The organism is Pseudomonas sp., assembly GCF_048265905.1.
Classification (GTDB): domain Bacteria; phylum Pseudomonadota; class Gammaproteobacteria; order Pseudomonadales; family Pseudomonadaceae; genus Aquipseudomonas.
In genome coordinates, this window is sequence record NZ_JBLXAP010000004.1 from 1 (window position 1) to 115343 (window position 115343).

Below are 115343 nucleotides of genomic sequence, written 5' to 3' on the forward strand. Positions count from 1 at the left end.
CTTCGTCGTACACCTTCAGTCATGGGACTCTCCTGAAAAAGAACCTAGAAGGTGTAAACCTTATTCAGGACGGGTCAATAGCAATAAAAAAGCCCGGCTCTGGATGCAGATGCCGGGCTTTTTTTGCAGCTCTAACTGCCGGGGTTATCGCGTCTGTGGAGCAGGTTGTTGCTGGGTGATGCAGTGGATATTGCCGCCGCCGAGCAGGATTTCACGGCCGGGCACCATGACTACGCGGTGCTCTGGGAACACCCGGCCAAGAATGACTTTGGCCTCTTCATCTAGCGGATCATCAAAGCTGGGTGCAATGATGCCGCCGTTGACGATCAGGAAGTTCACGTATGAGCCTGCAAGGCGTGACTCGGGGTGACGATCTTGTGAGCCATCAGCCCAATCCACGCCAGCGCATTCTTCATCGGTTGCGTACATTGGCCCCGGAATTGGCATCTTGTGCACAACCAGTTTGCGGCCTTTGGCGTCCAGGGTGTTTTCCAACACCTGCATGGCTTTCTGGCAGCGAGGGTAATTGGGGTTTTTCTGATCATCGGTCCAGGCCAGCATGACTTCGCCGGGGCGCACATAGCAGCAAAAGTTGTCGACGTGGCCGTCGGTTTCATCGTTGTACAAGCCGTCCGGCAACCAGATGACCTTATCAATTGCCAGGTGTTGGCCGAGCAAGGCTTCAGTCTGTTCACGAGTCATGTGTGGGTTACGGTTAGGGTTGAGCAGGCACTCCTCTGTGGTGATCAGCGTGCCTTCGCCATCAACGTGAATCGAGCCGCCTTCAAGGACAAAACCTTCGGTGCGATAACGCGCGTAGCTTTCTATCTGCAGGATCTTGCTGGCGACCTGGTCGTCACGGTTCCATGGCGAGTACAAACCGCCGTCAAAGCCGCCCCACGCGTTGAACTGCCAGTCAACGCCGCGTACTTCGCCACTGTCGTTGATGACAAATGTCGGGCCGGTGTCGCGTACCCAGGCATCATCGGTGCTCATCTCAACAACGCGTATATTGCTGTGATCAAGTCGCGCGCAGGCATTCTCATATTGCTGTGCAGATACACAAACAGTCACCGGCTCAAACTCGGCAATCGCTTTGGCCACCGCAGTGAACGCGTGCTGTGCAGGTTTGCCGCCCAGGCGCCAGTTGTCCGGACGCTGCGGCCAGACCATCCAGGTTTTGCTGTGGGCTTCCCACTCGGCTGGCATGCGAAAACCATCTGCGCGAGGGGTACTGTTTAAGGTCGTCATCACAAACACCTGCATATAAACGTTAGAAACAGCCTCTGCTGACTCCTCGGAAGGCGCACAGCAGAGGGCACTGTGAATAATTTAAGACTCGAGTACACCATCGAGGGTTTTTAGTGGCCCGTACAAATTAGGGCGACGGTCACGGAATGAGCCCCAGGCGCTGCGCGTGTGTTCAAGTTTGTCGAGATCGAAGCTGTGTACCAGCACGCCTTCTTCGGTTTCGTTCAGTTCTTCAACTTTAGCGCCAAATTGATCGGCAATAAACGATGAACCGTAGAATGTAATCTCGGAGCCGTCTTGTTCTTCACGACCTATGCGGTTGCTGGCGACCAGCGGCATCAGGTTGGCACCAGCATGGCCTTGTTGCACGCGTTGCCAATGATCGCGGGAGCTGATGCTGGGGTCATGTGGCTCGCTGCCAATTGCTGTCGGGTAAAACAGAATTTCGGCACCAAGCAGAGCCATGCTGCGTGCGCATTCGGGGAACCATTGATCCCAGCAGATGCCCACACCGATCTTGGCGTAGCGAGTGTTCCACACTTTGAAGCCGGTATCGCCGGGGTTGAAGTAGTATTTCTCGTGATAGCCAGGGCCGTCTGGAATGTGGCTCTTGCGGTAGACACCCAGGTTGCTGCCGTCGGCATCGATAATCGCGATGCTGTTAAAGCGCGCTCGCCCAGCCAGTTCATAAAAACTGATAGGCAACACCACTTGCAGCTCTTTGGCTACCCGCTGGAAGTGTGCAATGGCGGCGTTGGCTTCAACGCTGGTCGCCAGTTGCAGGTAATCGGGATTTGGCTTCTGGCAGAAGTACGGGGTTTCAAACAGTTCCTGAATCAGGATGATCTGTGCGCCTTTGGCGGCGGCTTCACGCACCAGTTTCTCGGCAGTGGCGAGATTGGCTGCGCGATCCCACGAGCAAGCCATTTGCGTAGCGGCGACAGTAACGGTACGTGACATTGGACACCTCGTAAAAACGTTCGGCGCCCAGCTTCAGCCTTCGCATCGAGGTGGCTTGAAGCAGGGCGAGTTGGCCTTGAGTGAGTGCATTTATAGTCGATAAAAATCTGCTTTAAAAGAAAAATATTAATCTTGAGCGTGTTTTTATGTATTTTTAATCGATAAATATCGATATTTATATTGTAGGAATAGCAATGCAATGGACAGCCGTTTGGCTGTCACAAGGTTCTTTGGGCTGATTACAGGGCGGTGGGGCGTTTGGGCAGGCAGCTGGGCAGATACAGGCCCAGATATGCATCGAATACGCGCATGCCTTCTTCGGCAAGTCGTGGGCTGATGTGGCCATGCAATTGCACTGAGCGTGCATAGACACGGTCACCAAGCTCCATGGCCAGCGCGAACACATCAATATCATCGGGCAGGGCTGGCAGGGCAAAATGCTGTTCGAACAAGGCTTGCATCTGTTGGCCCAGCTCGATGTCATGTTGGCGGTCGGCGCGGGTAATCTCGCTTAAGCCATGCTGCGCGAGAATGAGTTGGCGAGCTGCAGCATCATTCGCGTAAATCGCCAGCATGCGTTGTTCGACTATGGCTGAAAGGTCACGCCAGCTGCGTAGCTGCTGATGATCAACAGGTTCCTGCAAACAGGCGCGAAAAGCGGCATGAATATCCGCCGTGAGTGCTTCAAGTAAAGCCGGAACGCTGGTGAAGAAGTGATAAACCGAGGACGGTGGGATTTGCGCACGCTCGGCAACGCTGTAGATCGATAGGCTGGCAGCGCCTTGTTCGGCAAGCAGTTCACGGGCAACCGCAAGAATCGCGGCGATGCGGGCTTGGCTGCTGGCGCGAGGTTTACGGACAGTTGTAGGGCGCGGCATGGTTTGCTCGGGTCAAAAACTTATTGGATGTTAACCCGCCGAGTCAGTAAGTGCAGTGCGACTCCCCAACTCGACGCTATTTATGCTTGCGCAGATTACAGAATAATCGGTTGGTCGGGCAGCTCATTCGGGTTGCTCACTTGCAGGTTCGCAAGGTATGGCCTCAGCAAGTCATGCACTTGATTGATCGCTTCGAGACTGCCTTGGCGCCACAAACCTTGGGCGTAGTGTTTGCACATCCGCGAGCAGATTGCATCCCACTGAGCTTGTTCCACATGGTGCGAGATACCGCGATCTGCGACGATTTCAACCCGATGCTCGGCCAGCAGCAGGTAAATCAAAATGCCGCTGTTGTGCTCGGTATCCCACACGCCTTGCTCGGCGAAAACCTGCTCGGCACGTGAGCGCGACGTTACCCCGGCCAATACATCAACAATGGACAGGCGTGCTTCAATAGCAAAGCGCACCTCGCCAATATGCTGTGCTTCACCTGTGCCAATGGCTTGGCTGATCTCGTCCAGCAAGGGTGCAGGAAAGCTGCGGCGTAGTTGAAACCAGCCTGAAAACAGATTGGTGAATATTCGTTTTATCACTGTCATCACCAACTACCCGACGAACCGCCGCCTCCGAAACTACCACCGCCGCCGCTAAAGCCGCCGCCCCCGCCGCCAAAACCACCACCGCCAAAGCCGCCGCTGCTGCTACCGCTGCGTCCAGAGCCGCTGCCAATGTTTATTACGCCAAGTGGTATGGCGAGAAAGACAGCGCCCATCACAGCGCCAACCAGCATTGCCAGCAATGAGCCTTGAGTGAAGAGAGCAAACAATGACATCAGTACAGCGCCCACGCACATGCGGGGGATCAAGCCGCGCCGGCCAATGATGGCCCCCACGATCATGCGCAGAAAGATTGCTGGAACTAAAAGAGTAAACAGGGAAATGGCAATTATGGCGCCAAGCCCACTGCCTTCGCTGCGTTGGGTTGGTGGTGGCAGGTCCTCGCCATCAATCAGCTTGGTCAGTGCATCAATACCTGCACTAATACCGCCGAAGAAGTCACCTTGCTTGAAGCGTGACTCAATGTACTCACGCTGGATGCGCGCCGCAGCCGCATCGGGCACCGCACCTTCAAGGCCGTATCCGACTTCGATGCGATCGCGTCGGTCATCCTTGGCAACCAGTAGCAACAAGCCGTCATCGGTGCCCTTGCGGCCAATTTTGTTGGCTTCGGCCACGGCCAAGGAGTAGCTCTCGATATCTTGTGGCGCGGTGGTCGATACGATCAGCACGACCAGTTGCGCGCCCTTGCGTTTCTCTAGCGCCACCAATTGCTGGTCGAGTTGATCGATCTGCTCAACGGTTAAGGTACCGGTCTGGTCGGTGACATGGCGTTTGAGCATTGGCACTTCGGCGGCATGGACCAAAACCGGGGCAATAAGTATCAGCGCCAGGAAGAGGCGCTGAATCCAGTGGCTAAATAACTGCATGTTATTGCGTGGCAGGTGCTGTGCTGTTGCCGAAGTCTACCGTTGGCGTCGTAGAGATTTCTTTCTCGTTTTCGACACTGAAATTCGGCTTAACCTCATAACTCAAAACCATCGCCGTTAAGTTGTTCGGGAAGGTGCGAATCAAGGTGTTGTATTGCTGAACCGCCTGGACGTAGCGGTTGCGCGCAACGGTGACGCGATTCTCTGTGCCTTCGAGCTGGGCCTGAAGATTCTGGAACAGGCCGTCGGCCTTTAACTCGGGGTAACGCTCACTGACCACCATCAAGCGTGACAGTGCGCTGGATAATTCGCCTTGAGCGGCTTGGAACTGCTGCAGCTTTTGTGGGTCGTTGAGCGAGTCAGTATTGATCTGCATGCTGCCAACCTTGGCGCGCGCATTGGTTACTTCGACGAATACTTTTTCCTCGTGCTGTGCGTAACCCTTCACGGTATTGACGAGATTAGGGACCAGGTCTGCACGGCGCTGGTATTGGTTGATAACTTCAGACCATGCAGCTTTGACGGCTTCGTCCTGACGTTGCATGTCGTTGTAGCCGCAACCCGTGAGCAGGGTCGTCAACAGCACGGTTAATAGTATGTGTGCAGCTTTCATCGGCGCTCCAGTTCATTCCATTGCGGAGAATTTATAGCCGTCAACAATAAGTGAGTCGGTGCGGTTGCGTCAATTTATTGCCATTACGCAGGCTCATTTCATGCTGATCTGCCGGGTAGCGTCTTAACATTAGTCGTTACCCGACAGGCTTCAAGTGAATGGAGTCGATTACTGCGCAGTAAACTCTTGCCAAACTTCGTCGCGCACTGCTTTTTGCTCCTCAGAAAGGGTTTTGAGTGTGTACAGGCGGCGCTTGATGTCGATATTAGGATACAGATCAGGCATCGCCTGCAATGAAGCATCCAGGAACTGTTTGGAGTCGCTGTTGGCGTTCGGATAAAGCGTTTCAGTGGTGATTTCGGCGGCTACTTCAGGCTGCATCAGGTAGTTGATGAAACGGTGCGCCAAGTCGGCGCGGCGGGCTGTACTTGGAATAACCAGGTTGTCGATAAACAGCACCGAGCCTTCTGACGGCACGATAAAGTCGATCGGCTGGCCTGCCTGCTTGGCTGCCAGTGCATCACCGACCCAAGCCATGGCCATGCATAGCTTGCCGTTATTGAGGTCGTCGATGTAGCGCTCGCTGTCGACATAGCGCAGGTTGGGGCGAATGCTTTTCAGTATCTCGCCTGCACGGCGAATGCGGCTGGGGGCGCTGCGCGAGAATTCGCGGCCTTGATAATTCAGTACCAAGGAGAGTGCTTCATCCGATGCATCCAGAACGCTGACGCCGCAACTGCTCAGACGGGCACTGTTCTGTGGGTCAAACAGGGCGCTCCAGCTGTCTGGGAGCGGGCCGCCGTAGGCTGCCTCTGCTTGGGGGGTATTTATTGCCAAGCCAACCGAACCCCACAGATAGGGAACCGCGTAGCGATTTTCAGGGTCGACCGCTGCCAGCTTGCTCAGCAGCTGTTTGTCGAGGTGCGTGCGATTGGGCAGCAGGCTCATGTCCAAGGGCAAGATGGCCTTGGTTTTGATCAATTCGGGAATGGTGTCGTTGGACGGCACGGCAACATCAATCGACTCGCCGCTGGCCATGATCTTGCTCAGCTCTTCCGCTGTGCTGAATGTGTGATATTCGACCTTGATACCAGTCTCTGCCTCGAAATCCTTGAGTACTTGCGGGGCAATATAGTCGTTCCAGTTGTAGACGCGAATCATCTCTTCAGCGTTGGCCGCGAGCGGGGCCAGTGCGAGTAAAAGTAGAGCGTACAAACGAGGCATAAGTCTGTTCCTGTAAACATAATCAACCGTACCAATAGCAACGGCTGGAAAGTGGGTACTTGGCAGGTCAAACGAAACTACTACGCAATTTATCGCTATGTTGAGACGCTACTCACAGCCTTCAACGGAACATGTTTTATCAGGCATGGGCATTGTGTGTTGAATATGCGGTTAATGCCGAGCGCACCTTCTTGTTATTTACGCCCTTGGCCCGAAACGCTTCTGTGTGCCGCACAAAAAGACGCCGGCTCAATGGCCGGCGTCGGGTGTTACCTGAGCTTATACAGTGTGTAAATACCAGTTGTATTCCAGATCTGAAATCGAATGTTCGAATTCAGCCAGCTCACTTTCCTTACAAGCGACGAAGATGTCGATGTATTCAGGGCTGATGTATTTGGCCATGATTTCACTGTCGTCCAACTCACGCAGGGCATCACGCAGGTTGTTCGGCAGGCTCTGCTCTAACTGCTCGTAGGAGTTGCCTTCAATCGGCTCGCCCGGATCAATCTTGTTAGTCAGACCATGGTGAATACCGGCCAGAATCGAGGCCATCATCAGGTACGGGTTGGCGTCAGCACCGGCAACACGTTGCTCGATACGTACAGAGTCTGGGCTGCCGGTTGGTACGCGGACCGCGACCGTGCGGTTATCCAGCCCCCAGCTCGGCGCGTTTGGCACATAAAACTGTGCACCAAAACGGCGGTACGAGTTGACGTTAGGGCAAAGGAAAGCCATTGACGCTGGCATGGTTTCCAAGATGCCGCCAATCGAGTGGCGCAACGCATCGTTTTCCAACGGATCTTCCGAGGTAAAGATGTTTTCGCCAGTCTTCTTGTCGAGCAAGGAAATATGCACGTGTAGACCATTGCCTGCCTGACCCGGATACGGCTTGGCCATGAAGGTCGAGTCCATTTCGTGGTCGTAGGCAATGTTCTTGATCAGGCGCTTAAGCAGCAACGCATAGTCGCAGGCCTTGATCGCGTCTTTGGTGTGGTGAAGGTTGACTTCGAACTGCGCCGGAGCACTTTCCTTGACGATAGCGTCTGCGGGCAAGTCTTGCTCTTTTGCAGCTTCGAGCATGTCTTGCAGGCAATCAACGTATTCGTCGAGGTCGTCGATCAGGTAAACCTGAGTCGAGTGCGGGCGTTTACCTGAAATAGGCGAGCGTGGCGGCTGCGGACGGCCGTTCACGTTCTCCTGGTCAATCAGGTAAAACTCCAATTCGAAAGCGGCGCAAATGGTCAGGCCTAGTTCGTCGAACTTCTGTACTACCTGTCGCAACACTTCTCGTGGATCGGCAAAGAATGGCTTGCCATCGAGTTCGTGCATGGTCATCAACAGTTGCGCGGTTGGGCGCTTCTGCCATGGCTCATTGCACAGCGTGTCGGGGATCGGGAAACAGATACGGTCCGCATCGCCAATATCCAGACCCAGACCGGTACTTTCTACCGTTGAGCCATTGATATCGAGTGCGAATAAAGAGGCGGGAAGGTTAATACCTTTCTCGTACACTTTATGAAGACTGGCGCGTTCGATGCGTTTGCCACGCACCACGCCATTCATATCTGCAATAAGAAGGTCGACGAACTGGACCTCAGGATGTTCCTTAAGGAACGCGTTCGCTTCATTAAGCTGAACGGCACGCGGGGGTACCGACATGATGCAACACCTTTCTTGTTAAAAATATCAATCATGCGAATGCACAGGTGTGAGTCAATCTTAAACACCAAGCGCTGTCAAGAGAGGCGTATTTTGCCCCAAAAAGGGGCTTGGTGGCCAATTTCAGGGCGTTTCGGGGCATTTCAGTGTTTGTGAAAGCCTCTGCCTGTGCGGTGCTCAGTGGCGTGTGTTTAATTTTTTACATGGCTATTGTGAAAAAAAATGAACAAGGCTAAGCTCGGCTCAAACCCACTAACAGCAATAAAACGGGTGTCCCATGTCACGCCTGCCGATAATCGGCGTTACCTCTGATACAAAACAGATTGGCCCTCATCCTTACCACGTTACCGGCGACAAATATGTTCGCGCAGTGGTTTTGGGTGCCGGTGGTCTGCCAGTGATTATTCCATCAATTGGCGAACTGCTGGATCAGCCTGCTCTGCTCGATAATCTGCACGGTTTACTGTTTACCGGCTCACCGTCAAATGTTGAACCTCATCATTATGGTGGCCCGGCCAGCGAGCCAGGCACTCTGCACGACCCTGCGCGTGACAGCACTACCTTGCCTCTATTGAAGGCCGCTATCGCGGCGGGTCTTCCGGTACTTGGTGTGTGTCGCGGTTTTCAGGAAATGAACGTAGTCTTCGGCGGTACGCTGCACCAGAAAGTGCACGAAGTTGAAGGCTTTATGGATCATCGCGAGCCTCAAGATGAACCGCTCGAGGTGCAATATGCACCTAGCCACGCGCTGCATGTGCAGCCCGGTGGCATTCTCGCTGGCATCGGCTTGCCAGCAGAATTTGAAGTCAATTCTATTCATGGCCAGGGCGTCCAGCGTCTGGCGCCGGGCCTTCGAGTTGAAGCGCTGGCGCCTGACGGGTTAGTCGAAGCTTTTTCTGTCGAAGGTGCTAAAAGCTTTGCTTTGGGGGTGCAATGGCACCCCGAATGGCAGGTACGATCTAATCCGAATTATCTCGCCATCTTCCAGGCCTTTGGTGAGGCTTGCAGGAAGAGGGCGGGGCAACGCTGAGGTCGACTTAATTAATAGTCGGCTCAACCAACCCTGAGGTCTCTATGAGTACCAAAATAGACCAGCTATCCAGCTGGCTGAAAGAACGCAAAATCACCGAAGTTGAGTGTCTGGTCAGCGATCTTACCGGCATTGCCCGGGGCAAGATTTCGCCAACCAGCAAGTTCATCGCGGAAAAAGGCATGCGTCTCCCAGAGAGTGTATTGCTGCAAACCGTGACGGGCGACTATGTCGAAGACGACATCTATTACGACTTGCTCGATCCGGCAGACATCGACATGGTCTGTCGTCCTGACGAAACCGCCGTATTCCTTGTGCCTTGGGCGATCGAGCCGACCGCGCAGGTGATTCACGACACCTACGACAAGCAAGGCAACCCGATTGAGTTGTCGCCGCGCAACATTCTCAAGAAAGTACTCAAGCTCTATTCCGATAAAGGCTGGCAGCCGATCATGGCGCCGGAAATGGAGTTTTACCTGACCAAGCGCAACGCTGACCCGGACTTCCCGCTGGAAGCCCCGCTCGGTCGTTCGGGCCGTCCGGAAACCGGGCGTCAGTCGTTCTCGATTGATGCGGCGAACGAATTCGACCCGCTGTTTGAAGATATGTATGACTGGTGTGAAATCCAAGGGCTGGATCTGGATACCTTGATTCACGAAGAAGGTCCGGCGCAGATGGAAATTAACTTCCGTCATGGCGAGCCACTGCACTTGGCGGATCAGGTGTTGGTGTTTAAACGCACCATGCGTGAAGCGGCGCTCAAGCACGATGTAACGGCTACCTTTATGGCTAAGCCGATTACTGATCAGCCAGGCAGCGCGATGCATGTGCACCAAAGCATCATCGACAAGGCGACTGGCAAGAACCTCTTCTCTAATGAAGACGGCACGATGAGTGAGTTGTTTCTGCACCACATTGGCGGTTTGCAGAAGTTGATTCCTGAACTGTTGCCGCTGTTTGCGCCGAACGTTAACTCGTTCCGCCGCTTCCTGCCGGATACCTCGGCGCCAGTAAACGTGGAGTGGGGCGAAGAGAACCGCACCGTTGGCCTGCGTGTGCCTGATGCTGATCCACAAAACCGTCGTGTGGAAAACCGTTTGGCTGGTGCTGACGCCAACCCGTATCTTGCGCTGGCAGCTAGTTTGTTATGCGGTTATATCGGTATGGTTGAAGGCATCGAGCCAAGTGCGCCAGTTGAGGGCCGTGGCTACGAGCGCCGTAACTTGCGCTTGCCACTGACTTTGGAAGCGGCATTGGAGCGTATGGAAAGCTGCAAGGTGGCCGAGGAGTATCTGGGCCGCAAGTTCATCAGCGGCTACGTCGCGGTAAAACGTGCCGAGCATGAGAACTACAAGCGGGTGATCAGCTCATGGGAGCGTGAATTCCTGCTGCTGTCTGTGTAATTGGACGCGTGCCGGGCATCAGTTGTCCGGCACGCGCTACATGCATTTTTTGAGGTGGATATGACTAACCAAGCGACTAACCCGAAAACCCGTGAATGGCAGGCAATGAGCCGCGAGCATCATCTCGCGCCGTTCAGCGACTTCAAGCAGCTGGCGGAAGTAGGGCCGCGCATTATCACCAATGCAGACGGCGTTTATCTGTGGGACAGCGAGGGAAATAAAATCCTCGATGCCATGGCGGGTCTGTGGTGTGTGGCAGTGGGCTATGGTCGTAAGGAGTTGGCCGAAGCTGCCTATAAACAGATGCAGGAATTGCCTTACTACAACATGTTCTTCATGACGGCGACGCCGCCAGCACTTGAGCTGGCCAAGGCGATTGCAGAGTTGGCCCCGGAAGGCATGAACCATGTGTTCTTTACCGGTTCAGGCTCCGAAGGCAATGACACCATGCTGCGTATGGTCCGCCATTACTGGGCGATCAAGGGCAAGCCAAACAAGAAAGTCATCATCAGCCGCCTCAACGGTTACCACGGTTCAACCGTGGCCGGGGCGAGTTTGGGTGGTATGACTTATATGCACGAACAAGGTGATTTGCCAATTCCAGGCATCGTCCATATTGCCCAGCCATACTGGTTCGCCGACGGCGGTGACATGACGCCCGATGAGTTCGGTATCTGGGCCGCTGAAGAGCTGGAAAAGAAAATTCTCGAAGTCGGTGCTGACAATGTCGGTGCCTTTATTGCTGAGCCAATTCAGGGCGCTGGCGGTGTGATCATTCCGCCGGATACATACTGGCCGAAAGTTCGTGAGATTCTCGCCAAGTACGAGATTCTGTTTGTTGCTGACGAAGTAATCTGTGGCTTCGGTCGCACCGGCGAGTGGTTCGGCAGCGACTATTTCGGCAACGCTCCGGACATGATGACTATCGCCAAGGGCCTGACCTCCGGGTACATCCCAATGGGTGGTCTGATTGTGCGCGATGAGATTGTTGAAGTGCTCAATCAAGGTGGTGATTTCAACCATGGCTTCACCTACTCTGGGCACCCGGTTGCGGCAGCCGTTGGTTTGGAGAACCTGCGTATTCTGCGCGAAGAGAAAATTGTTGAGCGGGTTAAAGAAGAAACGGCACCGTATTTGCAGAAACGTTTACGAGAGCTGGCTGACCATCCACTGGTAGGTGAAGTTCGCGGTGTTGGCATGCTCGGCGCTATTGAACTGGTGAAGAACAAAGCGACTCGTGAGCGTTATCCGAGTGATAAAGGTGTAGGCATGATTTGTCGTACACACTGTTTCAGCAATGGTTTGATCATGCGTGCCGTGGGCGACACCATGATTATTTCGCCACCGCTGGTTATCAGTAAGGCAGAGATCGATGAACTGGTTACCAAAGCGCGTCAATGTCTCGACCTGACGGCTGCGGAGGTACTGGGTTAAAGCATCCGAGTAATTAAACGCGCAACGGTAACAGTTGAGTGTTTAAAAAAGTCGATGAAATTGCCAGACTGCGCTAGTGCGTTGGCCAGGCTCGCCGGAAGGTGGTGCAAACAGGCTGCGCCATCTTCTGGAATAACTTATAAAACAACAGGAGCTTTACGCATGAAATTTTTCGGCAAAACCCTTCTCGCGTTGTCCTTGGCTGGTGCTGTAGTGGGAGCAGCACAGGCTGAGAATAAGGTTTTACACGTTTACAACTGGTCCGATTATATCGCTGAAGACACACTGGAAAATTTCCAGAAAGAAACCGGCATCAAAGTGGTTTATGACGTTTTTGACAGCAACGAAACGCTGGAAGCCAAGCTGCTTGCCGGTACTTCGGGTTATGACGTTGTTGTGCCGTCTAACCAGTTCCTGGCCAAGCAGATCAAGGCGGGTGTTTTCCAGAAGCTGGACAAGTCAAAACTGCCAAATTGGAAAAACCTCAACCCTGACTTGATGAAGTCACTTGAAGCAGCTGATCCAGGTAATCAGTACGCATTCCCGTACTTGTGGGGTACCACGGGCATTGGCTACAACCCAGAAAAAGTCAAAGCTGCACTGGGTGTCGATAAGATCGATTCGTGGGACATCATGTTCAAACCAGAGAACATGAATAAGCTGAAGTCTTGTGGCGTGGCCATGCTTGACGCGCCTGAGGAAGTTTATGCGGCTGCGCTGCATTACCTCGGTCTGAACCCAATCGCACAAAGTGTCGAAGACGTTAAAAAAGCGGAAGAACTGCTGCTCAAAGTTCGTCCAGACATCACGTATTTCCACTCGTCCAAGTACATCTCGGATCTGGCTAACGGCAACATCTGCGTGGCGCTGGGTTGGTCCGGTGACGTATTCCAGGCCGAGGCGCGTGCTGAAGAGGCCAAGAATGGCGTTCCAGTTAGTTATGTCATTCCTAAAGAAGGTGCAGCCGCATTCTTCGACATGATGGCTATTCCAGCTGACGCGAAGAATGCTGAAGAGGCTTATACCTTCCTCAACTATATCCTCGAGCCTGAAGTTATTGCGCCGATTTCTGATTATGTGGCCTATCCGAACGGCAACGCTGCTGCGACGCATCTGGTTTCGGAAGAAATCCGCAACAACCCAGGCATCTACCCAACCGAGGAAGCTTCGAAGAAGTTGTATACCTTCTCTGAGCTGTCTCCGAAGGTGCAGCGTGCCATGACCCGTAGCTGGACCAAGGTCAAGTCGGGCCGTTAAGCGTCGTTGATTTAAGACTGTAGCTCTGCATCAGGCGGAAAGCCTCCGTCTGATGCAGAAGTTGTAACCCGCTGGTGGTATCAAAAAATGGATACAGTTTTCCTAGCCTTAAGGAGCTTCTGAAAAAGGTAGCGAGCGACGGGAGTACAAGGCGAAAAGGTGCGAAAAAGCGACCGGGGTCGCGCTCGACTTTAGATGTCCTAAATGAGTATTTTGAGCAGCTTTTCAACACAGTAACCCCTAGCGCAGTAGTTTTTCAGAGGTTCCTTAGCTGTGCCCGGTCAACTGGAAAAGGAAGCTTGCATGTATTGTTCAATTCTTCTGTTCGCCACCAAGCGCGTTCAGTTTGAGGTCTCGCGATTCATGATTGGATCGCCAGAGAGCGCGGTGAAAACCGTGTTGTTCAGCCTGACAAGCAAAAGACCACTGAACAGAAGCGATCTTATCCGATACAGTGCCGGCCATTTTTTGGCCGCTCAATAAAATAAGAGGACATACGTGTGCGATTCTCAATAAGCAAAACTCTAACAGCCAGCTTACTAGCACTCGGCGTAGCGGCAGCAGCCCAAGCCGCTGAGTCGACCGTACACATCTATAACTGGAGTGATTATATCGGCGAGAACACCTTGGCTGATTTCCAGAAAGCCACTGGTATCAAGCCGGTGTACGACGTATTCGATTCCAACGAAACCCTTGAAGGCAAGCTGTTGTCTGGCAATACCGGCTATGACATCGTGGTGCCGTCCAACAATTTCCTGGGTAAACAAATTCGTGCTGGCGCCTTCCAGAAACTGGACCGTAGCCAACTCTCTAACTGGAAAAATCTAGACCCGCGCTTGATGAAGCAGCTAGAGGTCAATGATCCGGGCAATATGTATGCCGTGCCTTATCTGTGGGGCACCAACGGCATCGGCTATAACGTCGATAAAGTCAAAGAAGTACTTGGTGTCGACCATATTGATTCATGGGCGGTGCTGTTCGAGCCTGAGAACATGAAGAAGCTGACTGCTTGTGGCGTGTCCTTCCTTGACTCGGCGGATGAAATGATCCCGGCAGTTCTCAACTACATGGGCCTTGATCCAAACAGCAAGAACCCAGACGACTACAAGAAGGCTGAAGAGAAGCTTCTGGCAGTTCGTCCATACGTGACTTATTTCCACTCATCAAAATTTATCAGTGACCTGGCTAACGGCAATATCTGTGTGGCCGCGGGTTTCTCTGGCGACGTGCTGCAAGCTGCAGACCGTGCAGAAGAAGCAGGCAAAGGCATTGATATCGCTTACGCGATTCCCAAAGAAGGTGGCAACCTGTGGTTCGACATGATGGCAGTGCCAGCAGACTCGAAAAATGCCAAACAAGCGCACGCGTTCATGAATTACTTGCTGCAACCCGAAGTGATTGCCGGTGTAAGTGATTACGTGGGCTACGCCAACCCTAACCTTAAGTCCGCCAAGTTCATGGACGAGGAAGTCAGCACCAACCCATCGGTATACCCACCACAAGAGGTGCTGGATCGGTTGTATATCCAGCAGGAAATGCCTCGCAAGATCCAGCGTCTGATGACACGCAGCTGGACCAAGATTAAGTCTGGACAATAATTTAAAGCGGCCCGCTGCTAAGACAGCGGGCGCTATTTCGCGGGAGTTTTGGTAATGGCAGTTGCTTCTAGCACCTATAAAAAGGTCCTTGAGGGCAATCAGCAACCGAAAGAGGTGCTGGTTAAAATCGAACGTGTGACCAAGAAATTTGATGAAACGGTTGCCGTTGAAGATGTCTCTCTGACTATCAATAAAGGCGAGATTTTTGCCTTGCTAGGCGGTTCTGGCTCGGGCAAATCAACGCTACTACGCATGTTGGCAGGTTTTGAACGACCGACCGAGGGACGCATCTTCCTCGACGGTGAAGACATCACCGATATGCCGCCATACGAACGACCAATCAACATGATGTTTCAGTCTTACGCATTGTTCCCGCATATGACTGTGGCTGAAAACATCGCGTTCGGTCTTAAGCAAGACAAAATGCCAAAATCTGACATCGAGACACGTGTTGCCGAGATGCTCAAGCTGGTACACATGACCGAATATGCCAAGCGCAAGCCGCATCAGTTGTCGGGTGGCCAACGTCAGCGTGTGGCACTGGCACGTTCTCTGGCGAAAAGCCCGAAGCTGCTGTTGCTCGATGAGCCAATGGGCGCACTGGATAAAAAACTGCGTTCTGAGATGCAGCTGGAACTGGTTGAGATCATTGAGCGCGTAGGTGTGACCTGCGTAATGGTGACCCACGACCAGGAAGAGGCCATGACCATGGCCCAGCGCATTGCCATTATGCATCTGGGTTGGATTGCGCAGATCGGGAGCCCGATTGATATCTATGAAACACCGACCAGTCGCCTGGTTTGCGAGTTCATTGGTAACGTCAACCTGTTTGAAGGTCAGGTGGTTGAAGATGCTGAGGCGCACGCGCTGATCGACAGCCCAGACCTTGAACGCAATATTTTTGTCGGCCACGGTGTCAGTACCTCGGTACAAGACAAGAGCATCACCTACGCTATTCGCCCTGAAAAACTGCTGGTCACCACCGAACAGCCAGCATTCGAATACAACTGGTCGCGCGGTACTGTGCATGACATCGCCTACCTTGGCGGTCACTCGGTATTCCACGTGCAGTTGCCAAGTGGCAAGATCGTACAGTCCTTCGTTGCTAACGCTGAGCGACGTGGTGCACGACCTACTTGGGATGACCAAGTCTTCGTCTGGTGGGAGGACGATAGCGGGGTGGCATTGCGCTCATGAACATATCCCGAAGCATCAGTCGCCGGATGCCCAAAGGCCGGCATGTCGTAATTGGCATTCCGTTCATTTGGCTATTTCTGTTCTTCCTGCTGCCTTTCATCATCGTGATGAAAATCAGCTTTGCCGAAGCAGACGTCGCGATTCCGCCATACACCGAGATATACACCTGGGCTGAAGGTCAGCTGTCGATCATTCTCAATCTGGGTAACTACATCTTCCTCACCGAAGATGAACTCTATGTGGCAGCCTATCTGGGCTCGCTGAAGATGGCCTTTATCAGCACGTTGATCTGCCTGTTCATTGGCTATCCAATGGCTTACGCGATTGCCCGTGCCAACAAGGAAATGCAGACGGTTTACCTGCTGTTGGTGATGATGCCGACCTGGACTGCGATCCTGATCCGGGTTTACGCCTGGATGGGCATCCTCAGCAACAATGGTTTGCTCAATGGTTTCCTGATGTCGATTGGGGTTATCAGTGAGCCGTTACAGATTCTCAATACCAATTTTGCGGTGTACATCGGTATTGTTTATTCGTACTTGCCATTTATGATTCTGCCGTTGTTTGCCAACTTGGTTAAACATGACCATAGCCTGCTGGAAGCTGCCTCTGACCTCGGTTCAAGCACCTTTAACAGTTTCTGGAGAATCACTGTTCCGCTGTCTAAAAACGGCATCATTGCGGGCTGCATGTTGGTATTCATCCCAGCGGTAGGCGAGTTCGTTATTCCTGAGCTGTTGGGTGGCCCGGAAACCCTGATGATCGGTAAAGTGCTCTGGCAAGAGTTCTTCAACAACCGTGATTGGCCGGTTGCTTCGGCACTGGCGGTGGTGATGCTGGCGCTGTTGATCGTGCCAATTATCCTGTTCAACCGTAACCAAGCCAAAGAAATGGAGGGCAGGGCATGAATAAGCGCTTTAGTTTCTCCAGCATCATGCTCTGGGTCGGTTTCCTGTTTATCTACCTGCCGATGCTTATCTTGGTCATCTACTCGTTCAACGGTTCCCGTCTGGTGACCGTTTGGGGCGGCTGGTCGGTTAAGTGGTATGTCGGTTTGCTCGATAACACGCAGTTGATCAGTGCGGTCATGCGCTCGCTGGAAATCGCCTTCTACACTGCAATTGCTGCGGTAGTGCTGGGCACGATGGCTGCGTTTGTTCTGACCCGAGTGACACGCTTTAAAGGCCGCACCATGTTCGGTGGCTTGGTCACCGCGCCACTGGTAATGCCTGAGGTCATCACCGGTCTGTCGTTGTTGCTGTTGTTTGTGGCGATGGCGCAGATTTTAGGCTGGCCATCGGAGCGCGGCATCGTAACCATCTGGATCGCGCACACCACCTTCTGTACCGCCTATGTGGCAGTGGTGGTGTCGTCTCGTTTGCGTGAGCTGGACTTGTCGATCGAGGAAGCGGCGATGGACCTTGGCGCGCGCCCATTGAAGGTGTTCTTCTTGATCACCATTCCAATGATTGCGCCATCGTTAGCAGCCGGTGCAATGATGTCCTTTGCACTCTCGCTGGATGACCTGGTATTGGCGAGCTTCGTTTCTGGGCCGGGTTCAACGACCTTGCCGATGGAAGTGTTCTCGGCAGTACGTCTTGGGGTTAAGCCTGAGATCAACGCAATCGCCAGTTTGATCTTGCTCTCGGTATCGCTGGTGACCTTCCTGGTCTGGGCGCTGACTCGTCGTGCTGAAAACGCACGGAAGAAAGCTGTTCAACAAGCGATTGACGAAGGAACAAAATCGACTTGGAAGCAAGCTCCAACGAGTGCCAAAAGTTGATTGATAAACGGTGAATAAAAACGGGCCAATTAGGCCCGTTTTTTTATGCTTTAAATTTAAAGCTTTAACCGTTGTTGTCGATTAATAGTTATGCGCTGTGTAAGTGACATGGCTGATTAATACTATTGTACTGCTGACGAATCTTAAGCAAAGCTGCATAGTTAAATGGTCAGTAGTGGCCAAATAATGGCTGGCAGCTAAACTCCACTGGTCGCGCGGGTTTTATAGGTTTTAGCGGAAAGCTTGTACAGATTTGCGCGTATTAACGCTTGTGTCGATATAGCGATTTATGGATTAACCACTAAGTATTAATACATAAGCAGTGCATATGTATTTATGCCGTAAAGGGTGTGCAGTTCCTAATTGGATACAGGGCCGGTGAGGGTCATTTCATGTTTAATTCATTGCGTAAAACAGATCGCTTAGAACAAGAGCGCGCAACGATTGCATTGGCGGCGGTAAATGAGAAGTTAGTGGCCATCAGTCGTTCCATGGTGATGATAGAGTTTCGCCCTGACGGCATCATTCTCGATGCTAATCAGAACTTCTGTGTAGCCATGGGTTATAGCGTTGAGGAAATCCGCGGTAAGCATCACCGAATCTTTTGCGAGGAGTCTTATTACCGCAGCGAGGCATACGCCAAACTCTGGGCCGATCTGGCGCGGGGTGAAGCGATAAGCGATACCTTTATGCGGTTGGATAAGTCGGGGCGCGAGCTTTGGCTAGAAGCCAGCTACATGCCTGTTAAAGACGCAAATAATAACGTTGTGAGTGTGATCAAGATTGCTTCTGATGTGACCTCGCAGATATACCGCGAGCGCGAAGGCAAGAGCCTGATGGACGCGCTGAGTCGTTCAATGGCAGTTATTGAGTTCTCGCCGGATGGGCACATCCTAAATGCCAATGAAAACTTTCTGAGAACGACCCATTACTCACTTGATCAAGTGAAAGGCCAACACCATCGTATTTTTTGTGACCGCAGTGAAAGCGAGTCGATTGAATACAAGAATTTTTGGGCCTCGCTGAACCGTGGTGAATTCCATTCCGGGCGTTTTCAGCGCGTTGACAGCCGTGGCCAGCGGATCTTCCTTGAAGCCTCTTACAATCCGATCTTTGACGCCAAAGGCCGCTTGTACAAAGTGGTGAAATTTGCCAGCGACATCACTGAGCAAATGGTTGGCCAGCAAAGCGCGGCAGAGGCTGCCCATGCCACCTCGGTGCAAACTGATACCTGTGCGCAGAAAGGCTCCTCGGTCATTCAGCAAACGGTCAAGGTGATTGAAGATATCTCCAAGGACTTGAATGACGCGGCCAAAAGTATCGATGCAGTGAACAAGCAGTCTGAGTTGATCGGCAATATTGTGCAGACCATTCGCGGTATTGCTGACCAGACCAACCTGCTCGCGCTCAATGCCGCTATCGAGGCCGCTCGGGCTGGCGAGCATGGCCGTGGTTTTGCAGTTGTCGCCGATGAAGTCAGAAGCCTCGCTGCGCGAACTAGTAAGGCAACTCTTGAGATTGTCGAGGTGGTGCGCCAGAACCATGAACTATCGCTGAGTGCGGTGGAAAGCATGCGTTCGAGCCTAGGCCGGACCGGCCAAGGTGTTGAGCTGGCCAATGAGGCTGGCGAGGCAATTCTCGAAATCCAGCAAGGTTCACGGCATGTTGTGGATGCCATCAGTCAATTCAGCACCACGTTGCGGCTGCAGTAAGAAAGCAATCAAAGGCCGTGGCATCTATCGCCAGTATCGCAGCGAGAGATGCCGAGGTCTTGGTCTGATTAGTGCGCTTCTTCCAGTTCGTCGTGCAGCAAACCGAGGATCTGGCGTTTCATGCCGATGAATTGCTGATCCATAACCATATCGAGGTCTCGCGGGCGCTCTATTGGCACATCCAGCGTTTGCTTGATGCGACCTGGTCGTGCGCCCATCACATAAACGCGGTCACCCAGCAGAACGGCTTCGTCGATGTCATGGGTGACAAACACCACGGTCTTCTTGCTGTGTTCCCAAATGCGTAACAACAGTTTTTGCATTTGCATGCGGGTCTGGCTGTCGAGCGCGCCGAATGGCTCATCCATCAACAGAATTTGCGGGTCATTGGCCAGTGCGCGAGCAATGGCTACGCGCTGCATCATGCCGCCAGATAGCTGCTTGGGGTAGTTATCCGCAAAAGGTGTCAGACCAACCTCGTTGAGATAGAAATCCACCACCTCTTTACGCTCAGCACCAGGCATGCGTTTGCGCTTAAGCCCAAACTCAATATTCTGGCGCACGGTCAACCACGGGAATAGCGTATAGCTTTGGAACACCATGCCGCGGTCTGCACCGGGACCGTCAACACGTTGACCGCCTACGTATATTTCGCCATCGCTGGGCTCAGCAAGACCGGCAGTTAAATAAAGCAGACTGGATTTACCGCACCCGGAAGGGCCAACGATCACTGCGAACTGTTGGTCTGGAACTTCCAGTGAGACGTTATCCAGCGCAGTGAAAACGCCGCCCGATGGTGTGTCGTAACGCAGACTGACGTTGTTCACACGCAGTCGCGCTGGCAGTTCGTCAGGCTCTGTTGCAGATACCTGAATGTTGCGTCGCACCGCAGCTACTGCGCCCATGAGGCCACCTTTAAGCGTAAGAGTCGGAACAGTTGATCGGTCATCAAACCAAGCAGGCCGATGATCGCGATCGCCAGAAAAATCACGTCTACTTGAAAGCCGCGCATGGCTTTCAGGCTCATGTAGCCCAAGCCGCTAGAGGCCGCCACCAGCTCTGCAACCACCAGATACGTCCACGCCCAGCCCATGGTTACGCGCAAGGTGTCGAGTATTCCCGGTAGCGAGGCTGGCCCAAGCACATGCATTACTACGTCGCGACGACTGGAGCCAAGGGTGTAGCTGGCATTGATCAAGTCTTTGGATATGCCTTTTGACACGTCGGCAATCATCACCAACTGTTGAAAGAACACCCCAAAGATGATCACCGTGACACGCTGTTCGAGACCAATCCCAATCCACAAAATAAACAGCGGTACAAACGAGGTTACGGGCAAATAGCGGATGAAATTAACCAGCGGTTCAAGCAGTGCCTGAACGATACGAAAGCTGCCCATTAATAACCCCAATGGTACGGCGACCAATGAGGAAACAACGAAACCTATCACTACAACTTCAACACTGGCCAGCACGTGCTTGCTCAATGTGCCATCGGCGCTGAGGCGCATCGCGGCGTCGAGAACAGCGCCGGGTGTTGGTAAGAACATGGTTGGAACAACGCCGCCATAAGACAGAAGCGTCCATAAACCAAAGACCAGTACCCAGCAGACGATGCTGGCGGTCAGGGTGAGGGTTGCGGGAAGCTCAACTTTGGGAGTCAGGCACCGCTGCAGAGTAGATTTCTGAGTAGCCATACAGGCGTCTCCGGGGCATACGCAAGTGTCAGAAGGCCCGCCGCTGTCGCAACAACCGGCGGGCGGCGAGGCTATGGCTTGACGAAACGGGCATCGACCAGGTCGCTGTAGCTGACGTTGTACGGCTTGCCCTGAAGCTCGCTCCAGGTCTCATTGGCCATGTTGATGATGTCGGCAATGTCGCCCTTGGTCTCAGCTGTGCCGAGTAGCTTTTCACTCATGGCCTGGTCATAGAAACGCACGCCTTTAGCGGCTTCAGCGAGTTCTTTAGGGTCGGAGAGATAGCCTCCAACGCCCTTCGCCATAATTTTGTAGGCTTCAGCCGGGTGCTCTTTGGTGTACTCAACTGCCTTGTACAAACCGCTGACCAGCGCTTTGACGTCTTCAGGTTGCTTGTCGATGACATCGCAACTCAGTGCAACCACATCGACAATCACGCCTGGCGTCTGGCTGCTGTCGATCAAAACCTTGCCTTCACCTTTGGCGCGAACCAACGATAGATGCGGCTCCCAAGTCACGGCTGCGGGAATACGCCCGGCTATAAACGCGGTTGCGGCGTCGTCCGCGGTCATGTTCTGGATGTCCAGATCAGCCATTTTCATACCTTTTTGCTTGAGCAAATACGACAGCCAGAACTGTGAAACCGAGCCTTCGTTTACCGCGACTGACTTGCCCTTCAAGTCACTCAAGCTGGACACGTCGTTGCCGACGAGTACGCCATCACCGCCTGAGCTTTCGTCGAGAGCCGCAACCGCCTTGAAACAGAAATCCTTGGATCGATACTTGAGCACCTCATCGAGAGTCGAGGCTGAGCCAGATAACTGGCCAGATGCCTGCGCCGCCATATACATGGCGGCTTCCTCAATGGTGGTCAGCTCAACATCCAGGCCTTGATCCTTGAAGTAGCCAAGGTCGCGGGCCAAGTACAGGGTGCCGTAGCCGACCCAGGTGGTGTGCCCAATCGACAAGGTGCCGGCTTGAGCGGTTGTAGCTCCGGCTGCCAATGCAGCGCAGAGCAAAGTTGGGGTCAAACAATTGCGCAAGGACTTGTTCATGGAGCACTCCCACAGCCTGTCGGCTTGTTGTTGGTTTAGTGGCAGGGCTGGTCAGTGACCAATAAGCGTCCGTTGCGCCGACCGTTGTGGTCGGCACTGGAGTATTTCTTGACCCTCTTCGGGGTTTTTTACCTGTTAAAGCAAACCCAATTGCTGCGCGGTTCGATCCACTGCGCGGCGGGTTTTTTCGACCAGTTCATCCAGGGTTGCGTGATCGGCAACCAGTGCTGGCGCCATGATCATGCGACCAAGGGTCGAGCGAATAATGACGCCCTCTTCAAAGCCGAATGTGCGGCATTGCCAGGTGATATCGCTTTCGTTGGCGAAGCGTTTGCGTGTGGCTTTGTCTTCGCAAAACTGCAGCGCCGCGACCAAGCCAGTTCCTTGAATTTCACCAATCAATGGGTGGTCGGCAAACACCTCACGTAGGGCCTTTTGCAGATAAGGGCCTGTGTCGTTTTTGACTTGGCTGACAATCTGCTCATCGCGAAGCGCCTTGAGGTTGGCGATGGCTACGGCTGCGGCAACCGGGTGGCCTGAATAGGTCAGGCCGTGGGCGAAGACGCCGCCTTGCTCGACCAATACTTCAGCCATGCGCTTGCTCAGCACCAAGCCGCCCATTGGGATATAACCTGAGGTCAGGCCTTTGGCGATGCTCAGTGTGTCAGGCTCAAAACCGAAGTATTGGTGGGCGAACCACTCGCCCGTGCGGCCAAAGCCACCAATGACTTCATCGGCGCACAGGAGCACGTCGTACTTACGGCAAATTCGTTGGATTTCTGGCCAGTAAGATTCAGGCGGGAAGATCATGCCGCCAGCGCCTTGGAAGGGTTCTGCAACAAATGCAGCGACGTTTTCAGCGCCGAGCTCGAGAATCTTGGTTTCCAGTTCTCGGGCAGCTTTTAAGCCAAACTCGGCTGGACTCAGGTCGCCACCTTCGGCGTACCAATAAGGCTCACCAATGTGGGCGAAGTCAGGAAGCATTCCACCCATTTCATGCATAAAGCCCATGCCGCCCAATGCAGTGCTGGCCAGGGTCGAGCCGTGATAGCCGTTCCATCGGCCGATCATGATTTTCTTCTGCGGTTTGCCGAGGATCTGCCAGTAACGACGCACGGTGCGGATCAATACCTCGTTGGCCTCGGAGCCGGAGTTGGTGTAAATCGCATGGCTGTAATGAGCGGGCAACAGGCTGAACAACAGCTCGGAAAGCTCGATCACCGCCGGGTGCGTGGTGTGGAAAAACATATTGTAGTAAGGCAGTTGTTCAAGCTGCTGGGTCGCCGCTGCAGTCAAGTCTTTGCGGCCATAGCCCAGGTTGGTGCACCACAATCCAGACATGCCGTCGAGGTAGCGTTTGTCATCGTTGTCCCACAGGTTGAGGCCCTGGCCTCTGACCATGACGCGCGCACCTTCTGCGTTCAGCGCCTTCTGGTCGAGGAATGCATGAATGTGGTGAGCCGCATCCAGAGCCTGATAATCCTCGGTCGTGCGTTTGGGGGTGAACGGGGCAGTCATTGCAAAACTCCTCTTAGGAAACCTCTGAAAAACTACTGCGCTATCTTTTTCAGCGGCTTTTTAGCGCAGCTGAAACCAAGTTGTTTTTAGTTGGGTAAATTTATCGAATGCATGCAGCGACAGGTCGCGGCCGAAACCGGATTGCTTGCCGCCACCGAAGGGTACGGTGACATCCAGTGCGTCCACGGTATTGACTGAAACGGTGCCAGCCTTGAGCTTTTTCGCAACGCGGTGCGCGCGGTTGAGATCATCACTCCACACCGATGCAGCGAGGCCATAAACACTGTCGTTGGCAAGTTTGATGGCTTGTTCCTCAGTGTCGAATGCGATCACCGCCAACACCGGGCCAAACACCTCTTCGCGGGCGATCTGCATCGTGCTGCTGACGTTGCACAAAATGGTTGGTTCAATGAAGTTTGTTGAACCGTTTAACTCAAGTTGCTTGGCGCCACAGACGACCTGCGCGCCTTGATCACGCGCTTGCGCGATGTAATCGAGAATTCGTTGGGTCTGGCGTGAGTCAACAATGGCGCCGGCAGTGCTGGCCGGGTTGAGCGGATCACCCGGCAGCCAGGCGCGGGCTTTATCGATAAGTAGTTCAACAAACTGATCATGAATCGAGCGCTCAACCAATAATCGTGAATTGGCTGAACAGACTTCGCCCTGATTGAAGAAGATGCCAAAGGCAGCTTTCTCAGCGGCCAGTTCAAGGTTCTGACAATCAGCAAATATCAGGTTGGCGCTCTTGCCGCCGCACTCCAGCCATACCTGCTTGAGGTTGGATTGCGCGGCGTACTGCATAAAGTATTTGCCCACTTCGGTGGAGCCGGTGAAGACCAAACTGTCGACATCTGCGTGTAACCCCAGCGCTTTGCCTGCGGTTTCACCCAAGCCCGGCACCACGTTGAGTACACCGGCGGGAAGGCCCGCCTCAAGCGCCAGTTCTGCTAAGCGCAGGGCCGAGAAGGGCGATTGCTCGGCGGGCTTGAGCACCACGCTGTTACCGGATGCCAATGCAGGTGCAAGTTTCCATGCGGCCATATCCAGTGGGAAGTTCCAGGGCACAACAGCGCCGATGACACCGAGCGGTTCGCGGGTGATGGTTGCCAGCGTGTTGGCCGCAGTCGGAGCGACTTGGTCATAGAGTTTGTCGATGCTCTCGGCATACCAAGCGAACACGTTAGCCGCGCCCGGCACATCGATATTCCAAGCATCCATCACCGGCTTGCCCATATTCAGGGAATCAAGCAACGCCAGCTCTTCACGATTTTTCAGGATCAACGCCGCAAGCTTTTGCAGCACGGCTTTACGTTCCACTGGGGCCATGCGCGCCCAAGGACCATTGTCGAATGCTTCACGTGCAGCGCTAACGGCCAGATTAATCTCTGCTTCACCGCAGGCACTCACTTCGGCGAGTACTTGTTGGGTGGCCGGGTTGATGGCCGCGAAGGTTTCGCCGCAAGCTGGGGTAACCGGTTGGCCTGCAATCAGCGCGGTGGTGATAAAGCGTTGCTGCTGCGCACGTTGTTGCCAGTCACTGAGTTCAAACACCGAATTAACCCTCGATCACTGCCCAAACTGAATAGGCGTTGTTGATTGCAGTGAGTCGATGGTGGCTGATGCGCGCGCTAAGGAAAATTATTAAATATGTCTTCGGGGTATATGAAAAAGCTGGTTAAGCCAGCACCAATTATGAGCGCCATGCATAGCGATTGTGCAGTAAGGTTAAACGAAGGCGGTTTTATCCTTGCGGTTGCGCATCCGCGCAGTGTGCAGATGGTTTGGAACGGCCAACATAACCAATAACAGCAGTGAGTTATTTGAGTTTCAGCGAGGCAGGGCGTGTAATTTGCTTACAACTGCCGATGCATTAAACCGAGTAATCAAACACTGCAATGCCCCATCCTGGTTCGTCGGGATGGCCAGACGAGGTTTATCGTGGCGGCTTATACCCTGCGTCAATTGAAGTATTTTGTAACCACCGTCGAATGCGGCAGCGTGGCCGAAGCATCGCGCAAGCTGTACATCGCCCAACCGTCGATTTCGACTGCGGTCAAAGGCTTGGAAGAAAGCTTTGGTGTTCAGCTATTCATTCGCCATCACGCTCAAGGCGTATCGCTGACGCCCAGCGGCGCGCGCTTTTACCGTAAGGCACAAGAGCTGCTGCGCATGTCCCACGAGTTTGAGCAGAATGCGCTGGCGGATAACGACGTGGTCTGCGGACAGATTGACATCGGCTGCTTTGAAACAGTTGCGCCCTTGTATTTGCCAGGATTGATTGCGGGCTTTCGCACCCTGTATCCGGGTGTGGATATCCGCATCTTTGATGGTGAACAGCAAGAGTTGGTGCAGGGTTTAACCGGCGGCCGATTTGACTTGGCGATTCTGTATGAGCACGACCTCGATGGCACCATTGAGGTCGAACCGCTGATGCCGCCACAGCCGCCTTATGCACTGCTCCCGGAAAATCATCGCTTTGCGCAGCAGGCCCAGGTTTCCCTGCGTGACTTGGTGTTGGAGCCGATGATCTTGCTCGATGTACAGCCGAGCCGTACCTATTTTGTCAGCCTGTTTGAAGAGCTTGGCCTGACGCCGAACATTGGTTTCAGCTCACCCTCGATCGAGATGGTGCGTGGCATGGTTGGCCAGGGTTTTGGGTTTTCGGTGCTGGTCACCCGGCCACGCTCGGAATGCACCTACGACGGTCAGAAAGTGGTGATGGTCGATATCAGTGAAACGGTCACCGGTTCAGGCTTAGTCGCCGCCTGGCTCAAGCGTGCGCAGCTAACCAAACCGGCGCAGTTGTTTGTTGACTATTGCAAACAGCATCTAGCTCCGCCGAGCGAGACAAATGGCGGATAAAAAAGCGCTATCCGCCCTACGGGAATTGCCGTTGTAGGGTGGTCAACGCGCAGCTTGCCCACCGTGGTTCAAGCGTCAAAACCTTAGGATATGAGCCAGCTGGTGAGATGCTCGCAGCCGTTATTGGCGGATAAAAAAGCGCTATCCGCCCGGTTTTGTTAGCCATTGCGCTAAACGACTGAACATGGCGTCGCACTGGTCGAGCTGTGCAATGCTGATGAATTCATCGGGCTTGTGCGCTTGCTCGATACTGCCGGGACCGCAGACCACGGTGGCAATTCCGGCTTTATCAAATAAGCCGCCTTCGGTGCCAAATGCAACGGTGCTGAAGTCATCGCATTGGCTGAGCAGGGCAATCAATCGTGCGGCAGGACTTTTCGCGTCGGTTGCCAAACCCGGATACGCGGAGAGTTGACTGAATTCAATTGCTGTCTGTTTATCGACTGCGTGCATCTTGGGCAGCAACTCATCCTTGGCGAACTGCTGCATTTGGTCGGCGACTATTTGCGGATTATCCGATGGCAGCGCACGAACTTCGAAATCAAACTGGCATTCAGCGGGGACAATGTTCAACGCCCGCCCGCCGCTGATTACACCGGTTTGCACGGTTGAAAAGGGTGGATCGAAACGTGGGTCGTGTAATTGCGGTGCGCGTAGGTGCTGGCCGATTTCACCGAGTTTGCCAATCAGCTGTGCTGCGTATTCGATGGCATTAACGCCTTGCGGTGCGTACGCCGAGTGGCAAGCCGCACCCTGAATATTGCAGCGCATGGCCAACTTGCCTTTATGCCCAAGCACCGGCTTCATCAAGGTGGGTTCGCCGATGATACACACGCTCGGTTTATGCGGGCGTTGCTGCAAGTCTGCGAGCAATGAACGCACGCCCAAGCAGCCAACCTCTTCGTCGTAGGAAAACGCAAAATGCACGGGCTGCTTGAGTGGTGCGGCCAGAAACTGCGGCACTGCGGCCAGTACGCAGGCGATAAACCCCTTCATGTCGGCACTGCCGCGGCCAAATAAACAACCGTCACGCTCGGTCATGGAGAAGGGGGGCAGGGTCCATGCCTGGCCATCGACCGGCACCACGTCGGTATGCCCTGAAAGCACCACGCCGCCAGCGATATCCGGGCCAATAGTGGCGAACAGATTAGCCTTGCTGCCTTCGGTGTTGAAGAGCAACTGACACGGGATATCAAAGCTTTTGAGGTAGGTGCTGATAAATTCAATCAGCGCCAGATTTGACTCGCGGCTTACGGTATTGAACTCAATCAGTTTGCTCAGTAATTGACGGCTGTTTTGCATGACTAATCTCTTCGGTAAATAGCGCTATTCGTCGCCAGGCACGCCATAGTTCGGGGCTTTGGTCGGGTCGAGTGCGCGGATTACATAGTCCTGCATCTGTGGGCGATAGGCTTGCCACAGTTTATCCAGATTGGTGACTGGGTCCTGCTCTGACCAGTCTACTCGCAGATCAACAATTGGCCAGAGCAGGTCGCTCACCACCGACAGCGCAGCCGAATGCACCGGTCCGGCTTCGCCACCGGTTTTTATCGCAGCATGCATGGCGCTTAACAACCGGTCTGCCAAGGCTTCGCCAGCGCTGTCTTCGAAGGCGCGAACCATGGCCTCGATCACCGCCTGGTTACTCAAAAGATTGCCTGCCGCCACGCAACCTTCACCCGCCAGAGCATGGTTAATTCCCAGCGCCTGGCTGCCAGTGAAGTGTGCGGTTTCACCGTCCATGTCGATCACGGTGACTTGCCGGTATTGGCTGTAGCCGTGGCGAGAAAGCGCCTTGTCGAGTGCGCTGGCGGCAGACTCGCCACCTTCCAGTAAGTCGAGAATCTCCGGGCCAAGTGCAGGCAAGGTGATATTTTGAGTTGAAACCGCGCCAACTGAGCTTCTCAACCACGGACAACGTGCACCCACCGCGATACTTGATGAACTGATGGCGATTCCCAGTTGGCCGGTTTCTGGACAACGGCCGACAATTGAAAAGGTCATGCTTGCTCCTCGGGGATTACGGCAATTACGTCAATTTCCATCAGCCACTGCGGCTGGCCAAGCGCCGAAACCACCAGACCGGTTGAAATCGGAAATACACCTTTGAGCCATTTGCCGACTTCCTGATACACCGCCTCACGAAAGCGCGGGTCGGTCAGGTAAGTGGTGGTCTTGACGATGTGGCTCATGTCGCTGCCAGCCTCTTCAAGCAATTGCTTGACGTTCTTCATGGCTTGCTCAGCCTGTGCACGCGGATCACCCAAACCCACCAGATTGCCGTCAAAGTCGGTGCCAACCTGGCCACGTACATACACGGTGTTGCCCGCCCGCACAGCTTGGCAAAGGTCGTTATCCAAAGACTGGTTGGGGTAGGTGTCTTTGGTGTTGAACATACGGATGCGAGTGTGTGTCGGCATCAGCTGACTCCCATGATTCGAAGGGGTTTTGAGACGTCGCTAACTTCAGCCTGACGCTGCGCGGCATCGCGGTAGTCGCGGTATTTATGCTGCGTGACGATGTGATCGGCAATGTGTTTGGCGTCGTGCCACACGCCCCAGATAAAGGTCGAGCCACGACGTGACAACCAAGGTAAACCGAGAAAGTAGATGCCCGGTTCGCTGGAGACTCCGCGTTGATGCTGCGGCTTGCCTTGGGCATCGAAGGCGTCAACCTTGAGCCAGCTGAAGTCAACTGCATAACCGGTCGCCCAGATGATTGAAGTGATGCCCGCCGCCGCTAAGTCCAGTTCAAGAATCGGCTGGGTGACGCATGCGGGGTCCGGGTATTTTTTACGCGCCTCGGGTTCTTCTGGCAGGTCGAGCTGATTGCGTTCGATATAGGCGTCGGCGGCGTCGAGCAGCGCCAGATAGTTCTCATCGCCACGTGCCAGGTTCTCGGCAAGGTCCGGCTGAAAGGTTACAACGCCATCGTTGAAGGCTTTGGTCAGGCCAACAAGGGTCATGCCTTGGTGGGCAAGATTGCGAAAATCAATTGTCTGTCCGCCTCGCGCACCACTCACCGCAATGGTGACGTGCTCTTTGCCAGGCTGCGCCGCTTCTGCATCCCACTGGCCAAGTACACCCAGCCACCAACAAAAATCGCGATTGCGATAGCTGCGTGGCGGGCGGTCATGGGCGCCAACCGATAGGTAAACCTGTTTGCCTGCACGCATCAGCTCGTCGGCGATTTGCACCCCGGATGAGCCCGCACCAACCACCAGAACAGCACCTTCCGGCAGCTGTTGAGGGTTGCGATATTCTGCCGAGTGCAATTGATGGATGTTGCTATCTTTAGGCGCAATCGGGGGGATTACCGGACGCTGGAAAGGGCCCGTCGCGGCAACCACACGATTGGCTTCGATGATGCCTTCAGAGGTTTCGATGGTGAAGCCGGGACGGTCGCTATTGCGCACAACTTGCTTGACTTCCACGCCCGTGCGAATCGGCGCGTTGAAGGTCTTGGCGTACTCGACGAAGTAATCCGCTACCTGTTCTTTTGGTGCAAAAGCATCGGGATCGAGATCGAATTCCAGCCCCGGAAATCGGTCATGCCAAGCTGGACCATTGGCAACCAGTGAGTCCCAGCGCCCGGTTCGCCAAGCCTCGGCGATGCGGTTGCGTTCCAGAACAAGGTGTTCTACCCCAAGTTTGCTCAGGTGTTCGCTCATGGCCACACCTGCTTGGCCAGCGCCAACGACAAGTGTATCGATTTGAATGTGTTCAACTGTCATATCTGAGCCCATGTGGAAGGCGGGACTGATTCAGGTCGAGACGCGGCCATTACTGACGGCGCCGAACTGTCTACACCTGCATTCTGTCGACCGGGGCTGATTAGCGAAATTATGTTTTTTGTCGTTGTTGCCTATCTAAAAGCTGCTTTGCCTTGCAGCTATAAGCCTCTAGGCCAATGCTTGCCGGGATCGGAGGTTTGATTGAGCGCAGGGCTTTGGCGCAGGAAGCAGTTAATAACCGTGCGCAAGACAGCACAGTCACCGCGAAGGTAGAGGTCAAAACATCGCCAATGGCTTCAGGTTTGTGGCATTGGTAGCGTGGAGATACTCAGTCTGGGAGACTGGCACTGCTCGGGAGTGAGTGCATTTGAAATCTGTGCATGGGTTTCCAGGCGAACACAAGACTGATCAAGCAGGTGCTAGAGCGTGAGGCTTGCGGTTGGACGTGGCGTTACATCACTCCTGACTGGCCCTGAACGGGAAAACGAGGAGGTCTTTGAACACACTTTCTCTGCGATCGCTGCATAACGCTGAACCAAAACTACCAAAAGGAAACTGGTATGGGTTTTAAACGCAATTCGCTGTTGTTGGCACTAATAGGAGGTTTACTGGTGAACCAGAATGTCTCCGCCGCGACGGGCGCTACACCGCTGGATGCAAAAGCCAGTGAGCCACAAGTGCTGGGCTTGATGCAGGGCACACCACCGGCGGCAGATAAAGTCGTGAATTTTTCCAACTTTCTGCAATTTCCTTTTACTCGCTGGTCGTTCTCCCACATCCGTGAAGTGGTGCCTACGGTGCAGGTATCCCGCGGCGGTGGTGCGGTAAGCGTACTGCCGCGCGCCGAACGAGACGATATCGATGGCCTGAGTTTCAAACCCATTGGTAGCGACAAACCCATGACCTGGAAGCAGTCGCTGGCCGCCAACTACACCGATGGCATTGTGGTGCTGCACCGCGGAAAGCTTGTGTACGAACGTTACTTTGGTGCGCTTAAACCTGAGGGGCAGCATATTGCCTTTTCCGTGACCAAATCCTTTATTGGCACTCTGGCTGCGATACTGGTTGCTGATGGGACGCTGGACGAAAACGCGCTGGTGTCACGCTATGTACCGGAGCTCAAAGACAGCGCATTTGGCAATGCTACCGTGCGGCAAGTAATGGACATGACCACCAGCATCGATTACTCCGAAGACTATGCCGACCCCAAAGCTGGTGTTTGGGAGTACGGCCGCGCCGGCCATCTGATACCGCGTCCTGCCGGCTATACCGGCGCCACCTCCCTCTACGGCTTCTTGCAGAAACTTAAAGCCAAAGGCGAGCACGGCCAGGAGTTCGCCTACAAAACCGTTAACTCCGATGCACTGGCTTGGGTGGTGCAGCGGGTAACGGGTAAGCCCTTTGCCGAGCTCTTGCAAGAGCGAATTTGGAGCAAGCTGGGCGCAGAGCAGAACGCCTACATCATGGTTGATGAGGTCGGCACTGGCTTTGCCGGTGGTGGTTTCAATGCCAGCCTACGGGATATGGCCCGGTTCGGCGAGGCCATGCGCCTCAATGGCCGCTTCAACGGTCAACAGATCATCCCCGAAACGGTGGTTGCCGATATCCGCAAGGGTGGGGATCAGAAGCAGTTTGCCAAGGCAGGCTACAAAACCTTGCCAGGCTGGAGTTACCGCAATATGTGGTGGGTAGCCAACAACGATCATCAGGCATTTACAGCGCGGGGTATCTACGGCCAAACCATCTATGTCGATCCCAAGGCCGAGATGGTGATTGCCCGCTTTGCTTCCTACCCGGTGGCGATGAACGCACAGATTGATCCGACTTCACTGCCTGCTTACTCTGCTTTGGCCGACTTCCTGATGAGCAAAGACAAATAGGGCATTCAACTCTTGATTGACCAGTGCTCTTGCAGTCACTGGTCAATCATCTCCCGCCGCCGGTTAGCTGAAAGGCTCTGGAAGTGCCCGGCGCGAAGACGAATCAAGCATTCCTTTCGGGAATGTATATTATGAAATTAATGAATTTTTATTATTTCATGATATGGCGTAGCTTGATTCAAGGACATGGAGAATTGCCTTGAAATCATCCCCTCTAAATTCGGCTGAAAAATTCGATACTTCACGCGCCAATGAGTACGCACGGCAGAGCCGTATTGCACTTGCAGGGTATGACGCCTGCCAAGATTTGGCTGCGTGCATGCTGGCGGCAAGTTTGGGCAATGCGCGTTCTGCGAAAATACTGGTCGTTGGTGCTGGCGGTACGGCGCAGGAGATTATTGCGATGGCAACGTTGGAGCCGGGTTGGCGCTTCACGGCCGTTGATCCATCCGAGCCGATGCTGGAGGCTGCGGCGCAGCAGTTGAAAGCCAATAATTTGCTCGAAAGAACAAGCCTGCATCTTGGGCATGCTGAAGACCTCACAGCGGACGAATCATACGATGCAGCCACCCTGATCGGTGTGCTCCATCATCTTGATGGGGATGCTGCGAAGCAACAAATCCTGCAATCCATTCGGGCTCACCTGAAACCGGGCGCGCCGCTGATCGTCGCAGGCAATCAATATGCTTATGCCAGCCAACCATTACTGCTTGCCGCTTGGGGGCAGCGGTGGCGACAGCATGGCGCCAGCGCGGATGAAGTGAAGGCCAAACTTGGGAAGATACTGCAAGGTGCCGATCCTCCACACTCCGAGGCAGCGGTTCAAAAACTCCTGCATGACGCCGGGTTTGGTGATGCAACGCGTTTTTTCAGTAGCCTTTTCTGGGGTGCATGGTTGACCTGCAAAGTGGTTTGAACAGGGGTGCGAACGACTGCTTTTGTACAGTTTCAGTTGCTCGTAACCGGCAGCTATCGGCCAGAACTGACCTTCAAGGTGTCTAGAAAATCAGTGGTAATTCAGCATTTACAAAATGCTAAGCTTCCTTTGCTTTCGTATTGTTGTTGAATAACCGTATCTGGCTGACTTCAGCCCTTAACATCAGGCTGAAATCTGCTAGAGCTGAGCGCTCTACGCACCACTTACAAGGCTACGCGTTCCTAGGTTGGGCGGTCCATGCATGTGATGCCGGTGGGCGTTACAATGGCGCCAGCGCCGATTTCCCTGATCGGGCACGCCCGGAGCTAGCTTTTCGATGTTCACCCTTGTCCACCTGGAAACATCGCCGCCAGAGTCCCTGAATTCGCAGGTGCTACAAATGGTGGTGGACTACTTCAGCGATATCAGCCCAGTGTCGTTGACGCCAAGCAATCCGCTCTATCAGTTGTACCAGTATGTGATTGGCTACGAGGTGCATATGTATCTGCAAGCCATGAGCAGCGCTGCGCATAGCGCCCCGAGATTGATCCTGGCTCTGGATAATGAAGACCCCTCGCTGGTGTTGGGTTTTGCCCTGTATTTGCGGAGCCAGGATGATGCCGAGGCCTGCACGCTGGCCTACATGGCAGTTCAGGCCAGCCACCGTCGACGTGGTATTGCCAAGGCCATGTTGCAGCAATTGCTTGAGCATCGTCCCCATGCAGAGTTGGCCTGCGTGGCAAGCAAGGTGCCAACCTTCGAGGCCATGGGGTTTCAGGTCTTGGCAGCGCAGGGGCCACACGTGGTGCTTAGCACTCGAAATTATCGTTCGGGTGGAATGGTGGCGGTGCAGGATCTGGCCCCAATTTTTCAGTCCAAGGAAGTGCGCCAGATTCACACCTATTTGCTGCAACAGCACGGCAAGAAAGCCATGAGCGATGCCGAAAGCAAGCGCGACCGCCTGCTCGACCAACTTGCCTATCAGGCTCAAGCATTGGTCAAAGAGCGTTTTCCTACGATTCACTGATGATTGTTCTGGCATCGAGCTGTCGGAAGCCATTTAAAGTACACAGGGTTGCCACCTGTTTCTGGCTTTTTGTATAGGATCATGAGCTGGATTGTGTAGGAGTCTTCTTGTTTTCTTGTGACCATGCAGTCAAGTTAGTTTAATGTTTCTGTTGTATGTATTCTTTTCAAGCGCAAACTCAAAGAGTGGTTAGGTATAAACCTAGTAGTAGATATTGAGTTGTATTTCATGATGAATAATTTTAATTAAAGGTCATGGCGTTTAATTTACTCAACTGACTCTCTGCCGAAGGAATAATATGAAGAACTCTACCAAGTTATTTATGGCTTCTTGCTGTGCTCTGATTGCTAGTAACGCTCTTGCTGCGGACGGCACTATCGATATTCATGGTAATGTTGTCAGTTCATCCTGTTCTATCTCCATTACTACTGGAGTATCTAATGGATCGAATGCTACTCTCACTCTGCCTGATGTGTCTGTCTCTGCGCTGAATTCTGCGGGGGCTACTGCCGGTTCTAGTCGTATGGCCTTCGCTCTGACTAGTTGTCCGCCGAATGCTGCTATACGAGTTAATTTTGAGTCAAATAACGTTGATCCGAGCAATGGCTATCTGACCAACAACGCAACTGATCCCGCTGGCAACGTTGAGGTGCAGGTTCTTGATAGAGAAAGCAATATTATTGATCTGCGTAATAATTCGGGAAACAATGATTATGCTGAAAATATCTCTGATGACGCCGGTAATTTAAATTTACTCTACTTCGCGCGATATGTTGCTGCTGGCGATGCTGCGACTCCTGGTACAGTGGACACTCAATTGGTTTATACCTTGGAATATAGATAAGCAATATTATTAGAGAAATACTTCAGTGCAATACAATATAAGATAAGCTACAGTGTTGATGTTTTTAATTGGCGGCTTTCTTACTTATTCTGTTGAAAAAGTCGGACGCGGTTTTCTCCGCAGAAAAGTAAGCGCATGAGATTGAAATCTTGAATTGCCGCAAAGGCATTCGGACACAGATTTCACGCAGTAACGCGCAAAACAGGCCCCTATACCGATCAGGTTCCTGGCAGTTTTTAAAAACCGACTTTTTCAACAGAATCTTACTGAAAGCCGCCATTCGTATAACATCCTGGTCGGCCTCCATTACTTCCCTCTCGACTCACCGATCCTGACGCGACCTCTCAACCCTAGCGAATTGTGAGGTGTCTTAACTCCCAAAAAGCCGCCTCAATTTTTATTCGCCTTCTTGAGCCAAGGACATCCAACATGAAGATTATAACCATTGGCGGTGGTGAGATTTCTGAGTTGGAAACGCTGGATTTGGACTCGTTTATTTGCAGCCAAACAGGGAAACGTAACCCAAAGGCGCTGTTTATTCCTACGGCAAGTGGCGATGCCGATGGCTACTGCAAAACCTTTCAGCATGTCTATGGCGATCGTCTTGGATGCGATGTTGATTTCCTTCTGGCAACAGGCTCGGGCTTTTCACATCAACAAGCCGTACAGAAGATTCTCGATTGCGATTTGATTTATGTCGGCGGCGGTAACACTCAAAAGATGCTCTCAATATGGCGAGACTTTCGGATTGCTGACGCCTTACGCCAAGCAGGGGAGAATGGCACCGTTCTTTCAGGTTTAAGTGCTGGAGCCATTTGCTGGTACGAGGCCGGACTGAGCGATTCGGATCGATTCACTGCTGAGCCGGGCTCGCGCTGGAGTCTGAAACGGGTCGACGCGCTGGGTTTTCTACCCGCTGTATTTTGTCCGCATCTGGATAAAGAGCAGCGCCATGCCCCATTGCTAGAGTTAGTGCGCACCTCAGGTGAAAGGGCGATTGCTTGCGACAATGGTGCGGCAATCTATTGGCAAGACGGCGTCGCTCAAGTCCTTACCAGTCTTCCGAACGCCTTTGCCTATATCTACACTGAGCAATCCGGTGAGGTCAGCGTCGAGCGGTTTGGCTCTGGGCAGCAACTACCCCTGTAAATCATTCAAGGCTTCAATTAAACGCCAGTGCATTTGCCAATCACGTCCTCTGTCTCTCATATTGAGCGCTTCCGACACTCGCAGTCAGATGCTAGGAAAAAGCGATGCGCAAAATACCTCCATTGAACTCCGTGCGTGCATTTGAAGCGGTAGCGCGTCATCAGAGTTTTTCTGCTGCTGCCAACGAGCTTTCTGTGACGGTTGCGGCGGTCAGTCATCAAGTCCGCCAGCTTGAAGACGGCTTGGGCCAAAAGCTCTTGGAACGAGGCCGGCAGGCAAGACGATTTATCCGTTGTTACGCGACGGCTTTGATCAGATTGCCCAAGCCTTTGCCTTACTGGTAGCGCCAAAAGCCGGTGACGCCATTCAGGTGTCCACCACACGTGCATTTGCGGAACGCTGGCTTATGCCGCGTCTGGCGAAGTTCAACGCGCTTTATCCCAACCTTGTGGTGTCTATTCATGCCTCGGAAAAGATCGTGGATGTGCGTGCCGGGACAGCAGACTTGGCTATTCGCTATGGGCCGGTCGATGCTGATGTGCGGGGCCCGGTGTTGTTTGCGGATAAGTACATCGCTGTAGCGCACAAAAGCATCTGTCCTGCCGACCGCAAGGCCCGGATTGACGACTTTCACAACCGTTCGCTGTTGGCGTTCAAATGGAAGAATCAAGCGCTGGATGTGCCGTTGTGGTCGTCTTGGCTTGCCCACGTTGAACACGACGCTTCGCGAGAGTTGCGCACTTCTTGGTACAGCGAGGAAACGCTGGCACTACATGCTGTCGAGCAGGGATTGGGTCCGTTGCTATGCAGCAACGTATTGGTTGACGATGAGTTGCGCTCTGGGCAGATGCGTAGAGTGCAAGGGCCGAGCTTGCCGGGCTTCACTTACCACCTGATCGAAGGCACAGGCTCTGCCCCACACAGCAGTCTTTCATTGTTCAGAGATTGGCTGCTGAGTGAGGCAGCGTCATTCAGGGAAAGCGCCCTGAATGAGGCGCAAGAGCCGAGTGGCGACACGGGCACTTAAGCTGGCGAAAGCTGTGGCTTTTTCTCACCAGCCAGTTGCTTGACCAGACTCGGGACAGTGGCGAAAGCATCTGCGATTGAGGCCTCATGTCGAGCGTCGCCAAACTCTTGATAGTCGATGGAAATGCTATGGGTTTGATTCACGCCCAAGTAGTGCGCGCAGGTCTGGATATGAGTGTCCAGGTGGTTCATGGATTCGCGAATGCCGCCGGGGCCAAATCCGAATTCACCACGGGAAGACAGAATGACCAGCTTCTTGCCATCCATAATGGGCTCCAAAGGATAATCGCCCCGGCCCAAGTCAAAGCTGAATGTCTTGCCGATACGAATCACATTATCGAACCATGATTTGAGTTGGGCGGGCATGCCGTAGTTGTACATCGGAGTGCCGATAACGATGACATCGGCGCGGTTCAGTTCCTCAATCAATTCATCCGAGAGGCGCAGCGCCTCGCGCTTTTCGGCAGTCATATGTTCTTCGGGCGTAAACACCGCTGCAATCCACGCTTCTGTTATGAACGGCGGTGGGTTGCGTCCGATGTCACGAACAATAACCGTTGTGTTGCCATCCTGTTCAACCCACGCATCGACAAAAGCCTGCGAGAGTTTACGGCTTAGGGAACGTTCAGATCGTACGCTGGCATCAATGTGCAAAAGAGTCGTCATGGGTTAGGTCCTGTTTAGTCTGAGATTGAATTACCTCAAGGCGTAAACAAGTTGGCCATAACTTACGGCGTTCTGCCTATTGAGTTTTATTAGGGCTGAGTTAAATAAAACTCAACAGTTAAGTTTTATGTGTTCCGCTGGATTGAAACCATTGTTGTTTCAAGTTTGTAGTGGTTTGACTGAAGTTTATAGTTTGTCAGGTTGAGTAAAACTTAACGGCCTGGACTTTATAAAGTGTTGTTTGGTTTTTATAAGTTATAGAGCGCTGGCTCTTGAGTGCCTTAGTGACGTTGAACTCTCTAAAAATAGAGGCAAGCGAGGTGTTTCTGGGAAATTGACCCGGCATGGCGCAGGTTGGTAGGTGGGTGACGTTTGCAGCCAACCGGGGTTTTGCAGGGGTTATAGGATTTTTCATAGCGAGGACGCCAAATTTGACAGCTCTGTCTTAGCCGCTTTGCAGAGGACACAAGCCATGACCCTGAACGCTTTGTCATTCAATGCTGTTGCGCCTGAGGCAGCAGCTGCCGACTTTATTGCTGCGATGGGCAAGTGCGTCAGCGGCGTCACGGTCGTGACCACGGACGGACCCGGCGGGCGCTTTGGTTTGACGGTGAGCGCCATGAGCTCGGTTTCAGCAGAGCCTCCACTACTCTTGGTGTGCATCAATCGCAATAACCTGGCTTACTCAGCAATTGATCGTAACGGCTGCTTTGCGGTTAACGTACTGACTGGCGCGCAGCAACAAATCGCCCAGGTGTTTGCCGGTCAATTGCCTGTTACTAACGGTGATCGTTTTGCCTGTGCAAGCTGGATTGAGCAACACACCGGTGCCCCGGTTTTGGATCACGCCTTAGCCAGTTTTGATTGCTACCTTGAGCAGCAGATCAACCTCGGCAGTCATGCTGTATTTGTCGGGCGCGTGGCGCAGGCACAATCTGCCGAAGGCAGTGCTTTGGCTTACTCGCAGCGTATTTTTGGCATCTTGCATGCAAATGCCAAGTGAGAGCTGATTAATCCTGAACAATAAATAGCCCCGCTGTGGCGGGGCTTGGTAGTGAACTTGGCCGTTGCTCATCGATGCAACGGCGTTCAATCGCGGGTTACGGCTTTAGTTCTGGGTAACGTACTTAAGCAGTTCAACCACTTGTTCCGGGGTTTGCGCCCAAGCCATTGCGGCGGCGTCGACTTCTTTCAGTGGGTGAATGATGTCGTCAGCGTGCAGGGTTATATAGGGTTTGCCCAATGCAGCGCAGAAGCCTGCATCAAACGCAGCATTCCATTGTTTGTATTTGTCGCCGAAGCGGATGATCGCCACGTCGCACTGCTCAAGCAATGTCTTGGTGCGGATCGCATTGACCTTGGATGATTTGTGGTCGCGCCAGAAGCTTTCAGCTTCAGCGCCAAGTACGTCACCCGCGGCGTCGCTGCTTTCATGGTCGGTATTGGCCGAGGTGAATTTGATGTCGAGCTGTGCTTGGGCGGCGCCATTGATGATGCGCTCACGCCAGTCGGTATGAATCTCGCCGGATAAGTAAATTGTCCAAGTCATCAGAACCTCAATGCTTTGTTAAAGACAACCACTATACCAAGCATGGCGCGCCGATGACGGCACGCCAGTTGGATCAGCGTGCAGGTTTTAAGGTCAGGGTGCTGCGGGTATGCGCTGCGACATCGCTGCCGCTAAGGTGCATGGGCAGGTAAACGCCTTGCATATAGCGCTCTGCTTGGTCGCTGTAGTGCTTGTCGAACGGGATACCGCTCTGGCCGACCGGATTGATACCCAGTGCTGTGCTGGCATCGGCCAAGTCGACCAGGCGCCGGGTTGACGGGCCGTAAACCACCGACCATGGCGCAGGACCGACGCGGTGCGACAGGTTGTTCGGCGTTTCATGGCCGCCTGGCGCTGCAAATGGGCCGACATTGAAGATGCGATCCAGCGGCTTTTGCTGGCCAAGCGGATGGTTGTGGGTCAGGGTGTGTGCAGTGCCCCATTTCCAGTTTGCCGGATCGTCGCCCAGAGTTTGCTTGAGGTGGGCAATGCTCGCTTGCCAAGCCACTTTGACCGTTTGCGCACGGTCTTCGACGGCCTCGGTGCTGCGATTATCCCACCACGGTGAGTTAGCGTCAGCAGTCAGGCGGGGCAGCGCCACATCCAGTACGCGGGTGGTGAGCAAGTTGTCGAAAAATGCACCTTGCAACTCATCGCTCATCGCTTGCTTGGTTAATTCATATACAAGCTGGTTAAACAGGGTCGGCGCGGTTGCATCGACTGTGTGGTCGCCGTTCCAGGTTACCAATTGTTCAAGCAGCGCTTGCTCTTGATCATCGGTTGCGGCTTTGCGCAGATCGTCAATGATTGGTGCCAGCAAGCGTGGTGCGTAGCCGGTACCGGGGTCAAGTTGCAGTGCCTGGCTATTTTCCAAATCCCACTTCACTGAGTTGTCAGCCAAGCGTTGATCCAAGCGCTGGCCGCGATCCGGCAAGTTGTAGTAACCGGGGATTTCTATACCGGTAGGTGAAACGGTCTGAAAGTTAGCTGAGATGATATAGCCACGCTGTGGGTTTTCTTCCTGCGGGTTATCACTGAATGGGTAATAGCCGAGCTTGTCTGCTTCTTCCGTGGAACCGTCGAGAATAAAACTCGGGTTTACGCCAGCAGGGCGACGCGGCAGCTTGGCCGCCGCCCACCAGCCGATATCCCCTTTGGCGTTGGCCCAGATCACGTTAAGGCCTGGCGATTCGATTTTCTCTGATGCTGTGCGTGCTTTCTCAAGCGTGTCGGCGCGATTGAGTTGGTAAAAACCTTCGAGAATTGGGTTGTCGGTTTCCAGAAACGCCCACCACATGGCGATAGGTGTTTTGCCTGCTGACTCGCCCAATGCGTCGTTGATAATGGGGCCATGCGGGGAGCGACGCAAAGTTAGAGTGACCGGCTCGGCATCCTTGACGGCAATGGTTTCGGTGCGGCTTTGTAGGTCTGTCCATTGGCCGTTGTACCAAACCTGATTAGGGTTTTGGGGGTTAACTTTTTCGGCGATCAGGTCGAGGTCGTCGTTCTGGAACATGGTGATGCTCCAGGCGAAATCCTTGTTATGGCCCAAGGATGCAACTGGGTTAAGCGCCTGATGGTGGCCGTATAAGTCAAAACCGGGGGCGCTCAACTGCGCTTCGTACCATACCGCGGGTACTGAGAAGCGAATATGCGGGTCGCCCGCCAGCAAGGGTTTACCGCTGGCCGTGCGGCTGCCCGATACCGCCCATGCGTTGCTGCCTTCAAATTGCGGCAAACCCGCTTCGGCGAGCGCTTCATTGCTTAGGCGGGCGATGCTGTTGAGGTCTTTCCAATCATTACTGGCCAGCGGTTGTTGCATAACGCCTTGCGGGTGCCAATCGAGATCAAACACCTTGAGGTAGTCGGCACCCAGTTGGTCGCGCACATAGCTCAACACAGGCTCTGTGCGAAACGCGGCAGCGAAGCTGTAAGCCATGTAACCGGCAACGCTGATGGTGTCGGCCACGGTGAATGGGCGCTTGTTAATGCCCAGCACATCAAACGCCACCGGCGCGGGGTTGTTGTCCTGATACTGGTTGACGCCGTCGAGATACGCTTGCAGCGCTTTGTACGAGGCGCTGCTCTGATCCATCTTTTGCACGTATTCATCGGCGTGTTTGCGGATTTCCAGGGTGCGGAACAGGCGGTCGGTTTCAACCAGTTTGCTGCCTAACACCTCTGCCAGCTCTCCGCGCGCCAGGCGGCGCATCAACTCCATCTGGAACAACCGGTCTTGGGCATGAACAAAGCCCAATGCGCGGTACATGTCGGTTTCGTTTTCAGCCTTGATATGCGGCACGCCACGCTCGTCGTAACGCACGCTGACGGGGGCTTTGAGGTGTTGCAGGGCAACGTCCCCCTCGCGCTGGGGTTGTTTGCTGGTGTAATACCAACCGCCGCCGGCAGCGGCTAGAGCAACAATCACGGCCAGTACAGAGAGCGAGCGCTTCATTCAATCATCCTTATTATTGTCTTGCGGTTTAAACCGCCCTTTATGTCCCTATTGTGCGGACTAGGCAGGTCCACGGCATTGACCAAATACATAATTGCTGAAATTATTTGGTCAATTAATCGTTGTTTATCCACAAGGCGCATATGACTGTTGAACAGCCGCTGCCAGCCGCGATCAGCCTGACTCACTCGGCGACTATGCGCCGTCTGTTATATGAGGGTTTGAGCAGCCTGGGCTTTGACCCGACCGATACTTATCGACGCGCCTATGCCGGTGCGCGTCTATCGCCGCCATTGCTCGATAGCCGCCATGAACATGACCACGCACCGCGCTTTTGGCAGGCGCTGGAGCAGTTAACTGGCGATGTGGATATCGGCCTGCATTTGGGCGAGGTGATGAAACCGCGACCGATGGACGTGGTGGGTTACTTGCTCTTGGCCAGTCGAGATTTGCGTCAGGCGTTGGAGAGCTTTGTGCGTTTTCAGCACATTCTCTCCGGTGGATTTGCTGCGCGGCTTGAAGAGCAGCGCGACAGTGTTCGGCTGATCATCGATCTCAATTATCGAGGTGTCGGCTCGCTGCGTCAGCAAATTGAGTGTTTGGCGCTTCTTTGGCAGAAGCAGTTGAGCAGCGTGACCGATGATGAATTCAGCTTAAACGGGGTTGAGTTTCGTCATCCGCAGCCGCGCCGTATCACTGAACATCGGCGTCTGTTTGGCATTACTCCGCGCTTTGGCCAGCGCCACGACGCGTTGATATTCCCTCAGGCAATGCTTGCGCGGCCTTCGCGTAGCGCTAATGCGCGACTGTTCGAGTTGCTGAGCAAGCAGGCGACGATAGAACTGGCAGAGTTGAGCGAGAACCTGTTACTCGAGCGAGTGCGCAACTGGTTGGAGGCTAATCTGGGGCAGCAGTTGTGTGGTCTGCAGGCATGCGCTTCGGCGTTGAATCTGAAACCGACGGCGTTGCAGCGGGATTTGGCGGCGCAGGGCAGTAGTTTTCGTCAGCTCCATGATGAAGTGCGCAGGTTGCGTGCGCTGACGCTGCTTGCGCAGGGCATGGCCACGCGTGATGTTGCGCGTGCGTGCGGCTTTGCGGAGTTATCACCTTTCTACCGGGCGTTCAGGCGCTGGCAGGGTGGGACGCCAAAACAGAAAGAGCGGCGTTGAACGATTGGCTATTTATCGCTCGCGGTCCAGTCGCAGAAACAGCCAACCGCCATGTTGTTGCTGGCGCTGACTGAGCGACCATCAACCAGAGCATTAAGAATTGGCTCAATAAAGCTATTGCTGGAATTGCAGGTGAGTCCCGAGCTGTAAGGGCCAAAGTAGGCGAGTTTGCCTGTTCGGTCCCAAATCGCTACCGCCGGGCTTGCGGGGAGCTTTTCGTTGCCCGGCAGTTGCGGCAAGGGTTTTAATGCGCTGAGTGTTTCCGGCAAATTACCGTTGGTTCCGGGTTTTTGCACCGCGTAAAATTCAACCCCTTGCGGCGCGAAGTGTTCGACCAACTCGGCCAAATGCTGTTGATTGCCGACATTGCACGGGCATGCAGGGTCCCAGAAATGCACCAGTCGAATCGGCCCGGGCCCGGCGATCTCTGCGGGCAAGCGAATATCTGTGCCAGTGAAGACCGCAGTACGTTCGCTGAATGCCCGCAGGTAACGTGCCTCAAACCACAAGAACGCCGACAATAGCGCGATGATCACTGCAACGGCGGCGATACTGGCAATGATAATTTTACGGCGAGGTGCTGGCATGAGGGCTGTGCTTTCTAATGGCTGTATAGCTTGCCACGATGCGCCCGGCAGCAAAATATCCGCAGCGTAACCAGTGACGTGAAATAATCGCGCCATACGCCTACTTATCATGGAAAGCCCAATGCCAGAGCGTTTCAACCCTGACAGCGTGGTCGCCGGTCTGCGACCCATAGCCGCAGCCGCCATGAGCCTGCCGCAGGAGCAAACGTATCGATCGTTCTATGGGCTCGACAAGCTAGCGGCGCAGCAGGTGCGGCTCGGTTTCTTTGATGCTGCCGGTTATCGCATTGCGGTTCAGGTCTGGTGGCCACAAGCACCGAAGGCAACGTTGGTGTTGCTGCATGGTTATTACGATCACACGGCGCTGTATCGCCACGTAATTGAGTGGGCGCTGAATGAAGGTTTCGCGGTACTGGCGTTTGATCTGCCGGGGCATGGCTTGTCGAGCGGGGCGCGTGCCAGCATTGGCGCCTTTGCTGAGTACCAAGTCGTGCTCAAGGCTGCTTTGGCGCAGGCTGCGCAACTGGATTTGCCGCAGCCCTGGCATCTGTTCGGCCAGAGTACCGGCGGCGCAATCGTTATCGACTACTTGCTGACGGGCAATCCTGGTGCCGAAATCGGCCAGACAATTCTGTTTTCACCCTTGGTGCGGCCTCGGGCTTGGGGTTGGTCGAAGTTGAGTTATCGCGCGCTCAAGCCGTTTGTGCGCAAAATTTCACGACGTTTCACCGAAAATTCGCACGATGCAGATTTTATCGACTTTCTGCATCACCACGACCCGCTGCAACCGCAGTGTTTACCCACCGCCTGGGTTGGCGCGCTAACCCGTTGGGTGCCGTATATCGAGGCGACAGGGCGCAGCCCGCGAAGCCCGTTGATTGTCCAAGGTGAGGGCGATATGACGGTGGATTGGCAACACAACCTTGCGATGTTGGATGCTAAGTTCAGTGCGCCGAAAGTTTTGCTATTGCCCGAAGCGCGTCACCACATGGCCAATGAGGCTCAGTCCTACCGAGACCAGTACTTTGCGTTTCTGACCAAGCAATTGCACAAATAGCAGAACCGCAAGACGCCAGTGACACGGCTTGCGGTTAGTCGAGAGAAGGCGGCGTCTTAAATACCTTGCGGGGCAGGAGCGAGATCAGCTGTATTTTGACCGACAGCTAAACCTGCCCGCATCGCTGCCAGTGCCGCTTGATAATAGGTTTTACCCGCATCTGACTGAGCGAAGCTGACGAACTCTTCCAGCTCAGCATCGCTCAGATCGTGATAGACAAACAGCAAAGTGTTATCCAGCTCTGCGCCGATCTGACTCATCAAGTTCTGCCGTTGCGAGCTGAGCAGGGCCTGCGCTGCACCGCCGCCGAGCAAACCCGGAATCATCTGACTGAGGCTGTCTGCTGCCACGCCAGCCAGTGCCAGGCTAACTTCAGCGCCAGCTTCCTTGGCTGGCAAGGCTTGCGCCAGATGGCCAATCAGCAAACGACGGGTGTCCGAAGCTTCTACTTGTGGCAGACCGTTGGCGTAACGGGCGAGTTGATCCTTACGGGTAGCGAGAGTTTCTGCTGCCACTATTTTCTTGCCCAGCGCCGAATTAAAGAAAGTGACGGCTGGTGCTGGATCGGTCAAGTTGTCTTGCAGAGCTTGTTGCGCACGCTGATCCATAGCTTGTGGCGCAAAGCGCTTATTGCTGTTGTCGACTAATGCCTGATAAACAGCAGGCGGCAGCGTGCTGCGATAGCGCGCTTGAGCAGCGCTCAGGGCATCGTTGAAATGGGCGCGTTGTTCAGGCCAACCGGCAACCTGATAAAGCTCGATTGAAGAAACTGCCAGGCTTGGCAGGCTGATAAGCGTTAAAAGTGCAACACATAGGGCGCGCATAAAGACTCCTGTCTGGCGTGCGGCTATTTTCATTGGCCTGTCGATGCTTGTCGAGATGCAGAAGCGGCGCTGATAGAATAACTGCATGTCTGAATATCCCTCCCCAGAGCAGCTTTCGAGTATTGTCGACGACCTGGCTGAGCAAGGCTGGTCACTCCAGCCTGCATTTCTTACACAGGCTCTGACCCTCGAATTGGCCCAAGAGTGCCGCAAACGTGCCGCACAAGGTGCATTGCTGCCTGCGAGTATAGGCCGTGGCCAAGAACAAATGGTGCAGGAAGGCATTCGCGGCGACCGTATTCAGTGGTTAGAGCCGGGGCAGTCGCAAGCGTGTGACCAGTACTTGGCCAAACTCGAGTCGCTGCGCCAAGCGATCAATCAAGGCCTGTATCTGGGCCTTGAGGATTATGAGAGCCATTTTGCCCTGTACCCGCCGGGCGCATTCTACAAAAAACATGTGGACCGCTTTCGTGACGACGACCGGCGTGCTGTTTCAGTGGTGCTGTATCTTAATCAGCAGTGGCAAGCCGGGCAGGGCGGTGAGTTGCGCTTGCATCTGCCTGATGGACAGGTCTGTGATGTGCAGCCGCAAGCTGGGGTGCTGGTGATATTTCTCTCCGCCGATATGCCCCATGAAGTCTTACCCGCTCAGCGTGAACGTTTGTCGTTGACCGGTTGGTTTCGGCGCCGTGGCGACTCGCCGCTTTAGGGGCAGCACCTTGCGACACATCAATGCTGGAGTTCAGCCATGCACAAAATTTTAGTCAGCCGCTGCTTATTAGGCCATCGCGTGCGCTATGACGGCGGGGCACATGGGCCTTATGACGTGCTAACGCGCTGGCAGGCTGAAGGCCGTGTTGTTGCCCTGTGCCCGGAAGTTGCCGGTGGTTTGCCGACGCCGCGCCCGGCTGCAGAAATTCCGGGTGGCCAAGGTGCACAGGTGTTGGATGGCCTGTTGCCGGTGATCAGCATCGAAAATGAGGATTTCACTGCTCAATTTGTATCAGGAGCCGAGCAGGCACTGGCTTTGGTCAGGCAGCACGACATTGCCATTGCGTTGCTCAAGGCGCGCAGTCCGTCATGTGGAAATATTGAGAATTATGATGGCAGCTTCAGCGGTACCAAGGTCGCTGGCGAAGGGGTAACTGCCGCCCTGCTGCGCCGTGCGGGCGTTGCAGTGTTTAACGAGGAGCAATTAGGCGCGGCAATCCAGATGCTTGCTGAGCTTGAACTAAACTAGAGCTGCTGTTGGTAGGGAACAAACCTGTCTAAAGCAGCGTCAATCCCATGAATCAATCCACAAGGTGTTCATGATGAATAAGTTACTGCCTGCCTTCGCCCTGAGTTTATCTATGCTCGGCGCCAGTTTTGCCGCCATCGCTGAAGTGCCCCGTACAGCCGCTCCGGAAAATGCCTCGGTGTATATCATCGAGCCAAAGGATGGTGCCACAGTCGATAAAACCTTTACCGTACGCTTTGGCTTGAAAGGCATGGGCGTTGCCCCGGCAGGTGTGGATGCGCCAGATACGGGTCATCACCATTTGCTGATAGACCTCGACCAATTGCCTGCGATGAATGGCCCACTGCCGGCGACCGAAAATGTGGTCCATTTCGGCAAAGGCCAGACCGAAACCGAGCTGACTCTCGCACCGGGCAAACATACATTGCAATTGCTCTTGGGCGATAAGAACCACGTGCCATTTGACCCGCCGGTCTTGTCGAAAAAGATCACCGTCACAGTGAAGTAAGTCGCCTGGCTTGCAATTCGCGCAGTAAGCAATAAAAAAGGGAGGCTTTAAGCCTCCCTTTTTAGTGCCGCGCAGTTGAGTTCTGGTTTAGAACAGAACGCGGCTGCGGATCGTACCGTTTACGTGCTGCAGTTTTTCCAATGCGAGATCGGAATAATCTGCGTCGACGTCGATGACCACGTAACCAACCTTCTCATTGGTCTGCAGGAACTGACCGGAGATGTTGATGCCGTTTTCGGCGAATACGCGGTTGATCTCGCTCATCACACCCGGAATGTTTTCGTGGATGTGCAGCAAACGGTGCTTGCCAGGATGTGACGGCAGCGCCACTTCCGGGAAGTTGACCGACGAGACCGAGGTGCCGTTGTCGCTGTACTTGACCAGCTTCTCAGCCACTTCCAGGCCAATGTTGGCTTGCGCTTCGGCGGTTGAACCACCGATGTGCGGCGTCAGGATCACGCGATCAAGACCACGTAGCGGGCTCTCGAACTCTTCAGTGTTCGAGCGTGGCTCAACCGGGAATACGTCGATGGCGGCGCCAATCAGGCGTTCTTCCTTGATCGCAGTTGCCAGGTGATCAAGCTCAACTACAGTGCCGCGTGCCGCGTTGATCAGAATGCCGCCTTGCTTGATTGCGCGGATTTCCGCTTCGCCGATCATCCACTGAGTAGATGGCAGTTCAGGAACGTGCAGGGAAATGATGTCGCACATGCCCAGCAGGTCATGCAGCTTGCCAATTTGGGTTGCATTACCCAGCGGCAGCTTGGTCACTACGTCGTAGAAGAACACTTGCATGCCCAGTGCTTCTGCAAGCACCGAAAGCTGTGTGCCAATCGAACCGTAGCCGACGATGCCCAGTTTCTTGCCACGGATCTCAAATGAGTTGGCTGCGCTTTTGATCCAGCCGCCACGGTGGCAAGAGGCGTTCTTCTCTGGAATGCCGCGCAGCAGCAAAATCGCTTGCGCCAACACCAGTTCGGCAACCGAGCGGGTGTTCGAGAACGGTGCGTTGAACACGGCGATACCGCGCTCGCGGGCGGCATCGAGATCAACCTGGTTGGTACCAATGCAGAAACAGCCGACTGCAACCAGCTTGTTGGCGCAATCAAATACATCTGCGGTCAATTGGGTGCGTGAGCGGATGCCGATAAAATGGGCCTCGGCGATCTTTTCCTTCAGTTCGGCTTCAGGCAGCGAGCCGGTGAGGTACTCGATATTGCTGTAGCCGGCAGCCTTCAGAGTGTCCACGGCATTTTGGTGGACGCCTTCGAGAAGAAGGAACTTGATCTTGCTCTTGTCGAGAGAGGTCTTGCTCATCGGAGTACCTGTTGTCCCACAATAGAGTGTCAGGAGAATTCTCAGCAGTGACTGCTGATACGCCCGTGGGTTAGTGCTGGGCACTGATTAACGGGGTGCGTATGCTAGCATACGTGCCCCGCGAAACACCTATCCTGGCAGATGAAGCGTGCTCAGGGTGACCATGAATCGTTTGAGAGTTCTGTAGATGACCAATCCTGCCCTGATTGACGAGTTGAAGTCCTTAGTCGAAGTCGGAAAAGTGCTGACCGATGCCGATTCCCTTGATGCCTACGGCAAGGACTGGACCAAGCATTTTGCCCCGGCACCGCTGGCTATTGTCTTCCCCAAGAGCGTTGAGCAGGTGCAAGCCATCGTCCGTTGGGCGAACCAGAACAAGGTTGCGTTGGTGCCATCTGGCGGCCGCACGGGTTTATCTGCTGCTGCCGTCGCAGCCAATGGCGAAGTTGTGGTTTCGTTTGACTACATGAATCAAATTCTCGGGTTCAACGAATTCGACCGCACCGTGGTCTGCCAGCCTGGTGTCGTTACCGAGCAACTGCAGAACTTTGCTGAAGAGCAAGGCTTGTATTATCCCGTAGACTTCGCCTCTGCCGGATCGAGCCAAATTGGCGGCAATATCGGCACCAATGCCGGCGGTATCAAGGTTATTCGCTACGGTATGACCCGCAACTGGGTCGCAGGGCTCAAGGTTGTGACTGGCACCGGCGAATTGCTCGAGCTGAACAAAGACCTGATCAAAAACGCCACGGGTTACGACCTGCGCCAGCTGTTTATCGGTGCCGAAGGTACGCTGGGCTTTGTTGTCGAAGCGACCATGCGCCTTGATCGCGCTCCGCAGAATCTCACTGCAATGGTGCTGGGCGCCGCTGATTTCGATTCGATCATGCCGGTGCTGCACGCCTTCCAGAACAAACTCGATCTGACCGCATTTGAGTTCTTTTCGGATAAAGCCTTGGCCAAAGTCATGGCCCGCGGCGATGTGCCGCCAGCGTTTGAAACCGATTGTCCGTTCTATGCATTGCTCGAATTTGAAGCCAGCACCGAAGAAGTTGCCAATGCCGCACTTGAGACTTTCGAGCATTGCGTTGAGCAAGGCTGGGTGCTCGATGGGGTGATGAGCCAGAGTGAACAGCAACTGCAAAACCTGTGGAAGCTGCGCGAATACATCTCCGAGACTATTTCCCACTGGACGCCATACAAAAACGATATTTCGGTGACTGTCTCGAAAGTCCCAGCGTTTTTGCATGATATCGATGAGATCGTCGGTGAGCATTACCCTGACTTTGAGATTGTCTGGTTTGGCCACATCGGTGACGGCAACCTGCACTTGAACATCCTCAAGCCGGAGGGTTTGACTAAAGACGAATTTTTCGCCAAGTGCGCAACTGTTAATAAGTGGGTGTTCGAGATCGTGCAGAAGTACAACGGCTCGATTTCTGCTGAGCATGGCGTCGGCATGACCAAGCGCGACTACTTGGGATACAGCCGTTCCGAGGCTGAAATTGCTTACATGAAAGCCATCAAGGCGGTGTTTGACCCGAATGGCATCATGAATCCCGGTAAGATTTTCGCCTAAGTGATTGTTTAGCCAACATTGAACAGCGTTCACTATTGCCAGGTGCTGTTGTTTGGTCAGCATTGCTTGCACGCAACAGACTCGCTGGACTGTATTACCTTTTGAGGAGTGTTCATGAGCTATCAGCATCAGTATATCGACGGCACCACTATTCATTTTCCAATGGGTAAAGTGGTGTGTATTGGCCGTAACTACGCCGAGCACGCCAAAGAGTTGAATAACCCCGTTCCTACCGAGCCGTTGCTGTTTATCAAGCCGGGCAGTTGCGTGGTGCCGCTCAACAGTGGCTTCAATATTCCGGATGACCGTGGTTCGGTGCACTACGAAGCAGAGATCGCAGTGTTAATTGGCAAGCCGCTGTCACGCTCGCCGAGCAGCGAAGAAGTACGTGATGCTATTTCAGGCTTCGCTCCGGCTTTGGACCTGACCCTGCGTGATGTGCAGGCCAAACTCAAGGAAAAGGGCTACCCGTGGGAAATCGCCAAGTCATTTGACGGCGCCTGCGTGTTAGCACCTTTTGTCAGCGGCGATGCGATTGCTGATTTGACCGACATTGGGATTCGCATGAGCATCAATGGAGAAGTCCGCCAGGACGGCAACAGCAGCGACATGCTCAATCCGATCGTGCCAATGATTCAGAACATGGCCGGGCACTTTAATCTGCAACCTGGCGATGTCATCCTCACTGGAACTCCTGTCGGCGTAGGCCCTCTGAACAAGGGCGATGACCTGCAGCTTGAACTGGTTGGCCTCAGCAGTTTTAACAGCCAAGTCCTCTAATGCTTGGTCTTAATCACCTTTCTTAATATGTGCAGGGATGCGCGTTGAGCGGTATTTGAACTTTAGGATACGCCTAGCTTGAGCGGTATCGTTTTTATTGAGTAATTGCGGTGCCCCAAAGCTCAACGATGTTCAGCACTGTCTGTCGCAGCCTGCTGTTTTTAATGCTTGTGGTGTTTGTCGGTGTGGGGCTCTATCAACGCTGGGATGAACGAGCGTTGTTCTTTATGAAGGAGCTGCAATCCAGCACCGAGGTGCAAGCGTCGAGCATTTGGTTACCCAGCTATCGCGTAACCCTATCCGACAAAGTGATTGATGGGCTTGAAGAGGGCGAGGTTTCCGGCCTGACTTACCGGCCCAGTAGCAACACCTTATTTACCATATTGGGTAAGCATACCGAGTTGGTTGAGTTGTCGCTGACAGGCGATGTACTGCGGCGTATCCCGGTGACAGGGCTTGAAAATCCGGAAGGTGTCGAAGTGCTTTCTGGCGACTTGATGGCAATTGTCGATGAGCGTCAGCGAACGCTAACGATTTTCTCTTTAACTGCAAGCACCACCCAAATTGATGCCAGGCAGCAAATCCAAGTTGACCTGGGGTTCTCTGATGCCGGTAACAAAGGCTTCGAAGGGTTAGGCTGGGACAGTCGCCAGCAACGCTTGTTGCTCGCTAAAGAGCGAGATCCCCGTGGACTTTTCACTTTGCCACTGTCGAGTAAAAGTGGTCCTGCGCAGGGCATGCAAGAACTGAACATTGATGATGTGTTTGTCCGCGATATTTCTTCAGTGAGTTTTGATCCGCGTACCGGGCACTTGTTGATGCTGTCTGACGAGTCGCGCGTGTTGGTTGAGCTGGACGCCAACTTCAAGCCGCGTAGTTTTATTAGTTTTGCTACCGGGCTCAACGGCCTGGGTTGGGGCATGAAGCAACCCGAGGGTGTGGCTATTGGTGCTGATGGCGACATTTATGTAATCAGCGAGCCCAATCTCTTTTATGTGTTGAGCAAGTCTGATGCTGGCGATGATTGATTTAAGTTTGGCTTAAGCCAAAATTCAGCAAGGCTTCAGCTACGCTGGTTAATCTGACCCTGTCATTCACTGATTAGAGATTCAGATTATGAAACGCACTACTCTCGCACTGCTGCTTGCACCCCTGTTTTCCACTGCCGTTATGGCTCAAAGCTACAACGGTCCTAGCGCCAACGTTCAGGTGACCACAGTCGCTGAAGCGCTCAAGGCTGCTGACGATACTCAGGTTGTGCTGCAAGGCCAGATTGTTGAACGTCTGCGCGGCGAACACTACACATTCAAGGACTCGACCGGCACCGTCGAAGTTGAAATCGATGATGAAGACTGGCCGAGCCAGAGCGTCGACGATAAAGCCACCGTCAAGCTGACCGGTGAAGTTGATCAGGGCCGTAGCGGCGTTGAAGTTGAAGTTGACCGCGTCGAACTGGTCAAGTAAAGCTTGCTAGCTTGTTGTGATTGGCATTCCGGGTGCATTTGATTGAGTGCACCCGGAGTCAGCCTTAAAGGTAGATGCGCTGCTGCAAGTTGAGCTTGGGCGGCGTTTTTTATGCGCAATTTCTGAGAAGTACAAAAATGCGTTCCTTGTTCACGGTTAAATCTGTGTTACTGGCCTTGTTGGCACTGTTGGTGATATCGCTGGGGCTCGCTGCACAGCAGTTTCGCTTGTTTGAACGGGTTTGGTTTAACGCGACATCTGCCAGCAGCAGTCAAACGGATGCGATCTGGCTGTCAGATTACCGAGTCAGTCTTGAAGCCAAGAAAATTGAAGGCCTTGATGATGATATTTCCGCGCTGACTTTCGATCCCGATAGGCGCACCTTGTTTACTGTCACCAATACGCAACCACAGTTGATAGAGCTATCGCTTGATGGCCAGGTTTTGCGGCGTATTGATTTAGTCGGTTTTGGAGATCCCGAAGCGGTCGAATATATTCGCCCCAATGTGTTCGTGGTTACCGATGAGCGGCTCCAACGGCTGCTGCGGGTAGAAATTGATGACAATACTGAGCAGGTCAACGCGAATCAGACCAAGCAGCTCTCGCTAAGTGTAGGTGGGGGCGGTAATAAAGGGTTTGAAGGCTTGGCTTATGACTCGGTGGGCAAGCGTTTGTTTGTCGCCAAAGAGCGTGACCCCGTGCGGATTCTTGAAATTACCGGTTTTGCCGAAGCCAATGCCGAAGAGCAGTATTCAGTGCATGTGGTGGATAACGTCAAGCGCGACAAGGGTTTGTTTGTTCGCGATCTGTCCAGCTTGCAGTTTGACGAGAAAACGGGCCATTTGCTGGCGCTCTCTGATGAGTCGAGTCTTGTCATCGAGCTTGATGTCGAGGGCAAGCCGATTAGCACTTTGTCCTTGCTGCGCCGCCAGCATGGCTTGAAGGCGTCGGTGCCACAGGCCGAAGGTGTCGCCATGGATGACAAAGGCGTGCTGTATTTGATCAGTGAACCGAATTTGTTCTATGTCTTCGAGAAAAAAGCAGACTAGGACTGTTCCACCAGTTTCAGAAGTCGTAAAAAAGCCGGTGCTCAAACAGAGCTACCGGCTTTTTATTGTTGGACATTGCTTACAGCGTTTTAGCTCTCGTCGTTGAGCACAGCCACGGGCGCGTTCTTCTGCACCGATTCAATGCCGGCTTTGCAGCTCGCGGCAGTGCTGTACATCTGGCTTTGGCCGACGACTTGGCCGTTGGTCGATTTGAGCACGAAGTAATGCTTGTCGTTGCTGGACGTTTTGGTCTCGAAAGCACCTTCGCGCGCCGAGTTCTTTCTGACTGACTCAATGCCATTGAGTGCTGAATCCTTGGCTTTGTACATCTCACTGGTGAGGATGATCTCACCGTTACCTGCTGACAGATTGAAGTGAAACTGACCGTCTTTGGCTTTTTTCAGATTAAATTTGCTGGCCATTGCGACCTCCTTGGTCGGGATAGGGACAATCCGAGTCTAGCTGGTCTTTGCCAACCGACCAGCTAAGGAACCTCTGAAAAACTACTGCGCTAGGTATTACTGCGTTAAAAAACTGCTCAAAATGCTCATTTACAACACGTAAAGTCGAGCGCGACCCCGGTCGCTTTTTCGCATTTTTTGACTCGCTGGCGCTCGCCCTTCGGGCCAGACTTTGGCTGTTACTCCCGTTGGTCGTTGCACCTTGTACCCGTCGCTCGCTACCTTTTTCAGAGGTTCCGGAAGACCTCTTATCGAGTCAGACTCTTAACCCCTTCGCTGGTTCCCAGCAGCAATAAGTCGGCACCGCGCGCGGCGAACAAGCCATTGGTGACAACGCCGACGATTGCGTTAATTTGCGCTTCCAGTTCGCTTGGGTTGACGATCTGCATGTTAAATACATCAAGAATCACGTTGCCGTTATCCGTAACCACGCCTTCGCGATACACCGGGTCACCGCCGAGCTTGACCAGCTCACGAGCGACATGGCTGCGCGCCATCGGGATCACTTCAACGGGCAGTGGAAATGCGCCAAGCACCGGAACCAGCTTGCTGGCGTCAGCGATACAGATGAAGGTTTTGGCCACGGCCGCGACGATCTTTTCACGAGTCAGTGCTGCGCCGCCACCTTTGATCAAGTTCAAGCGCTCATCGCTTTCATCGGCGCCATCGACGTAGAACTCCAGGTCGCTGACAGTATTTAGCTCGTACACCGGGATGCCGTGACCTTTAAGGCGTGCAGCGGTGGCTTCGGAGCTGGCAACTGCACCGTCGAATTCCATTTTGTGCTTGGCCAGTGCATCAATAAAGCAATTGGCGGTAGAGCCCGTGCCCACGCCAACAACGCTCTTGGCGTCCAGCTTGGGGAGGATATAGTCGACAGCAGCCTGCGCTACAGCTTGCTTGAGTTGGTCCTGAGTCATCACGGTTCTAAGCCTGAGTTGAAGATTGAATAGGCGCTGATTATAGCGGTATGTGCGGCAAAACCTCGCGCTGATTGCACACACGTTGCGTCGCAGCCCCCGTCCATGGCCTCAGATTCCGTGTGGTCTAGCACCGCCGCCGTGGGGTAGACTCGGGAGCTCAATTGGAACCCGCCTGCGATAGAGACCATGCTCGAACAATACGTTAAGAAAATCCTGACCTCGCGCGTCTATGACGTAGCGGTGGAAACGCCGTTGCAAGCCGCTCCTCAACTTTCAGAGCGCCTGGGCAACAAGATTTTGCTTAAGCGTGAAGATCTGCAGCCGGTTTACTCGTTCAAGATTCGCGGCGCTTACAACAAACTGGTTCAACTCAGTGATGTTGAGCGTGAGCGCGGCGTAGTCACCGCATCGGCGGGCAATCACGCCCAAGGTCTGGCCATGGCGGCCAAGCACCTTGGGGTGAAAGCCACCATTGTGATGCCCCGAACCACGCCGGAAATCAAGGTTCATGGCGTGCGTTCGCGTGGCGGAATCGTTGTGTTGCATGGCGATAGCTTTCCTGAAGCCTTGGCCCATTCGCTAAAGCTGGTCGAGGAAAAGGGTTTCACTTACGTTCATCCCTACGATGATCCGGACACCATCGCAGGCCAAGGCACCGTGGCAATGGAAATCCTGCGTCAGTACCAAGGCAAGATTGATGCGGTGTTTGTCCCGGTGGGTGGCGGCGGCTTGATCGCGGGTATCGCGGCCTACGTTAAATACCTGTGTCCGGAAACCAAGGTTATTGGCGTGGAGCCGGATGACTCCAACTGCTTGCAAGCCGCCATGGCGGCAGGCGAGCGAGTGGTGTTGGGGCAGGTTGGCCTGTTCGCCGATGGTGTCGCCGTTGCCCAGATCGGCAAGCACACCTTTGATATCTGCAAGGATTATGTCGACGAAGTGATTACCGTCAGCACCGATGAAATCTGCGCGGCGATCAAGGACATCTACGATGACACGCGCTCCATCACCGAGCCTGCGGGAGCGCTAAGTGTTGCCGGCATCAAAAAATACGTTGACCGTGAAGGCAGTCGAGGTCAGGTTCTGGTCGGTATCGACTCGGGCGCTAACATCAATTTTGACCGGTTGCGTCACGTTGCTGAGCGCTCCGAGCTTGGCGAGAAGCGTGAGGCGATCATTGCCGTGACCATTCCGGAGCAGCCGGGCAGCTTCAAGGCGTTCTGTGAGGCGCTCGGTAAGCGTCAGATCACTGAATTCAACTACCGTTATCATGCTGCCAAAGAAGCCCACATCTTCGTTGGCGTGCAGACTCATCCCGAAACCGACCCGCGCGCCGCCTTGGTTGAAGGCTTGCAAAGCAAAGGCTTCCCGGTTATTGATTTGACCGACAACGAACTTGCCAAGCTGCATATACGCCACATGGTGGGCGGGCGAGCGGAGCAGGTCAGTGATGAGCTGATACTGCGCTTTGAGTTTCCTGAGCGTCCGGGCGCCTTGTTCAACTTCTTGAATAGGCTCGGCGGTCGCTGGAATATCTCGATGTTCCATTATCGCAACCACGGCGCGGCAGATGGTCGTGTTGTGGCGGGTTTGCAAGTTCCCCAGCACGAGCGCCACTTGGTTCCGGAAGCACTCGATGTGATCGGTTATCCCTACTGGGATGAGAGCGAGAATCCGGCGTACAGACTTTTCCTTGGATAGGCCATAAACACGATGGAACATTATCAATTGGTAAAAATTGCCCACAGCGCCGTAGCTGTGCTTCTGCTGCTAGGTCTGCTGGCTCATGTGTTTATGCTCTGGAAGGCGCAGCGCAGCGCTGATGCAGCGGTACTGCAACGCAAACTCAAACGTACGCGTTTTATCAGCATGCCGGTGTTGGCCCTGCTGGCGCTGACGCTGCCGTTTAGTGGTTACTGGATGGTCGACATGACGGGGCTGCCGCTCAGCCAGATGTGGTTGTTGGCAAGCAGTGTGCTGTTTGCGGTGTTGGTGATTCTGGGGTTGTTGCTTTCCGGTCGCCTGCGTGTCTGGCTGGCTTTGGGTGAAGCGCCAGCATCGGCGGGGTTGAAGCGTTTCTGTATGGCTTACGCGGTGCTGATCTTTATCGTGCTGATCGCGATCATGGGGCTGATGGGCGCTAAGCCGGTTTAAGCGCTGCACCATAAAAAAGGGTTACGGCGCGCGCCTGTAACCCTTTTTTGTGTCTGTTAATTGCCGCTGAAACTGACTTAACGCAGTGAAATCACCGGCCAGCCACGTTTTTCAGCTTCAGCTTGTAGGCGTGGGTCTGGGTCAACGGCGAAGGCGTGGCTAACCTGCTCCAGCAGCGGCAAGTCGTTCATCGAGTCGCTGTAGAAGTAGCTGTCTTCCAAGTTGTAGCCGGTTTCTTCGAGCCAGCGATTAAGCCGGGTGACTTTGCCTTCCTTGAAACAGGGCACGTCTGTGGTGCGTCCGGTGTAGCGTCCATCGGCCATTTCGCACTCGGTCGCCAGCAGCGTCTCAACACCCAGGCGCTTGGCAATTGGCGCGGTCACAAAACGATTGGTGGCCGTGATGATTACCAGTTTGTCGCCCGCCTTGCGGTGCTGCTCCAGCAGGGCTTCAGCCTTGGCCAGAATGATGGGTTCTATGCAGTCGCGCATAAAATCGTCGTGCCATTGCTGCAACTGGCTCATTTCAGTGCGACCGAGAATATCCAGGGTGAAATTCAGGTAGTCGGTGATATTCAGGGTGCCCGCCAGATAGTCCTGATAGAACTCGTCATTGCGGTTCTTGTAGGCGATGCCATCGAGAATGCCACGCTCACACAAATAGTCGCCCCATGCGTGGTCGCTGTCGCCGCCAAGCAGGGTGTTGTCGAGATCAAATAAAGCCAAGCGCACACGTCACCTTCACCGGTTTTGCTTAAGGATCAGCAGAATAGCTGCTTTTGTCAGTCATTCCTATTACACCATTTAGGGCCTGCTCCCGCTTCATCGCGAACCGCGTTGCAGCATAAAATCTCGCCAGGCTAGGCGAAGAACGCCGGTAATGGTTGTTTCCTTGCCAAGTTCTTCAACACCGCATGGCGATATTTTACGCGCAACCCATAGGGCCGGGCCTGTTTTAGTGCGATACGGCGTTTCTCGACACTCATTTGGAACAACCAAACTTCACGTCTCGTGCCTTGTCTCGCGCTAAAGCAGGCTCCGGCGCGGCCGTGAATGAAACGAGAGCAGGTCCTAGCGCGTTGCCGCTGTTGCAGGCTTTGTGGAACAATGCCAATTCATGCGTTAACGAGGTTGTGCGCTGTGATCGATTCCGATGGTTTCCGCCCGAACGTCGGCATTATTTTGACTAATGATGCCGGGCAAGTGCTATGGGCGCGCCGGATTAACCAGGACGCTTGGCAATTCCCACAAGGTGGGATCAACGATAATGAGTCGCCAGAAGACGCGCTTTATCGCGAGTTGAATGAAGAAGTCGGGCTCGAACAGCGCGATGTTAAAATTCTCGCCTGTACTCGGGGCTGGTTGAGGTATCGTTTGCCACAGCGGTTGGTGCGCACGCACAGTCAACCGCTGTGTATTGGTCAGAAACAGAAGTGGTTTTTGCTGCGCTTAACCGCTGATGAACAGCGCGTACGCATGGACCTCACCAATAAACCTGAGTTTGATGGCTGGAAGTGGGTCAGTTATTGGTATCCTCTCGGTCAGGTCGTCACATTTAAACGCGAGGTGTATCGTCGCGCCCTTAAAGAACTCGCTCCGCGTTTGTTGACGCGGGACTGACATAGACTAGAGTCGAGCCATGCTCAATACGCTGCGCAAGATCGTCCAGGAAGTGAATGCCGCCAAAGATCTCAAGGCGGCGTTGGGCATTATTGTGCAGCGTGTAAAGGAAGCCATGGGCAGCCACGTCTGCTCGGTTTACCTGCTCGACCCCGAAACCAACCGTTTCGTATTGATGGCCACTGACGGCCTTCTCAAGCGTTCGATCGGCAAGGTCAGCATGGCGCCCAATGAGGGACTGGTTGGCTTGGTTGGCACGCGTGAAGAGCCGCTCAACCTCGAAAACGCTGCCGCACACCCGCGCTATCGTTACTTTGCTGAAACCGGCGAAGAACGCTACGCCTCATTTCTAGGTTCACCGATCATTCACCATCGCCGGGTGATGGGTGTCTTGGTTATTCAGCAAAAAGAACGGCGCCAGTTCGACGAAGGTGAAGAGGCATTCCTGGTCACCATGAGTGCCCAGCTCGCCGGCGTTATAGCCCACGCCGAGGCAACTGGCTCAATTCGCGGGCTGGGTAAGCAAGGCAAAGGTATTCAGGAGGCCAAGTTTATCGGCGTGCCCGGTTCACCGGGTGCGGCGGTAGGTACCGCGTTGGTGGTGCTGCCTCCAGCTGATCTTGAAGTCGTACCCGATAAAACCATCGAAAACATCGACGCTGAACTGGCCTTGTTCAATACGGCTCTTGAGGGCGTTCGCGCGGACATGCGCGCCCTTTCGGCGAAGATGGCCACACAGTTGCGTCCGGAAGAGTGCGCACTGTTTGACGTCTACCTGATGATGCTCGAAGACGCCTCGCTGGGTAACGAGGTGGTCAAGGTCATCCAGACGGGGCAGTGGGCGCAGGGTGCGTTACGGCAGGTGGTGACTGATCACGTCAATCGCTTCGAATTGATGGACGATGCCTATCTGCGTGAGCGGGCTTCGGACATCAAGGACCTGGGCCGACGCTTGCTGGCGTATTTGCAAAAGGCCCGCCAGCAAAACCTGACATATCCGGATAACACCATTCTGGTCAGTGAAGAGCTGTCGCCGTCGATGCTTGGCGAAGTGCCTGAAGGTAAGTTGGTTGGTCTGGTTTCGGTACTTGGCTCAGGCAACTCCCACGTGGCTATCTTTGCTCGCGCCATGGGCATCCCGACCGTCATGGGCGCGGTGGATTTACCCTACTCGAAGATCGACGGCATCCAGCTGATCGTTGATGGCTACCACGGTGAAGTGTTCACCAACCCCAGCGAAATGTTGCGCAAGCAATACGCTGATGTGGTTGAGGAAGAACGCCAGCTCAGTCAGGGCCTTGATGCATTACGTGCGTTACCCTGCGAGACACTCGATGGCTATCGCATGCCGTTGTGGGTCAACACCGGCTTGCTGGCAGATGTAACTCGCGCGCAAGAACGCGGCGCCGAAGGGGTTGGCCTGTATCGCACTGAAGTGCCGTTTATGATGAAGGAGCGCTTCCCCAGCGAGAAAGAACAGCTGGCGATTTACCGTGAGCAGCTCGAAGCCTTCCACCCGCTGCCAGTGACCATGCGCAGCCTGGATATCGGCGGTGACAAGTGCCTGTCGTACTTCCCGATCAAAGAAGACAACCCATTCCTTGGCTGGCGCGGCATTCGCGTCACCCTTGATCACCCGGAAATCTTCCTGGTACAAACCCGTGCGATGCTCAAGGCCAGCGAGGGCCTGAACAACCTGCGGATATTGTTGCCGATGATCTCCGGGGTACAGGAACTCGAAGAGGCCCTGCATCTGATTCATCGGGCTTGGGGCGAGGTGCGCGACGAGGGCACCGATGTGCCATTGCCTCCGATCGGCATGATGATCGAGATTCCCGCAGCGGTTTATCAAACCCGTGATCTGGCGCGGCAGGTGGATTTCCTTTCGGTCGGCTCTAACGACCTGACCCAATATCTGCTGGCTGTGGATCGCAACAATCCACGGGTTGCTGACCTGTACGACTTCTTCCATCCGGCTGTATTGCAAGCACTGCGCAAAGTCGTCGATGACTCGCATGCCGAAGGCAAGCCGGTGAGTATTTGCGGGGAAATGGCCGGTGATCCTGCTGCGGCCGTGCTGTTGATGGCAATGGGTTTTGATAGTTTGTCGATGAACGCCACTAACTTGCCGAAAGTTAAGTGGTTGCTGCGTCAGATCACCATGACCAAGGCCCGCGAGTTGTTGGCGCAAGTGATGACCATCGATAACCCGCAAGTTATCGACAGTACCCTGCACTTGGCGCTGCGCAATCTTGGCTTAGGTCGCATGATTAACCCTGCTTCGGATATTCAAGCCTAAGCTGTGGCCCAAGCCTCAGACCGAGGTTTGGGCACCTACCTAAAGCCATTCGCCAATTAGCCTTGCAGGTTTATTTCACCTAGCTGCGCACCGTTTGGACCAAAACTGCGTTCAAGCAATTGCCAATGACCATCTGCCTTCACAATCAATGCAGTACTGGCACGGGTGCCGTAGGTTTGGCTGGCAATAAATGCGCTACCGAGCAGGCGTTCTGTGGCAATGCCGACGCCGGTGTCAGGCAAGATGCTGTCATCAGGCACGCGGTTATCGCTGAGCAACTCAAGCAAAGCCTGCGGTTGTGGCGATTCAATAAGCTGGGCAAGCGCATGTTTGGCGTAATCGACTTTCGGCCAAGTGCTGTCGAGGTCGGCGTTGGATAAACCGTATACGCCAGCACTGAGCGTTCGTGCTTCACCACTGATCGAGTTGAAATAGCACAGTTGCTGACCATCGCCGACCAGCAAGTTAAACCCTGAATAATCAGCCGCATTGGCTGTAAGTGTTTCGATATAGTCGAGTGCGCTGAGTCGACCGCGGAGAAAGTTCGCTGGCAGTTCGCCGCGCGAACGTAAGCCTGCAGGCGGTCGTGGGTCACGAATATTGGTCAGCGCAGCGAAGCGGCCGCTACCGGTAATGCCCAGCCAAGTGCCGCCAGCTTCTAAGTCGCGCCCAGCAAATACTCCGGGTGCATCTTGCCACTCGCATAGCGCGGCGCTGGGGCGCGCATAGAATTCATCGCGATTGGCTGCAACGACCAGGGGATAGGCGTGCTCCGGGCGCCAGGCAAAGGTTATCAGGCACATGATTGCTTCCTTGGTTGATGATGCTGCCACTTTACGCAATGCCGAGCATGGCATCCATCGCTCTAAAGTAGAGGCAAATTGCTGCATCCGTTACCATGCGCCTTTATTTCGGGGGTGGTGATGGAGCTGCTGCTGTATCTGATGCTTGGCGCTGCTGCTGGAGTTATGGCTGGCCTGTTTGGTGTCGGCGGCGGATTGATCATCGTGCCGGTGCTGGTCGCCAGCTTTGCCGCACATGGTTTTGCGCCAGAAATATTGACTCATCTTGCGGTGGGCACCTCACTGGCGACAATCATCTTCACCTCGATCAACTCGGTACGTGAGCATCATCTTAAAGGCGCGGTGCGCTGGCCGCTGTTTGTCTGGATGGCTGTGGGTATATTGCTTGGCGCAGCGTTAGGCGCGCTAACGGCGAGTAAGATCCAAGGCCCGCTGCTGCAGAAGATTATTGGGGTGTTTGCGATTAGCGTTGCGCTGCAGATGACCCTCGGTTTGAAACCCAAAGCCAGCCGTGCTGTCCCAGGCAAGCCCGGATTAACCGTGGCAGGTGTGGTGATTGGCTGGGCATCGGCGATTTTTGGGATTGGCGGTGGCTCGCTGAGCGTGCCGTTTTTGATGTGGCGCAGCGTGCCGATGCAACAGGCTGTAGCAACTTCATCGGCTTGCGGCCTGCCCATTGCGTTGGCCGGTGCCATAAGCTTTATGTGGATCGGCTGGAACGAACCGCAATTGCCGCAATGGAGTGCAGGGTTTGTCTACCTGCCTGCATTGGCCGGAATCGCCGTGAGTAGTATGTTTTTTGCACGAGTGGGCGCGCGCCTGGCGCATCGTTTATCGCCACTGGTACTCAAGCGTTTATTTGCCCTGCTGCTATTTTGCGTGGGCTTGAATTTCCTGATTTAACGCGTTCTTAGGAGTTTTTTGATGCTGGCTTACCCCCAGATCGACCCGGTTGCGATTTCCCTCGGCCCGCTGCAAATCCATTGGTATGGCCTGATGTATCTGATAGGCATCGGCGGCGCATGGCTGCTTGCCTCGCGCCGTCTGCACAGCTTTGCGCCGACCTGGACCAAAGAAAAGCTTTCGGACCTGGTGTTCTGGTGCGCCATGGGGGTAATCATCGGTGGCCGCCTAGGCTATGTGTTGTTTTACGATCTGTCAGCTTATATTGCCAACCCGCTGTTGATCCTTGAGGTATGGAAGGGCGGCATGTCATTCCATGGTGGCTTTATCGGCGTGATGTTGGCTTCGTGGTGGTTCGGCAAGCGCAACAACAAGACGTTCTTTGAGCTGATGGACTTTATTGCTCCGCTGGTGCCGATTGGCCTGGGCGCAGGGCGTATCGGTAACTTCATCAACGCCGAACTCTGGGGCAAGGCGAGCGACGTGCCATGGGCAATGGTGTTTCCGACCGATCCGCAGCAGCTTGCACGGCACCCGTCGCAGCTGTATCAGTTCGCGCTTGAGGGCGTGGCACTGTTCGCCATCTTGTGGTTCTACTCGCGCAAACCGCGCCCGACCATGGCGGTGTCTGGGATGTTTGCCATGTGCTACGGCATATTCCGCTTCGTGGTTGAGTTCGTGCGCGTGCCGGACGCGCAGTTGGGGTATATCGCCTGGGGTTGGTTGACCATGGGCCAAATTCTGTCGCTGCCGATGATTCTTCTCGGTATGGGGCTGATCGCATACGCTTACCGTCGGCAAAGCGCCCAAGGAGCAGTGCAATGAAACAGTATCTGGACATGATGCGCCTGGTTCGTGAGACCGGGACATTCAAAAGTGACCGCACAGGTACGGGCACCTACAGCCTGTTTGCCCATCAGATGCGCTTCGACCTGGCCGAAGGCTTTCCGCTGGTGACCACCAAGAAGTGTCATCTCAAGTCGATCATTCACGAATTGTTGTGGTTCTTGCAGGGCGATACCAACATCCGTTACCTCAAGGAGAACGGCGTTCGTATCTGGGATGAGTGGGCCGATGAGAACGGTGACCTCGGTCCGGTTTATGGTTATCAGTGGCGCAATTGGCCGTCACCCAATGGTGAGTCGGTTGACCAGATCAGCAAGCTGATCGAGATGATCAAGACCAACCCGGATTCGCGCCGCTTGATCGTTTCAGCCTGGAACCCTGCACTGGTCGAGCAAATGGCGTTGCCGCCTTGCCATGCCCTGTTCCAGTTCTACGTCGCCGACGGCAAGCTCAGCTGCCAGTTGTATCAGCGCTCGGCTGATATTTTCCTCGGTGTACCTTTCAACATCGCAAGCTACGCGTTGTTGACCTTGATGGTGGCGCAAGTCTGCGGCTTGCAGCCAGGCGAGTTCATCTGGACTGGCGGCGACTGCCACTTGTACGCCAACCATATCGAGCAGGCTGATTTGCAACTCAGCCGTGAGCCACTGCCATTGCCGCAAATGAAGCTCAACCCAGAGGTCACTGATTTGTTCGCCTTCAAGTTTGAAGACTTCGAGCTGGTCGGTTACGAGGCGCACCCGCATATCAAAGCGCCTGTTGCGGTATAAGCGCTGATGCAAAGCGCCGAGCTGAAAGCCTTCTACATGGTTGCCCGCCTGGGCAGCATTACCCAGGCGGCGAAAAAGCTCGGCCTCAGCCAGCCAACCATCACCACTCAAGTTCGCAACCTTGAAAGCCAGTACAACGTCGAGTTGTTTTACCGCGGCGGTCGGCGTTTAACCTTGACGCAGGCAGGTGTCGAGCTGTTGCCGATGGTCAAGAAGTTGATGCAGGAAGAAGCGGATATTGAGTTCTTTCTGCGCAACTGTGGTCAGGTGCAGGGTGTTTTGCGAATTGCCGCAACAGCGCCGTATTACATGCTCGACCTGATCAAACATTTTCATCAGCAATACCCGCAGATCGAAGTCAGTCTGGAAATTGGTAACTCTCAGCAGGTCATTGAGGCACTGGAAGATTACCGGGTTGATCTTGCGGCATCCTCGCAACTCAATTCCGATGCACGCCTGACCCATCTGACCCTGGGCCAGGATCCGCTGGTTCTGGCGGTCCACCGTGAGCACCCGTTGGCGACCAAGCAAAAAGTAAGTGTGGCGGCATTGGCCAGCCACTGTTTACTGATGCGCGAACAGGGTTCGACCACCCGTCTGTTGACCGAGAAGATGCTCAAGGATGCTGGCATCACGATCGCCAAGCTGCTTGAAATTGGTGATCGTGAATCGATACGTGAGGCGGTGATACGTAATATCGGCATCAGCGTGATTGCCCGTCAGGAAGTGCCTGATCACCCCGACCTGCAAGTGGTCGAACTGGAACAGGCACCGATGATCAGCGAGTACCTGTATTGCCTCAAAGAACGCCGCCAGGCGCGTCTTCCGGCTGCGTTTCTGGCATTAGCGCGGACCCGCTAATCATGCCCGCGTAAAGGCAACTCTTCTCAGTATTTGGAGTTGCCCACTCCCAAATATCCTAATGACACTATTGGCAGGTTTTGCCTAACTGCAATCAAGCCTTCGTATAGGCTGTTTAGCATCAGCCTCATTCGAGCAATTTGCTCAGTGAGGTGGCACATGACTCAACAAAATATGCAGGTTCGCGGTATCCACAAAGGCTTCGGCGCTTTTCAGGCGCTTGATGGTGTTTCTCTGGATGTCGAGGCGGGTGAACTGGTGTGCTTGCTCGGGCCATCGGGTTGCGGCAAAACCACATTATTGCGCTGTATTGCCGGGCTGGAGAAGCAGGATCGCGGCAGCATCGTCATCGGTTCGCGTGATGTTTCCCACCTGCCGCCACAAGCCCGCGACTACGGCATCCTGTTTCAGTCTTACGCGCTCTTCCCCAACCTCAACGTGGCGCAGAATATTGCCTACGGCTTGAACGGCGACAGCCGTGAAGTTGTGCGTGCACGGGTCAACGAGATGCTTGAGCTTGTTGGCTTGCTTGGCAGCGAGAAAAAATATCCGGGGCAGCTTTCTGGTGGGCAGCAACAGCGTGTGGCTTTGGCGCGCGCGCTGGCGCCCAAGCCTTCGTTGTTACTGCTTGATGAGCCGATGTCAGCGCTTGATGCGCGGGTGCGTGAGCATCTCTGTGGCGAACTGCGTCAGTTGCAGAAAGACCTCGGCGTCACCACCTTGATGGTCACTCACAATCAAGATGAAGCGATGTTGATGGCTGATCGTATCGCGGTGATGAACCACGGTCACGTCGAGCAGTACGCCACGCCGCAAGAGATCTACAACCAGCCTGCGACACCTTTTGTTGCGGAGTTCGTAGGGCAAGGCAATTGGTTGCCCTTTGCCTGCGGTCAAGATGGCAGTGCCCGGGTAGGAACCCTGCAAGTACGTTTGCCGCAGGCTCAGGCATTGCAACAAGGGCGGTTGTTTTGTCGCCCTGAAGCGGTGGTGATCAACCCGCAAGAGGGTGTCGAAAACCAGTTTCATGCACAGATGCGCGATGTCACCTTTCTGGGCAACCGCTGCCGGATGAATTTTGAACTGACTGAATTGCCGGGGCTGACCTTGCAGGCCGAGTTGTCTCCAGAGGTCATGCCGCGACTGTCGAGCCCAGATATTCGGATCGCGTTGCCTTCAAGCAGTCTGCAGGTGTTTGCTTAACATGACTGCGCAACAGCACATCAATCTGCAGGCACCTGCACAGAGCAAGCATGTGTCCGACAAAACCTATGCAGGCTGGGCTGACCGCTTGTTTGTTGAGGGCGGTAAAGGCTTGTTGCTGATACTGCTGATAGTTGCCGTGTTGTTGCCATTGCTGGCAATGCTCTGGCGCGGCTTCGGTGGAGACGGTGGCGGCCTTGGCGCTGCATACGAGCTGTTTTCCAGCACCAACTTTCGTTGGTTGGTGGGCAATAGCTTGAAAGTGTCGACCACAGTCGCGCTGATTGTGGTGCCGCTGGCGTATTTGTTTGCCTATGCGCTGCAACGCACGCTGATAGCGGGCAAAGGCGTGTGGCGGGCGATTTCTCTGCTGCCACTGATGGCGCCATCGATGTTGCCGGGCATTGCCTTGATCTACCTGTTTGGCAATCAGGGTATCTTGCGTGGGCTTTTCGCCGACAATATCTACGGTTTCTGGGGGATAGTGCTTGGCGAGGTGATTTATACCTTTCCCCATGCATTGATGATCCTGATCTCTGCGCTTGCCCTTGCCGATGCCCGGCTGTTTGATGCTGCATCGAGTATGGGCGCCTCATCGTGGCGGGTGTTTCGCAGTATCACTTGGCCGGGTAGCCGCCAGGGCGTATTTGCCGCGTTTTGTCTGGTGTTCACCCTGACTATTACCGACTTTGGCGTGCCAGTTGTGGTCGGTGGTGATTATCAGGTGCTGGCGCTGGAAGCCTACAAAGCGGTGGTTGGCCAGCAACAGTTCGGCCGTGGCGCATTGATCGGCATGGTCTTGTTGATCCCGGCCCTGCTTAGCTTCGGTGTCGATATGTGGCTGCGCCGCCGTTCGCGAGACGCCATGAGTGGGCGTGCGCAGGTGTATCACCCGCATCCCTCACGTCTGCGCGACGGTATTTTCCTGGGCATCGTCATCTTGTTATGTGCCGCGTTATTGCTGGTGTTTGGCATGGCGATTTTCTCATCACTGGTCAAATTCTGGCCTTACAACCTGTCGCTGGTGCTGGATCACTACAGTTTCTCTGACTTACCCGGTGGCTGGTCGGCGTACCGCAATAGCTTGATCCTCGCCACTTGCAGCGCGGTATTTGGCAGCCTGCTGATCTTCACCGGCGCCTATTTGATGGAGAAAACCCGGCAGAACGCACTGACGCAAATTCTGCGCATGCTCAGCTTTATTCCCATGGCGGTGCCGGGGCTGGTGCTGGGCTTGGGCTATGTATTTTTCTTCAACTTGCCCAGTAACCCGCTGAGTGGTTTGTACGGCACCCTGACTTTACTGGTGGTGTGCACCGTTGCGCATTTCTTGACCACTGCGCAGATGACCGCCAGTACGGCGCTGCGTCAGCTGGACGGTGAGTTTGAAGCCGCTGCGCTGTCGCTGAAAATGCCGCTGGCCAAGCATTATCTGCGCGTAACCCTGCCTATTTGCCTGCCGGCCTTGCTCGACATTATTCGTTATTTGTTTGTCTCGGCGATGACCACGGTTTCTGCGGCGATCTTCCTTTACAGCCCTGACAGCATGCTCGCTGCCGTCGCCGTGTTGAATATGGATGACGCCGGCAACGTTGGCGGCGCGGCTGCGATGTCGACCCTTATTTTAGTGACCTCGGCTGCTGTATCGGTGCTTTTGGCGGGCGCTTCACGCGGCTTGCTAAAACGCTCGCAAGCCTGGCGCCAAGCTGCGCCTGGCCATTAATTACTCTGGAGAACGACATGCAATACCACTCCCCAAAACGTTTACAAGCCGTGGTTCTCGACTGGGCTGGCACCGTTGTCGATTTTGGCTCCTTTGCACCGACCAAGATTTTTGTTGAGGCATTTGCCAGCTTCGATTTGCAGATCAGCCTGCAAGAGGCGCGTGGGCCAATGGGCATGGGCAAGTGGGATCACATCCGCACTCTGTGTGATCAGCCGCAAATTGCCGAGCGTTATCAGCAACGCTTCGGGCGTCTGCCCAGTGATGAAGACGTGACCGCAATCTACCAGCGCTTTATGCCGCTGCAAGTTGCCAAGGTTGGTGAGCATTCAGCGCTGATTCCCGGTGCGCTGGAGACCATAGCGGCGCTGCGCGCACAGCAGTTGAAAATCGGCACCTGCTCCGGTTATCCCAAGGAGGTGATGGACAAGGTTGTCGAGTTGGCAGCTGTCGCGGGTTATCAACCGGACCATGTAGTTGCCAGCGATGAAGTGCCAAAAGGCCGGCCAAGCCCTGCGCAAGCGCTGGCCAACGTCATTGCGCTGGGCATTGATGATGTTGCTGCCTGCGTCAAAGTGGATGACACCGAGCCGGGCATTCTGGAGGGCAGAGCGGCTGGGGTGTGGACTGTTGCCCTGCGTTTCTCCGGCAATTTCCTCGGCCTCGACTGGGAGCAGTTCAACGCCTTGTCCGCTGAAAAACTTGAAGCTGAACGGCTACGGATCGACGAGTTATTTGCAGCCAGCCGCCCGCATTACCTGATTGACACCATCAGCCAGTTACCCGCCGTGATCGAGCAGATCAACGAGCGTCTGGCGCGTGGCGAAACCCCGCAATCGCTATAAAACCTGACTCTGCCAACCGATAACAATCCTTGATAATGGAGCTTCACATGTTTAAACGCACTGCTCTAGCTACCGCTTTAATTGCCGGTTTTAGTCTGCACGCCAATGCTGCAACCGAGTTGACCGTTTACACCGCACTCGAGGTGGAGCAACTCAAGGCTTACAAAGAAGCGTTTGAGAAGAAAAATCCGGATATCGAAATCAGATGGGTGCGTGATTCGACAGGCATCATTACCGCCAAACTGCTGGCAGAAAAAGCACGGCCACAGGCTGATGCTGTGTGGGGCTTGGCCGCGTCCAGCCTGGCCGTGCTCGATAAGCAACAGATGCTTGAAGCCTATGCGCCAGAGCAACTGAATAAAATCAGTGCTAATTACCGCGATGCAGCCAATCCACCGGCGTGGGTTGGGATGGATGTGTGGGCGGCAACTGTTTGCTTCAACACTGTCGAGGCAGAGAAGCAGAATTTGCCGAAACCAGTTAGTTGGGAAGACCTGACGAAGCCAGTCTATAAAGACAAAATCGTCATGCCTAACCCGGCATCATCCGGCACCGGTTATTTGGATGTCAGCTCGTGGCTGCAAACCTTCGGTGAGCCGCAAGGTTGGGCCTATATGGATCGCCTGCATCAGAACATCGGTCAGTACACCCACTCGGGCTCCAAGCCTTGCAAGTTGGCTGCGGCTGGCGAGTTCCCAATTGGTATCTCGTTTGAATACCCAGCAGTTCAGTTGCAACGCAAAGGCGCACCGCTGGACATCATCTTGCCCAAAGAAGGCCTGGGTTGGGATATCGAGGCGACCGGCATCATCAAAGGCACCGCTCATCTGGAAGCTGCGAAAAAGCTGGCTGATTTCTCTGCCAGCAGCGATGCCATGCAGCTGTATAAGAGCAACTTTGCAGTATTGGCCCAGCCTGGCATCGCTGAGCGCTTTCAGGAACTGCCGGCTGATTACGAACAGCGTCTGATCAAGAACGACTTTGCCTGGGCTGCTGAAAACCGCGACAAGATCCTCGCCGAATGGCGCAAGCGTTATGACGGCAAATCAGAGCCTGTCGCTCAGTGATGCAGTCGGCAGCGGCGCTCTGGCGGTGTTGCGCGGGAGTGCCGTGCTCTGCGCTCGCGCGTCTACCCAGATTGCCGCTGCCTGCCGCTCGATTTGTGGTGCGATTGATTGGGTAAAAGCTCTGCAGGGTGCGTGCGGCCGCAAGGCGTGCTCTTCCAGTTAGGGTGAATTAAACACTGAGTTTGAGGATTTTTAATGAGTCAGCAGGATTGTGATTTGCTGGTTGTGGGCGCCGGTATTCTGGGTTTGGCGCATGCTTATGCTGCGGCTAAACGCGGCCTTAAGGTCAAGGTATTCGAGCGCAGCCACACCGCTTTAGGTGCTTCAGTGCGTAACTTTGGACAAGCACTGGTTACCGGGCAGGCGCCGGGACCAATGCTCGATCTGGCACGCTTGAGCCGGGGGTTATGGGCCGGTCTTGCGGCAGACGCAGGTCTGTCGATCAAGCAGCAAGGCTCGCTATTGTTTGCTCGCACCGAAGCAGAGGAAGCGTTGCTTGAGGCATTTTGTAAGGGCCGGGCACGCGAGCATGGATACAAGGTTGATTTGCTACGTGGCGCGGCGTTAAGCGATTTGTATGAGGGCCGTTTTGCACATCATCGCTCGGCATTGCATGGCTTGGATGATCAACAGATCTATTCGCGTGAAGCCATTCCGCAATTGGCTAAGCACTTGCAGCAGCGTTACGCCGTAGAGTTTCACTTCTCGACCTTGGTGCAGGATATTCAGCCCGGTGTGGTCAAAACCACCCGCGGCGTCTTCCGTAGCCCGCGAGTTGTGGTCTGTTCAGGTCACGATTACCAAACCTTGCTGGCCGAGCAAATCAGCGCATTGCAACCGCAAGTGTGCGGGTTGCAGATGCTGCGCGCGCGCTTGCAGCAACCTCTGCAGTTGCAGCATGCATTGCTTACCGGTTTGAGCTGTGTGCATTACGGTGCATTTTCCGACTTGCCGGAGGCTGATGCTATCCGCGAGGAAATTCGTCAGCAGCAACCGGAACTGCAAGCCAACGGCATTCATTTGCTGATCAGCCCCACTCCTTACGGTGAACTGATTATCGGTGACTCGCATGTTTATGGCAGTGATATCGAACCATTCAATAGCGAAGCGACTGATCAAATACTGATCAATCTGGCGGAGCAAACCTTGGGCGCGCCGATTGAGGTGGTTGAGCGCTGGCAAGGGGTTTATGGCAGTCGTGGTCCGGGGCCATTTAGTGTGCTCTGCGCTGATCAAAGCGTGACTGCGGTGCTGATGCATACCGGTCTTGGCATGAGTGTTGGACTAGGTTTGGGTGAACGCACTGTTGCTGCAATGCTCGGTGAAAGTGCTTGGCCAAGCACTCAGGCTGCATAAATGTAATAGCTCTGGAGCTAGCGTTCCAGAGCGGTTGAACGCTTTATTATGCGGGCCTGCAAGGCCATCATAGCCGCTTCTAATCCGGAATCACGGCCAAAACTTGTTACCCTATACCTTTGCTGGTGAACAGGGAGTTTGGCTATGCATAGGATTATTGCAGTGTTTTTTTTGTGTCTGTTTGGTTTCTCAGCCGTTGCAGATGAGTCCGGTAAACCAGTTCTGCGCGTAGGTTTGAGTGAGGTTCCTCCCTTCGTTATCCAAGAAAAAAATGGCGACTGGCGTGGGATCAGCGTAGATCTCTGGCAGGACATCGCCAAGCAATTGGGTTACCAGTTCGAGTTCGAGCCCATGCAGTTTGGCGAGTTACTCCCGAGCCTTGAGGCCGGGAATCTCGATGTGGTGATTGGCGCGCTGACCATGACTGCCGAGCGCGAAAGCAAATTCGACTTCACTCACCCTATTTATCAAACCGGCTTGGCTATTGCCGTGCCTCGTGGCGCGGATAACAGTGGCTGGTCGGCGTTAAAGGGGTTGCTGTCTTGGCAATTTGCCAGCTTGGTGTTGGGTTTGGCAGGCTTGTTGTTGCTGGTCGGCGCGCTACTTTGGGCGTTTGAGCGCCAACGCAACAAAGATCAGTTTGGTGGTAATCCTGCACAAGGGTTGGGCAACAGCTTTTGGTGGGCGGCGGTGACCATGACGACGGTCGGTTATGGCGACAAATCACCGGTGACACTTGGCGGGCGCTTGATCGCAATCATCTGGATGTTCAGCGCCTTGATCATGGTGTCGACCTTTACGGCTGCGGTCACCACGGCGTTGACGGTGGGCAACTTGCAGAGCGGCATCGAAGGCGCTGAAGACTTGAACCGTGCACATGTAGCGACTGTTGGCGGTACTGTCGGAGAGAAATACCTGACCAGCCAACGCATCCGCAACACGGTTTACCCGGATGTATTAAGTGCGATGCGCTCGGTGCAAGAGGGTACGACTGACGCAGTTGTGTATGACCTGCCGATCTTGCAGTACCGCAATACAGAGTTGGCTCGCGGTGGTTTGGAGGTATTGCCGGGCACCTTTGACAATCAGTCATATGCGTTTGCGGTAGCCAGTGGCAGCACGTTGCGTGAGCCGATTAGCCAAGAAATCCTACGCATCACCAATGGCGAGGAGTGGCAGCGACTCAAGGATGTGTACCTGAGTAAGTAGTTGTCAGGGCTCCCTGCCTTCAACATCATGAGCGACCCTGAGCGATTGGTCAGGGTCGCATCAATCAGCTTCAACCCTTGCTGACTTGTTGATCAAGCAGCTCTTTGGTTAGAGCTTCCACTCTTTCGCGGCGCTCGCTGCTGCTGCGCCAATTGCGATTATCAATGCTTGACCATTGTGGATAGGCGCGGGCGTTGCGCAAGGCTTCGGGCAGTTTGCCCTGGCGCCAGGTGCTGTCTTGAGGGGCGGCGAGCTTGATTGCATTCATCGCTGCATGGCCGCGCTCATCCAAGGCTCCCAGCAGCAGTTGCTGGCGCAGGGCCAGAAGGCGCAGCACGGCGTCATCGACCGTTAACTCACGTTCACCTTTGAACTTGCCTTTAAGGCGCTGGCCATAACCACGCAAGGTCTGTGCGCCGCCGCCAATCAATGCTCCAAGCGCTGCAGCTGCGCCAAGAGTAATACCGCCAACCAATAAGTCGATCCCGGCTCCGGTTGCTGCGCCTGCAGCCATGCCGCCACCGACCTTGATCCCGAGTTGCTTGAGGGTTTGCGGGTTGAACAGGTCATCGCCCCAGCGACCGTCAAGCAGAGGTAAGTCTTCTGCCTTGGCGTCATCTTTGCGGAAGGCATAGAGCTTGAGCAGGTCTTCAACGCAGCGTTGTTCGCGCTTGCAAATGTTCTTGCGCAGCGAATTGATCGCTTCTTTCTCAAGCGCAGGCTCAGCTGCAACGCTGCGTCGATAGGACGCGCAATCAATCAGCAAATCAGCAATTAACTGCAGCCCCGCCTTTACCCGGGCTTCGCGTTGGGCCTGATGATCGTCGATCAGGCGTTGCAATTGCGGCGCGGCTTTTTCCAGTAGCAGGCCCAGGCTTTCATAAAGGCGCCGTTCACCATCAACGGGCGGCGCCACGCTGTCGAAGCGCACCAGTGCGTGCAAGCCAATACGGGCCAGTGCTTCTCGCCACTCGGGTTCGCGATGAGCATTACCGGCAACAAAATTCAAGACCGGCAGCAGAGGGCGCCCGCACATGCTCAGCACTTCGAGTTCGTCGCGGTATTTGGCCAGCACCGGTTCGCGTGCATCAATCACATACAAACCGGCGTCGGAGGCTTGAAGCTGACGGAGCACCTTGGCTTCTTGCTCGAAACGCTGATGGGCTTCGCTACTTTGCAGAAAACGCTCCAGGCGCGCTGGGCCATCGAGCCGTTCGCCCGGATGATCTAGACGCTCCAGATAGTCGAGCAGGGCAATTGCATCTTCCAGTCCCGGTGTGTCGTACAGCTCCAGCAGTGCTTCACCCTCGACCGACAGGCGTGCGCCCTCAACATGGCGGGTGGTGCTGTGGCGGTGTGATACCTCGCCAAAGCCGACGTCGCGGGTCAGGGTGCGCAGTAGTGAAGTCTTGCCAACATTGGTGTGGCCGACTACGGCCAGACGCAGCGCTTTGGGCTTAGTCATGACCGCTCTCCAGCCAGTTTAGCGGCGCCGAATCACTGTGTTGCAGTTGCAAGGTGTTGAGTGCTGTGTGCCAGTCGCTTAAACGATCGCTGTCGAGCGGCTCGCCTGTTGGTGGCTGTAATAGCCAGATGCGTGTAGCGCCTGCGCAACGGCTGAGTTCGCCAAGCAAACCCAAGGCGCCGCGGTCGGGCGAGCGGCGCGGGTCGCAGGCAATCACCAAGCGGGCCGGGGGGAAACGTGTCAATTGTTCGAGCAAGCGCTGGCGTTGTTCGCGGCTGTCGATAACTCCGGCATCACGCACGCTTTCAGGCAAATGGGTCGGTGGCCATTGGCGTTGTGCATCCAGTTCGATGGCCATCAACACCGCTTCTTCGCTCGGGTTAGCGTTGTAACCTGTGGCTGGCTGATGCAATGCATCCGGCGCGCTGTCATTTATCCCAAGGCGTTCACTGCTCGGTTGCAGCCGTTCGCGCAGCAGGCTGTAGCCGGGAAGGCTGGTGTCGAGTTTCAGGGCAGCGCGACCTTTGCGCCAGAGCAGCCAGCAGGCAAGCGTCAGCAGCAGGCGCGGAATGATGCCGTAAATCAGCAACACGCCGACCAGCCAGCCGGCCCAACTCTGTCGTGCGGCTTCGCTGAGCATGGCGCTGTCGCCGCTGATGCGGATCAGCTCGGCATCCGGCAGGCTGAAGCCAAACAGCGCGGGCAAGGCGCCGATACTTTGCGTCAGCACGGTAAAGGTTTCACCGCTGAGAATTGTGCTTTCCCAGACAAAGCCATAGCGCCGTGTGGCTAGCAGCAGCAACATGCTCAACAGGGTGCTGAGCAGTGCAACCAGCCAGAGTCCATTGCTCATGATGCCCAGCACCCAGCGGCTGAGTCGCTGACGTTGCAGCAAAATGAGCAAGGCCGGTGCCAGTTGCGCCACCTGCGCATCGCGCGCCAGTTTCTCACTGAGCCACAACCACAAACGGCCCAGTGCTCCGGCGCTATTTCCGGCAAACAGAAGCCCAAGCAGCCAGCCCAATAACATCAGCAGGTTCAGCCCAAGCATGCTGCCGAGCGCCCAGAACACGTTGACCGGGCGCAGGCCGTCACCGAGGGCTGCAACACTCAAGCCTATGCCGCTGAACACGGCCAATATCAGCATGGCCAAAACCGCTAGGCGCGAGCCTTGGTACCAATGGCTCAAGGCTTGTCGCTGACCGTCACGTTCGGCCAGCAATAAAGCACGATGCTGCAGACGCTCGGCAAAGTCGCCGCCGCTGATTTGCACACGGCGGTTGGCTTCGCTGTCTTCGAGCGGTCCGGTGTGCTCCTCGCGCAAGCGGATGGTCTCGGTGAGCCAGAGCTTTTGCAGTTTGCTCAGCGTATTGGAAGCTGCAGTCACGCGGTATCTCGTCTCAGGATTGAATGCTGAGCATAACCGCTGGACGCTGTTTCAACTACGTCATCAGATTATTTGCGCAAGCTTCTGACCTTAACTGCAACGTCTGGCTGGTCACTGAACAGGCCGTCGATCCCTGCATCGAGGAAGATATTCATTTCCTGCTCGATATCGCCACGGGCTTGCGGGTCATCGCCTTTGCGCAGGTTCACTGGCAGAAAACTGTTTTCTGCCCGAAAGGTATAAGGGTGAACTTTCAGGTTGGCAGCGTGGGCGTCGGCGACAAAACGTGTGGTGTTGGCCGGGTCGAGAGCGCCATTGTTGTCCAGAGGGATAATCGCGCTTTTGTGTGGGCCGACGCCAACGGCGTATTCGGCAATCTGCTTGAAGCCTTGCGGCGTTGCCATTTGTTCGTAGGTCAGGGTGCCGCCACTGCTGGCTTGGTCAAACGGCTGGCCTTCGCCGTAAAGCTGGATCAGGCGAATATCGCTGTCACGACTGAGCTGTTTAAGGTTACTGACTTCGAACGACTGGAGATAAACCGGTGCCTTGGCGCTGTCTAAACCGTTTGCCTTGAGGATTTTCAGCAGCGGTTTCTCCATGCTTAGGCCTTGTTGCTGAAAGTGGCTGGGGTGCTTGGTTTCGATATACAGGCCGATCTGCCGCTGTTGGCTACGTTGCAGGTCTTTGCTCAGGTCGATGATTTCCTGCAGCGTCGGGATCTGCATGCTGCCATTGAGGCGTGCGTTCCCGGGGCGGACGTTGGGGATTAGCTCAATGGCGCGCAGGGTTTTAAGTTCTGCCAAGGTAAAGTCTTCGCTAAACCAGCCATTCAGCGTGACGCCATCCACCGTTTTACTGCGTTTGCGCTCGGCAAACTCCGGGTGATCCGCCACGTTTGTGGTCAAGCCCAGTTCATTGTCATGCCGCGCTACCAACTGTCCATCCTTGGTCATTACCAGGTCGGGCTCGATATAGTCAGCGCCCAGAGTGACCGCCAATGCATAAGCGCCGAGCGTGTGTTCGGGCACATAGCCGCTGGCGCCACGGTGGCCGATGACCAGTGGATAAGGCTGCGCCTTGGCCGCGTGCGCAGGCGACTCAGGCGCTGCGACCGCCATAAAGGGCAAGCAAAGCAGGCAGGCTAAAGCGCCCAGGCGAGAGCGGTGGTCAGCAAATAGAGTGTTGAGAGCAGGCATGCGCGTCGTCCTTGTGCGAGGTGTTCGCTAAAAGGATAGTCTGCTACAGGCTGGGTGACGCTTTGGTTACAGCAGTCTGGACTGGGTTTAAGTCATGGTGGACAAGCTGCGCGTTGTCGCACCCTACACCTAAGCTTTGCTATGCTCGCCCGCATGAAAAATACTCTTCCTCTCTGTCTGATTGCGGCGCTCGCGGACAACCGCGTGATTGGCCTCGATAACCAAATGCCTTGGCACTTGCCAGCGGATCTCAAGCACTTCAAGGCGCTGACGCTGGGCAAGCCGATCATCATGGGGCGTAAAACCTGGGATTCGCTCGGCCGACCTTTGCCGGGGCGCCTGAACTTGGTAGTTAGCCGCCAAAGCGGTTTGCAACTGCAAGGCGCTGAGGTTTTTGCTTCGCTGGAGGAGGCTGTGGCCCGTGCCGATGCCTGGGCGCGTGAGCAGGGCGTGGATGAGCTGATGCTGATTGGCGGCGCGCAGCTGTATGCGCAAGGCCTTGAGCAGGCGCAGCGCATGTACCTGACGCGGATTAATCTGAGCCCGGACGGTGATGCCTGGTTTCCTGAGTTTGATGCCGCCGTCTGGCAACTGGTCTCAAGCGAGGCGCATCCCGCCACAGAGACAACCCCACCTCACGTATTTGAAGGCTGGCAGCGCCTTTAAACGCATTAGCAGGGTGGATGGCGCTTTTCCATCCACCATTGAAGGCTGTGCTGTTTCTAGCTGCGATCAGCCAGCACGCCGATCAGAAAGAACACCAGCAACAACACTGGCGCCAAGGTGTAGTTGTTGAATTGGCCGAGGCCAGCGCTCAGGTAAGGCGTCAGGAAAACGATAGCCAAGCCATACACCACGGCGCACACGACCACGAAAATGATGGTGCGAAAGACAAAGTTCAGGCCGCCAATGCTGCGCTGGACCCAAGCATTGATCGCCGGGCCGAAGAGTACGAACAAGGTCGCCATGATCGCCAGCGAGATATCGTACAGGTGGCTGCGACTCCAGCGTGACAGTGTGGCGGTTAGGTCAAGTAGCAGGTCCATGCGGTGTCCTTAGAGCAAAAGGCTCATCAACTGCCTATCAAGGCAAAAACTGTTGCAGTAAATCGTTCAGAAACAGCTGACCCTCTGCTGTCGCAGTGAGGCGATCAGGATTGTCTTGCAGCAGGCCGCGTTGCTGCGCCTGTTTACGAGCCTCGCTCAGCAGGCTGAGCGGCAAGCCGGTGCGTTGGCTGAACAGCTCGCTGGCAGCACCCTCGGTGAGGCGCAGTACATTCATTAAAAACTCGAACGGTAACTCATCCTGACCGAGAACACGCTCGCCCGCACTAAAGCGCTTGTTAGGATCGAGGTAGTCTTTGGGCAGACGGGTTTTCCAGGTGCGCCGGATAATGCCATCAGGGCTGCTGAGCTTGCCGTGAGCGCCCGCACCAATCCCGATGAAATCGCCGAAACTCCAGTAATTCAGGTTATGCCGCGCCACTTTGCCTGGTTGGGCGTACGCGGAGACTTCATATTGGGCATAGCCATGTTCGGCAAGCAGCGCCTGGCCCGCCTCCTGAATATCCCAGAGCGTATCGTCTTCGGGCAGTGTCGGCGGTTGGTTCCAGAACACCGTATTGGGTTCAAGCGTCAATTGATACCAAGACAGATGTGTCGGTCGTTGCGCAATTGCAGTGCGCAGATCAGCCAGCGCATCGTCAATGGATTGATCGGGCAAACCGTGCATAAGGTCGAGGTTGAAATTGTCAAAGCCAGCTGCGCGGGCCATGTCGGCGGCACGCACGGCTTCATCGCCATCGTGGATCCGGCCGAGCGCTTGCAGTTTGGCCGACTGGAAACTTTGCACGCCGATTGATAATCGGTTGATTCCCAGCTTGCGGTAGGCCGAGAACTTGGCCTGTTCAAAAGTGCCGGGGTTGGCTTCGAGGGTGATCTCAATGTCGGCGGCAAACTTGATGCGCTGCTCAACGCCAGCAAGCAGACGCCCGAGGGCCTTGGCTGAAAACAGGCTCGGTGTGCCGCCACCAAAAAAGATCGATGTCAGTTCACGCCCGTACACAGCGGGTAAGTCGGCATCGAGGTCAGCGAGCAAAGCGTCAACGTATTCTTCTTCTGGCAAGGTTGGCGCCGCGGCGTGCGAGTTGAAGTCGCAATACGGGCACTTTTTAACGCACCAGGGAATGTGGATATACAGCGCCAGCGGCGGCAATACGAAGCCTTCAACCACATGGTGAACGCGGTCAGTGGCGATGGTTACGCCTGCGCTCGAGGTTGTTGTCATAGGCCCAGCCGTTGTTTGAACAACGCCATGGCGCGCGCCCGGTGGCTGAGTTGGTTCTTCTCGGTTGGAGTTAACTCAGCGCTGGAACAGTCGCGTTCAGGCACCCAGAACAAGGGGTCGTAACCAAAACCATGTGCGCCTTGCGCTGCGGGCAGGATACGCCCGTGCCACAGCCCTTCACAGATGATCGGCAGTGGGTCATCGGCGTGGCGAACCAAGGCCAGACAGCAAACAAACTGGGCGCCGCGTTGTTCGGGGGCGACATCTTTAAGGGCGTCCAGCAGCTTGGCGTTGTTGGCGGCATCACCTTGGCCGTCTGCATAGCGCGCCGAGTAGATGCCGGGGGCGCCGCCAAGATAATCCACAGCCAGGCCAGAGTCATCGGCGAGGGCTGGCAAGCCGGATACCCGCGCGGCATTGCGTGCCTTGAGAATTGCGTTCTCGACGAACGACAAGCCAGTCTCTTCGGGTTCGACACTGCTGAATTCGCCAACTGAGCGCACGCGAATTGAGTCGCCAAGCATGGCTTGGAGTTCTTTGAGTTTGCCAGCGTTATGGCTGGCCAGTACCAGTTCAGTAAGTTGAATCATTCGTCTGGGAAAAATTCCTGGTTGAATTCGAAGCTATGCGCCTTGCCGTCGCCAGCGGTGACATTAATGGTGAAGCGCAATACTTCACGTTGTTCAAAAGGGAACTGCGCAAGGTAGTAAATGGCGCCTGGTTCGCTGACTTGTTTAAAGTTAAGCGGATAGTCCTTACCCAGCAGGTCCTTTACCGAACCGCTGACCTGAGCGTTGCTGGCTTTGCCGCCTTTAAGCACGGCAATGTTGACCACGCCCTGGGTTTTGCTCCGCACCAAACCATTGGCTGCGGCAATGTCGGGTTGCAAAAAGCCCGAGTTAAAGGCGTTGTAGTGAATGTCCAGGTCACCGTAGGTTTTCTTGCGCTCAGCGAAGGCTGGCAAGCTCAGACACAGAGCCATAAGTAATACGACGAGGCGGCGCATAAGGTGTCTCCTTTAAAAAGTCAGCTGGCTTGGTCGTTGCTGTTCATGGCGCTATGACCACTGACACGATAGATGCCTATCTCACCTAATAGGTTAGGCAAGATTTTGCTGGCCCAACCATGCCGGTGGTCGCGGTCAACGGCGAGGCGTTGAAGAATGGTTGCTTGCTGGTCCAGGCACAGGCGCTCGAAGTCTTCAAATGTGCAGAAGTGAATATTCGGCGTGTTGTACCAGGTGTAGGGCAAAAAGTCGGAAACCGGCATGCGGCCTTTGCTGGCCAGATACCAGCGGCAGCGCCAGTGGCCAAAGTTTGGAAAGGTGATGACGCAGGTTTTGCCGACGCGGAGCATTTCTTTAAGGATTCGATCCGGGAAATGCACGGCCTGCAGCGCTTGCGTCATTACTACGACGTCGAAGCTGGCATCGGCAAAGTTACCCAGACCTTTGTCGAGATCTTGCTCGATGACATTGACGCCCTTATTGACGCACTCGGCAATGTTGTCGGGGTCGATTTCCAGGCCGTAACCAAAGACCTGTTTATTGTCGCGCAGCCAGGCGAGTAATTCGCCGTTGCCGCAGCCAAGGTCAAGCACGCGGCTGCCTGCGGGAATCCAGTCTTGGATAATGTCCAGATCGGCTCTCATGCCTGCCTCACAGAGTAATTCGATTCATATAGCTGCTAAATGCCTGCAGATAACGTGGGATCGGGATCAAGAACGCATCATGGCCTTGTGGCGCATCGACCTCCAGATAGCAAACGTTTTTGCGAGCCGAGGTCAGTGCATCAACGATCTCGCGTGAGCGCTGCGGCGAGAAGCGCCAGTCAGTGGTGAATGAGATTACGCAGAAATCTGCTTTTGCCGCGGCCAGGGTCTTCGCCAGGTCGCCGTCATTCGCTGCAGCTGGATCAAAGTAGTCGAGCGCTTTGGTCATCAGCAGGTAGGTGTTGGCGTCAAAGCGTCCGGAAAACTCTTCGCCTTGATAGCGTAGGTAGCTTTCGACCTGAAACTCGACGCTGTGGAAGTCGTAATTGAGCTTTTCACTCTTCAGGCCGCGCCCGAATTTTTCGCCCATGGCGTCATCAGACAAATACGTGATGTGTCCAACCATGCGCGCGAGCATCAGGCCTCGCTTAGGGATGACGCCCTGCTCCTGGAAGTGACCGCCATGAAACTCTGGGTCAGTCAGAATTGCCTGGCGCGCGACTTCATTGAAGGCGATGTTCTGTGCCGACAATTTCGGTGCCGAGGCAATGGCAACGCAATGCCGCACTCGCTGTGGATAACTGATTGTCCACTGCATTGCCTGCATACCGCCTAAGCTACCGCCAACGACCGCTGCCCACTGCTCGATACCGAGTGCATCTGCCAGCCGGGCTTGGCTGTGCACCCAGCATTCGACGGTCATCACCGGGAAATCGGCGCCAAATGGCTTGCCCGTCTCGGGGTTGATGCTTGACGGCCCGGTAGAACCGTTACAGCCACCAAGGTTATTCAGGCTGACTACAAAAAAACGGTTGGTATCAATGGCTTTGCCGGGGCCGATACAGCTGTCCCACCAACCGGGTTTGCGGTCTTCAGCGCTGTGATAACCCGCGGCATGGTGATGGCCGGAAAGTGCATGACAAATCAATACGGCGTTACTGCGCGCAGCGTTCAGCTCGCCGTAGGTTTCATATATCAGGTCATAGTTGGCAAGGGTTCGCCCGGAAGCCAGTGATAACGGCTCGGCAAAATGCAGTACTTGGGGTGTCACCAAGCCAACAGAATCTTGTGGAAAGGCAGTCGACATCGACCCTGCTCGCAAAGTTGAGAGTTGAAAAAGAAAGTCATGCAGTCTAAAGAGCGCCGCCCCATGCGGCAAGCGATGGGGCGGTGCGATGAGCTTTTGAGTAAAGCCCGGATACAAAGTGGAGGCGCGGTTTGAGGCCGCACCGATCAGTTGGCGGCGGAGGTTATTCGGTTGCGCTCATGCTGCGAGCAGCAACTGGCAGGTTTACAACCTTGTTATGACGCTGGATTGGCGCCGGGCGCCGCAAGTTACGCAACATATCCGCCGCTTCACTCAACTGTGCACTCAGGTCTTCGCGATAGCGTGCCAATTGCTGGGTGCGCTGGCGGGTTTGTTGGGTTTCTTGAGCCAGTGCCTTGAGCCGCAACATGTGCGTTTCAAGTAGTTGCTTGTGCTCTAGTGTGTGCTGCATCAGCGGCATCAAGGCATCGCTGGTCCATTGATCGGCATCTTGGCGCAGGCGTTGGTGCATGCCGACAACTTCTTGCGCAAGCGTGGCAAAAAAGCGTTTAGCCAGGCTTTTTTGCTCAGTCAGCAGGGATTTCAATTGCAAACGGAACTGGTCGGCCTTGATTTGCAGTTGCTTGAGTTCGCGCGCATAACGTTCAACATTGAACTGCGGTGCATCAACGCCATTCAGCGGGTTTTCTTCGTTATGCCTGCGGTAAACCGCCGCGACCATGGTATTGGCGGTTTCCGCTTCATAGCCAAGGTTGTGCAGATCATTTTTGATCGAGCTAAAGAAATGCACGATTGCCTGATTAATGCCAACGGTTGTCCAGCAACTGGTGAGCTCTTTGCGGGCGAGCGCCATGTGTATTTCGAGCTGCTCGGGGCGCACAGCAGCGCGGAGCATATCGCCTTGACGTTTGAGTAGTCGCTGGTTGGTTTTCAGCCCCAGCAAGCGCTTGTGATGCTGGCTGTGATCCTCTTTGGTCTTGGACGTCAGCTCAAAAAGCATCTGGCCGTTATCTTGCTGATGCGTATTAAGCAGCGCCTGCTGCTGATTAACTTGCTCCAGGCGCACGTTCAGGACGTGCTGACTGTTTTGCACCAAGCCGAGCACCTGATTGACCACATGATCTTCGATCAAGCGTTCCTTTTGGCTGACGATGCGCTCGCAGAGCAGAGTTTCCAAATTGTGCATTTGGCTGCGTGCCAGCAGATCCGGGTCTTTGCGCACTTTCGCCAAAAGCGCCTGCTTTGCTGAAAGTGGCAGCACGTCGTCTGGTTTGATTCCCAGTTGTTTGGCGGTGATGGTTTGAATCTGACGGATGCTGTTCTGCACGAACGCCTCGCCAGCCAAGTCATCCCAGAGCACGTCGATCTTATTCAGTACGGCAAATAAACTGGCGTGGCTTTCTTCTTCTAGCGGATGAATATGCTGTTGCCAAGCGGCCATATCGCTTGCGGTCACGCCGGTGTCGGCAGACAGCAAGAACAAAATCGCCTGCGCGCTCGGCAGCATTGATAATGTCAGTTCAGGTTCGCAACCCAGCGCATTAAGGCCGGGGGTGTCGAGAATGCGCAAGCCTTGGCGCAGCAGTGGATGGTCGAAATTGACCAAGGCATGACGCCAGGCTGGAACCATGACAAGGCCTGGTCTGCCGCTGTTTTCCAGCGTGTCTGGGTGGAAGCCCAACTGGATAGCGTCTTCAACCTTCATCGGCTTGGTTTTCGACACTTGAGTGAAGGCTTCGATCATGTTGGCTGGATCACTGGTATCCAGCGGAATATTTATCCAGTGCTGAGGTGCGCGCTTGAACTGGGCAACACTGGCCTCGGAGGTGCGGGTTTCAATCGGCAGCAGACGAATATATGAGCGTTCTGAGCGTGGGTCGAAGAACAGCTCGGTCGGGCACATGGTTGTGCGCCCGGCATGCGATGGCAGCATGCGCTGGCCATAAGAAGAGAAGAATAAGCTGTTGATCAGTTCGGTTTTGCCGCGCGAGAACTCACCCACGAACGCCAGCGTGATGTGATCTGTGCGCAAAACCCGAAGTGCCCGCTCAAGCTTGGCCGTAACGGTGTCCGAGTTTAATCGATTGACCTCAAGCCAGCTTCGATAACGCATGATTTCACGCATTAACTCACGCTTCCACGTGACATAGGCGTCAATCTGCTGGGTGAGACGTTCCATGCTCATTCAAACCTATCCTTTCACGAGTTCACGCATCGTGTGCGTCTTGCACCGGTATTGAGGTTCCGCTAATAAACCATAATGGCTCTATTTGGGCGGTAACTGGGACGTCTCTGAACCGTTATGTGAGATCCGTCTCGTTTGCGTTAGATCATTGCGCTGATGGCATTATGCCCAGCTTATTGGGCTCGTCAATTGACCTTGTTGCCAAACGGTAGCCTCAGTGGACCAAATGGCTTAAATGCAGCGTTCAAGTTCGCTGGGAGAGGGAGATACAGGGAGGTTTTGCTGGCGTGTAACGTTTTGTGACGGGTTTGAATATGTTGCCTGGCAAAGCTGTAGGCAGGGGTTTTTCAACAGTTTGAACATAGCTTTGTCGCGGCTAGGTGAGAATTAAATCCTCGCCTAGCCACGGCTAAAGTTATTAGATCGCCAGACTGAGGCCCGAGAGCATGCCGGTCATGACCGCCAGGTTGCGGATCACCAGCATGTCGATCAGGTTAAGTACCAAAAATGCCAGGATCGGTGACAGGTCGAGACCACCAAGGTTTGGCAGGATGCGCCGGAAAGGCATCAGCAGGGGTTCACAAATCTGGTTCACCAGTTCAACCGCAGGGTTATGGCTACCCTGCGCAACCCAAGACAGGATCACGCTGATGATCAAGGCAAAGAAGAACACCTTGAGGAACAAGGCGGTGACGCCAATGATCGACCAGACCAATACCAGCAGCGGAGCGCCAAAGCCGTAGCCCATGAGCATCAGGGTTAGCTCCATCAGCACAAACTGGACGATCAGTGCGAGGATTAGCGAGGAGGTGTCGAGCCCGAAAATGCTTGGTATGAATTTGCGCATTGGTTTCAGCAGTGGCTGAGTCGCGCGCACGATAAACTGGCTAAGCGGGTTATAGAAGTCAGCGCGGACCAATTGCAGGATGAATCGCAGCAGCACAATCAACAAGTAGAGACTGCCGATAGTTTGCAGGATGTAGACGCCTGCAGTGTTCAAACCAATCATTATTTGCTCCTTATTTGCCTAGCTGTTCGGCCAGCTCAGCCGAGCGGCGAGCAGCGGCGTTTAATGCGTCATCAACCAGAACCTCAAAACGGCCAGCCTGGAAGGTTTTGATTGCAGCTTCAGTGGTGCCCGCCGGTGAAGTCACCCGACGCCGCAGTTCGCCCGCGTCGACATCGCTGGCGACGGCCATGTGGGCGGCGCCCAAGGCTGTTTGCAGAGTCAGTTTGGCCGCGGTTTCGCGTGGCAGGCCAAGTTTCTCGCCTGCTGCGGTCATGGCCTCGATCAATAGAAAGAAATACGCGGGACCGCTGCCTGATACTGCGGTGACAGCATCGATTTGTTGTTCCTGGTCAAGCCAAACGGTGACGCCGACTGCACTGAGCAATAGCTCTGCCTGATCTTTTTGCTCGGTGCTAACCAGGGCGTTGGCGTACAAACCACTGACGCCTTGGCGTAGCAAGGCAGGTGTATTGGGCATGCAGCGCACGATTGGTCGCTCACCCAGCCAGTTTTCGAGGCTGGTGCAGTTGATACCGGCAGCAATGGAGATGACCAGTTGACCCGGTTTGAGGTGCTGGGCGAGATCGAGGCAGACCTCTTTCATCACCTGCGGTTTGATCGACAGTACGATCACATCAGCACCTTCAATCGCCTCGGCGTTACTGGCGAATGTACTGATGCCGTGTTCCGCAGAGATTTTCGCGCGTTGTTCTTCGCCGCGGTCACTGGCACGAATGGCGCTGGCGTCCACGCCTTGCGCGCGCATGCCGCCGATGAGGCTGGCAGCCATGTTGCCTGCGCCGATAAAGGCGATGCGAGGAGAAGTCATAGCGAAGGTTCCTGTGTTGATTCAGAGGAATAGTTGCGGGCACCGAACAATGCCGTGCCAATTCGAACCCAAGTCGCGCCTTGGGCAATAGCCGCCTCAAGGTCGTGACTCATGCCCATGGATAATGTATCGAGGTTGAGGTTCAAGCCTTGCTGCAACTCGCGCAGTGAGGCAAACGCAGCGTTTTGTTCAGCCGGGTCATCGCTGGGCTCTGGAATTGCCATCAAGCCCCTTAACCGTAAGTTTGGTAATTGATTCACTGCCGCCGCCAGTGCTGGCAATTCTTCAGGCGTGCAACCTGCTTTGCTCGCTTCCTGGCTGACATTGACCTGTATGCAGATATTCAATGCCGGCAAATGTGCAGGGCGCTGAGCAGATAAGCGTTCAGCAACCTTGAGGCGATCAACAGCGTGCACCCAAGCAAAGTTTTCAGCGATGGCGCGGGTCTTATTTGACTGAATGGGGCCGATGAAATGCCAAATCAATGGCAAATCGGATAATTCGTGCTGTTTATCCAGTGCTTCTTGTAGATAATTTTCACCAAAGTCATGCAGCCCTGCGGCATAAGCCTGGCGAATTGCTGAGGCGGGTTTGGTTTTGCTTACGGCAAGCAAACCAATTGTCTCGGGTTGACGTGCACAGGCATGCGCCGCCTCACGGATCCGAGTTCCGACCTTTGCTATATTCTCTGATATCGTGGACATTGCTTACGCTCTGTGGCCCGTTCGCTCTGCGTGTGGGGCATTCTAACGTCAATGGCCGCTGGTTGAGAAAAACTAACGTGACAGGGCGCGTCATTCTGCCTGCAAAGACGCGTGCTAGTTAAGCCGTTTGATTTGATTTAAACACTGCATAACCGGATGCGGTGGTTCTTTAAGCAGCCTGTTGGGGAGTTACATGGATATCACAGAACTGCTGGCGTTCAGTGCCAAGCAAGGCGCTTCAGACTTGCACCTTTCTTCGGGGCTGCCACCGATGATTCGTGTTGATGGTGACGTGCGTCGCATCAACCTGCCAGCACTGGACCATAAACAGGTGCATGCGCTGATCTACGACATCATGAATGACAAGCAGCGTAAGGACTTCGAAGAGTTCCTGGAAACTGACTTCTCGTTTGAAGTGCCGGGTGTCGCGCGTTTCCGGGTTAACGCCTTTAACCAGAATCGCGGTGCTGGCGCTGTATTCCGGACAATTCCTTCCAAGGTTCTGACCATGGAAGACCTCGGCATGGGCGAGGTGTTTCGCAAGATCACCGACGTGCCGCGCGGCCTGGTCTTGGTGACCGGCCCAACGGGTTCGGGTAAGTCGACAACCTTGGCGGCGATGCTCGATTACCTCAATGCCACTAAATATCACCATATTCTGACCATTGAAGACCCGATCGAATTCGTGCATGAGTCGAAGAAGTGTCTGGTCAACCAGCGTGAAGTTCACCGCGACACATTGGGCTTCTCTGAAGCACTGCGCTCGGCGTTGCGGGAAGACCCGGACATCATTCTGGTGGGTGAGATGCGTGACCTTGAAACCATCCGCCTGGCACTGACCGCCGCAGAAACCGGCCACTTGGTATTTGGTACGTTGCACACCACCTCGGCGGCAAAAACCATCGACCGGGTAGTTGACGTGTTCCCGGCTGAAGAAAAATCCATGGTTCGCTCGATGTTGTCGGAATCATTGCAGGCGGTTATTTCCCAGACCCTGTTGAAGAAAATCGGCGGTGGTCGGGTGGCGGCTCACGAAATCATGATCGGCACCCCGGCGATTCGTAACCTGATCCGTGAAGACAAGGTGGCGCAGATGTATTCGTCGATCCAGACCGGTGGTTCGCTGGGCATGCAGACCCTTGATGCCTGCCTGAAAGGTTTGGTGGCAAAAGGCTTGGTCAGCCGCGAAAGCGCGCGTGAGAAATCCAAGAACCCTGAAAATTTCTAAAAAAGCGCGACTGGCTATACTCCAAACCTCTGGCGCCGTTTGTGCCCCGGAGCATAGACGCCAATGGCACACGCGCATTGGCGTCACTTACAGCGTAACGCGTGACTGCGACGGTGAGAGAGAACAATGGACTTTGAAAAACTGCTGCGCCTGATGGTCGAGAAAGGTGGTTCTGACCTTTTCATTACAGCGGGCGTGCCACCGTCGATGAAGGTCAACGGCAAGATCATGCCGATCACCAAAACTGCCATGTCGCCTGAGCAAACGCGTGAAACCGTGCATTCGGTGATGAACGAGCAGCAGCGTCGCGACTTTACTGAGAATCACGAATGTAACTTTGCGATCAGCGCGCGTGGCGTTGGCCGTTTCCGGGTCAGTGCGTTTTATCAGCGCAACCTGGCAGGCATGGTACTGCGCCGGATCGAAACCAATATCCCAACGCTTGATGACTTGCAGCTACCGGAAATTCTAAAAAAACTGGCACTGACCAAGCGCGGTCTGGTGCTGTTCGTCGGGGCGACAGGTACGGGTAAATCGACCTCTCTGGCGGCGATGATCGGCTATCGCAACAAGAACAGCAGCGGTCACATCATTTCCATTGAAGACCCGATCGAATACATCCACCAACACCAGAACTGCATCGTCACTCAGCGTGAAGTGGGTATCGACACCGAGTCATTTGAAGTCGCACTGAAGAACACCCTGCGTCAGGCGCCCGATGTAATTCTGATTGGTGAGGTGCGTACCCGTGAAACCATGGATCACGCCGTAGCCTTTGCTGAAACCGGTCACCTGTGTCTGGCCACATTGCACGCCAACAACGCCAACCAGGCGTTGGACCGGATCATCAACTTCTTCCCGGCTGACCGACAGAATCAGGTGTGGATGGATTTGTCGCTCAACCTCAAGGCAATCGTCGCCCAGCAGTTGATCCCAACCCCGGACGGCAAAGGCCGTCGCGCGGTAATTGAAGTCTTGATCAACACGCCACTGGCCGCTGACTTGATTCGCAAAGGCGATGTGCACGAGCTCAAAGCGTTGATGAAACGTTCAACCGAGCAGGGCATGCAAACCTTTGATCAGGCGCTCTACAACCTCTACAGCCAGGGCGAAATCACCTACGAAGATGCATTGCTCTATGCCGACTCGGCGAACGATTTGCGCCTGATGATCAAGCTCGGCTCAGAAACCGATGGCGATCACCTGACCAGCATGTCTCAAGGCTTGTCATTGGAAGTCAGCAACGACGATAACCCGGGCCGCAGCTTTCGCTAGCCAACGCGTCGTTAACAAACATTGGCGCAGCACGGCGATATTCCATGTGCTGCGCGATTGTTTGCGTAACCGGCAATCTCGGGTAAATTGTTGTCTCGGACTAGGCCTGCAAGCAGGAGGCGCATATGCAGCAACAAGACACCCACAGTAAAACAATCGGCTATCTGTTATGGATTTTCGGTTTTCTCGGTGCTCATCGTTTTTACTACGGTAAACCCGTGACTGGCACCATCTGGTTTTTCACCTTGGGCCTGTTCTTTATCGGTTGGATTATCGACCTGTTCCTGATCCCCTCCATGGATAAAGAGGCCGATTTGCGCTTCACCGCAGGCGAAACCGATTACAACGTTGCCTGGATTCTGTTGACCTTCCTCGGTATTTTCGGTGTACACCGTATGTACCAAGGCAAGTGGATCACCGGGATTATTTACCTGTTCACTGGCGGTTTGTTCTTTGTCGGTGTGCTGTATGATTTTTGGACACTCAACACCCAAGTGTCACTGAAGAACGCCTCACGGGCGTAGCCTTCGCTTTGCACGAAAACCTGCATATTTGCGGGTTTTTTCGTGTGTGATAGCCAAAAAAACCTGAATGCTTGCGGCTAAAGGCGCCGCGTGACGCCGCCAGAGTTCATCGGGTCGTTAACGCGCAAAATTCACAGTATTTTTTTGTTACGGTGTCTGTCTCCAACTAAAAAAGAGAGAACCGTTATGAAGCTCGCGCCAAAATTGCTGGCCGCCGTACTCTGTTTGGGTCTGGCGGGTCAGGCTTTCTCCACCGAGCTCACGCACTGGCCGGCACCGGCAGCCAAGCAACTCAATGCAATGATCGAGGCGAATGCCAATAAAGGTAACTTCGCTGTCTTTGACATGGACAACACCAGCTATCGTAACGATCTGGAAGAGTCGCTGCTGCCGTTCATGGAGAACAAAGGGCTGATCACCCGTGAAAAGCTCGATCCTTCCCTCAAGCTGATGCCGTTCAAGGACACCGCTGACCACAAGGAAAGCCTGTTCAGTTACTACTATCGCCTCTGCGAAGTGGACGACATGGTGTGCTACCCATGGGTTGCGCAGGTGTTCTCCGGCTTCACTCTCAAGGAACTCAAAGGCTATGTTGATGAGTTGATGGCCTCGGGCAAGCCGGTGCCAAGTACCTATTATGACGGTGATGAGGTCAAGACCATCGAAGTTCAGCCGCCTAAGGTATTCGCCGGTCAGACCGAGCTGTACAACAAGCTGATGGAAAACGGCATTGAGGTATACGTGGTGAGTGCCGCGTCTGAGGAGTTGGTGCGCATGGTCGCCTCTGATCCGAAGTACGGCTACAACGTCAAACCGCAAAACGTCATCGGCGTAACGATGCTGCTCAAGAATCGCCAGACCAACGAACTGACCACCGCGCGTAAGCAGGTGAGTGCGGGTCAATACGATGAGAAGACCAACCTCGGTCTTGAATTGACTCCGTATCTATGGACACCTGCAACCTGGATGGCAGGCAAGCAGGGCGCCATCCTGACCTACATCGACCAGTGGAAAAAACCGGTTCTGGTGGCCGGCGACACCCCGGACAGCGACGGCTATATGCTATTCCACGGCGTCGACGTCAACAAAGGCGGGATTCATCTGTGGGTCAACCGCAAAGACAAATACATGACTCAGCTCAACGGCATGATAAAAACCAACGCCGAGGCGCAAGCCAAGGAAGGTTTGCCGGTGACGGCTGATAAGAACTGGGTCATCGTCAAGCCCGATGATATCCAGTAAACGAGCAAGGGCCAGGCGTTAACCTGCCTGGCCCTGTATTCAAGTTGAATGCTTTATCTCGGATAAATCATCCACTGCCAGCGCGCCAGTATCCGAGGTTTCCAGCACGGCGTAGGCGCTGCTGCAAAACAGTGAGTTCAGGCGCTTCATGTCGGCAATCAGCTCCAGGTGCAGCGAGCTGGTTTCGATGCTTTGCACAATTTTACGCTGCAATCGGCTGACGTGAGCGTGGGCCAACCGGCGTTCCTGGGCGCGGAAGCGGCGCTTCTCTTTAAGCAATTGGCGGGCGCTTTCCTTGTCGGAACTGAGAAACACCGACAAACCCAAACGCAGGTTGGCAATTAGCTGGCTGTGCAACCCAGCCAGTTCTTCCAGACCGGTTTCGGAAAATGATCGGCGTTGCGAAGTCTTTTGCTGCTGAACCTTGCGTAGCATGCGTTCGATCAGATCGCTGGCAAGTTTGAGATTTATCGCCAATTCGATGGTTTCCGCCCAGCGACGACTGTCTTGATCGCTCAAGTCTTCGCGTGGCATCTGCGCCAGATACAGCTTGATGGCGCTGTAGAGCGTTTCAACATCATCTGTCAGGCGGCGTATTTCCAGAGTCACTGCGCTCTGCTTGCTGTGCAACACATCGCGCATGGTTTCGAGCATATTGTCGATCAAGTCGCCGATGCGCAGGGTTTCGCGCGCCGCATTGGCCAGCGCCAGACTCGGTGTGGCCAGCGCAGTTGGATCAAGATGCCGCGCCTTGGCGGCGCCATTGATTTCCGGCTTTTCAGGTAGCAACCAGGCGCAGAGCTTGCCCATTGGCCCAACGCTGGGCAGCAGGATCAGGCAGCGTGTAGTGTTGTACAGCAAGTGGAAACCAATCACTATTTCCTGACGGCTAAAGTCGAGGCTGTCGATCCACTCCACCAGCGGGTTGAGCACGGGGATAATCAACAGCAGGCCGATCAGTTTGTATAACAGGCTGCCAAGCGCAACTTGACGGCCTGCCGCGTTTTGCATGCTGGTGCTGAGAAAAGCGAGTACGCCGCTGCCGATATTGGCGCCAATCACCAAGCCGATAGCCACCGGCAGACTGATCAAGCCTGCGCCTGCCAGCGTTGCGGTGAGCAATACGGCGGCAAGGCTGGAATAGGAGATCATCGCGAATAAGGCGCCAACCAGCGCATCGAGCAGGATGTCACCGGTCAGTGAGGCGAAAATCACTTTTACGCCTTGCGCCTGAGTGATCGGTGTGGCGGCTTCGACAATCAGTTGCAGGGCCAGAATGATCAGTCCAAGACCAATACCGACCCGGCCCATCTGTCCCAGCCGGGTTTGTTTACGTGACAGGAAAAAGATTACCCCGACGAAGATCAGCAGCGGCGATAGCCATGACAAATCAAAGGTCAGCACCCGAGCCATCAGTGCTGTACCGACGTCGGCGCCGAGCATGGTCGCCAGTGCTGGCGTCAGTGTCATCAGGCCTTGGCCAACAAATGAGGTGACCAGCATGGCGGTGGCGTTACTGCTCTGGACCAGCGCTGTTACGCCAACCCCTGCGAGAAACGCCAGCCAACGCTTGGACATGCTCTGGCTGATAACGCGGCGCAGATTTGAGCCGTATACCCGCAAAATGCCGGTTCGGACAATGTGTGTGCCCCAAATCAACAGGGCTACGGCAGATAACAAATTAAGCAGAGTGAGCATTCAGGCCCCCTGTGCTGTTGACGCCCCAGAGGGGCAAGCACGCTGATAGGTGTCGCATGCATTCTTGTACTTAAGCTGTAGTTGGCTAAAGGCCTTGACGCCAGCATTGCACAGCTAAACAGCAGATTGAAACAAAACTGTCATAAAGTATTTGTCATCAACGGCAAAAGTGCCAGCAGTGATAGCGCTGTCTGATTCAGTCTTTGGCCACGGCTGCGGCGTAAATAACAAAAAGCCCGGAATGTCCGGGCTTTGAGCTAATTAGGGCTAAACCACTAAGGTCAGGTTGGAATGATCGGTAGCTCGCGCTTGTGCGCTGTTTTCAGGTAAGCCGCTTCGATGATCTCGGCGGCAGCATCCGAGACTTGATTGCCAAGCAGGTAGTTGTCGATATCGTTGTAGGTGCAGCCGTAGGCAGCTTCATCGAGTTTACCGGGGGCAAGTTCTTCCAAATCCGCTGTCGGCGCCTTATGCACCAAAGATTCTGGCGCACCGAGTTGCTTAGCGAGCAGGCGAACCTGGCTTTTAGTCAGGCCGGACAGCGGCGCCAAGTCGCAAGCGCCGTCACCAAACTTGGTAAAGAAGCCCATGACTGCTTCTGCAGCATGGTCGGTGCCAACCACTAAACCGCCGACAAAATTGGCGATGGCGTATTGCGCGACCATGCGGGTGCGGGCTTTGACGTTGCCTTTGGCAAAGTCGGTCAGGCTCGGGCTTGGCTCTATGCCTTCAAGCTTGATGTTATTCATCAGGCCGTCGACAGCGTCGGCGATGTTGACCGCGGTCGACATGTCGGGCTGGATGAAACCCAGCGCGGCCTGAGCGTCATGCTCGTCGGCCTGCGTCTTATATGGCAGGCGCACAGCGACGAATTTAACGGAGTGGCCTTCGTCGCGCATTTGGCTGACAGCCAGTTGGCACAGGCGACCTGCAGTTGAGGAGTCGACCCCGCCGCTGATTCCTAGCACCAGAGCTTTAGCACCGGATGTGAGCAATACGCTTTTGATGAACTCTATGCGTCGAGTGATTTCGGCTTTGGCGCTGCTGTCATCGATGATGCCTCGGTCAATGGCCAAGGCTGCCTGAATCTCTGATCGCAAAACTGGGTTCATTACACATTCACCTTTTGGGTTATTTCAGTGCTGGCTAAAGCACCTGTTGCGCAACATTAGTTGGCTCAAGTCAGTACTGGAGTTTTAAGCAATTATCGGGCTACTTTAGCATCGCTCGCTCCGGAGTTTGTGGAGCCGCCTTGAGCAAATAGCATTTCCTGCCGGGTTTTATGCGAGCGCATTGTATTCAATCGTTGGCAGCTTAAGTCGTCATGCCGCAAATGTTATTCGCCACGGGCCGTTTTACCGAATGATGGGCGTTTTTGGTGCAATATCTAGTTTGCCGCGCAGGAAAAATAGCAAGCCGCTCGTTGGTGAGGCGCCCGATGTTTGTCATCGGGCGCTTTAGCTTGGCGTTGAGTGCTCAAACAACCTTTTGGCTGAGCCTGAACAAGCCAACCTGTGGCGCTTCGCTGATCCAATGCTGAGCAACAGTCCAGCCTGCTTCTGCAGCCATTGCCGTAAATGACTCGACACTGAATTTGTGTGAGTTCTCGGTGTGCAGGCTCTCGCCCTCAGCGAAGGTAAAGCGCTGGCCGGCAATAGTCACCGTTTGCGCAACCAAGCTAAGCAGGTGCATTTCCATGCGCCGCTTGACCGGGTTCCACAGCGCCTGATGGGCGAAGTTGGTGAGATCAAAGTCAGCACCTAGCTCGCGGTTAATGCGCACTAACAGGTTTTTATTGAAGCTGGCGGTAACCCCCGCCGCATCGTCGTATGCCGTTTCAAGGATGTCGACGGGTTTGACCATGTCGACGCCGACGATAAATTGCGCGTCATTGCCCAATATGGTTTTAGCCGACTTGAGAAACGTCACCGCTTGCTGGTGATTGAAGTTGCCGATGGTCGAACCGGGAAAAAAGCCAATGCGCGGGCGCTGGTTGATAGCGGCGGGCAGGGCCAAGGTGCGGGTGAAGTCGCCAATCTGTGGAACTACATTCAGGGCCGGATAGCGTTCGGTCAAGCGCTGCGCTGCTTGTTGCAGGGCATCGGGGCATATATCAATGGGCACATAGGCGCCTAGTTGTGGCGCAGCATCAAGCAGCAAACACGTTTTATCACTGGCGCCGCTGCCGAACTCGATCAAGGCGCTGCCGGGGGCGAAGGTTGCGGCTATTTCACTGGCAACGTCGCTTAGCAAGCGGGTTTCGGCGCGAGTTGGATAGTATTCAGCGGTTTTGCAGATGTCCTCGAACAGCGCAGAGCCTGCCGCATCATAGAAGTATTTTGGCGGTATGCTTTTGTGATCGGCTGCCAAGCCATTGAGCACGTCACGTCGGAATGAGCTGTGATCGTCAGTTATGGTTTTGTGACTGTCGCGAGCCAACCGCAGGCCGCTCAACACCCAGCGCTTTTCAGGGTGGAAAAAATTACGATAGCTCAGGCGTGTATGACCCGGGCTGGTGAAATTGGCACCGCCACGCAAGACCATTTGATTGATCATGAATTTGCCGTTGTACTCGCCAACAGCGCCAGGAGCAGGACGAAAGCCCGGGTAAGGGCTGTACGGGCTTTGCGTCCATTGCCAGGCCACATCATCGACCTGTTGCAGGTGGCCCGACTGGGCCGCAGCTTCCCATTCCGCCTCGGTCGGCAGGCGAGCTCCAGCCCAGCAGGCAAAGGCGGCTGCTTCGTAATAGCTGATATGGGTGACTGGCGCATCAGGATCCACTGCTTGCAAGCCGCCCAAACTCATCAGGCTCCAGCCTTGTTGGCTCGGCTGCCAGTAAAACGGTGACTGCCAGTCCTGACTGCGCACGATGTCCCAGCCTTCAGCGAGCCACAACTCCGGGCGTGAATAGCCGCCGTCATCCATGAACTCAAGCCATTGCGCATTGGTTACCAAGCGGTCGCTGATCTCGAATGGCTGCAAGTATGTGGTGTGCCGTGGGCCTTCGTTGTCGAAAGCAAAACCTTCACCTTGGTGGCCAATCTCAACCAGGCCACCGGAATGAGCCTTGAACTGGCCTTTGCGTCCGCCGGAAGCTTTAGGCCAGCGGCGGTCGTAAGTCGGTTTCAGTGATGAAGTGCTGAACAGATGAAGAATATCCATCAGCAACAATTCTTGATGTTGTTCCTCATGGGCGAGTCCCAGCTCTATCAATTTATAGTGGGCTGGGCTTGGCGGGGTTTGCAGCAGCTCAGCCATGTGCCGGTCGACATGCTTGCGGTAGGCGAGCACTTGCTCAGCACCGGGGCGCGTCATCAGGCCACGCTCTGGTCGCGGGTGGCGCGGGCCAACGGCTTCGTAATAGGAGTTAAACAGGTAGCTGAAGTTGGGGTCGAACGCGCTGTAGTTGGCGAGCTGTGGCGCGAGCAGAAAAGTTTCAAAAAACCAGCTTGTATGTGCGATGTGCCACTTTGCCGGGCTGGCATCGGGCATTGATTGAACCACCATGTCTTCATGGCTGAGCGGTGCAATCAAGGATTCTGTGCGGCCTCTGACGTCGAGGTAGCGGTCAAGCAATTCATTATGGGCGGGTTTGGGTTTTAGGGCTCTTAATGTGCTGCTCATCAACTCTTGTCTCCGCTGTTTAGGCTGGTCATTGTTGAGGCGGGCTGGTGACTGTTGTTACAGGCTGTGGTGGAAATGGTTAACAATTTAGGTTTGAGTAAATCAGAGTCCGTTATTTGAATAAGGTTTCAGCTTAGACGGCTATAGGTTGTGTGCCTGTTTAGTCGGTCGATAAAGGCAAAACCCGCCAAGCGGCGGGTTTTGCAGAGGTTTATGCTTGATAGCAGATATGCCCGTCGACCAAGGTGTAGCGCACCACGCTTGGCAGGCAGTGGCCGATAAACGGGCTGTTACTGCCTTTCGAGAACCAAGTCTCACCCGCCAGGGTTGAGGCTTGTGGATCAAACAGCAAGATGTCAGCGGCTTGACCCGCAGCCAGTGTGCCTGCTGGCAGGCGCATCGCATTGGCAGGACCAATGGTCAAACGCTGGAGCAGTGTTGGCAGGTCGAGCAAGCCGTCCTGAACCAGGGTCATCGCCAGCGGCAGCAGTAGTTGAACACTGCTGATACCCGGTTCTGTCGCACCAAATGGAGCCAGTTTGGCGTCGGCTTCGTGCGGCTGATGATGGCTGGAAATCGCTTGAATCGTACCGTTTTTGACTGCCTGACGAAGGCCGTCGCGATCTTTTTGCGTACGCAGCGGTGGCTGCACGTGATAAAGGCTGGAGAAGCCTCGCAACGACTCGTCGGTGAGAATCAATTGGTAGAGGGCCACGTCAGCGGTGACCTTGAGGCCGCGTGCTTGCGCATCTGCAATCAACTCCGCGCCGCGTGCGCTGGTCAGTTGGCTAAAGTGGGCGCGCACGCCAGTTTGTTCTACCAGCAACAGATTGCGGGCGAGGGCGACGGTTTCAGCGCTCTCTGGAATACCCGGTAATCCGAGGAAGCTAGCTGTAGCACCTTCGTGGGCCAAGCCGCCTTCGGCCAGATCGTGATCTTGTGAGTGAAAGATCACCGTCAGGTCGAATGTGGCGGCGTATTCCATAGCTCGGCGCAGGGTGCGGCTGTTGCGGAAACAGTCCAGGCCATTGCTGAAGGCCACGCAGCCCGCATCGCGCAATGCAACCAGTTCAGCTAGCTGCTCGCCTTGCAAACCCTTGCTCAGCGCGCCGATGGGGAAGACTTTGGTGTGTCCGGCTTCGCGGGCGCGGTCGAGTATCATCTCGGCGACTGCCGGTGTGTCGAGTACCGGTTTGGTAAACGGCGGGCAGCACAGGCTGGTCACGCCGCCAGCCGCTGCGGCGAGGGTTTCAGTGGCAATGCTGCCTTTACGGCTGTAGCCAGGCTCGCGCAGGGCAACGTTAAGGTCGATCAAGCCTGGTGCGGCGACCAAGCCCTTGGCATCGAGAGTGTTTTCAGCAACGAAGTCAGCGGGTGCCTGACCAATGGCGACGAGCAAACCGCCCTCGATAAACAGGTCGGTTTCGCGGTCAAGGCCGCTGCTCGGGTCGATTACGCGGGCGCCGAGGATACGGGTACGCATCAGTTCTGCTCCTCGGATTCTTGGTTAAGTTGGCGTTGAGTGTTTTGCCCGCTCATGGCCATCGACAGCACTGCCATGCGAATGGCGATGCCGTAGGTCACCTGATTGAGGATTACTGATTGCGGGCCATCGGCCACAGCTGACTCGATTTCCACACCACGGTTGATCGGTCCGGGGTGCATAACCAGCGCGTCGGGTTTGGCCAGCTTCAGGCGCTGTTCGGTCAGGCCGAACAAACGGTAGAACTCACCTTCGCTGGGCAATAAGCCGCCCTGCATCCGTTCACGCTGCAGGCGCAGCATGATCACCACATCAACATCTTTAAGACCGGCGTCCATGTCGCTGTAAGTGGTTACGCCAAATTGCTCGATACCAACTGGCAGCAAGGTTTTCGGAGCGATTACGCGGATATCCGGGCAGCCTAGCGTCTTCAGGGCGATCATGTTTGAGCGCGCAACGCGCGAATGCAGGATATCGCCGACGATGGCGACCGAGAGATTCTCGAAGCTGCCTTTATGTCGACGAATAGTCAGCATGTCGAGCATGCCTTGCGTCGGGTGCGAATGGCGGCCGTCGCCACCGTTGATGATCGCCACGTCCGGGCACACGTGCTCGGCGATAAAGTGTGCCGCGCCGGAATCGCCGTGGCGCACCACGAACATATCCGCAGCCATGGCTTCAAGGTTGCGTAAGGTGTCGAACAACGACTCGCCCTTGCTGGTCGAGGAGGTCGAGACGTTCAGGGTAATCACATCCGCCGAGAGGCGCTGAGCGGCCAGCTCGAATGTGGTGCGGGTGCGTGTCGAGTTCTCGAAGAACACGTTGCACACAGTCTTGCCGCGCAACAGCGGGACTTTTTTCACCGCCCTGGCGCCGACTTCGAGGAATGAGTCGGCGGTGTCGAGAATCTCGGTCAGCAGTTCGCGCGGCAAATCATCGAGCGAAAGGAAATGGCGCAACTGACCTTGGTCATTGAGTTGCAGAGGTCGCTTGGCTTCTGTCGGCGTCATCGCGGTAGGGGTCTCAGTTTGTGAGCGTTTGCAGCTCAAGAGTGAGCGGGGTCGGGCCAGATAATTTTACCCGCTGCGTGGCAGGCAATGACAAGGTTGCGCCGACGACATCTGGGCGAATCGGTAAGTCGCGAGCATCAAGGTCGAGCAGGCTAACCAAGCTGATGCTGGCTGGACGGCCATAATCGAACAACTCGTTCATGGCTGCACGGATAGTCCGCCCGCTCATCAGTACATCGTCGATCAACACAATGTGCTGACCTTCGATCTCAAACGGTAGCTCAGAAGGCTGAACTTGTGGATGCAAACCGTTCTGGGTGAAGTCGTCGCGGTAAAACGAAACATCAAGAATGCCCAGCGGCTCTTTATTGCCCAAGGTTTCAAGCAGCGCCTGTGCAACCCATACCCCGCCGGTACGGATACCAATGAAACGCGGCGTGCTGATCTGCCGTTTATTCAGGTGGCTGATTAGCGCACTGGCCATTTCAGGTAGCAATTCAGCGGGATTGGGTAGGTTCATCACAAGCTCCTTGGGCACTGAGCTGGGCTCAGCCTGAAATATTTTCTTCTAGCCATCCTTCGAGCAGTAAAGCGGCGGCCAGTGCATCCACTGGGCGTTCGCGATAACCGCTATTTTGGCCTTGCTGTAAGCGCTCGCCTTTGGCCGCATAGGTCGTCAGGCGTTCGTCATGGGTGTGAACGGGCAGATTAAAGCGGCCGTTGAGGCGACGCGCGAACTTCTCTGCTCGCTCGCTCATCTCGCTCGGGCTGCCGTCCATGTTCAGCGGCAAGCCGACGACAATTGCATCGGGCTGCCATTCGCGAATCAGGGCTTCAACCTTCTGCCAGTCGGGCACGCCGTTCTGGGCTTTAAGTACGCACAATTCGCGGGCCTGGCCGGTAATCACCTGGCCAACAGCGACGCCAATCTGCTTGGTGCCGTAATCGAAGCCGAGCAATAAACGCAGCGGGGTAGGGTTACTCAACAGTTGCCTCCATCAAGCATGTCCCGCTTGTGAAGTCAGTAAGCTCAAGTTGATACCCAGCTGCGAGGCGGCGGCATTGAGGCGTTGGTCGTAGGGCAAGTCGAACAGAATATCGTGGGTCGCAGGGCAGGTGAGCCAGGCGTTCTCGGCGATCTCAGCTTCTAACTGGCCTGCATCCCAGCCTGCATAACCGAGGGTGATCAGGTATTTATCCGGCCCGGTGCCAGCGGCAATCGCAAATAGCACATCTTGCGAGGTGGTCAGGCCCAGTTCGCCAAGCTCAAGTGTGGCTTGGTAATGGTCGCCAGCAGGATGCAGGACAAAGCCGCGATCAGTCTGCACGGGGCCGCCGCTGAAGATCGGCAGGCTTTCGCAGGTCACTGGCGGCTCGCTTTCTTCGCTGAGCTGTTCCAGTACGTCGGCAAGGTTCAGGCCGCTTGGGCGGTTGATCACCAAGCCCATTGCGCCTTGATCGTTGTGCTCGACGATATAGGTCACGGTTTGCGCAAAATGCTCATCGTCCATGTGTGGCATGGCGATCAGCAACTGGTGTTTGAGGTAACTCGGGCTGGCATCTTTCATGGGCGCTAGCTTAAAGCCTGCGGCCTGAGCCGGGAAGCCAAAACACGGTTTTCCTCACCGCTGTTGCTATAAAACATCACGCCATGAGGTAAAAAGGCGGGTGACTCAGTTGCTGGACAAGCGGTCGCCACGCTCAAATCGCCAAGTGCGGATGATCTCCAGGCGGTCGGCATCAGCCAAGTCGCCGCTGAACGGTGCGTATGGCGCGGCGAGGCGGACGATTCGTAGCGCTGCTTTGTCGAGCAGTGGCTGGCCGGATGATTCCAGCACCATGACTTCGTGCAGCGTGCCGTCGCGGTTGATCGATACCAGCATGCGTAAGCTGCCGTAGATCTGCTTGCGGCGAGCGTCGTCCGGGTAGTTGAGGTTGCCGATACGCTCAACCTTTTTGCGCCAGGCATCTTTGTACCATGCGCCTTTGTCCTGCATGGTTGAAGCCGCGTTGAGGCGGACAATCTTTGGCCGTTTGGCGTATTGCTGAACTTCTTGTGCCAGTTCAGCTTCAAGGCTGGCGATTTCACTGCTCAGTTGTTCGCGGTCAAACGTCGGTGCCTCACGAGTTGGCTCGACCTGCTTGACCTTTTCTTGCTTGGCCTGAACTTTCTGCGGTTGTGGTTTAGTGGTGGCAACTACTTTCTTCGGTGCTTGCTTGGGCACTGGCGGTGGTTGCGGCGCAGCAGGGGGTGTGACCTTTTTCACTTGGGTATCTTGGAAGGGCGCCTGCTCGGTGGTCTTCGGCGCTGCTTTGTGTTCCAGCGTACCGCTGCCTTGCTGATTGTTTTGCGCAAGGAAGTCTGCCTCTTTAGGCTTTTCTTCACTCTTGAAGGTCGACAGGGTGATTTCCAGGGTTTTGCTAACAGTCACGGGGTCGGCCAGAGTGAAACTCAAGCCAAGAATCAACGCGATATGCAGCACGGCCGCAAGAAACAGCGTGAAGCCCAGTCGGTCTGCTGGTTTTACGCCCGCAGAGGGTGTGTTTGGTGTCTTGGCTGTTGGTTTCATTACTATCTGGATCAGCTCGGAATGCCGCGCAGTCTGCCGACTGGAGGCCATAGCCTGCAAGTTCCAAGTTCAAAGCTGCTACCTGCTTCAAACTTGTGGCCGCCTTGGCGGCGCTGGAATCAGCTTCTTGGCTGTATATTGCGCCAGGCCCTGAATCTGTACCTTGATTCAGGGCCTGGGCTCAAATGCCGGGATTATCTGGCGCTGAGCTTTTCAGCAATTACATCCATCAGCCGTTCAGCGATCTTGGTGTCATAGGCTGCATCAATCTCGCGGATGCAGGTTGGGCTGGTTACGTTGATTTCGGTCAAATGATCACCGATCACATCCAAACCAACGAACAGCAAGCCTTTCTCACGTAAGGTTGGGCCGATGCCTTGGGCAATTTCAAGGTCCCGCGCGCTCAGTGGTCGCGCTTCTCCGCGCCCGCCTGCAGCAAGGTTGCCACGGGTTTCGCCTGCCGCAGGAATACGGGCCAGGCAATAGGGTACAGGTTCGCCGTCGATCATCAGAATCCGCTTGTCGCCATCGACAATTGCGGGCAGATAACCTTGCGCCATGATTTGCTGGGTGCCGTGGGCGGTCAGGGTTTCAAGGATCACCGAAAGATTCGGATCGCCTTGGCGGTGGCGAAAAATCATGGTGCCGCCCATGCCGTCCAGAGGCTTGAGGATGACGTCGCCTTGCTCTTTGGCAAAGTCGCGCAAGATATCGGCACGGCGGCTGACGATGGTTTCCGGCGTGTACTGCGGGAATTGGGTGGCAAACAGCTTTTCATTGCAGTCGCGCAGGCTTTGCGGGCGATTGACCACCAGTGTGCCAGCCTTCTCGGCTTGTTCGAGCAGATAGGTCGCGTACACAAACTCATTGTCGAACGGTGGATCCTTGCGCATCAGGATCACATCCAGCTCCGACAGCAGCATGTCTTGCTCTGCGCCTAGTTCAAACCAATGTTCAGGGTCATGGAATACCTTTAGCGGGCAAGTCCGGGCACGCGCCTGGCCTTTGCTCTGGTGCAGATCTTTGACTTCCATATAAAACAGCGACCAGCCGCGAGCCTGGGCTGCGAGGAGCATGGCCAGAGAGCTATCCTTCTTGAAGGATATCTGCGCGATAGGGTCCATGACTATGCCGACACGAATGGTCATGTGTTTATCTCCGTAAAGTCACAATGTGAGCTGTAAATAAGGTGTTGGAGACTATCACGAGCCTTTAATCGGCGCTGATTGTGTAGTCGTTCAAGGAAAAAACCTTAGCCGTCGGTAGCTTATAGCTTGCATGTAGAGAGTGTGCTAAAAAGGCCAGATGATCAGGGTAACAATCTATTGGCGTCATATGTATGACCGCCAATGATATGGAGCTTGCTCAAAGGCCGAGTCCGCACTGTTCTCACGCATAAAGCGGTTGGTGCCGCAGCAGTTAATGTTGCGCTCTGCCTATGATTTATTGGGTTTTGACGCGACATCAATTGATGGGCGGTCGAGCTGAACTGGCTCCAGCGAAAAAATAACGACTCACCGAGGCGATGGTAGGGCAAACATGGAACAGCATTCCGAGGGTTTGAGAGTAATGGTCATTGACGATTCGAAAACGATTCGTCGAACCGCAGAAACCCTGCTCAAGAAAGTGGGTTGCGATGTAATTACTGCAGTAGATGGTTTTGATGCTTTGGCAAAAATTGCCGATACCCATCCAAACATTATTTTTGTAGATATCATGATGCCGCGTCTTGATGGTTATCAGACGTGCGCCCTGATCAAGAATAATAGCGCCTTTAAATCCACGCCGGTGATCATGCTGTCCTCCAAGGATGGGCTGTTCGATAAAGCCAAGGGCCGCATCGTGGGTTCTGATCAGTACTTGACCAAACCCTTCAGTAAAGAAGAGTTACTCGGTGCGATCAAAGCTCATGTGCCTGACTTTATGCCGGTGGAACAAGCATCCTGACATCCGTCCTGTACCGATGTCCTTTAAGTAGTGGGAAACACCATGGCTCGAATTCTGATTGTTGATGACTCTCCGACCGAGATGTACAAGCTGACCGCAATGCTTGAAAAGCATGGTCATGAAGTCTTGAAGGCGGAAAATGGCGCTGATGGCGTCGCACTGGCTCGTCAGGAAAAACCTGATGCGGTATTGATGGATATCGTCATGCCGGGGCTGAACGGCTTCCAAGCGACACGTCAGTTGACCAAAGATGCGGACACGAATCACATTCCAGTGATCATTGTGACCACAAAGGATCAAGAAACCGACAAGGTATGGGGTAAGCGCCAAGGCGCTAAAGACTACCTGACCAAGCCGATTGATGAAGACACACTGCTTAAAACTCTGAATGCTGTGCTGGCCAGTTAATTCCGGCTTAGTTAGCAAACCCTTACCAGAAGGCTGCAGTGGGCATGTCTGACGTACAAACACCTTTTCAAAAACTTCTTGAAATCGATCAGCGTTGTCGTGCGCTAGCGGCCGGCTTGCCTATGCAGCAAGCCGCCCAGCAGACATGGAGTGGTATCGGCTTTCGGATGGGAGAGCGTTTGTTCGTCGCACCGATGGGTGAGGTCGGTGAAGTGCTGCACGAACCACGGTATACCTTGTTGCCAGGCGTTAAGAGCTGGGTCAAGGGCGTGGCAAACGTGCGGGGTCGCTTGCTTCCAGTCATGGATTTATGCGGCTTTCTAGGTAATGAGTTGTCGCCACTGCGTAAGCAGCGACGGGTACTGGTCGTGGATCACCAAGAGATTTTTGCCGGCCTTACGGTCGACGAAGTCTTTGGGATGCAGCACTTTTCAGTTGATACTTTTTCTGAGCAGTTGCCACCACTTGAAGCATCGGTAGAGCCGTTTATCCATGGCGTATTCCAACGTGAGCAAGCTTGGTTGGTGTTTAGCCCTTTTGCGCTGGCACAGAACCCAGACTTTCTAGCGGTAGCATTTTAATAAGATTTTCGGTTGGGTCGGCTTTGCCGGCCTTTTGGCGTTATATGGGAACCGTAGTGCGGTCGGTCCAGGCGGGGGCCAGATAATGAAAAAACTAAATGCAGGCAAATTATTCGCGGGTACGCGCAGCAGTACGCTGATTCTTGGGCTGTTTATCGTCCTGATTGTGTCAGTCGTGTTGTTGTTCGTTAACTTCGCTTATATCAACACCCAGTCCAACTACGATACTGAATACATTGGTCACTCCGGTGAGCTACGTGTTCTGTCCCAGCGTATTGCAAAAAACGCCACGGAAGCTGCAACAGGTACGCCTGAAGCCTTTGGTTTGTTGCGTGATGCACGCAACGACTTCCAAAAGCGCTGGGCAATCCTGACCGATGGCAACGCTGAAAGCGGATTGCCGCCAGCTCCCGAGCAAGTGCAGCCACAAATGGCGGCTGTGCAGAAAGATTGGGACAGCTTGCGTAAAAACACTGACTCCATTCTGGCCAGTGAACAAACCGTTCTGTCGTTGCACCAGGTAGCGGCAACGCTGGCTGAAACCATTCCACAGCTGCAGGTTGAGTACGAAGAAGTCGTCGATATCCTGTTGGAAAGTGGTGCGCCAGCGGCTCAGGTTTCGGTCGCTCAGCGTCAGTCGCTGTTGGCTGAACGTATCCTCGGTTCGGTGAACAAAGTACTTGCCGGTGATACTGACTCGGTACAGGCCGCTGATACCTTCGGTCGTGACGCCAGCCTCTTCGGTCGTGTATTAGGCGCGATGCTTGAAGGCAACGCCGCCATGGAAATCACCAGGGTAGAAGACGCCGAAGCGTTGGATCGTCTGGGTGAGATTTCCGAGCTCTTCGAATTCGTATCGGGTTCGGTGGACGAAATTCTCGAGACCTCTCCTGAATTGTTCCAGGTTCGTGAGTCGGCGAACTCGATCTTTACGGTTTCGCAAACCCTGCTCGATAAAGCTTCTGAGCTGTCAGCTGGTTTCGAAGGCCTCGTTGACAGCCGTCAGATCAATACCCTGATTGGTTACGTGCTGGGCTTGCTGGTTCTGGCCTCGATCATCCTGATCGGTATTGTGATGGTTCGTTCGACTAACCGTCGACTGGCTGAAACAGCTGAAAAGAATGACCGTAACCAAACTGCGATTTTGCGACTGCTCGATGAAATTGCCGACCTTGCGGACGGTGACTTGACGGTAGCGGCCACTGTAACCGAGGACTTCACCGGTGCAATTGCTGACTCCATCAACTACTCCATCGACCAACTGCGTGATCTGGTTGCGACCATTAACTTGACTGCCGTACAGGTGGCGGGTGCTGCTCAGGAAACCCAGGCCACGGCGATGCATCTGGCCGAGGCGTCTGAGCACCAGGCGCAAGAAATTGCCGGTGCATCTGCGGCGATCAACGAAATGGCTGTGTCGATTGACCAGGTATCGGCGAACGCCTCTGAGTCGTCCGCGGTAGCGGAACGTTCGGTAGCCATCGCCAACAAGGGTAACGAGGTGGTGCACAACACCATCACCGGCATGGATAACATCCGTGAGCAGATCCAGGACACCTCGAAGCGGATCAAGCGCCTCGGTGAATCGTCCCAGGAGATTGGTGACATCGTTAGCTTGATTAACGACATTGCTGACCAAACCAACATTCTCGCCCTTAACGCTGCAATTCAGGCCTCCATGGCCGGTGATGCAGGTCGAGGCTTCGCCGTAGTTGCGGACGAAGTACAGCGCCTTGCAGAACGTTCATCTGCTGCAACCAAGCAGATCGAGGCGCTGGTTAAGACGATTCAGACTGACACCAACGAAGCTGTAATTTCGATGGAGCAGACCACCTCTGAAGTGGTGCGCGGTGCACGCCTTGCGCAGGACGCCGGGGTTGCACTGGAAGAGATTGAGAAAGTATCAAAGACCCTTGCGGCCTTGATTCAGAACATCTCCAACGCAGCACGCCAACAGGCATCGTCTGCCGGTCACATCTCCAACACCATGAACGTGATTCAGGAGATCACCTCGCAAACGTCGTCCGGTACAACCGCAACCGCCAAGAGCATTGGTAACTTGGCGAAAATGGCCAGTGAGATGCGTAAGTCGGTATCCGGCTTTACCTTACCGGAAGGGGAGCAGGCTTAACCGATGGCTGCGCAGCGGCTTGCAAAGGTCGCTGCCCGGAGTCCCAGGACTATGACCGAACGTCACGACAACCCGCTTGGTACATGGGCCTTGCAGCCAGTCATGGATATGTCTATCGACGAATTCCACCGCTGGCAGATTTTGCTCGAAGATCGTACTGGCGTCGTGATTCAGGAGCAGCGCAAAGCGTTTTTGCAGACCAACCTGAGTTCGCGCATGCGTGAACTGGGTGTCTGTGACTACGCTGACTACTATCGCCAGGTCACAGATGGGCCGCGTGGCGCGGTTGAGTGGTCGTTGCTGCTGGATCGGTTAACGGTTCAGGAGACCCGGTTTTTTCGTCACCGTGCCTCATTTGATGTGCTTGAGCGTTATCTGCAATCAAGGTTGCAGCAACCGCTGGCTAAGCCGTGGGAACTCTGGAGTGTCGGCTGCTCCAGTGGTGAAGAGCCTTATTCATTGGCCATCACTGCCGCCCAGGTGCTTGAAAATGCCGGATTGCCTGCGCATTTTGCGGTCACCGGTACCGACATCAGCCTCAACGCGTTAAGCAAGGCACGTGAAGGACGGTTTGCAGCGCGTAAGCTTGAGCAATTAGAGACACATATAGCTCAGCGTTATTTTTCTGCTGAGCCCGATGGCAGCCTCAAAGTATCACCGGAACTGGCGTTGCAAGTGTGTTGCGCCAAGCTCAATGTGCTGGAGTTGGCGAAGGCGCCAATGGCCGGTATGGACGTTATTTTTTGTCAGAACTTGTTGATCTATTTTCGTCGCTGGCGTCGCCGAGAGATCCTCAATTGCCTCGCAGAACGCCTTGCACCGGGTGGTTTGCTGGTTATTGGGGTTGGCGAAGTAGCGGGTTGGCAGCATCCGGATTTGATACCGGTCGCCGACGAGCGAGTTCTGGCGTTTACCCGTAAGGGCAAGTTATGAGCGGAGTGACTATGGGTGATCGGCACGACTATGTCGCCCTGGAGTGGGTCAAAGGCGAAGTAGCAGAAACCCTGAAGCAGGCACGTCAGGCACTTGAGTCGTTCGTTGAGAACCCTCAAGACCCTACGCGCATGCGTTTCTGTTTGACTTACGTGCATCAGGTACACGGTACCTTGCAGATGGTTGAATTCCATGGCGCGGCATTGCTCGCGGAAGAAATGGAACACCTCTCGCAAGCGTTAATGGACGGTCGGGTCGGCAACCAGGGCGAAGCGCTGGAAGTGCTGATGCAGGCGATTCTGCAGATGCCGGTTTATCTGGATCGCATACAAACTGCGCGTCGCGATCTACCGATGGTCGTGCTGCCTCTGCTCAATGACCTGCGCTCTGCGCGCGGTGAAAAACTGCTCTCAGAGACAAGCCTGTTTGCCCCGGATATGTCCCAGCGCCCGTCCGCGTTGTCGAGTGAAGCACTGGCGCAACGCTACAACGCTGAGCTGCCAGGGCTACTGCGCAAGCTGCGGCAAATGCTGCAAATGGCTTTGGTTGGCGTGTTGCGCAATCAAGACCTGCCAACCAATCTGGGGTATATGGCGCGGGTATTTGCACGTCTGGAATCGCTTTGCAAAGACGCGCCGCTCGGTTCGTTATGGCAGATCGCCTCGGGTATTATTGAAGGGCTCGCCAGCGGTAGTGTCGCCAATGGAAGCTCGGTGCGCGCGTTGTTGCGTGAAGTCGACAAAGAACTCAAGCGGCTGATGGTTCAAGGTGCAGAGGGCTTCAATCAGCCTGCGCCGGATGAGCTGATCAAGAACCTGTTGTTCTATGTCGCCAAAGCTAGCGGCAAAACCCCGCGTATTGCCGCATTGAAACAACAATATCGTCTGGATGAAGCACTGCCAGACGATGAAACTGTTGACGCCGAACGGGCAAGCCTCGCGGGTCCTGACCGCAACGCCATGCGTTCGGTGGTGGGTGCGCTGTGTGAAGAGTTGGTCCGGGTCAAAGACAGTCTCGATCTGTTTGTGCGCAGTGATCGTGCACAAATCGCTGAGCTGGAGTCTTTGCTCGCTCCGCTCAAGCAAATTTCTGACACCCTGGCGGTGCTGGGTTTTGCTCAGCCGCGTAAAGTCATCATTGACCAAATAGCCGTGGTTCAAGGCTTGGCCCAAGGCCTGCGTGAGCCTAGCGATGCGGTGTTGATGGATGTGGCGGGTGCGCTGCTGTATGTAGAGGCGACGCTGGCTGGCATGGTTGGCCCATCCGAAGAGGGCGGCAGCGAAGAAAGCCATCTGCCGACTACCGACGTTGCGCAGATCCACCAGTTAGTAATCAAAGAGGCGCGCACCGGACTCGAACAAGCCAAAGATGCGATTATCGAATTCATTGCCTCGCAGTGGAATCATGACCATCTGGCCCGCGTGCCCGAGCTGCTCACGCAAGTACGTGGCGGCTTGGCAATGATTCCGCTGGATCGCGCCGCGCAACTGCTTAATGCCTGCAATCGTTACATTCAAGAGCAATTGCTAGAGCGCAAAGCCATACCCAATTGGCAAAGTCTGGACACTTTGGCAGACGCCATTACCAGCGTTGAGTATTACCTTGAGCGCTTGGGTGATGATCACGCGAGTCAAGGCAATTTGATTCTCGACGTGGCCGAAGAAAGCCTCGAAAGTCTGGGTTATCCGCTGCAGCAAAAGCCATCAATCCTTGATCAGCCAGAAGCGCCTGAGTCAGTTGATGTCGCGCCGCTGGATAAAGCAGAGGCAGAAACCGAGCCGCCACAGCCTGCCGCGTTCGATGCCAGCGCTGAGTTTGATCTTGATGAGCAAGCTGCGCTGCCTGAGTTCGATCTGGATCTCGGCGCCAACGATCTTGAGCCTTTGTCTAATCCGCTGGACGACATCGACGTTATCAACGCTGAGTCAATCGCAGAACCAGAGCAAAGCCTGGATGTTGATCTGTCGAGTGACAACTTTGATGCTGCGCTCGAGCAGCAGCTTGATGCTGAAACGGTAAAAGTGGAGCCGATTACCGGCTCGAGCCCGGCGCAGTCAGATGAGTCCGTGGATTTTGGCTCATTGGATGATCTGAGTGATGAGTTTGCTGACCTTGATTCAGACAACCCAGAAGCGCTGAGCTTTGACTTGGCCGAGATCACCCCGATTGAAGACAACACCGAAAACGACATCGAATTGGTTGACTTCGATTTCGCCGATCTGGAATTTGAGCCTACGGATGCGCCAGCAGACGAGCAACTGCCTAGGTTGCAACTCGATGAAAGCCCAGCGTTTTCACTGGATGACCCAGACCTGCAACTTGAGGCCCTCAGCCTTGATTCGTTAGAGCCGCAAACCAGCTGGAACGACGAGGATATTGCAGCATTGGGCCTGCCAGAGGTTGAGCTGCCAAGCTTGAATGAATCAGAGTCAGCGTCTGTCGATGAGACTGAAAAGCCGATGTCGATGGCCGATGTCATGGCGGCACCGGCGCAAGTGGTTAACCCACCCGCCAATGACGTACCGCCAAGCCTGTTGCCGCCACCGGCCGATGAAGAGCCCTTCGATGATGAACTGGCTGAAGTGTTCATTGAAGAAGCCGCTGAAGTACTCGAAACCATCGCCGAGTATTACCCGCAGTGGTGTGCTGACACACAAAACAAAGATGCCTTGATTGAAGTGCGTCGGGCTTTCCACACCCTCAAGGGCAGTGGCCGGATGGTCCGTGCGCTGGTCATCGGTGAGTTGGCTTGGTCGATTGAGAACCTGCTCAATCGCGTGCTTGATCGCAGTATCGAGCCTGATGCTGATGTGCAACAGGTCATCACCGATGTCATCAACCTGATCCCTGAACTGGTCAGCGAATATGCTGACAAGGCGCAGCGTCAGCGTGATGACGTTGACCTGCTGGCGATGACTGCGCATGCCTTGGCCAAAGGTCAGCGCATCAACCCGTCTGTAGTTACCGAGCCAGTTGAAACCACAGTTGAAGCCACCGTTGAATCGCCTGATGATGTGTCTGAGCCGTCGAGCGACCGTGATGAAATGCTCGATCCGCAGTTGTTGGATATCTTCCGCAGCGAGGCTGAAACTCATCTTGATACCTTGTTGCGCTTTATCGCCGATTGCGAGCGTGAGTTACCGCAACCGGTTACCGATGATTTGCAGCGTGCTCTGCACACGCTAAAAGGCAGCGCCTACATGGCCGGTATTCTTCCGGTTGCCGAGATTGCAGCGCCGCTTGAAAAGCTGGTCAAGGAGTTCAAGACCAACCTGATCGCATTGGATATGTCCGAGGCTGATCTGTTGCGTCGCGCTGAGCAATTGTTCCGTCTGGCGCTTGCACAACTTGAAGAACATCCGCTGGCCGCATTGCCAGGCGCGGAAGCGTTTCTCAATGATGTGCAAGCGCTGCATAGAGAACGCCTTGATACCGCTGAGAACAACCGCAAAAGTGAGTTGGGCGAGACCCGCGATCCACAGTTGATCAGCATCTTCCTGGCTGAAGGCATGGATATTCTGCTGGATGCCGAGAAACTCTTGCGCAACTGGCGTGAACATCCGTTCGAGCGTCAGGAACTCAGTGCATTGCTTGATGAGCTGACCATGCTTGGGCGTGGCGCTGACATGGCTGAGCTGCCGCAAATCGATGAGCTTTGCGAGGCATTGCTGGATCTTTATGGCGCTGTCGAAGAAGGCAGACTTGCGGTTAGTGAGCGCTTCTTCACTGAGGCAGAGCTGGCCCACGAAGCGCTTATTGGCATGATGGATCAAGTCGCTGCGGGCCTGCAGGTCAGTACTGAGCCGCAGCGAGTCGAGGCCTTGCGGGTTTTGCTCAATGAAGCACTCGATCCATCCAAGCTGGCATTGCTGTCGAGCCCCGACGGCCTGGACATTGTTGAGCTTGATGCTGCAACTGCAGCGCTGCAGGCACTTACAGACGTAAATTCGGTTGAGGACTCAAGCGTTGACCCGGCCGAAGAGCCAAGCGCCGAGCTGTCCGCGCTTACAGGCGAATCCGAACTTGCGCCTGAACCCGCTCAAGCGCCACTTGCTGAGCAATCAGTCAGCGCCGATGCCTATGAAGCGCTGGATGACGAGATGGTTGAAATCTTCCTTGAGGAAGCGGTCGACCTGCTCGATAGCGCCAGTGCTTCACTCGATCGTTGGTTGGCAAACCCGGACGATCAGGCTCCGCTGCACGAACTGTATCGTGATCTGCACACCCTAAAAGGTGGTGCGCGGATGGCCAACATCAAGCCAGTTGGTGATCTTGGCCATGAGCTGGAAACGCTTTATGAGCGTTTGCTCGATGGTCGTTTGAAGGTTGCGCCGGAGCTCACTGGTTTACTCCAGCAAAGTCACGACCGCCTGGCTGTTCAAGTCGAACAGATGCAAACGCGTGCGCAAATGGCTCCGGCCGATGATTTGATTGCTGCCATTCAGGCATTTATCCGTGGTGATCAGATTGTTACGGGCGATCAGCCTCAGACAGAGGCTGGATCAGTTGACGATAGCGCCGAAAATACTGAGCTAAATGCTGAGCCTGAAGCTGAGATTGAGCACGATCTGTCAGACGCTGAGGCGGATCAATCAGCGCTTGATCAACCAGACGTTCAAGCCACAGATCTTGAACCTGTGGACGACGAAGAACCGGGCGCCGAGCAACCTGATGCTGAACCGATAAGCGCAGAGGATGCGAGTACCAGCCAGGCTGACCTGCAGCCGCTGGACGAAGCGAATCAGGTCGATACGACGCAAGCACCACTGTTCGATCTCAATATGTCATCCGAATCAGATGCTGTGCCTGCGGCGCAAGCGCCGATTGCGGAACCTGTTGATGAGCGTGATCAAGAGCTGGTTGAGATTTTTCTTGAAGAAGCTTTCGACATTCTCGACAGCTCGGCTACAGCCTTGCAACGCTGGATCAACGATGTTGATAACAGCCTTGAGTTGGAGTCACTGCAACGCGATCTGCACACCCTTAAAGGTGGCGCGCGGATGTCTGAAATTGCCGAAGTTGGCGATCTCGCCCACGAGCTTGAATTTCTGTATGAAGGTTTGAGTGACGGCCGCCTGCGTGCAAGTCCTGAGCTGTTTACCTTGTTGCAAGATAGTCACGACAGCCTTGCAGCAATGCTCGAAGCCGTGCGTGATCAGCGTCCGGTGCCGAATGGCGCTGCATTGATCGAGACCATCAAGCAGTTCCGTAGCAACCCGGGCCAACAGTTGAGCATGCCATCCAGCGTACATTTGCATGCGGCTGGCGCTGAAGATGGCGAAGCGTCAGATATCCTCGATATCTTCCTTGAAGAAGCCGATGAGCTGCTGGAATCAATGGAAGTTGCGGTCGGCCGTTGGGACGTCAATCGTGATGATGCCAGCGCGATTGATGACATCCTGCGTATTTTGCACACCCTCAAAGGTGGCGCGCGTTTGGCCGGCCAGAAGCGCTTGGGCGACCAGGCGCACGACCTCGAGCAACATCTGAGCGAAACGCAACAACAGAGTGCACCGTGGCCGGAGAGCATTTATCTCGACGTGCAGTCGGGTTATGAAGGCCTGGTTAGCGAAGTTGATTTGCTGCGGGAACGCCTGGCGAATGAGTCTTTGGATGCGCAGGTCGAAGAACCAGCAGTGCCCGCCGCCAATTATCAGTCAAACCTGTCTGCGCCGATTGTTGCTGCCAGTGCAATGCCTGCGCACGAACTGGTCGACAAGGTTCTGCCTTTCGTCCGTCGCGCCCAGGAAGCTGCACAAGAAGCCGCATCACGCCGGGCTCCGCAAGAGCTGGTCAAAGTGCCTGCGGAGTTGCTTGAAGGCCTGGTCAACTTGGCGGGTGAGACATCGATTTTCCGCGGTCGGGTTGAGCAGCAGGTCAGTGACTTTGGTTTCACGCTCAGCGAGATGGAATCGACCATCGACCGGGTACGTGATCAGTTACGGCGTCTCGATACTGAAACCCAAGCGCAGATTCTCAGCAGCTATCAGGCTGAAGCTGAACGCGCCGGTTACGAAGACTTCGACCCGCTGGAAATGGACCGTCACTCACAACTGCAAACTCTGTCGCGCGCACTGTTCGAGTCGGCGTCTGACTTGCTCGACCTGAAAGAAACGCTGGCTGCCCGTAACCGCGATGCGGAAACCTTGCTGCTGCAACAGGCGCGGGTTAACACCGAGCTGCAAGAAGGCCTGATGCGTACGCGCATGGTGCCATTCGAGCGTTTGGTCCCGCGTTTGCGGCGTATCGTCCGCCAGGTTGCGGGCGAGCTGGGCAAACAAGTTGAGTTCGTTGTCGGTAATGCCGACGGTGAGATGGACCGTACCGTTCTTGAGCGGATTGTTGCCCCGCTTGAACACATGCTGCGTAACGCCGTGGATCATGGTATTGAGTCAGTCGATGCGCGCCGTGCTGCGGGTAAGCCTGCGCAAGGTACGATCCGGCTGAGCCTCGGCCGCGAGGGTGGAGATATCGCCCTGACTCTGACCGACGACGGTGGCGGTATCAACCGTGATGCGGTCCGCCGTAAAGCCATCGAACGTGGCCTTATGGATGCAGATTCCGACCTCACTGATTACGAAGTTTTGCAGTTCATTCTTGAGGCAGGTTTCTCCACCGCCGAGAAGGTCACGCAAATCTCTGGCCGTGGCGTCGGCATGGACGTGGTGCACTCCGAGGTTAAGCAACTCGGTGGCTCGATGAGCATCGACTCGACGCCGGGCGTCGGCACCAGCTTCCTGATTCGTCTGCCATTTACCGTGTCGGTTAACCGGGCGTTGATGGTGTACTCGGGTGAAGACCTCTACGCGATTCCACTGAACACCATCGAAGGTATCGTGCGCGTTTCACCTTACGAGCTGGAGGCCTATTACGCGCCTGATGCGCCGCGCTTCGAGTACGCTGGTCAGGCGTACGAGTTACGTTATCTCGGCGATCTGCTCAATAACGGCCAGCAACCGAAACTGGTTGGGCAAAGCTTGCCGTTGCCAGTGATTCTGGTGCGTTCGAGTGAGCATACAGTTGCGGTGCAGGTCGATTCGTTGGCGGGCTCTCGTGAGATCGTGGTGAAGAGCCTCGGTCCGCAATTTGCCGGTGTGCACGGTATTTCCGGGGCGACCATCCTCGGTGACGGTCGCGTGGTGGTGATTCTCGATCTGCTGGCAACCATTCGTGTGTTGCACGCGCATCTGCTTAACCAACTGCAACCTCGTTTGGTTAACCACAAAGCGACAGAGGCGGAGATTGAAGCCGATCGCCCAACGCTGGTGATGGTGGTGGATGACTCGGTGACGGTGCGCAAGGTGACCAGCCGTTTGCTTGAGCGTAACGGTATGAACGTACTGACCGCCAAAGATGGGGTTGATGCGATCTCGTTGCTGCAAGAGCACAAGCCAGACATCATGCTGCTGGATATCGAAATGCCGCGTATGGACGGCTTCGAAGTGGCGACGCTGGTGCGTCACGATTCACGCCTGAAGGACTTGCCGATCATCATGATCACCTCGCGGACCGGTGAGAAACACCGCGAGCGCGCGCTGAGTATTGGTGTAAACGAATACCTTGGCAAACCTTACCAAGAGTCGCTCTTGCTTGAGAGCATCAATCAGTTGGTTAAACGCACATGACCACAAAGGCCACCGCTCGCATCGCCGTAATTGCTGATACATCCTTGCAGCGCCATGTGCTGCAGCAGGCGCTGGCGGGCAGTGGCTACGAAGTGGTTATGAACAGTGATCCTGCGCGTCTTGATGAAGAGGCGTTGCTGGCATGCGAGGCTGACCTGTGGCTGGTTGATCTGGCTCAGTCAGAAGACTCGCCATTGATTGATAACCTGCTTGAAACGACTTCGGCGCCGGTGTTGTTTGGCGAAGGCCATGCGCCTGAGCGTCACTCCGAGAACTACCCGCGCTGGGAGCGTAGCCTGTTTGCCAAGCTTAAAAAGCTGGTGGGCGATCCGTCAAAAGCGGTGGGGCCAACGCTTGAGGCTTTATTAGCCGATGCGCAGCGCCCAACTCGTTTAGAGTTGCCGCAAGTGCTGGCCGATTCGCAATTGGTGGTTGGCGAGCCTGCGCAGCAGGTCTGGTTGTTGGCCGCATCAATGGGCGGCCCGGCAGCGGTTAAAGCCTTTTTGGATGCATTGCCCGGCGGTTTGCCGGTGGGTTTTATTTACGCGCAACATATCGATGCCAGTTTCGAGTCAGTGTTACCGCAAGCGGTAGGCCGACACAGCCAGTGGCATGTTAACCCGGCGCGCGACGGCGATAGTGTGCGCTGCGGCGAAGTGGTTGTAGTGCCGATCAGCCGTGAACTTGAGTTCGCCCGTGACGGCGCGATGCATATTACCGAACGTGCCTGGCCCGAGCCGTATAGCCCTTCGATTGACCAGATGA

Annotated in this window: 102 protein-coding genes and 3 pseudogenes (1 of these 105 running past the window's edge); 55 read left to right on the plus strand and 50 right to left on the minus strand. The window is 54.8% G+C overall.

Going from position 1 to position 115343, the window contains the following annotated elements; translation table 11 throughout:
• Nucleotides 1–144: 144 nt before the first annotated feature.
• The 8 genes from aguA to ACN0UH_RS07445 form a co-directional block, all read right to left on the minus strand.
• Nucleotides 145–1251: an agmatine deiminase gene (gene aguA / locus ACN0UH_RS07410; protein WP_417661457.1), complete on the minus strand. Its 1107-nt coding sequence runs from the start codon at nt 1249–1251 to the stop codon at nt 145–147.
• An 81-nt stretch (nt 1252–1332) separates the two neighbouring features.
• On the minus strand, nt 1333–2211 hold the full coding sequence (aguB, locus tag ACN0UH_RS07415; protein ID WP_417661458.1) for an N-carbamoylputrescine amidase: 879 nt from the start codon (nt 2209–2211) through the stop codon (nt 1333–1335).
• A gap of 239 nt (nt 2212–2450) precedes the next feature.
• Nucleotides 2451–3089, minus strand: coding sequence for a TetR/AcrR family transcriptional regulator (locus tag ACN0UH_RS07420; protein ID WP_417661459.1), 639 nt, complete (start codon nt 3087–3089; stop codon nt 2451–2453).
• A 95-nt stretch (nt 3090–3184) separates the two neighbouring features.
• The gene (locus tag ACN0UH_RS07425) at nt 3185–3688 is read right to left on the minus strand and encodes a TPM domain-containing protein (protein ID WP_417661460.1); all 504 of its coding nucleotides are present in this window, start codon (nt 3686–3688) and stop codon (nt 3185–3187) included.
• Complete coding sequence (locus tag ACN0UH_RS07430) at nt 3688–4575, minus strand: TPM domain-containing protein (protein ID WP_417661461.1); 888 nt, start codon at nt 4573–4575, stop codon at nt 3688–3690. Before ACN0UH_RS07430 ends, ACN0UH_RS07425 begins: the two co-directional genes overlap by 1 nt.
• Nucleotide 4576: 1 nt before the next feature.
• Entirely contained in the window at nt 4577–5188 is a 612-nt protein-coding gene (locus ACN0UH_RS07435) for a LemA family protein (protein ID WP_417661462.1), read from the minus strand.
• A gap of 168 nt (nt 5189–5356) precedes the next feature.
• Nucleotides 5357–6412: a polyamine ABC transporter substrate-binding protein gene (locus ACN0UH_RS07440; protein ID WP_417661463.1), complete on the minus strand. Its 1056-nt coding sequence runs from the start codon at nt 6410–6412 to the stop codon at nt 5357–5359.
• 279 nt (nt 6413–6691) lie between these two features.
• Nucleotides 6692–8071 carry a glutamine synthetase family protein gene (locus ACN0UH_RS07445; protein WP_417661464.1) on the minus strand — a complete coding sequence of 460 codons (1380 nt, stop codon included), beginning with the start codon at nt 8069–8071 and terminating at the stop codon, nt 6692–6694.
• A gap of 277 nt (nt 8072–8348) precedes the next feature.
• Between ACN0UH_RS07445 and ACN0UH_RS07450 the strand changes: the two genes are divergently transcribed.
• From ACN0UH_RS07450 to ACN0UH_RS07495, 10 genes and pseudogenes are all read left to right on the plus strand, one after another.
• The gene (locus ACN0UH_RS07450) at nt 8349–9101 is read left to right on the plus strand and encodes a gamma-glutamyl-gamma-aminobutyrate hydrolase family protein (protein WP_087515163.1); all 753 of its coding nucleotides are present in this window, start codon (nt 8349–8351) and stop codon (nt 9099–9101) included.
• 44 nt (nt 9102–9145) lie between these two features.
• Nucleotides 9146–10504 carry a glutamine synthetase family protein gene (locus ACN0UH_RS07455; RefSeq protein WP_417661465.1) on the plus strand — a complete coding sequence of 453 codons (1359 nt, stop codon included), beginning with the start codon at nt 9146–9148 and terminating at the stop codon, nt 10502–10504.
• Between the two features lie 60 nt (nt 10505–10564).
• Complete coding sequence (locus ACN0UH_RS07460) at nt 10565–11938, plus strand: aspartate aminotransferase family protein (RefSeq protein ID WP_417661466.1); 1374 nt, start codon at nt 10565–10567, stop codon at nt 11936–11938.
• Between the two features lie 162 nt (nt 11939–12100).
• On the plus strand, nt 12101–13195 hold the full coding sequence (locus ACN0UH_RS07465) for a polyamine ABC transporter substrate-binding protein (protein ID WP_417661467.1): 1095 nt from the start codon (nt 12101–12103) through the stop codon (nt 13193–13195).
• 512 nt (nt 13196–13707) lie between these two features.
• Complete coding sequence (locus tag ACN0UH_RS07470) at nt 13708–14793, plus strand: polyamine ABC transporter substrate-binding protein (RefSeq protein WP_417661679.1); 1086 nt, start codon at nt 13708–13710, stop codon at nt 14791–14793.
• Nucleotides 14794–14847: 54 nt separating this feature from the next.
• The gene (potA, locus tag ACN0UH_RS07475; RefSeq protein WP_417661468.1) at nt 14848–15990 is read left to right on the plus strand and encodes a polyamine ABC transporter ATP-binding protein; all 1143 of its coding nucleotides are present in this window, start codon (nt 14848–14850) and stop codon (nt 15988–15990) included.
• A 26-nt stretch (nt 15991–16016) separates the two neighbouring features.
• Complete coding sequence (locus ACN0UH_RS07480; protein WP_417661680.1) at nt 16017–16898, plus strand: ABC transporter permease subunit; 882 nt, start codon at nt 16017–16019, stop codon at nt 16896–16898.
• Nucleotides 16895–17773, plus strand: a complete 879-nt coding sequence (locus tag ACN0UH_RS07485; RefSeq protein WP_417661469.1) for an ABC transporter permease subunit — start codon at nt 16895–16897, stop codon at nt 17771–17773. Before ACN0UH_RS07480 ends, ACN0UH_RS07485 begins: the two co-directional genes overlap by 4 nt.
• A gap of 392 nt (nt 17774–18165) precedes the next feature.
• Nucleotides 18166–18933, plus strand: a pseudogene (locus ACN0UH_RS07490) (PAS domain-containing protein); the annotation flags it as partial.
• 120 nt (nt 18934–19053) lie between these two features.
• Nucleotides 19054–19485: pseudogene (locus tag ACN0UH_RS07495) on the plus strand (methyl-accepting chemotaxis protein); the annotation flags it as partial.
• Between the two features lie 68 nt (nt 19486–19553).
• Here the strand turns inward: ACN0UH_RS07495 and ACN0UH_RS07500 are convergent.
• From ACN0UH_RS07500 to ACN0UH_RS07520, 5 genes are all read right to left on the minus strand, one after another.
• Nucleotides 19554–20390, minus strand: coding sequence for an ABC transporter ATP-binding protein (locus tag ACN0UH_RS07500; RefSeq protein WP_417661470.1), 837 nt, complete (start codon nt 20388–20390; stop codon nt 19554–19556).
• Nucleotides 20378–21181 carry an ABC transporter permease gene (locus tag ACN0UH_RS07505; RefSeq protein ID WP_417661471.1) on the minus strand — a complete coding sequence of 268 codons (804 nt, stop codon included), beginning with the start codon at nt 21179–21181 and terminating at the stop codon, nt 20378–20380. The genes ACN0UH_RS07500 and ACN0UH_RS07505 overlap by 13 nt, the downstream gene beginning before the upstream one ends.
• 71 nt (nt 21182–21252) lie before the next feature.
• Nucleotides 21253–22236, minus strand: coding sequence for an ABC transporter substrate-binding protein (locus ACN0UH_RS07510; protein WP_417661472.1), 984 nt, complete (start codon nt 22234–22236; stop codon nt 21253–21255).
• A 135-nt stretch (nt 22237–22371) separates the two neighbouring features.
• On the minus strand, nt 22372–23754 hold the full coding sequence (locus tag ACN0UH_RS07515) for an aspartate aminotransferase family protein (protein ID WP_417661473.1): 1383 nt from the start codon (nt 23752–23754) through the stop codon (nt 22372–22374).
• Between the two features lie 60 nt (nt 23755–23814).
• A complete protein-coding gene (locus ACN0UH_RS07520) occupies nt 23815–25305 on the minus strand; it encodes an aldehyde dehydrogenase (RefSeq protein WP_417661474.1) in 1491 nt (496 codons plus the stop codon).
• A 387-nt stretch (nt 25306–25692) separates the two neighbouring features.
• Between ACN0UH_RS07520 and ACN0UH_RS07525 the strand changes: the two genes are divergently transcribed.
• Nucleotides 25693–26616 carry a LysR family transcriptional regulator gene (locus ACN0UH_RS07525; protein ID WP_417661475.1) on the plus strand — a complete coding sequence of 308 codons (924 nt, stop codon included), beginning with the start codon at nt 25693–25695 and terminating at the stop codon, nt 26614–26616.
• A 141-nt stretch (nt 26617–26757) separates the two neighbouring features.
• On the opposite strand, the gene argE is transcribed toward ACN0UH_RS07525, so the two are convergent.
• The 4 genes and pseudogenes from argE to ACN0UH_RS07545 all read right to left on the minus strand — a co-directional run bounded on the left by argE (nt 26758) and on the right by ACN0UH_RS07545 (nt 30383).
• Nucleotides 26758–27918: an acetylornithine deacetylase gene (gene argE / locus ACN0UH_RS07530; RefSeq protein ID WP_417661476.1), complete on the minus strand. Its 1161-nt coding sequence runs from the start codon at nt 27916–27918 to the stop codon at nt 26758–26760.
• Between the two features lie 24 nt (nt 27919–27942).
• Entirely contained in the window at nt 27943–28620 is a 678-nt protein-coding gene (locus ACN0UH_RS07535; RefSeq protein WP_417661477.1) for a DUF1028 domain-containing protein, read from the minus strand.
• A complete protein-coding gene (locus tag ACN0UH_RS07540; RefSeq protein WP_087515177.1) occupies nt 28617–29036 on the minus strand; it encodes a RidA family protein in 420 nt (139 codons plus the stop codon). The genes ACN0UH_RS07535 and ACN0UH_RS07540 overlap by 4 nt, the downstream gene beginning before the upstream one ends.
• A pseudogene (locus ACN0UH_RS07545) lies at nt 29036–30383 on the minus strand (flavin-containing monooxygenase). Before ACN0UH_RS07545 ends, ACN0UH_RS07540 begins: the two are co-directional and overlap by 1 nt.
• A gap of 526 nt (nt 30384–30909) precedes the next feature.
• On the opposite strand from ACN0UH_RS07545, the gene ACN0UH_RS07550 reads away from it, so the two are divergent.
• From ACN0UH_RS07550 to ACN0UH_RS07580, 7 genes are all read left to right on the plus strand, one after another.
• Nucleotides 30910–32229, plus strand: a complete 1320-nt coding sequence (locus ACN0UH_RS07550; protein ID WP_417661478.1) for a serine hydrolase domain-containing protein — start codon at nt 30910–30912, stop codon at nt 32227–32229.
• 199 nt (nt 32230–32428) lie between these two features.
• Nucleotides 32429–33145, plus strand: a complete 717-nt coding sequence (locus ACN0UH_RS07555) for a class I SAM-dependent methyltransferase (RefSeq protein ID WP_417661479.1) — start codon at nt 32429–32431, stop codon at nt 33143–33145.
• A 337-nt stretch (nt 33146–33482) separates the two neighbouring features.
• Nucleotides 33483–34172 carry a GNAT family N-acetyltransferase gene (locus ACN0UH_RS07560; RefSeq protein WP_417661480.1) on the plus strand — a complete coding sequence of 230 codons (690 nt, stop codon included), beginning with the start codon at nt 33483–33485 and terminating at the stop codon, nt 34170–34172.
• Nucleotides 34173–34470: 298 nt separating this feature from the next.
• Nucleotides 34471–35016, plus strand: a complete 546-nt coding sequence (locus ACN0UH_RS07565; RefSeq protein WP_417661481.1) for a fimbrial protein — start codon at nt 34471–34473, stop codon at nt 35014–35016.
• 429 nt (nt 35017–35445) lie between these two features.
• Nucleotides 35446–36165, plus strand: a complete 720-nt coding sequence (locus tag ACN0UH_RS07570) for a Type 1 glutamine amidotransferase-like domain-containing protein (protein WP_417661482.1) — start codon at nt 35446–35448, stop codon at nt 36163–36165.
• Nucleotides 36166–36269: 104 nt separating this feature from the next.
• Entirely contained in the window at nt 36270–36509 is a 240-nt protein-coding gene (locus ACN0UH_RS07575) for a LysR family transcriptional regulator (protein ID WP_417661483.1), read from the plus strand.
• The gene (locus ACN0UH_RS07580; RefSeq protein WP_417661484.1) at nt 36458–37192 is read left to right on the plus strand and encodes a LysR substrate-binding domain-containing protein; all 735 of its coding nucleotides are present in this window, start codon (nt 36458–36460) and stop codon (nt 37190–37192) included. The genes ACN0UH_RS07575 and ACN0UH_RS07580 overlap by 52 nt, the downstream gene beginning before the upstream one ends.
• Here ACN0UH_RS07580 and ACN0UH_RS07585 read toward each other — a convergent pair.
• Nucleotides 37189–37857, minus strand: coding sequence for an FMN-dependent NADH-azoreductase (locus ACN0UH_RS07585; protein WP_417661485.1), 669 nt, complete (start codon nt 37855–37857; stop codon nt 37189–37191). The genes ACN0UH_RS07580 and ACN0UH_RS07585 overlap by 4 nt on opposite strands.
• A 472-nt stretch (nt 37858–38329) precedes the next feature.
• On the opposite strand from ACN0UH_RS07585, the gene ACN0UH_RS07590 reads away from it, so the two are divergent.
• Nucleotides 38330–38860, plus strand: coding sequence for a flavin reductase family protein (locus tag ACN0UH_RS07590; protein WP_417661486.1), 531 nt, complete (start codon nt 38330–38332; stop codon nt 38858–38860).
• Between the two features lie 105 nt (nt 38861–38965).
• On the opposite strand, the gene ACN0UH_RS07595 is transcribed toward ACN0UH_RS07590, so the two are convergent.
• Both ACN0UH_RS07595 and ACN0UH_RS07600 read right to left on the minus strand, forming a co-directional pair.
• The gene (locus tag ACN0UH_RS07595; protein WP_087515199.1) at nt 38966–39406 is read right to left on the minus strand and encodes a YtoQ family protein; all 441 of its coding nucleotides are present in this window, start codon (nt 39404–39406) and stop codon (nt 38966–38968) included.
• A 73-nt stretch (nt 39407–39479) separates the two neighbouring features.
• Nucleotides 39480–41861 carry a penicillin acylase family protein gene (locus ACN0UH_RS07600; RefSeq protein ID WP_417661487.1) on the minus strand — a complete coding sequence of 794 codons (2382 nt, stop codon included), beginning with the start codon at nt 41859–41861 and terminating at the stop codon, nt 39480–39482.
• Nucleotides 41862–42004: 143 nt separating this feature from the next.
• On the opposite strand from ACN0UH_RS07600, the gene ACN0UH_RS07605 reads away from it, so the two are divergent.
• Nucleotides 42005–43030, plus strand: coding sequence for an AraC family transcriptional regulator ligand-binding domain-containing protein (locus ACN0UH_RS07605; protein WP_417661488.1), 1026 nt, complete (start codon nt 42005–42007; stop codon nt 43028–43030).
• An 8-nt stretch (nt 43031–43038) separates the two neighbouring features.
• Here ACN0UH_RS07605 and ACN0UH_RS07610 read toward each other — a convergent pair whose 3' ends face one another.
• On the minus strand, nt 43039–43617 hold the full coding sequence (locus tag ACN0UH_RS07610; protein WP_417661489.1) for a DUF6436 domain-containing protein: 579 nt from the start codon (nt 43615–43617) through the stop codon (nt 43039–43041).
• Nucleotides 43618–43738: 121 nt separating this feature from the next.
• Between ACN0UH_RS07610 and ACN0UH_RS07615 the strand changes: the two genes are divergently transcribed.
• On the plus strand, nt 43739–44674 hold the full coding sequence (locus ACN0UH_RS07615; protein ID WP_417661490.1) for an alpha/beta hydrolase: 936 nt from the start codon (nt 43739–43741) through the stop codon (nt 44672–44674).
• 56 nt (nt 44675–44730) lie between these two features.
• On the opposite strand, the gene ACN0UH_RS07620 is transcribed toward ACN0UH_RS07615, so the two are convergent.
• On the minus strand, nt 44731–45498 hold the full coding sequence (locus tag ACN0UH_RS07620) for a DUF2059 domain-containing protein (protein WP_417661491.1): 768 nt from the start codon (nt 45496–45498) through the stop codon (nt 44731–44733).
• A gap of 85 nt (nt 45499–45583) precedes the next feature.
• On the opposite strand from ACN0UH_RS07620, the gene ACN0UH_RS07625 reads away from it, so the two are divergent.
• The 3 genes from ACN0UH_RS07625 to ACN0UH_RS07635 all read left to right on the plus strand — a co-directional run bounded on the left by ACN0UH_RS07625 (nt 45584) and on the right by ACN0UH_RS07635 (nt 47246).
• Nucleotides 45584–46207 carry a 2OG-Fe(II) oxygenase gene (locus ACN0UH_RS07625; RefSeq protein ID WP_417661492.1) on the plus strand — a complete coding sequence of 208 codons (624 nt, stop codon included), beginning with the start codon at nt 45584–45586 and terminating at the stop codon, nt 46205–46207.
• A gap of 39 nt (nt 46208–46246) precedes the next feature.
• The gene (locus ACN0UH_RS07630) at nt 46247–46738 is read left to right on the plus strand and encodes a DUF523 domain-containing protein (RefSeq protein WP_417661493.1); all 492 of its coding nucleotides are present in this window, start codon (nt 46247–46249) and stop codon (nt 46736–46738) included.
• Nucleotides 46739–46811: 73 nt separating this feature from the next.
• Nucleotides 46812–47246: a DUF4399 domain-containing protein gene (locus ACN0UH_RS07635; protein ID WP_417661494.1), complete on the plus strand. Its 435-nt coding sequence runs from the start codon at nt 46812–46814 to the stop codon at nt 47244–47246.
• Between the two features lie 87 nt (nt 47247–47333).
• On the opposite strand, the gene serA is transcribed toward ACN0UH_RS07635, so the two are convergent.
• Nucleotides 47334–48563, minus strand: coding sequence for a phosphoglycerate dehydrogenase (gene serA / locus ACN0UH_RS07640; protein ID WP_417661495.1), 1230 nt, complete (start codon nt 48561–48563; stop codon nt 47334–47336).
• A 187-nt stretch (nt 48564–48750) separates the two neighbouring features.
• Between serA and ACN0UH_RS07645 the strand changes: the two genes are divergently transcribed.
• The 5 genes from ACN0UH_RS07645 (at nt 48751) to ACN0UH_RS07665 (ending at nt 53435) form a co-directional block, all read left to right on the plus strand.
• Nucleotides 48751–50142: an FAD-binding oxidoreductase gene (locus ACN0UH_RS07645; RefSeq protein ID WP_417661496.1), complete on the plus strand. Its 1392-nt coding sequence runs from the start codon at nt 48751–48753 to the stop codon at nt 50140–50142.
• A gap of 114 nt (nt 50143–50256) precedes the next feature.
• A complete protein-coding gene (locus tag ACN0UH_RS07650) occupies nt 50257–50922 on the plus strand; it encodes a fumarylacetoacetate hydrolase family protein (protein WP_417661497.1) in 666 nt (221 codons plus the stop codon).
• A gap of 128 nt (nt 50923–51050) precedes the next feature.
• Complete coding sequence (locus tag ACN0UH_RS07655; protein ID WP_417661498.1) at nt 51051–51950, plus strand: SdiA-regulated domain-containing protein; 900 nt, start codon at nt 51051–51053, stop codon at nt 51948–51950.
• Between the two features lie 88 nt (nt 51951–52038).
• Nucleotides 52039–52386 (plus strand): NirD/YgiW/YdeI family stress tolerance protein, encoded by a 348-nt coding sequence (locus tag ACN0UH_RS07660; RefSeq protein WP_339515418.1) that lies wholly within the window; start codon nt 52039–52041, stop codon nt 52384–52386.
• 137 nt (nt 52387–52523) lie between these two features.
• Complete coding sequence (locus ACN0UH_RS07665; RefSeq protein ID WP_417661499.1) at nt 52524–53435, plus strand: SdiA-regulated domain-containing protein; 912 nt, start codon at nt 52524–52526, stop codon at nt 53433–53435.
• 89 nt (nt 53436–53524) lie between these two features.
• Here the strand turns inward: ACN0UH_RS07665 and ACN0UH_RS07670 are convergent, their stop codons facing one another.
• On the minus strand, nt 53525–53857 hold the full coding sequence (locus ACN0UH_RS07670) for a YegP family protein (RefSeq protein ID WP_417661500.1): 333 nt from the start codon (nt 53855–53857) through the stop codon (nt 53525–53527).
• 287 nt (nt 53858–54144) lie between these two features.
• Nucleotides 54145–54816 (minus strand): ribose-5-phosphate isomerase RpiA, encoded by a 672-nt coding sequence (gene rpiA, locus ACN0UH_RS07675; RefSeq protein ID WP_417661681.1) that lies wholly within the window; start codon nt 54814–54816, stop codon nt 54145–54147.
• A gap of 189 nt (nt 54817–55005) precedes the next feature.
• Here rpiA and ilvA point away from each other — a divergent pair, with 189 nt between their 5' ends.
• The gene (gene ilvA / locus ACN0UH_RS07680; protein WP_417661501.1) at nt 55006–56520 is read left to right on the plus strand and encodes a threonine ammonia-lyase, biosynthetic; all 1515 of its coding nucleotides are present in this window, start codon (nt 55006–55008) and stop codon (nt 56518–56520) included.
• A gap of 12 nt (nt 56521–56532) precedes the next feature.
• Nucleotides 56533–56973 (plus strand): DUF2269 family protein, encoded by a 441-nt coding sequence (locus ACN0UH_RS07685; protein ID WP_417661502.1) that lies wholly within the window; start codon nt 56533–56535, stop codon nt 56971–56973.
• Between the two features lie 77 nt (nt 56974–57050).
• Here ACN0UH_RS07685 and ACN0UH_RS07690 read toward each other — a convergent pair whose 3' ends face one another.
• Nucleotides 57051–57704 carry an HAD family hydrolase gene (locus tag ACN0UH_RS07690; protein ID WP_417661503.1) on the minus strand — a complete coding sequence of 218 codons (654 nt, stop codon included), beginning with the start codon at nt 57702–57704 and terminating at the stop codon, nt 57051–57053.
• A 408-nt stretch (nt 57705–58112) separates the two neighbouring features.
• Here ACN0UH_RS07690 and ACN0UH_RS07695 point away from each other — a divergent pair, with 408 nt between their 5' ends.
• Both ACN0UH_RS07695 and ptsP read left to right on the plus strand, forming a co-directional pair.
• A complete protein-coding gene (locus ACN0UH_RS07695; protein WP_417661504.1) occupies nt 58113–58592 on the plus strand; it encodes an RNA pyrophosphohydrolase in 480 nt (159 codons plus the stop codon).
• A 19-nt stretch (nt 58593–58611) separates the two neighbouring features.
• Entirely contained in the window at nt 58612–60891 is a 2280-nt protein-coding gene (ptsP, locus tag ACN0UH_RS07700; RefSeq protein ID WP_417661505.1) for a phosphoenolpyruvate--protein phosphotransferase, read from the plus strand.
• A gap of 56 nt (nt 60892–60947) precedes the next feature.
• Here ptsP and ACN0UH_RS07705 read toward each other — a convergent pair whose 3' ends face one another.
• The gene (locus ACN0UH_RS07705) at nt 60948–61694 is read right to left on the minus strand and encodes an NRDE family protein (RefSeq protein ID WP_417661506.1); all 747 of its coding nucleotides are present in this window, start codon (nt 61692–61694) and stop codon (nt 60948–60950) included.
• A gap of 120 nt (nt 61695–61814) precedes the next feature.
• On the opposite strand from ACN0UH_RS07705, the gene ACN0UH_RS07710 reads away from it, so the two are divergent.
• The 10 genes from ACN0UH_RS07710 (at nt 61815) to ACN0UH_RS07755 (ending at nt 72477) form a co-directional block, all read left to right on the plus strand.
• Nucleotides 61815–62597: a sulfite exporter TauE/SafE family protein gene (locus ACN0UH_RS07710; protein WP_417661507.1), complete on the plus strand. Its 783-nt coding sequence runs from the start codon at nt 61815–61817 to the stop codon at nt 62595–62597.
• Between the two features lie 21 nt (nt 62598–62618).
• On the plus strand, nt 62619–63422 hold the full coding sequence (gene lgt / locus ACN0UH_RS07715) for a prolipoprotein diacylglyceryl transferase (protein WP_417661508.1): 804 nt from the start codon (nt 62619–62621) through the stop codon (nt 63420–63422).
• The gene (locus ACN0UH_RS07720) at nt 63419–64213 is read left to right on the plus strand and encodes a thymidylate synthase (protein ID WP_087515223.1); all 795 of its coding nucleotides are present in this window, start codon (nt 63419–63421) and stop codon (nt 64211–64213) included. The genes lgt and ACN0UH_RS07720 overlap by 4 nt, the downstream gene beginning before the upstream one ends.
• Before the next feature lie 6 nt (nt 64214–64219).
• The gene (locus ACN0UH_RS07725; RefSeq protein ID WP_417661509.1) at nt 64220–65074 is read left to right on the plus strand and encodes a LysR substrate-binding domain-containing protein; all 855 of its coding nucleotides are present in this window, start codon (nt 64220–64222) and stop codon (nt 65072–65074) included.
• Between the two features lie 159 nt (nt 65075–65233).
• Entirely contained in the window at nt 65234–66277 is a 1044-nt protein-coding gene (locus ACN0UH_RS07730) for a putative 2-aminoethylphosphonate ABC transporter ATP-binding protein (RefSeq protein WP_417661510.1), read from the plus strand.
• A gap of 1 nt (nt 66278) precedes the next feature.
• Nucleotides 66279–68000, plus strand: a complete 1722-nt coding sequence (locus ACN0UH_RS07735) for a putative 2-aminoethylphosphonate ABC transporter permease subunit (RefSeq protein ID WP_417661511.1) — start codon at nt 66279–66281, stop codon at nt 67998–68000.
• A gap of 17 nt (nt 68001–68017) precedes the next feature.
• A complete protein-coding gene (gene phnX / locus ACN0UH_RS07740; RefSeq protein WP_417661512.1) occupies nt 68018–68845 on the plus strand; it encodes a phosphonoacetaldehyde hydrolase in 828 nt (275 codons plus the stop codon).
• A gap of 47 nt (nt 68846–68892) precedes the next feature.
• Complete coding sequence (locus tag ACN0UH_RS07745; protein WP_417661513.1) at nt 68893–69912, plus strand: putative 2-aminoethylphosphonate ABC transporter substrate-binding protein; 1020 nt, start codon at nt 68893–68895, stop codon at nt 69910–69912.
• Between the two features lie 195 nt (nt 69913–70107).
• Nucleotides 70108–71268 (plus strand): TIGR03364 family FAD-dependent oxidoreductase, encoded by a 1161-nt coding sequence (locus tag ACN0UH_RS07750; protein ID WP_417661514.1) that lies wholly within the window; start codon nt 70108–70110, stop codon nt 71266–71268.
• Nucleotides 71269–71412: 144 nt separating this feature from the next.
• Nucleotides 71413–72477: a transporter substrate-binding domain-containing protein gene (locus ACN0UH_RS07755; protein ID WP_417661515.1), complete on the plus strand. Its 1065-nt coding sequence runs from the start codon at nt 71413–71415 to the stop codon at nt 72475–72477.
• A gap of 70 nt (nt 72478–72547) precedes the next feature.
• Here the strand turns inward: ACN0UH_RS07755 and ACN0UH_RS07760 are convergent, their stop codons facing one another.
• From ACN0UH_RS07760 to ACN0UH_RS07770, 3 genes are all read right to left on the minus strand, one after another.
• Entirely contained in the window at nt 72548–73942 is a 1395-nt protein-coding gene (locus ACN0UH_RS07760) for a GTPase/DUF3482 domain-containing protein (RefSeq protein ID WP_417661516.1), read from the minus strand.
• Complete coding sequence (locus ACN0UH_RS07765; RefSeq protein WP_417661517.1) at nt 73935–75329, minus strand: DUF2868 domain-containing protein; 1395 nt, start codon at nt 75327–75329, stop codon at nt 73935–73937. The genes ACN0UH_RS07760 and ACN0UH_RS07765 overlap by 8 nt, the downstream gene beginning before the upstream one ends.
• 68 nt (nt 75330–75397) lie before the next feature.
• The gene (locus ACN0UH_RS07770; RefSeq protein ID WP_417661682.1) at nt 75398–76447 is read right to left on the minus strand and encodes a glycerophosphodiester phosphodiesterase; all 1050 of its coding nucleotides are present in this window, start codon (nt 76445–76447) and stop codon (nt 75398–75400) included.
• A gap of 219 nt (nt 76448–76666) precedes the next feature.
• Between ACN0UH_RS07770 and ACN0UH_RS07775 the strand changes: the two genes are divergently transcribed.
• Nucleotides 76667–77191 (plus strand): dihydrofolate reductase, encoded by a 525-nt coding sequence (locus ACN0UH_RS07775; RefSeq protein ID WP_417661518.1) that lies wholly within the window; start codon nt 76667–76669, stop codon nt 77189–77191.
• A gap of 56 nt (nt 77192–77247) precedes the next feature.
• Here the strand turns inward: ACN0UH_RS07775 and ACN0UH_RS07780 are convergent, their stop codons facing one another.
• From ACN0UH_RS07780 to ACN0UH_RS07825, 10 genes are all read right to left on the minus strand, one after another.
• A complete protein-coding gene (locus ACN0UH_RS07780) occupies nt 77248–77571 on the minus strand; it encodes a DUF3392 domain-containing protein (RefSeq protein ID WP_339489739.1) in 324 nt (107 codons plus the stop codon).
• Between the two features lie 37 nt (nt 77572–77608).
• Nucleotides 77609–78811 carry a radical SAM family heme chaperone HemW gene (gene hemW / locus ACN0UH_RS07785; protein ID WP_417661519.1) on the minus strand — a complete coding sequence of 401 codons (1203 nt, stop codon included), beginning with the start codon at nt 78809–78811 and terminating at the stop codon, nt 77609–77611.
• A complete protein-coding gene (rdgB, locus tag ACN0UH_RS07790) occupies nt 78808–79401 on the minus strand; it encodes an RdgB/HAM1 family non-canonical purine NTP pyrophosphatase (protein ID WP_417661520.1) in 594 nt (197 codons plus the stop codon). The genes hemW and rdgB overlap by 4 nt, the downstream gene beginning before the upstream one ends.
• A complete protein-coding gene (locus ACN0UH_RS07795; protein ID WP_417661521.1) occupies nt 79398–79817 on the minus strand; it encodes a DUF4426 domain-containing protein in 420 nt (139 codons plus the stop codon). Before ACN0UH_RS07795 ends, rdgB begins: the two co-directional genes overlap by 4 nt.
• 20 nt (nt 79818–79837) lie before the next feature.
• Nucleotides 79838–80461 (minus strand): methionine biosynthesis protein MetW, encoded by a 624-nt coding sequence (metW, locus tag ACN0UH_RS07800; protein ID WP_417661522.1) that lies wholly within the window; start codon nt 80459–80461, stop codon nt 79838–79840.
• 7 nt (nt 80462–80468) lie between these two features.
• Nucleotides 80469–81608, minus strand: a complete 1140-nt coding sequence (gene metX, locus ACN0UH_RS07805) for a homoserine O-succinyltransferase MetX (RefSeq protein WP_417661523.1) — start codon at nt 81606–81608, stop codon at nt 80469–80471.
• Nucleotides 81609–81771: 163 nt separating this feature from the next.
• Nucleotides 81772–83754, minus strand: a complete 1983-nt coding sequence (locus ACN0UH_RS07810) for a dynamin family protein (protein ID WP_417661524.1) — start codon at nt 83752–83754, stop codon at nt 81772–81774.
• A 418-nt stretch (nt 83755–84172) separates the two neighbouring features.
• Nucleotides 84173–84763 carry a YggT family protein gene (locus ACN0UH_RS07815; protein WP_417661525.1) on the minus strand — a complete coding sequence of 197 codons (591 nt, stop codon included), beginning with the start codon at nt 84761–84763 and terminating at the stop codon, nt 84173–84175.
• Between the two features lie 10 nt (nt 84764–84773).
• Nucleotides 84774–85592: a pyrroline-5-carboxylate reductase gene (gene proC / locus ACN0UH_RS07820; RefSeq protein WP_417661526.1), complete on the minus strand. Its 819-nt coding sequence runs from the start codon at nt 85590–85592 to the stop codon at nt 84774–84776.
• Nucleotides 85589–86296, minus strand: a complete 708-nt coding sequence (locus ACN0UH_RS07825; protein WP_417661527.1) for a YggS family pyridoxal phosphate-dependent enzyme — start codon at nt 86294–86296, stop codon at nt 85589–85591. The genes proC and ACN0UH_RS07825 overlap by 4 nt, the downstream gene beginning before the upstream one ends.
• A 193-nt stretch (nt 86297–86489) precedes the next feature.
• On the opposite strand from ACN0UH_RS07825, the gene pilT reads away from it, so the two are divergent.
• The 4 genes from pilT (at nt 86490) to ACN0UH_RS07845 (ending at nt 90565) form a co-directional block, all read left to right on the plus strand.
• A complete protein-coding gene (gene pilT / locus ACN0UH_RS07830) occupies nt 86490–87524 on the plus strand; it encodes a type IV pilus twitching motility protein PilT (protein WP_087515257.1) in 1035 nt (344 codons plus the stop codon).
• A gap of 126 nt (nt 87525–87650) precedes the next feature.
• On the plus strand, nt 87651–88799 hold the full coding sequence (locus ACN0UH_RS07835; RefSeq protein WP_087515258.1) for a PilT/PilU family type 4a pilus ATPase: 1149 nt from the start codon (nt 87651–87653) through the stop codon (nt 88797–88799).
• 125 nt (nt 88800–88924) lie between these two features.
• Nucleotides 88925–89323 carry an NINE protein gene (locus ACN0UH_RS07840; RefSeq protein WP_417661528.1) on the plus strand — a complete coding sequence of 133 codons (399 nt, stop codon included), beginning with the start codon at nt 88925–88927 and terminating at the stop codon, nt 89321–89323.
• A gap of 186 nt (nt 89324–89509) precedes the next feature.
• Nucleotides 89510–90565 (plus strand): haloacid dehalogenase-like hydrolase, encoded by a 1056-nt coding sequence (locus ACN0UH_RS07845; RefSeq protein ID WP_417661529.1) that lies wholly within the window; start codon nt 89510–89512, stop codon nt 90563–90565.
• 39 nt (nt 90566–90604) lie between these two features.
• On the opposite strand, the gene ACN0UH_RS07850 is transcribed toward ACN0UH_RS07845, so the two are convergent.
• From ACN0UH_RS07850 to gshB, 10 genes are all read right to left on the minus strand, one after another.
• A complete protein-coding gene (locus tag ACN0UH_RS07850) occupies nt 90605–92263 on the minus strand; it encodes a Na/Pi cotransporter family protein (RefSeq protein ID WP_417661530.1) in 1659 nt (552 codons plus the stop codon).
• 281 nt (nt 92264–92544) lie between these two features.
• Entirely contained in the window at nt 92545–93375 is an 831-nt protein-coding gene (gene nadE, locus ACN0UH_RS07855; protein WP_417661531.1) for an ammonia-dependent NAD(+) synthetase, read from the minus strand.
• 364 nt (nt 93376–93739) lie between these two features.
• Nucleotides 93740–95890, minus strand: a complete 2151-nt coding sequence (egtB, locus tag ACN0UH_RS07860; protein WP_417661532.1) for an ergothioneine biosynthesis protein EgtB — start codon at nt 95888–95890, stop codon at nt 93740–93742.
• Nucleotides 95891–96101: 211 nt separating this feature from the next.
• Nucleotides 96102–97373: a dihydroorotase gene (locus tag ACN0UH_RS07865; protein WP_417661533.1), complete on the minus strand. Its 1272-nt coding sequence runs from the start codon at nt 97371–97373 to the stop codon at nt 96102–96104.
• A complete protein-coding gene (locus tag ACN0UH_RS07870) occupies nt 97373–98383 on the minus strand; it encodes an aspartate carbamoyltransferase catalytic subunit (RefSeq protein WP_339489706.1) in 1011 nt (336 codons plus the stop codon). The genes ACN0UH_RS07865 and ACN0UH_RS07870 overlap by 1 nt, the downstream gene beginning before the upstream one ends.
• Before the next feature lie 13 nt (nt 98384–98396).
• Nucleotides 98397–98903 (minus strand): bifunctional pyr operon transcriptional regulator/uracil phosphoribosyltransferase PyrR, encoded by a 507-nt coding sequence (gene pyrR, locus ACN0UH_RS07875; protein ID WP_417661534.1) that lies wholly within the window; start codon nt 98901–98903, stop codon nt 98397–98399.
• Nucleotides 98904–98931: 28 nt separating this feature from the next.
• Nucleotides 98932–99369, minus strand: a complete 438-nt coding sequence (gene ruvX / locus ACN0UH_RS07880; protein WP_417661535.1) for a Holliday junction resolvase RuvX — start codon at nt 99367–99369, stop codon at nt 98932–98934.
• A gap of 12 nt (nt 99370–99381) precedes the next feature.
• On the minus strand, nt 99382–99951 hold the full coding sequence (locus ACN0UH_RS07885) for a YqgE/AlgH family protein (RefSeq protein WP_417661536.1): 570 nt from the start codon (nt 99949–99951) through the stop codon (nt 99382–99384).
• A gap of 105 nt (nt 99952–100056) precedes the next feature.
• Nucleotides 100057–100953: an energy transducer TonB gene (locus ACN0UH_RS07890; protein ID WP_417661537.1), complete on the minus strand. Its 897-nt coding sequence runs from the start codon at nt 100951–100953 to the stop codon at nt 100057–100059.
• Between the two features lie 194 nt (nt 100954–101147).
• Nucleotides 101148–102101 (minus strand): glutathione synthase, encoded by a 954-nt coding sequence (gene gshB, locus ACN0UH_RS07895; RefSeq protein ID WP_417661538.1) that lies wholly within the window; start codon nt 102099–102101, stop codon nt 101148–101150.
• A gap of 391 nt (nt 102102–102492) precedes the next feature.
• Between gshB and pilG the strand changes: the two genes are divergently transcribed.
• The 7 genes from pilG to ACN0UH_RS07930 form a co-directional block, all read left to right on the plus strand.
• Nucleotides 102493–102900: a twitching motility response regulator PilG gene (pilG, locus tag ACN0UH_RS07900; RefSeq protein ID WP_087515271.1), complete on the plus strand. Its 408-nt coding sequence runs from the start codon at nt 102493–102495 to the stop codon at nt 102898–102900.
• A gap of 42 nt (nt 102901–102942) precedes the next feature.
• Entirely contained in the window at nt 102943–103308 is a 366-nt protein-coding gene (pilH, locus tag ACN0UH_RS07905) for a twitching motility response regulator PilH (protein ID WP_417661539.1), read from the plus strand.
• A 44-nt stretch (nt 103309–103352) separates the two neighbouring features.
• Nucleotides 103353–103889 carry a chemotaxis protein CheW gene (locus ACN0UH_RS07910; protein ID WP_417661540.1) on the plus strand — a complete coding sequence of 179 codons (537 nt, stop codon included), beginning with the start codon at nt 103353–103355 and terminating at the stop codon, nt 103887–103889.
• Nucleotides 103890–103974: 85 nt separating this feature from the next.
• Nucleotides 103975–106020 carry a methyl-accepting chemotaxis protein gene (locus ACN0UH_RS07915; protein ID WP_417661541.1) on the plus strand — a complete coding sequence of 682 codons (2046 nt, stop codon included), beginning with the start codon at nt 103975–103977 and terminating at the stop codon, nt 106018–106020.
• A gap of 51 nt (nt 106021–106071) precedes the next feature.
• On the plus strand, nt 106072–106953 hold the full coding sequence (locus ACN0UH_RS07920) for a protein-glutamate O-methyltransferase (protein WP_417661542.1): 882 nt from the start codon (nt 106072–106074) through the stop codon (nt 106951–106953).
• Nucleotides 106954–106964: 11 nt separating this feature from the next.
• Nucleotides 106965–114578, plus strand: coding sequence for an Hpt domain-containing protein (locus ACN0UH_RS07925; RefSeq protein WP_417661683.1), 7614 nt, complete (start codon nt 106965–106967; stop codon nt 114576–114578).
• On the plus strand, nt 114575–115343 hold the 5' portion of the coding sequence (locus ACN0UH_RS07930) for a chemotaxis protein CheB (protein ID WP_417661543.1). 269 nt of this gene lie beyond the right edge of the window; the window shows 769 of its 1038 coding nt (coding positions 1–769); it begins with the start codon at nt 114575–114577; its stop codon lies beyond the right edge, outside the window. Before ACN0UH_RS07925 ends, ACN0UH_RS07930 begins: the two co-directional genes overlap by 4 nt.

Bases quoted from the DNA above. Each gene is read 5' to 3' on its own strand.
- ACN0UH_RS07775 (WP_417661518.1), top strand. From the start codon at position 76,667: ATGCTCGCCCGCATGAAAAATACTCTTCCTCTCTGTCTGATTGCGGCG.
- nadE (WP_417661531.1), bottom strand. From the start codon at position 93,375: ATGAACCCAGTTTTGCGATCAGAGATTCAGGCAGCCTTGGCCATTGAC.
- ACN0UH_RS07720 (WP_087515223.1), top strand. From the start codon at position 63,419: ATGAAACAGTATCTGGACATGATGCGCCTGGTTCGTGAGACCGGGACA.
- ACN0UH_RS07480 (WP_417661680.1), top strand. From the start codon at position 16,017: ATGCCCAAAGGCCGGCATGTCGTAATTGGCATTCCGTTCATTTGGCTA.
- pyrR (WP_417661534.1), bottom strand. From the start codon at position 98,903: ATGAACCTACCCAATCCCGCTGAATTGCTACCTGAAATGGCCAGTGCG.
- egtB (WP_417661532.1), bottom strand. From the start codon at position 95,890: ATGAGCAGCACATTAAGAGCCCTAAAACCCAAACCCGCCCATAATGAA.
- ilvA (WP_417661501.1), top strand. From the start codon at position 55,006: ATGCTCGAACAATACGTTAAGAAAATCCTGACCTCGCGCGTCTATGAC.
- ACN0UH_RS07440 (WP_417661463.1), bottom strand. From the start codon at position 6,412: ATGCCTCGTTTGTACGCTCTACTTTTACTCGCACTGGCCCCGCTCGCG.
- lgt (WP_417661508.1), top strand. From the start codon at position 62,619: ATGCTGGCTTACCCCCAGATCGACCCGGTTGCGATTTCCCTCGGCCCG.
- pilG (WP_087515271.1), top strand. From the start codon at position 102,493: ATGGAACAGCATTCCGAGGGTTTGAGAGTAATGGTCATTGACGATTCG.
- ACN0UH_RS07655 (WP_417661498.1), top strand. From the start codon at position 51,051: ATGTTCAGCACTGTCTGTCGCAGCCTGCTGTTTTTAATGCTTGTGGTG.
- pilT (WP_087515257.1), top strand. From the start codon at position 86,490: ATGGATATCACAGAACTGCTGGCGTTCAGTGCCAAGCAAGGCGCTTCA.
- gshB (WP_417661538.1), bottom strand. From the start codon at position 102,101: ATGACCATTCGTGTCGGCATAGTCATGGACCCTATCGCGCAGATATCC.
- ACN0UH_RS07450 (WP_087515163.1), top strand. From the start codon at position 8,349: ATGTCACGCCTGCCGATAATCGGCGTTACCTCTGATACAAAACAGATT.
- ACN0UH_RS07650 (WP_417661497.1), top strand. From the start codon at position 50,257: ATGAGCTATCAGCATCAGTATATCGACGGCACCACTATTCATTTTCCA.
- ACN0UH_RS07605 (WP_417661488.1), top strand. From the start codon at position 42,005: ATGACTGTTGAACAGCCGCTGCCAGCCGCGATCAGCCTGACTCACTCG.
- ACN0UH_RS07885 (WP_417661536.1), bottom strand. From the start codon at position 99,951: ATGAAAGATGCCAGCCCGAGTTACCTCAAACACCAGTTGCTGATCGCC.
- ACN0UH_RS07660 (WP_339515418.1), top strand. From the start codon at position 52,039: ATGAAACGCACTACTCTCGCACTGCTGCTTGCACCCCTGTTTTCCACT.
- ACN0UH_RS07610 (WP_417661489.1), bottom strand. From the start codon at position 43,617: ATGCCAGCACCTCGCCGTAAAATTATCATTGCCAGTATCGCCGCCGTT.
- ACN0UH_RS07815 (WP_417661525.1), bottom strand. From the start codon at position 84,763: ATGATTGGTTTGAACACTGCAGGCGTCTACATCCTGCAAACTATCGGC.
- rpiA (WP_417661681.1), bottom strand. From the start codon at position 54,816: ATGACTCAGGACCAACTCAAGCAAGCTGTAGCGCAGGCTGCTGTCGAC.
- proC (WP_417661526.1), bottom strand. From the start codon at position 85,592: ATGACTTCTCCTCGCATCGCCTTTATCGGCGCAGGCAACATGGCTGCC.
- ACN0UH_RS07865 (WP_417661533.1), bottom strand. From the start codon at position 97,373: ATGCGTACCCGTATCCTCGGCGCCCGCGTAATCGACCCGAGCAGCGGC.
- ACN0UH_RS07515 (WP_417661473.1), bottom strand. From the start codon at position 23,754: ATGACTGCCCCGTTCACCCCCAAACGCACGACCGAGGATTATCAGGCT.
- ACN0UH_RS07910 (WP_417661540.1), top strand. From the start codon at position 103,353: ATGTCTGACGTACAAACACCTTTTCAAAAACTTCTTGAAATCGATCAG.
- serA (WP_417661495.1), bottom strand. From the start codon at position 48,563: ATGAGCAAGACCTCTCTCGACAAGAGCAAGATCAAGTTCCTTCTTCTC.
- ACN0UH_RS07460 (WP_417661466.1), top strand. From the start codon at position 10,565: ATGACTAACCAAGCGACTAACCCGAAAACCCGTGAATGGCAGGCAATG.
- ACN0UH_RS07755 (WP_417661515.1), top strand. From the start codon at position 71,413: ATGCATAGGATTATTGCAGTGTTTTTTTTGTGTCTGTTTGGTTTCTCA.
- ACN0UH_RS07735 (WP_417661511.1), top strand. From the start codon at position 66,279: ATGACTGCGCAACAGCACATCAATCTGCAGGCACCTGCACAGAGCAAG.
- ACN0UH_RS07595 (WP_087515199.1), bottom strand. From the start codon at position 39,406: ATGACTTGGACAATTTACTTATCCGGCGAGATTCATACCGACTGGCGT.
- ACN0UH_RS07620 (WP_417661491.1), bottom strand. From the start codon at position 45,498: ATGCGCGCCCTATGTGTTGCACTTTTAACGCTTATCAGCCTGCCAAGC.
- ptsP (WP_417661505.1), top strand. From the start codon at position 58,612: ATGCTCAATACGCTGCGCAAGATCGTCCAGGAAGTGAATGCCGCCAAA.
- ACN0UH_RS07445 (WP_417661464.1), bottom strand. From the start codon at position 8,071: ATGTCGGTACCCCCGCGTGCCGTTCAGCTTAATGAAGCGAACGCGTTC.
- ACN0UH_RS07510 (WP_417661472.1), bottom strand. From the start codon at position 22,236: ATGAACAAGTCCTTGCGCAATTGTTTGACCCCAACTTTGCTCTGCGCT.
- ACN0UH_RS07570 (WP_417661482.1), top strand. From the start codon at position 35,446: ATGAAGATTATAACCATTGGCGGTGGTGAGATTTCTGAGTTGGAAACG.
- ACN0UH_RS07565 (WP_417661481.1), top strand. From the start codon at position 34,471: ATGAAGAACTCTACCAAGTTATTTATGGCTTCTTGCTGTGCTCTGATT.
- ACN0UH_RS07615 (WP_417661490.1), top strand. From the start codon at position 43,739: ATGCCAGAGCGTTTCAACCCTGACAGCGTGGTCGCCGGTCTGCGACCC.
- ACN0UH_RS07435 (WP_417661462.1), bottom strand. From the start codon at position 5,188: ATGAAAGCTGCACACATACTATTAACCGTGCTGTTGACGACCCTGCTC.
- rdgB (WP_417661520.1), bottom strand. From the start codon at position 79,401: ATGATTCAACTTACTGAACTGGTACTGGCCAGCCATAACGCTGGCAAA.
- ACN0UH_RS07590 (WP_417661486.1), top strand. From the start codon at position 38,330: ATGACCCTGAACGCTTTGTCATTCAATGCTGTTGCGCCTGAGGCAGCA.
- ACN0UH_RS07600 (WP_417661487.1), bottom strand. From the start codon at position 41,861: ATGAAGCGCTCGCTCTCTGTACTGGCCGTGATTGTTGCTCTAGCCGCT.
- ACN0UH_RS07625 (WP_417661492.1), top strand. From the start codon at position 45,584: ATGTCTGAATATCCCTCCCCAGAGCAGCTTTCGAGTATTGTCGACGAC.
- ACN0UH_RS07730 (WP_417661510.1), top strand. From the start codon at position 65,234: ATGACTCAACAAAATATGCAGGTTCGCGGTATCCACAAAGGCTTCGGC.
- ACN0UH_RS07870 (WP_339489706.1), bottom strand. From the start codon at position 98,383: ATGACGCCGACAGAAGCCAAGCGACCTCTGCAACTCAATGACCAAGGT.
- ACN0UH_RS07575 (WP_417661483.1), top strand. From the start codon at position 36,270: ATGCGCAAAATACCTCCATTGAACTCCGTGCGTGCATTTGAAGCGGTA.
- ACN0UH_RS07685 (WP_417661502.1), top strand. From the start codon at position 56,533: ATGGAACATTATCAATTGGTAAAAATTGCCCACAGCGCCGTAGCTGTG.
- ACN0UH_RS07770 (WP_417661682.1), bottom strand. From the start codon at position 76,447: ATGGCGGTCGCAGCGCCTGAGTCGCCTGCGCACGCGGCCAAGGCGCAG.
- ACN0UH_RS07795 (WP_417661521.1), bottom strand. From the start codon at position 79,817: ATGCGCCGCCTCGTCGTATTACTTATGGCTCTGTGTCTGAGCTTGCCA.
- ACN0UH_RS07835 (WP_087515258.1), top strand. From the start codon at position 87,651: ATGGACTTTGAAAAACTGCTGCGCCTGATGGTCGAGAAAGGTGGTTCT.
- ACN0UH_RS07825 (WP_417661527.1), bottom strand. From the start codon at position 86,296: ATGTCCACGATATCAGAGAATATAGCAAAGGTCGGAACTCGGATCCGT.
- ACN0UH_RS07665 (WP_417661499.1), top strand. From the start codon at position 52,524: ATGCGTTCCTTGTTCACGGTTAAATCTGTGTTACTGGCCTTGTTGGCA.
- ACN0UH_RS07550 (WP_417661478.1), top strand. From the start codon at position 30,910: ATGGGTTTTAAACGCAATTCGCTGTTGTTGGCACTAATAGGAGGTTTA.
- ACN0UH_RS07920 (WP_417661542.1), top strand. From the start codon at position 106,072: ATGACCGAACGTCACGACAACCCGCTTGGTACATGGGCCTTGCAGCCA.
- ACN0UH_RS07890 (WP_417661537.1), bottom strand. From the start codon at position 100,953: ATGAAACCAACAGCCAAGACACCAAACACACCCTCTGCGGGCGTAAAA.
- ACN0UH_RS07845 (WP_417661529.1), top strand. From the start codon at position 89,510: ATGAAGCTCGCGCCAAAATTGCTGGCCGCCGTACTCTGTTTGGGTCTG.
- ACN0UH_RS07850 (WP_417661530.1), bottom strand. From the start codon at position 92,263: ATGCTCACTCTGCTTAATTTGTTATCTGCCGTAGCCCTGTTGATTTGG.
- ACN0UH_RS07455 (WP_417661465.1), top strand. From the start codon at position 9,146: ATGAGTACCAAAATAGACCAGCTATCCAGCTGGCTGAAAGAACGCAAA.
- ACN0UH_RS07760 (WP_417661516.1), bottom strand. From the start codon at position 73,942: ATGACTAAGCCCAAAGCGCTGCGTCTGGCCGTAGTCGGCCACACCAAT.
- ACN0UH_RS07725 (WP_417661509.1), top strand. From the start codon at position 64,220: ATGCAAAGCGCCGAGCTGAAAGCCTTCTACATGGTTGCCCGCCTGGGC.
- phnX (WP_417661512.1), top strand. From the start codon at position 68,018: ATGCAATACCACTCCCCAAAACGTTTACAAGCCGTGGTTCTCGACTGG.
- hemW (WP_417661519.1), bottom strand. From the start codon at position 78,811: ATGACAACAACCTCGAGCGCAGGCGTAACCATCGCCACTGACCGCGTT.
- ACN0UH_RS07505 (WP_417661471.1), bottom strand. From the start codon at position 21,181: ATGGCTACTCAGAAATCTACTCTGCAGCGGTGCCTGACTCCCAAAGTT.
- ACN0UH_RS07705 (WP_417661506.1), bottom strand. From the start codon at position 61,694: ATGTGCCTGATAACCTTTGCCTGGCGCCCGGAGCACGCCTATCCCCTG.
- ACN0UH_RS07630 (WP_417661493.1), top strand. From the start codon at position 46,247: ATGCACAAAATTTTAGTCAGCCGCTGCTTATTAGGCCATCGCGTGCGC.
- ACN0UH_RS07585 (WP_417661485.1), bottom strand. From the start codon at position 37,857: ATGACGACTCTTTTGCACATTGATGCCAGCGTACGATCTGAACGTTCC.
- ACN0UH_RS07540 (WP_087515177.1), bottom strand. From the start codon at position 29,036: ATGCCGACACACACTCGCATCCGTATGTTCAACACCAAAGACACCTAC.
- ACN0UH_RS07745 (WP_417661513.1), top strand. From the start codon at position 68,893: ATGTTTAAACGCACTGCTCTAGCTACCGCTTTAATTGCCGGTTTTAGT.
- metW (WP_417661522.1), bottom strand. From the start codon at position 80,461: ATGAGAGCCGATCTGGACATTATCCAAGACTGGATTCCCGCAGGCAGC.
- ACN0UH_RS07780 (WP_339489739.1), bottom strand. From the start codon at position 77,571: ATGGACCTGCTACTTGACCTAACCGCCACACTGTCACGCTGGAGTCGC.
- potA (WP_417661468.1), top strand. From the start codon at position 14,848: ATGGCAGTTGCTTCTAGCACCTATAAAAAGGTCCTTGAGGGCAATCAG.
- ACN0UH_RS07710 (WP_417661507.1), top strand. From the start codon at position 61,815: ATGGAGCTGCTGCTGTATCTGATGCTTGGCGCTGCTGCTGGAGTTATG.
- ACN0UH_RS07915 (WP_417661541.1), top strand. From the start codon at position 103,975: ATGAAAAAACTAAATGCAGGCAAATTATTCGCGGGTACGCGCAGCAGT.
- ACN0UH_RS07420 (WP_417661459.1), bottom strand. From the start codon at position 3,089: ATGCCGCGCCCTACAACTGTCCGTAAACCTCGCGCCAGCAGCCAAGCC.
- ACN0UH_RS07925 (WP_417661683.1), top strand. From the start codon at position 106,965: ATGGGTGATCGGCACGACTATGTCGCCCTGGAGTGGGTCAAAGGCGAA.
- ACN0UH_RS07645 (WP_417661496.1), top strand. From the start codon at position 48,751: ATGACCAATCCTGCCCTGATTGACGAGTTGAAGTCCTTAGTCGAAGTC.
- ACN0UH_RS07635 (WP_417661494.1), top strand. From the start codon at position 46,812: ATGAATAAGTTACTGCCTGCCTTCGCCCTGAGTTTATCTATGCTCGGC.
- aguB (WP_417661458.1), bottom strand. From the start codon at position 2,211: ATGTCACGTACCGTTACTGTCGCCGCTACGCAAATGGCTTGCTCGTGG.
- ACN0UH_RS07500 (WP_417661470.1), bottom strand. From the start codon at position 20,390: ATGGGCGCAGTAGCTGCGGTGCGACGCAACATTCAGGTATCTGCAACA.
- ACN0UH_RS07485 (WP_417661469.1), top strand. From the start codon at position 16,895: ATGAATAAGCGCTTTAGTTTCTCCAGCATCATGCTCTGGGTCGGTTTC.
- ACN0UH_RS07810 (WP_417661524.1), bottom strand. From the start codon at position 83,754: ATGAGCATGGAACGTCTCACCCAGCAGATTGACGCCTATGTCACGTGG.
- ACN0UH_RS07670 (WP_417661500.1), bottom strand. From the start codon at position 53,857: ATGGCCAGCAAATTTAATCTGAAAAAAGCCAAAGACGGTCAGTTTCAC.
- aguA (WP_417661457.1), bottom strand. From the start codon at position 1,251: ATGACGACCTTAAACAGTACCCCTCGCGCAGATGGTTTTCGCATGCCA.
- pilH (WP_417661539.1), top strand. From the start codon at position 102,943: ATGGCTCGAATTCTGATTGTTGATGACTCTCCGACCGAGATGTACAAG.
- ACN0UH_RS07430 (WP_417661461.1), bottom strand. From the start codon at position 4,575: ATGCAGTTATTTAGCCACTGGATTCAGCGCCTCTTCCTGGCGCTGATA.
- ACN0UH_RS07535 (WP_417661477.1), bottom strand. From the start codon at position 28,620: ATGACCTTTTCAATTGTCGGCCGTTGTCCAGAAACCGGCCAACTGGGA.
- ACN0UH_RS07465 (WP_417661467.1), top strand. From the start codon at position 12,101: ATGAAATTTTTCGGCAAAACCCTTCTCGCGTTGTCCTTGGCTGGTGCT.
- argE (WP_417661476.1), bottom strand. From the start codon at position 27,918: ATGCAAAACAGCCGTCAATTACTGAGCAAACTGATTGAGTTCAATACC.
- ACN0UH_RS07750 (WP_417661514.1), top strand. From the start codon at position 70,108: ATGAGTCAGCAGGATTGTGATTTGCTGGTTGTGGGCGCCGGTATTCTG.
- ACN0UH_RS07840 (WP_417661528.1), top strand. From the start codon at position 88,925: ATGCAGCAACAAGACACCCACAGTAAAACAATCGGCTATCTGTTATGG.
- ACN0UH_RS07560 (WP_417661480.1), top strand. From the start codon at position 33,483: ATGTTCACCCTTGTCCACCTGGAAACATCGCCGCCAGAGTCCCTGAAT.
- metX (WP_417661523.1), bottom strand. From the start codon at position 81,608: ATGTCGACTGCCTTTCCACAAGATTCTGTTGGCTTGGTGACACCCCAA.
- ACN0UH_RS07425 (WP_417661460.1), bottom strand. From the start codon at position 3,688: ATGACAGTGATAAAACGAATATTCACCAATCTGTTTTCAGGCTGGTTT.